Raw genomic sequence first — 85,512 nt, forward strand, 5'->3', positions numbered from 1 at the left:
CGGCAGCGGTCTGGGCACCCGGTTCATCGAGTGGGCTATCGACGAATCCCGCCGCCAAGGCTGCCAGTTGGTCCAGCTGACCTCGGACACATCACGGGTCGACGCTCATCGCTTCTACGAACGGCTCGGTTTCACCGCCTCGCACACAGGCTTCAAGCTCGAGATCTGACCCCAGCGGCTTACAGCCGAGCGGAGCATGCGGGCGGGGGCGGTGTTTCACGTGAAACACCGCCCCCGCCTTCCCGTCCGCTAGCCGATCCCCCGCCATCCCTCGGGATCCACCCCTCCGGGCACGGGAGCCGTCTCGTCGTACGGCTGACGTGTGAACACGAACGATCCGACGTCCAGGTGGCTCACGCCACCGTCCGTGCGCCGTACGGGCCGTAGCAGCACTCCGGCGTAATAGCCCTCCAGGCCGGTCCAGGTGCCGTCGCGGTTGGAGCGGAAACGGGCTCGGCGGCCGACGCCGGTCAGCGGCCCCAGCGAGACCAGCCCGTCGGCCGCCACCCGCAGCACGAAGGCATGTGTTCCCCAGTACCAAGGGCCTGCCAACTCCAGGACGGACGGCTCGACCTGGGGCAGCGGGCGCCATGGCTCGGGGATGCGCGGCTCGGCCTCCGCGACGATACGGACGAGGTCGGCACCGGTGGCGGACAGCAGGGGGCCGGAGGTGCAGTTCGCCAGTACCACGGCCGCCACGTCGTCGTCCACGCTGATGGTGAGGTTGGCCAGGAAGCCGGGCAGCGAGCCCGAGTGCCCGACGAGCAACCTCCCGTCACGGCGCTGGATCTGCAGGCCGAGGCCGTAGGTGGCACCGTCCATTACGTCGGCGGCCTCGGCGGGGGCCGCCGGAGTGCGCATCTCCCGCACCGACTCGGCGCTCAGTACTCGGTCGTCCCCGGCCGCCAGGAACGCCGCGAAGCGGGCCAGGTCGCCGGTGGTCGACCAGAGCTGCCCGGCCGGTGCCATCCGCCCGAGATCCTCCAGCGGCTCCGGGAGCAGGGCGTCGGCCCAGGGGTGCACCGCCCAGCCACCCGCGTGCGGCGCATGCGGCTGGGCGGTCGTGCGGTCGAGGCCCAGCGGCTCGAGCACCTCCCGCCGCAGCACCTCCTCCCAGGGGGCACCGCGGAGTTCCTCGACCAGCGCGCCGAGCAGGGTGTAGCCGGGGTTGGAGTAGTGGTGGCGCCGGCCGACGGGATGCAGGAGGGGCTGCTCACCGAGGACGTCGCTGAGCTCCGGCCGCAGCGAGCCCGGCGTGCGCTCCCACCAGGGTGCCGGGGACTCGGCCGCCAACCCTGCGGTGTGTGCGAGGAGTTCGGCGATGGTCGCCTCCCCCGCGCCGGTACCCGGCAGATGTTTCTCCAACGGGTCGCCGAGGTCGAGCAGCCCCTCGTCACGCAGCCTGAGCACCAGAACGGCAGTGAAGGTCTTGGTGATCGAACCGATCCGGTACTGCACGTTCTCGTCCGGCCCGTGCCCGTCCACCGAGGTCCGCGCCCCGTGCCAGACGGCCCGCCCGCCGCGCACGACCGCCGCCACCAGTGACGGCGCCCGGCCTTCGGACTGAGCCACGGCGATCCGATGCAGCAGCGCCCGCCGGGTGGCGGGGAGCAACTCTTCCTGGAATGTCGTCATGCGCCCAGTCCACCTGGTGGGCGGACCGGCGTCGAGTCCATTTCGCCGGCGCGGATCACGTCGGTGCTGTCCCGGCTCGGATCAGGTCTGTGCCATGTCCACGAAGCGGGAGTAGTGGCCCTGGAAGGCCACGGTGATCGTCGCCGTCGGGCCGTTTCGGTGCTTGCCGACGATGATGTCCGCTTCGCCTGCGCGCGGCGACTCCTTCTCGTAGGCGTCCTCGCGGTGGAGCAGGATCACCATGTCGGCGTCCTGCTCGATGGAGCCGGACTCACGCAGGTCGGAGACCATCGGCTTCTTGTCCGTGCGCTGCTCGGGACCACGGTTGAGCTGTGAGAGCGCGATCACCGGAACCTCCAGCTCCTTGGCCAGCAGCTTGAGGTTTCGCGACATGTCCGACACCTCCTGCTGGCGGCTCTCGGACCGCTTGCCGCCGGACTGCATCAGCTGGAGATAGTCGATGATCACGAGCTTGATGTCGTTGCGCTGCTTCAGCCGACGGCACTTGGCGCGGATCTCCATCATCGACAGGTTCGGGGAGTCGTCGATGTAGAGCGGCGCAGCCGAGACGTCGGGCATCCGGCGGGCCAGCCGGGTCCAGTCCTCGTCGGTCATCGTGCCGGAACGCATGTGGTGCAGGGCGACCCGGGCCTCGGCGGACAGCAGACGCATCGCGATCTCGTTGCGGCCCATTTCGAGGGAGAAGATGACGCTGGGCAGGTTGTGCTTGATCGACGCGGCCCGCGCGAAGTCCAGCGCGAGGGTGGACTTACCCATGGCGGGACGCGCGGCGATGACGATCATCTGGCCGGGGTGCAGGCCGTTGGTGAGCGAGTCCAGGTCGGTGAAGCCGGTGGGCACGCCGGTCATCTCGCCGGTGCGGGAGCCGATCGCCTCGATCTCGTCGAGGGCGCCCTCCATGATGTCGCCGAGCGGCAGGTAGTCCTCGCTGGTCCGCTGCTCGGTGACGGCGTAGATCTCGGCCTGGGCGCTGTTGACGATCTCGTCGATGTCGCCGTCGGCCGCGTATCCCATCTGTGTGATGCGGGTACCCGCCTCGACCAGGCGGCGCAGCACCGCCCGCTCGTGGACGATCTCCGCGTAGTACTCGGCGTTCGCCGCCGTCGGCACCGTCTGGACGAGGGTGTGCAGATAGGAGGCGCCGCCGACCTTGTTGATCTCGCCGCGTTTGGTGAGCTCGGCGGCGATGGTGATGGGGTCGGCCGGCTCGCCCTTCGCGTAGACGTCGAGGATCGCCTGGTAGATCGTCTCGTGCGCGGGCTTGTAGAAGTCGTGGCCCTTGAGGATCTCGACGACGTCGGCGATGGCGTCCTTGGAGAGCAGCATGCCGCCGAGCACGGACTGCTCGGCGTCCAGGTCCTGCGGGGGAACCCGCTCGAAGGTGGCGCCCCCGCCGTCCCAGTCCCCGCTGTCCCGGCCCCGGTCGTGCCGGTCGTCCCGGCCGCGACCGCCGTCGTCCCGTCGGCGGGAGGCGGGCAGACGATCACCCGGACCGGCGTCGGCCCACGGATCGTCCAAGGGCTCGGAAATGCTCACCGAGCCACCTCCTCCCGTCCGCACCGCGGACCTCGCCATGCCCTCTTTTGTACGGCACGGCACTGACAACCAGGACGCCCCATTCCGGTTCTGGACGCGTCGGTTTTATGAGGTTTCCGAGGCCGCGACAAGGAGCGGGTGCCGGACCACGTTAGGCCCGCGGGCACCGTCAGCCAATCTGGTTATCCACAGGCCATGTGGACGACCGCCCGTATGCTGTGGAGAACCCGCCAAAACCTGTGTACGACGCGGTGGACAGCCCTGTGAACAAGCCCTCGATGCCTGTCCACAACAACCTCTGACCTGCACATTTACCATCCACCGGCTGTGCAGAAGAAAAACTTTCCCAGTCGGACCAAGATCGCTTCGAACAACGCGCGACGGCGCGGACGACACAACCCCAGGTAAGGGTCACTATGTATTTGCATCACTTACCTGTGGACGATTAGATTAGCGCCCATGTCACAGGCTCCCGCGACCTCCGAGGCCACCCGACAGGGGCACGACCGAGAGATCATCGCACTGGCCGTCCCGGCCTTCGGCGCACTCGTCGCCGAGCCGCTTTTCGTCATGGCCGACAGCGCGATCGTCGGCCACCTCGGCACCGCACAACTCGCCGGTCTCGGAATCGCCTCGGCCCTCCTCACCACCGCGGTGAGCATCTTCGTCTTCCTCGCCTACGCCACCACGTCCGCCGTCGCCCGCCGGGTGGGCTCCGGCGATCTCCAGGCGGCCGTCCGCCAGGGCATGGACGGCATCTGGCTGGCACTGCTGCTCGGTGCCGCGGTCATCGCCGTCGCCGTCCCCTTCGCCCCCGGCGTCGTCGACGTCTTCGGCGCCTCAGCCACCGCCGCTCCCTACGCGACCACCTACCTGAGGATCTCCTCCCTCGGTATCCCGGCCATGCTGGTCGTGCTCGCCGCCACCGGCGTCCTGCGCGGCCTCCAGAACACCCGGACGCCGCTGTACGTCGCCGTAGCGGGGTTCATCGCCAACGCCGGGCTCAACGCGGTGCTCGTCTACGGTGCCGGACTGGGCATCGCCGGCTCCGCCTGGGGCACCGTCATCGCCCAGTGCGGGATGGCGGCCGTCTATCTGACCGTCGTCGTACGCGGCGCTCACAGACACGGAGCGTCGCTGCGCCCCGACGCCGCCGGGATACGTGCCTCGGCACAGGCCGGCGTACCCCTGCTCGTCCGGACGATCTCACTGCGGGCCATCCTGATGATCGCCACCGCCGTGGCGGCCCGGCTGGGCGATGCCGACATCGCAGCCCACCAGATCGTGCTGTCCCTGTGGAGCCTGCTGGCCTTCGCCCTGGACGCGATCGCCATCGCCGGACAGGCCGTCATCGGCCGCTATCTCGGGGCGGATGACGCCGCCGGCGCCCGCGAAGCCTGTCGGCGCATGGTGCAATGGGGCATCACCACCGGAGTCGTCCTGGGCCTGCTCGTGATCACCGCCCGGCCGCTCTTCCTCCCGTTGTTCACCGGCGACCTCGCCGTGAAGCACACCGCGCTGCCCGCGCTGCTCATCGTGGCGCTCTCCCAGCCGATCTCCGGAGTGGTCTTCGTCCTCGACGGCGTACTGATGGGTGCGGGAGACGGGCCCTATCTCGCCGGGGCCATGGTCCTCACACTCGTGGTCTTCACTCCGGTGGCGCTACTCGTCCCCGCCCTGGGCGGCGGGCTCACGGCGCTCTGGGGAGCCATGACGCTGATGATGACAGTACGGATGCTCACCCTCTGGCTGCGGGCACGCTCCGGGCGATGGATCGTGACCGGCGCGACGCGCTGACCTTTGCGCACTGCCGACGGTTTCACGTGAAACATCGCGGGCTGTCACGTTTCACGTGAAACACCCCGCGGCTCCACACCGTCCTCGGCGAAGGCAAAAGGGGCCGCACCCTTCCGGGTGCGGCCCCTTTCAGCTACTGCTGCTACTGCTCAAGCCGAGCGCAGCGTCAGGCCGCGACGACCTCGATGTTGACCTTGGCGGCAACCTCGGGGTGCAGACGCACGGACGTCTCGTGGGCGCCCAGCGTCTTGATCGCCGAACCGACCTCGATGCGGCGCTTGTCGACCTCGGGGCCACCGGCAGCCTTGATCGCCGAAGCGATGTCGGCCTGGGTGACGGAACCGAAGAGACGGCCGGCGTCGCCGGCACGGACGGCCAGGCGGACCTTGACGCCCTCGAGCTGGGCCTTCACCTGGTTGGCCTGCTCGATGGTCTGGATCTCGTGGATCTTGCGAGCACGACGGATCTGCTCGACGTCCTTCTCGCCACCCTTGGTCCAGCGGATCGCGAACTTCCGCGGGATCAGGTAGTTGCGTGCGTAGCCGTCCTTGACGTCGACGACGTCGCCGGCGGCGCCGAGGCCAGAGACCTCGTGGGTGAGGATGATCTTCATTGGTCGGTCACCCTTCCCTTAGCGCGCGGTGGAGGTGTAGGGCAGCAGCGCCATCTCACGGCTGTTCTTGACGGCCGTGGCGACGTCACGCTGGTGCTGCGTGCAGTTGCCGGTCACGCGGCGGGCACGGATCTTGCCGCGGTCGGAAATGAACTTCCGCAGCATGTTCGTGTCCTTGTAGTCCACGTACGTGACCTTGTCCTTGCAGAAAGCGCAGACCTTCTTCTTAGGCTTGCGCACAGGCGGCTTCGCCATGGTGTTTCTCCTGTGTGATCAAGAAGTGGGGATACGAGCCCTTGCCCCTTAGAAGGGGGGCTCCTCCGAGTAGCCGCCACCGCCGCCGGAGGCGGAGCCGCCGCCCCAGCCGCCACCGCCCTGGTTGCCACCACCAGCGGGAGCGCCGGAAGCCCAGGGGTCGTCGTTGGGGGCGCCGCCCTGGTTGCCGCCGCCGGGGCCACCGCCCCAGCCGCCGCCACCCTGGCCGCCACCACCGCCGTAACCACCCTGGCCGCCGCGGCCGCCGCCACCGGCGGTCTTGGTGACCTTGGCCGTGGCGCTCCGCAGGCTGGCGCCGACTTCCTCGACGTCCAGCTCGTAGACCGTGCGCTTGACACCCTCACGGTCCTCGTAGGACCGCTGCTTCAGGCGGCCCTGCACGATGACGCGCATGCCTCGCTGGAGCGACTCCGCGACGTTCTCCGCCGCCTGACGCCAGACCGAGCAGGTCAGGAACAGGCTCTCGCCGTCCTTCCACTCGTTGGTCTGACGGTCGAAGGTGCGGGGGGTGGACGCGACACGGAACTTCGCGACCGCCGCACCGGAGGGGGTGAAGCGCAGCTCGGGGTCATCGACAAGATTGCCGACGACCGTGATGACGGTCTCGCCTGCCATGGGGGAACCTCTCGGCGGGTTTGCTGCTGGCTGCTTGTGCTGCTACTCGAAATCCCGAGATCGGCTGAGCAGAGAGCTCAGTGGGTCTCGGGGCGGAGGACCTTGGTCCGGAGGACCGACTCGTTCAGGTTCATCTGGCGGTCGAGCTCCTTGACGACCACAGGCTCGGCCTGCAGGTCGATGACCGAGTAGATGCCCTCGGGCTTCTTCTTGATCTCGTACGAGAGACGACGACGGCCCCAGGTGTCGACCTTCTCGACCTTTCCGTTGCCCTCACGGACGACGGAGAGGAAGTTCTCGATCAGGGGGGCGACAGCGCGCTCCTCCAGATCGGGGTCGAGGATGACCATCACCTCGTAGTGACGCATGTGGAACCCACCTCCTTTGGACTCAGCGGCCACGGTCGTTCCGTGGCAGGAGGGTTGTGATGCGTACGCAACGGTATCGGCAGCCACTGACATTCGGGGGTTCCCGCTGGGATCCCGGCCAGGGCCTGGGCAGACACCGGTGCAGACGCTACAGACTACCCGCACACGCGCTTCCGGTTGAAATCCGGCGGCCGGGGCCCTCAATCTGTACACATCGGGTGTGTACGGCGCTACGATGCGCCGCCTTCCGCAGGAGGTGCCCATGGCACAGGCATTGCGACCCAACACCGCCGGATCTCTGTTCGCCACCGACGGCAAGACCCATCCGCTCCAGGACTCGCTGATGGCAGTGACGCTGGCGCTCGGGCTCATCGCCTTCATCACGTCGTTCTTCCACAGCCTTCACCTGCTCAGCTCCTGGACCGGCCTGATCGGCCTCTGCACCGGTCTGTACGGGCAGTGGGTCTCGATCACCACGCGAGAGCGTTTCGGCCTGATCCTGGGTCTCGGTGCCTCGGGCATCGGCTTCTTCATCGGCATGGCGCACGGCGGCCTGTTCGGCTGAGTCCGGCACCCCTGACACAACCCTGGAACGCCCCGGCCGGACAGGAGCCGGGGCGTAGGTGCCGTACGGCCAGTCGGGCCGCGGGCAAGGCGCAGTAGGCTTCGGCGCGAGAGCCGGAGCCCCTGTACCCATGGGGACACACCAGCCCGAGGAGCGCCCCGACATGAGCCTGACCCTGAGGACCATCAGCCGCGAACAGCATCTGGCGTACATCCAGAGCCTGCAGGCGGCTAGCCACATGCAGGTCCCGGCCTGGGCCGATGTCAAGGCGGAGTGGCGTTCGGAGAACCTCGGCTGGTTCGACGAGCGCACCGGCGAGATGGTCGGTGCGGGCCTGGTGCTGTACCGCCAGCTGCCCAAGATCAAGCGCTACCTCGCCTACCTCCCCGAGGGCCCGGTCATCAACTGGTTCGCGCCGAATCTCGACGAGTGGCTCCAGCCGATGCTCGCCCACCTCAAGCAGCAGGGCGCGTTCTCGGTGAAGATGGGCCCGCCGGTGATCATCCGGCGCTGGGAGTCCAACTCCATCAAGCAGGGCATCCAGAACCCGGACGTGAAGCGACTGCGCGACATCGAGGCCGACTTCATCGAGCCGCGCGCCTTCGAAGTGGCCGACAAGCTGCGCCGGATGGGCTGGCAGCAGGGCGAGGACGGCGGCGCCGGCTTCGGTGACGTGCAGCCGCGCTATGTCTTCCAGGTGCCGCTGGCGAACCGTTCCCTGGAAGAGGTCCACAGGAACTTCAACCAGCTGTGGCGGCGCAACATCAAGAAGGCCGAGAAGGCCGGCGTCGAGGTCGTCCAGGGCGGCTACCAGGACCTGGCGGAGTGGCAGCGGCTGTACGAGATCACGGCCGTCCGCGACCACTTCCGGCCGCGCCCGCTGTCGTACTTCCAGCGCATGTGGACGGCCCTCAACACCGAGGACCCCAACCGGATGCGGCTGTACTTCGCCCGGCACAACGGGGTCAACCTGTCCGCGGCGACCATGCTGATCGTCGGCGGACACGTCTGGTACTCCTACGGCGCGTCCGACAACATCGGCCGTGAGGTGCGGCCCTCGAACGCCATGCAGTGGCGGATGCTGCGCGACGCCTACGCGCTCGGCGCCACCGTCTACGACCTGCGCGGCATCTCGGACTCGCTGGACGAGACGGACCACCTCTTCGGCCTGATCCAGTTCAAGGTGGGCACCGGTGGCCAGGCCGCCGAGTACCTCGGCGAGTGGGACTTCCCGCTGAACAAGCTGCTCCACAAGGCGCTCGACATCTACATGTCGCGCCGCTGACGTCACGCTCCGTGCTTCTATAGCCCTGACACACCGCAGTCCTCTGGCACTCCCCAGCCACCCAGAAAGGTTCCAGGTCCGGCCATGGCGCTCACGCTCTACGTCGACACCGCGCGCTGGCGGGCGCACCACAAGCACGTGCAGGAGCAGTTCCCGGGCCTCGTCCCGGTCTGCAAGGGCAACGGCTACGGCTTCGGGCACGAGCGCCTGGCCGAGGAGGCCACGCGGCTGGGCTCGGACATCCTCGCCGTCGGTACGACGTACGAAGCCGCGCGCATCAAGGACTGGTTCGGCGGCGACCTGCTGGTGCTGACCCCGTACCGGCGCGGCGAGGAACCGGTGCCGCTGCCCGACCGGGTCATCCGCTCGGTGTCGTCCATCGACGGCGTGTACGGCCTGGTGGGCGCCCGCGTGGTCATCGAGGTGATGTCCACGATGAAGCGGCACGGCATCAGCGAGCAGGATCTGCCGCAGCTGCACTCCGCTATAGAGAACGTCCGGCTGGAGGGCTTCGCCATCCACCTGCCGCTGGACCGCACCGACGGCTCGGACGCCGTCGAGGAGGTCATCGGCTGGATGGACCGGCTGCGCGCGGCCCGGCTGCCGCTGCACACGATGTTCGTCAGCCACCTCAAGGCCGACGAACTCGCCCGGCTGCAGCAGCAGTTCCCGCAGACCCGGTTCCGGGCCCGGATCGGCACCCGGCTGTGGCTGGGGGACCACGACGCCACCGAGTACCGCGGGGCGGTCCTGGACGTCTCCCGCGTCGCCAAGGGCGACCGGTTCGGCTACCGGCAGCAGAAGGCGGCCTCGGACGGCTTCCTGGTGGTCGTGGCGGGCGGTACGTCGCACGGGGTGGGCCTGGAGGCCCCGAAGGCCCTGCACGGCGTCATGCCGCGCGCCAAGGGCGTCGCACGGGCCGGCCTGGCCACGGTGAACCGGAACCTTTCTCCGTTCGTCTGGGGCGGCAAGCAGCGCTGGTTCGCGGAGCCGCCCCACATGCAGGTGTCGATCCTCTTCGTGCCCTCGGATGCCCCGGAGCCGAAGGTCGGCGAGGAGCTGGTGGCCCATCTGCGGCACACCACGACCCAGTTCGACCGGATCGTGGACCGCTGACCGGCCCCAGGACGGAGAAGCGCACCGCCTGACCGTCCGCGGAACAGGCAAAGGGCCGCACACGGAGTCCGTGTGCGGCCCTTTTTCCGTTCAGGAGCTGAGCTGTTCACTCAGAGCGAACCACCCTCAGAGCGAACCGTCCTCCGAGGATCGGGTTCCCCATTCCACCTGCGGCCCCTCGAAGTGGGCCGCGTGGCGCGGGGGACGGGCCGCCGCGCCGAGCACGAAGGCGTCCTCCGTACCGTCCAGCACCCCGCCGGAGGGATCGTCCTCCCCGCTGCGGCGCACCACGTCCCGCTCGGGCATGAGGATGTCGCGCACGACCATGCCGCACAGGTAGAGCGTGCCCAGCAGGTGCACGGCGATGGCCCAGTGGTAGCCGTCGGTCGGCAGGCCCTTGTGGGCGTCTCCGCTGGTCGTGTAGGCGAGGTACATCCAGATGCCCAGGAAGTACGCCACCTCGCACGCCTGCCAGATCAGGAAGTCCCGCCACTTGGGCCGGGCGAGGACGGCCAGCGGCACCAGCCACAGCACGTACTGCGGGGAGTAGACCTTGTTGGTGAGGATGAAGGCCGCCACCACCAGGAAGGCCAGCTGGGCGAAGCGCGGCCGACGCGGAGCGGTGAGGGCCAGGGCGGCGATGCCCGCGAAGCAGAGCAGCACCAGGACCGTGGCCGCGGTGTTCACGAAGTCGGTGCTGGGCGGGGTGGTCGTGTTCTGCGCCCAGATCAGCCAGAAGGAACCGAAGTCGACGCCCCGCTCCTGGCTGAACGTGTAGAACTTCGACCAGCCGTCGAAGGCGAAGATCATCACCGGCAGGTTCACGACGAGCCAGGCGACCACCGCACCGCCCGTGGCAACGAAGAACTCCCGCCATTTGCCGGCACGCCAGCACAGGAGGAACAACGGCCCCAGCAGGAAGACGGGGTACAGCTTGGCGGCCGTGGCAAGCCCCAGAAGGACGCCGAAGGCGAGGGGACGGCTCCGGGACCACATCAGCATCGCCGCGGCCGTCAGAGCGACCGCCAGGAGGTCCCAGTTGATGGTGGCGGTCAGGGCGAAGGCAGGTGCCAGGGCGACCAGCAGGCCGTCCCAGGGGCGCCTGCGGTGCGTACGGACCACGCACACCGCGATGACCGCGGCGCACAGCATCAGCATTCCGGCGTTGACGAACCAGTACACCTGCTCCTGGAGCATGATGCTGCCGCTGCCCGGCGTGAGCCATGCGGCCACCTCCATGAACACACCGGTGAGCACCGGGTATTCGAGGTAGTCCATGTCGCCCGGGAGCTTGTCGAAGTACGGCACCAGACCGTCGGCGAAACCGCGCCCCTGGTAGAGGTGCGGAATGTCCGAGTAGCAGGCGTGGGTGTACTGGGAACTCGCGCCGAAGAACCAGCCACTGTCGTAGCAGGGCATCTTCTGCACCATGCCGAGGGCGAACATCCCGACCGCCACGATGACGACCACCCGTAGCGGCGTCCACCAGGACGTGCCGAGCAGGGCACGCCGCCCGATGGGGCCGCCGATCAGCTCACTCCCGGCGGCGGCGACCTCGTCATCCCTGGTCGGCCGCACCGGCTCCGGCTCACGCACGCCCGCGGGCGTCGTCTCTGCACTGGGCATGGGGCCCATCCTGCCGTACCTCTCTAGGAATACGCCGAGGGCCGCCGCACCTCGCCGGGTGCGGCGGCCCATGTTTCACGTGAAACAGACTTCGGCGGGCGAAATGGTCACCAGCCGGTCAGACCGCGCGGCTATCCGGTTGATCCGCCGAAGAGGTTTCCTCCGCCGTTGGCATTGCCTCTGGTGTTGCCTGTGCCGGTCGTATCCGTAGCTGACGGCGAGGACGTCGTACCCGACGTGCTGCCGCCGGTCGTGCCGCCGTCGGTCGAGCAGTTCCAGGCGAACTGGCAGGTCTCCGTCACCGTGGGCGACGGGGAGGTGACCGTCTCGCTCGGGGTGGCGCTCGGCGTCTCGATGGGCGTCTCGCTCGGCGTGATGCTGGGAGACGGCGTCGGGGAAGGAGCCCCGGCCTCGTCGGCGACCTCACCGATCTTGGTCGCCTCGGGGAAGCCCAGGTCGTTCTTGCCCTGCAGCGCGGCCTTCATGTACTCGGTCCACACCGAGGTCGGGATGTCACCACCGTGGATGGACGCCACGCCGGCGGTGCCGTTCATGGAGAGCAGCTCGGCGTCCTTCGGGTTCTCACGGAACATCGCCACCGAGGTCGACAGCTGCTTGGTGTAGCCGACGAACCAGGCCGACTTGTTGCTGTCGGTGGTACCGGTCTTGCCCGCCGCCGTACGGCCCAGGGCCTTGGCGTTGGTACCCGTACCGTTCTGGATGACGTTCTGCAGGACGTCCGTGACGTTGTTCGCGACGTTCTCCTCCATGGCCCTGGTCGTCTTCGGCTTGCCGAAGCCGCTCAGCGGCTGCCCGTCCTGCTTGACCGCGGTCACGGAGTACGGGTCCACGTGCTCACCGGACGCCGCGAACGTCGCGTACGCATCCGCCATGCGGATGGCACTGGGAGTGGACGTACCGATGGCGAACGAGGGGTTCAGGTTCTGCGACATGCTGTCCGGCAGGATCCCGGACGCCTGGGCCATGTCCCGTACCTTCGTCATCCCGACATCCACGCCGAGTTGCACGAACGGTGTGTTGATCGACTGCTCCATCGCCTTGCGCAGGGTGATGTAGCCCCAGGGGTACGCACTCTCGTTCCGCTGGCGGAAGATCGAGTTGTCCTTGTTCAAGTAGTACGTACCGTCCGGCCTGCGCACCTTGAGGTTGTCGTCGCCGTTGTACTTGCTCAGGGGCGACACCCCGACGCCGTCGGTCTTGTACGTCCCGTCCTGCATGGCCGCTGCCAGCACGAACGGCTTCCACGTCGAACCGACGGGGACACCTGAGGTGTCGGCGTTGTTGGTGAAGTGGTTGTTCTCGTAGCCGGCACCGCCGTACAGGGCGACGATCGCGCCGTCGTCGGGCACCACCGACGCGGCACCGAACTGGACGTACTTGTCCTTGTCCCGGTTCTTCGGGTCCAGACGCGCCTTCTGGACCTTCTCCACGGCCGCGGTCAGCGCGTTGACCTTGTCCTTGTCGAAGGTCGTGTAGATCTGGAAGCCGCCCTGGTCGAACTGTGCCTCCGTGATGTTGGAGTGCGCGAGGACGTACTTCTTGGCCGTGTCGGCGAGGTAGCTGATCTGACCGGTCATGCCCTTGACCGCCTTGCGGCCCTGGGGCATCGGGTACTTCTTGACGGCCGTCTGGTACTCGGCGTCGGTGAGGTGCTGGTCCTTGTGCATCTCTTCGAGGATCCAGGCCCAGCGGTCGTGCGAGCGCTTGTAGTTGGCGTCCTTGGACGCTGCGGGATCGATGTCCGGGTTGCCCGCGGGGTCGTAGTACGTCGCGCCCTTGAGCAGAGCCGCCAGGACCCCACACTGGCTCGGGGTGAGGTCCTTGGCGTCCACCCCGTAGTAGGTCTGGGCGGCGGCCTGGATGCCGTACGCGCCACGGCCGAAGTACGAGGTGTTCAGGTAGCCCTGGAGGATCTCCGGCTTGGTGAACTTGGTGCCCACCTTGATGGAGATGAACATCTCCTTGAACTTGCGGGTGAGCGTCTGGTCCTGACTGAGGTAGGTGTTCTTGACGAACTGCTGGGTGATCGTCGAACCACCCTGCGTCTCACCACCCTGCGCCATGTTGACGAGGGCACGGGCGATGCCCTTGAAGTCGACGCCCGGGTCCGTGTAGAAGCTCTTGTTCTCCGCCGAGATCACCGCGTACTGCATGGCCTCGGGGATCTGGTCGATGGTGACGTTCTGCCGGTTGATGCCGGTGCCCGTCGCCACCATCTGCTTGCCGTCGGCCCAGTAGTAGACGTTGTTCTGGGACTTGGCCGCCTGGTTCTCGTCCGGGACGCCGACCATGGCGTACCCGACGCCGACCAGCGCCACCAGGCTGCCGAAGAAGGTGATGCACAGCCCCGAGACGAGCTTCCAGGAGGGGACCCACCTGCGCCAGCCGAATCTGTTCGCCCTGGGATAGTCGATCAGACGCTTCTTGCCGGGCGCCGTCGACGCCCGGCCTCTGCCGCGCCCGGGCCCGGCAGGACCACCCGGACCACGGCCTCCGTTGTCGGCCGCTCTGCGACGGCTGTTTCCCGTACTTCTCTGTGCCGCCCGGCGTGCCTCGGCACGGCCACCGTACGGACGCTCCTCACCTCCCGAGTCCGCGTCCGACCCATAGGAACTGGACCCATAGGAGTCGGAAAGAGACCCGGTGGCGCCTCGCGGTGCCGCGCGGCGGCCGGAGGACGGTCCGGACTGGCCGCGTCGGGCCGCGGCACGTCCGCCTCCCTGCGGCGGCGGCGGTTTGCGACGGTGCTCGCTCATCGAACGATTACTCCTCGGGCAGGCGCACCCGTGGGCGCCTGGAACGGCGGCTGATTTCCGGTCCCCCCGAAATACGGATGTGGTCGGTCCTGCATTCACCCGTACGGCACCGAGGACGTGGACGCCCCCCAGGCGTCACATGGTTCCCGGTGGTGTGCATGCCGCACAGACTACGCACCAGCAAAACCCGCCGAGCTTCGAAGTTCACCCCAAATCAGGCAAGTTGCCTCCAACGAATCGGTGATGTGATCCCGTTCACCGTCGTTCCTCTTGTCGCACGGGGAAAGCCGATCTATCGTCGGGATGTATCGAGTCGATACATCAGAGCGAGATAAGCGAGCCGCGGACGAGAGGAGGCGACCATGAGCCGGCGCTCCGGCATCCTTGAGTTCGCCGTCCTCGGCCTGCTCCGCGAGTCCCCGATGCACGGCTATGAGCTGCGGAAACGGCTCAACACATCACTCGGCGTGTTCCGTGCGTTCAGCTACGGAACGCTCTACCCCTGCCTCAAGACGCTGGTCGCCAACGGCTGGTTGATCGAGGAACCGGGAAGTACCACCGAGGACGCACTCGCCGCGCCGCTCGCCGGCCGCCGCGCCAAGATCGTCTACCGGTTGACGGCGGACGGTAAGGAGCACTTCGAGGAGCTCCTGTCGCAGACCGGCCCCGACGCGTACGAGGACGAGCACTTCGCTGCGCGGTTCGCCTTCTTCGGGCAGACCTCCCGCGATGTGCGGATGCGCGTACTGGAGGGCCGCCGCAGCCGGCTGGAGGAGCGCCTCGAGAAGATGCGCGCCTCGCTGGCGCGCACCCGGGAGCGCCTCGACGACTACACGCTTGAGCTCCAGCGCCACGGGATGGAGTCCGTGGAGCGCGAAGTGCGCTGGCTGAACGAGCTCATCGAGAGCGAGCGGGCCGGGCGGGACCTGAAGGGTTCCGCCTCCGGGGGGTCCGCTCAGCAGAACACCACCAATGGAGCGCCGGGCGCCCTGCCCCGGTCCGGGGATTCCCTCCGGCCGGATGCGTCCGACGACACCGCCACGTGAGACCCGTTCAGGGCCTCACTCGTACACACAGGGAGCAACCGGAATGGGTTCGGTTCGCGTAGCCATCGTCGGTGTGGGCAACTGCGCCGCATCGCTGGTGCAGGGCGTCGAGTACTACAAGGACGCCGACCCGGCGTCCAAGGTCCCCGGCCTGATGCACGTGCAGTTCGGCGACTACCACGTCAAGGACGTGGAGTTCGTCGCCGCGTTCGACGTGGACGCCAAGAAGGTCGGCCTCGACCTGGCGGACGCCATCGGCGCCTCTGAGAACAACACCATCAAGATCTGCGACGTGCCCAACACCGGTGTCACCGTGCAGCGCGGCCACACCCTCGACGGACTCGGCAAGTACTACCGCCAGACCATCGAGGAGTCCGAGGCCGAGCCGGTCGACGTCGTCCAGATCCTCAAGGACAAGCAGGTCGACGTCCTCGTCTGCTACCTGCCCGTCGGTTCCGAGGACGCGGCGAAGTTCTACGCCCAGTGCGCCATCGACGCCAAGGTCGCCTTCGTCAACGCCCTCCCGGTCTTCATCGCCGGCACCAAGGAGTGGGCGGACAAGTTCACCGAGGCCGGTGTGCCGATCGTCGGTGACGACATCAAGTCTCAGGTCGGCGCCACGATCACGCACCGCGTCATGGCGAAGCTCTTCGAGGACCGGGGCGTCATCCTGGACCGCACGATGCAGCTGAACGTCGGCGGCAACATGGACTTCAAGAACATGCTGGAGCGCGAGCGGCTGGAGTCCAAGAAGATCTCCAAGACGCAGGCCGTCACCTCCCAGATCCCCGACCGGGACCTCGGCGAGAAGAACGTCCACATCGGCCCGTCCGACTACGTAGCCTGGCTCGACGACCGCAAGTGGGCGTACGTCCGCCTGGAGGGCCGCGCCTTCGGTGACGTCCCGCTGAACCTGGAGTACAAGCTCGAGGTCTGGGACTCCCCGAACTCCGCCGGTGTCATCATCGACGCCCTGCGCGCCGCGAAGATCGCCAAGGACCGCGGCATCGGCGGCCCGATCCTCTCGGCGTCCAGCTACTTCATGAAGTCCCCGCCGGTCCAGTACTTCGACGACGAGGCCCGCGAGAACGTGGAGAAGTTCATCCGCGGCGACGTCGAGCGCTGACCCGGCACCCCGCCGGGCACTGAAGCTCCACAGCTCAAGCTCGTAAAAATCGCTCCTGCCAGGGCTCAGAGGGTCCCCGGGTCATCCGATCCGGGGACCCTTCTCCTGTGCACGGCCCCATATGTGAGGCTGTGCCCCATGCCCGTCGTCCGCGACCTGCGTGTCCTGCTGCGCCTGCGGAACTTCCGCCGTCTACTCGTCATACGCCTGCTCTCCCAGGGGGCCGACGGCGTCTACCAGGTCGCCCTCGCCGCCTACGTCGTCTTCTCCCCGGAGAAGCAGACCTCGCCTGCCGCGATCGCCTCGGCCATGGCCGTCCTGCTCCTCCCGTACTCCCTCGTGGGCCCCTTCGCCGGCGTCCTGCTGGATCGCTGGCGCCGCCGCCAGATCTTCCTCTACGGCAATCTGCTGCGCGCACTGCTGGCCGCGGCCACCGCCGTCCTCATGGTCAGCGAAGTCCCCGACTGGCTCTTCTACGCGTCCGCCCTGTGCGTCACGGCCGTCAACCGCTTCGTCCTCTCCGGCCTGTCGGCCGCGCTGCCACGAGTGGTCGACACCGACCGGCTGGTGATCGCCAACTCCCTCTCCCCGACCGCCGGCACCCTCGCCGCGACCGCCGGCGGCGGCCTCGCCTTCGCCGTGCGGCTGGTGGCCTCGGATTCCGATGCGGCGGTGGTGTCGCTGGGCGCCACGCTGTACCTGGGCGCGGCCCTCGCCTCCCTGTCCATGGCTCCCGACCTCCTCGGCCCGGACCGGCACACGGCCCAGCCGAACCTGAGAACGGCCGTGATCACCACGGCACGCGACCTGCTGGAGGCGATTCGGCATCTCGCCGCACCGCGCCGTCGTGAGGCGGCCTGGGCACTGGCCGGCATGACGGCGATGCGCTTCTGCTACGGCGCACTGCTCGTCCTGGTTCTGATGCTGTGCCGGTACGCCCTCTCCTCCGACCCGGACGACGGACTCGGGTTGCTGGGGCTGGCCCTGGGCATCTCCGGCGCGGGCTTCTTCGCCGCCGCCGTGGTGACGCCATGGGCCGCGGGGCGCCTCGGCCCCGGCCGCTGGATCGTCGTATGCGCCGCGTCGGCCGCCGTGCTGGAGCCCGCCCTGGGCCTCCCGTTCACGACCGTCCCTATGCTCGCCGCCGCCTTCGTCCTCGGACTCATCACCCAGGGCGCGAAGATCGCCACGGACACCCTCGTGCAATCGTCCGTCGACGACGGCTTCCGCGGTCGGATCTTCTCCGTCTACGACGTCCTCTTCAACGTCGCCTTTGTCGGGTCCGCCGCAGTAGCCGCGCTGATGCTTCCACCGGACGGCCGCTCGGCGACCCTCGTCATCACGGTCGCCCTCGTCTACGCATTGGTCGCTGCGGCCATGGCCCGCTTCGCACTCGACCACCGGCCGCAGCAGGATCACGCGACACCGCAGTGAAGAGTGAAGAGGGGCGATGTTTCACGTGAAACATCGCCCCTCGTTGCGTCACAGCGGGGTCATGTTTCACGTGAAACATGACCCCGCTGTGCGCTCTCAGCCCTGCTCGGCCCACCACTCCTTGAGTGCGGTCACCGCTGCGTCGTGCCCCATCGGCCCGTTCTCCAGCCGAAGCTCCAGCATGTGCTTGTAGGCCTTGCCGACCTCCGGGCCGGGGCGGATACCCAGGATCTCCATGATCTGGTTGCCGTCGAGGTCCGGGCGGATCGCATCGAGCTCCTCCTTCTCCTGGAGTTCGGCGATGCGCTGCTCCAAGCCGTCGTAGGCACGGGAGAGCGCCGCGGCCCTGCGCTTGTTGCGAGTGGTGCAGTCGGACCGGGTGAGCTTGTGTAGACGGTCCAGCAGCGGGCCCGCATCACGGACGTAGCGGCGGACCGCCGAGTCCGTCCACTCCCCGGTGCCGTAGCCGTGGAAGCGCAGGTGGAGTTCGACCAGCTGCGAGACGTCCTTCACCAGTTCGTTGGAGTACTTCAACGCCGTCATGCGCTTCTTGGTCATCTTCGCTCCGACCACCTCGTGGTGGTGGAACGAGACCCTGCCGTCGTCCTCGAAGCGGCGGGTGCGCGGCTTGCCGATGTCGTGCAGCAGAGCGGCGAGCCGGAGGGTGAGGTCGGGACCGTTGTCCTCCAGCGCCATGGCCTGTTCCAGGACGATCAGCGTGTGGTCGTAGACGTCCTTGTGCCGGTGGTGCTCGTCACTCTCCAGACGCAGAGCGGGCAGCTCGGGCAGGACATGCTCGGCTAGGCCGGTGTCGACGAGCAGGGTCAGCCCCTTGCGGGGGTGAGCCGAGAGGATCAGCTTGTTCAGCTCGTCCCGGACCCGCTCGGCCGAGACGATCTCCAGGCGGCCGGCCATGTCCTTCATCGCCGCGACGACCTCGGAAGCCACCTCGAAGTCGAGCTGCGCGGCGAAGCGGGCGGCCCGCATCATCCGCAATGGGTCGTCCGAGAAGGAGTCCTCGGGCGTCCCCGGGGTGCGCAGCACACGCAGTGCGAGATCTTCGAGACCGCCGTGAGGGTCGATGAAGTCCTTCTCCGGCAGCGCCACCGCCATCGCGTTGACCGTGAAGTCGCGACGGACGAGGTCCTCCTCGATGGAGTCCCCGTACGACACCTCGGGCTTGCGCGAGGTGCGGTCGTAGGCCTCGGAGCGGTAGGTGGTGACCTCGATCTGGTAGCCCTGCTTCTGCGCGCCCACCGTGCCGAAGGCGATCCCGACCTCCCAGACGGCGTCCGCCCAGGGCCGGACGATCTTCAATACGTCCTCGGGGCGAGCGTCGGTCGTGAAGTCCAGGTCGTTGCCGAGCCGGCCCAGCAGCGCGTCCCGAACCGAGCCGCCGACCAGGGCAAGGGAGAACCCGGCCTCCTGGAATCGGCGGGCGAGGTCGTCGGCGACGGGCGCCACCCGCAGCAGTTCGCTCACCGCGCGCTGCTGCGCCTGGCTCAGGACAGTGGGAGTGTCTTCATTGGCGTTCGGCACAACAGAACAGAGTACGTGCCCCAGACGGTCCGAAGCGCCTCCGTATTCCGGCAGCGCCCCATGGAGAGCCCCTCTGGGCAGGGGGTGGGACATCTCACTCCGTACCCGCACAAGCACAGTTTTCGCCGCTTAACAGAGCCTCCCGACGATACTGGATATAGGGGACGCGCCGATCCGCTTTCCCGATCTTGTGAGGCAGACCGCGGCACTTCCGTTCAGCGCACCTCGTTACCATGCGTGGACGCACATTCCGACGACCACTGACGACGAGGGACGGACGAGCGCGTGGCCGAGGCGGCAGACTTCCAGGGGACGCCCTCACCTGCCCGCCGCTGGCTGCGGCGCACCGGGGCACTGCTCGCGGGTGCGCCCCTGCTGGCCGGACTGATGCAACTGCCCGCGGCGGTGCCGGCGCAGGCGGCCGGCTCGGACACCGTGTCCGTCGCCCTGGACTCGCTGAGCCCCAGCGCCCCCAACGACGGGGACACGCTGACGGTCTCCGGCACGGTGACCAACAACGGCAAGCAGGCCGTCACGGACGCGCACGTGGACCTGCGGGTGGGCTCCCTGCTCAGCACCCGCTCCGAGATCGACACGGCCGCCCGGCACTCCGAGGACCTCCAGTCGGGCCTGGGCACCGAGGTCGGCGGCAAGTACACCGAGGACTTCGACTCGCTCCCGTCGGGCGTCGCCGAGCACTTCAGCATCTCCGTGCCGGTCGACAAGCTGGACCTCGGCCAGGACGGCGTGTACCAGTTCGGCGTCTCGCTGTCCGGGAAGACCTCCGCGCAGCAGTGGGACCAGGTTCTCGGCATCCAGCGGACGTTCCTGCCGTGGCAGTCCTCCGAAGCCGACACGAAGACGAAGACGACGTATCTCTGGCCGCTGATCTCCACCGTCCACGTGACGGCGAAGACGGGCGCCGGCGAACTGCAGACGCCCGTCTTCCAGAACGACGACCTCGCCAAGGAGATCGCGCCCGGCGGCCGGCTGGCCCAGATGCTGGCGCTCGGCAAGGATCTCGATGTCACCTGGGTGATCGACCCGGATCTGCTGGCCTCCGTGGACGCGATGACGCGCAACTACCGGATCCAGGGCGCCGGCGACACCACCGCGGCCGGCACCCACCAGGCGGTGGCCAAGCAGTTCCTGGCCGACCTCCAGGAGGCGGTGGCGGACAAGGAGGTGGTGGCCCTCCCCTTCGCGGACCCGGACCTGGCCTCCCTCGCCCACAACGGCACCAGCGTGACCGGCTCGCTGAGCCACCTCAAGGACGCCACCGACGTCGCCACCATCACCGTGAAGACCGTGCTCCATGTCACACCGAGCACCGACTTCGCGTGGCCCGTGGACGGCGCCGTAGACCCCTCGATCATCAAGGTCGCCACCTCGGCGGGTGCCGACAAGGTGATCGCCCGCAGCGACAGCCTCCAGGAGACCGGCGGGCTCACCTACACGCCCTCGGCGGCGCGCCCGATCGGCGGCGGCACGACGGCGGTGGTCGCCGACGCGCGGCTGTCCACGGCGTTCGAGGGCGATCTGACGAACGCCGACTCGGCCACGCTCGCCGTGCAGCAGTTCCTCGCCCAGAGCCTCGCGCTGAACACCCAGACCGGCAAGCAGCGCAGCATCGTCGTCGCCCCGCAACGGATGCCAACCGCAAGCCAGGCCCAGGCGATGGCAACGGCGATCACCGCGCTGCAGGACAGCAACTGGTCGCAGTCGCAGGAACTCGCGGCGGCCGCCAAGGCCAAGCCCGACCCCGGCGCGACCACGAAGATCCCCTCGTCGTCCGCGTACCCCTCCGCACTGCGCAAGCAGGAGCTGCCCCGGACGGCCTTCGAGCAGATCGCCCGCACCCAGGACAAGCTCGACAACTTCCAGGTGATCCTCACCGACGAGTCCCGGGTGGTGACCCCCTTCGGGCGGGCCATAAACCGCGAGATGTCCACGTCGTGGCGGGGCCGCGGCAGCGCGGCGGACAGCTTCCGCACGAGCGTGGAGTCCTGGCTCGACGACCTCACCGGTCAGGTCAAGCTGATCGACAAGTCCGAGACCAAGCTCTCCGGCCGCAGCGCCACCATCCCGGTGACCGTCCAGAACAACCTGGTCCAGGGCGTCGACCACCTCGTGCTGCGGCTCACCTCGACCATGCCGACCCGACTGGAGATCGGCGGCAAGCCCTACTACGAGCAGCCCGTCGAGGTCTCCGGCGGCCACAGCCAGTCCGTGAAGTTCTCCACCTCGGCCAACGCCAACGGCCGGGTCGAGGTCACCGCCCAGCTGTACACCGAGGACGGCCAGGAGTACGGCGCGCCCGTCAGGTTCGACGTGAAGGTCACCGAGGTCACGCCGACGGTGATGCTGGTCATCGGCGGCGGCGTGCTGCTGCTGGTGCTCGCCGGCTTCCGTATGTACACCCAGCGCAAGCGGGCGGCCGCCCGCCGGGCCGAGGAGGGCGACGGCCCCGACGAGACGGGCGAGGACACCCCGGACGCTCCCCACGCCCCGGAGACCCCTGGCACCCCGGAGGCCGAGAACCCGGAGGACACCAAGGACGCCGACGGACCGGGGAACCCCGCTGCCCGTGGGGATCGTCTCCACGAGGAGTCCGTCGCCCGGTCCGGGGAAGACGACCCGGAGCAGCCGAGTGACCCGACACCGGACACCGCACCGGAAAGCGCCGACCCGTCCGAGACGGGTGAGAGAGTGGACCGTTGAGCGATGTCGTGGCCGGTGGGCCCGGGACGATGAGGTAGGGGTAACCATGAACGCGCCGTACGACGGTGAAAGCGGCCAGGGCGCGGCCGGTTCGGGCTACCCCGAGCCGCCGCCGGAGCCCGGCCAGGTCCCGCCGCAGCACGCGGCTGACATGTACCTCCAGGACGCCTACGACCAGGACCCCTACCGGGCACGCGACCTCTCCGCCCAGGACCCTGTCGCCGAGGCACTCTACGACCGTGCCGCGCACCCCCCGCCGGCGCCGGGCAGCTACCCGCAGCAGCCGCTGTACGGGCAGCCCGCCCAGTCGCCCTACGCCCCCGACCCGCACGTGTGGGCCCAGACCCCGGCGCCGGAGCCGGACAGGCCGAGCCAGTACCTGCCGTACGGCGACAACCCGCGCACGACCCAGTTCGTGGGCGTGGACGACCTGGTCTCGCACTCCGGTGAGGAGCACCACGAGCCGGACGCCTTCGCTCATCTCTTCCGCGACCAGCAGCAGAACGGCTACCGCGAACAGCAGCAGAGCGGCTACCGGGATCCGCAGCAGGGCGGCGGCCGGCTGCCGTCGGAGCCCCCGGCGGTTCCGGGTCCGGCGGCCGCCCCGGGAGGGCCCGCACAGGTGCCGCCGTACCAGGCACCGACGCCACCGGCTGCCCCGACGGCCGCGGTCGACCAGACCCTGAACCTCGGTGCCGTTCCCGCCGAGGCCCCGGCCCCCGTCACGGCGAAGAAGGGCGGGAAGGCCGCGGGGCTGCTCAAGTCGAGCGCCGTGATGGCGGCAGGGACGATGGTCTCCCGCCTCACCGGCTTCGTCCGCTCCGCGCTGATCGTCTCCGCGCTGGGCGTCGGCCTCCTCGGCGACACCTTCCAGGTCGCCTACCAGCTGCCGACGATGATCTACATCCTCACCGTCGGCGGCGGCCTCAACTCCGTCTTCGTGCCGCAGCTGGTGCGGGCCATGAAGGAGGACGACGACGGCGGCGAGGCCTTCGCCAACCGTCTACTGACCCTCGTCATGGTGGCGCTGGGCCTGCTCACCGCGGCCACCATCGCGGCCGCGCCCTTCCTCATCCGGCTGCTGTCCGACTCGGTCGCCAGCGACCCGGCGGCCAACGAGGTCGGCATCACCTTCGTCCGCTACTTCCTGCCCTCGATCTTCTTCATGGGCATCCACGTGGTGATGGGTCAGATCCTCAACGCCCGCGGCAAGTTCGGCGCGATGATGTGGACCCCCGTCCTCAACAACATCGTCATCATCGTCACCCTCGGCCTGTTCATCTGGGTCTACGGCACCGCCGCGCACTCCGGCATGAAGGTCACGACCATTCCGCCGGAGGGCCAGCGACTGCTCGGCCTCGGCGTGCTGCTCGGGCTCGTGGTCCAGGCCCTGGCGATGATCCCCTACCTGCGCGAGACCGGGTTCCGGCTGCGGCTGCGCTTCGACTGGCGGGGCCACGGCCTCGGCAAGGCCGCAACCCTCGCCAAGTGGACCGTGCTGTTCGTCCTCGCCAACCAGGCGGGCGCGCTCGTCGTCTCCCAGCTGTCCACCTCGGCCGGCAAGAGCTCCCCGGTCGACGGCACCGGCTTCGCCGCCTACGCCAACGCCCAGCTGATCTGGGGCCTGCCGCAGGCCATCATCACGGTCTCCCTGATGGCCGCCCTGCTGCCGCGGATCTCCCGCTCGGCCGCCGAGAACGACACGGGCGCCGTCCGCGACGACATCTCCCAGGGCCTCAGGACGACCGCCGTCGCGATCGTCCCCATCTCCTTCGGCTTCCTGGCCCTCGGCATCCCGATGTGCACCCTGATCTTCGGTTCCTCGGGCGTCAGCGAAGCCACCAACATGGGGTTCATGCTGATGGCCTTCGCCCTCGGCCTGATCCCCTACTCGGTGCAGTACGTCGTCCTGCGCGCCTTCTACGCCTACGAAGACACCCGCACCCCCTTCTACAACACGGTCATCGTCGCGGCGGTCAACGCGGGCGCCTCGGTCACCTGTTACCTGCTGCTCCCGGCCCGCTGGGCGGTGGCCGGCATGGCGGCCTCCTATGGCCTGGCCTACGCGATCGGCGTCGGGGTGGCCTGGCGGCGGCTGCGCAAGCGGCTCGGCGGCGACCTGGACGGCTCCCGGGTCACCCGCACCTACGCCAGGCTCTGCATCGCCTCCGTACCGGCCGCGCTGCTCAGTGGTGCGGCCTGCTACGGCATCGGCCACACTCTGGGGCAGGGCGTGATCGGTTCCTTCGCCGCGCTGGTGGCCGGCGGGGCGGTCCTGCTCGGCGTCTTCTACGTCGCCGCGCGCCGCATGCGCATCGAGGAGCTCAACTCCCTCGTGGGTATGGTGCGCGGGCGTCTGGGTCGTTGAGGCGGGGGTAAGCGCACAACCATCGTTCGCCGCCGCGTGTCGTGCATAGCGGGGGACTGTGGGCACAATTGGTTTCGGCGTCGTACAGCGTGCAACGGATGGGGAGGCAGGAACGACGGTGGCGGAACGGAGCACGGCTGCCGTCGACGTGGCAGACAACAGCGGTGACGAGCCGCTGACCGCCAAGGCGGACCAGTCCACGGCCGACGGGGTGGCCAAGAACCCGGAGCGGGACACGGACAGCGACGAAGCACAGGGAAACGGCATGGCCGCGGGTGCTGAGAAGCAGGCCGCACCCCCTGAACTGCACAGCGGGCACAAGCTCGCCAGACGCTACCGTCTTGAGGAGTGCGTCACCCGTCTGGACGGATTCAGCAGTTGGCGTGCGGTCGACGAGAAACTTCGCCGTGCCGTCGGCGTCCACATCCTGCCGGCCGACCATCCGCGGACCCGTGCGGTGCTGGCCGCCGCCCGCTCCGCCGCGCTGCTCGGCGACCCGCGCTTCGTGCAGGTCCTGGACGCCGTCGAGGAGAACGACCTCGTCTATGTCGTCCACGAGTGGCTGCCGGACGCCACGGAGCTGACCGCACTGCTGGCCGCCGGACCGCTGGAGCCGCACGACGCCTACCAGATGGTCAGTCAGATCGCCTCCGCCATGGCGGCCGCGCACCGCGAGGGGCTGGCCCATCTCCGCCTGAACCCGAACGCCGTGCTGCGCACCTCCACGGGGCAGTGGCGCATCCGCGGCCTCGCGGTGAACGCGGCGCTGCGCGGTATCAGTTCCGACACCCCGCAGCGCACCGACACCGAGGCGATCGGCGCCCTGCTGTACGCGGCGCTGACCCAGCGCTGGCCCTACGAGAGCGACGCCTACGGTCTGGCCGGGCTGCCCAAGGACATCGGTCTGATCGCACCCGACCAGGTGCGTGCCGGCGTCCACCGCGGCCTGTCCGAGCTCGCCATGCGGGCTCTGGTCAACGACGGCGCCACCGCTTCCCGCCACGAGTCCGCGTGCACCACGCCGGAGGAGCTGGTCAAGGCGATCGGCGAGATGCCCCGCATCCGTCCGCCGGAGCCGGCGTTCACGGCACCGCCCGAGTACCAGCGCACCACGTACCAGCAGGGCACCTACGGCCGTCCCACGCCGCCCGGCGTGACACAGCCGCTCCAGGCCCCGCCGCCACCGCTCCAGAGCCGCACCGGCAAGGCGCTGAAGTGGGCCGTCTCGGCCCTCCTCATCGCCGCCCTGGGCCTGGGCAGCTGGCAGCTCGCGGACGCCCTGATGGACCAGAGCGACAAGTCCGGCGGCGACACCACCAACACCCAGACGACGGACGACGGCGACAAGAACACCGCCAGCCCCGCGCCCGCCGCCACGATAAAGATCCAGAACGCCCAGGAGTACGTCGCCGAGGGCGAGGCCCAGCATCCGAACGACGTCAAGAAGACGTACGACGGCAGCACCTCGACCTACTGGAGGACGAACACCTTCGTGAGCGGACCGGAGCTCGCTCCGTACAAGCCGGGCGTGGGAATCGTCTACGACCTGGGGTCCGCCAAGGAACTCGCCACGGGAACCATCTCCCTTCGCTACTCTGGCGATCACACAACGGTCGCGCTGTACGCCGCCGACTCGCTGAGCCCGGGATCGATCAGCTCGATGACGCAGATCGGCAGCGTCACCACCACCGGGAACACCGCCACGGTGAAGGTCAGCAAGAAGGTGAAGAGCCAGTTCGTGCTCGTGTGGATCACCGCCGTGCCGAATTCGGGCGCGGATCCCGACGCGTACGCACAAGCCGGCTACAAGCAGGCCGTCACCGAGGTGAAGTTCACAGGCTGACGTCTCACCGGCAGCACCGAAGGCGGAGGGGGCAGATGGCGGAAGGCGCCGGATACGGCGGAGCGAGCGACCAGGAGCTGCTCGCCCGCCATGTGGAAGGCGACCCCGATGCCTTCGGTGAGATCGTGCGCCGGCACCGGGACCGGCTCTGGGCGGTCGCCCTGCGGACCCTGGGGGACCGCGAGGAGGCCGCTGACGCCGTCCAGGACGCCCTCGTATCCGCCTACAGGGCCGCCCACACCTTCCGTGGCCAGTCGGCCGTCACAACGTGGCTGCACCGGATCACGGTCAACGCCTGCCTCGACCGCGCGCGCAAGGCGGCCTCCCGCAAGACCGCCCCGGTCGACGACACCGAGCGGCTGGAGCAGCTGCTGGAGCCGCATGAATCGGCCTCCGCCCCGGCCGAGCGGAACGATCTGCACCGCCAGCTCCTGGAAGCCCTCGGCACCCTGCCCCGCGACCAGCGGGCCGCCCTCGTCCTGGTCGACATGCAGGGCTACCCGGTCGCCGAGGCGGCCCGGATCCTCGATGTGCCCACCGGGACGGTGAAGAGCCGGTGCGCTCGTGGCAGAGCCAGACTCCTGCCGCTGATCACCCATCTACGGCCGGAAAACACCGGTGACGAAAACGACCCGGCCCAGGCACGGAACCGGGCGGAGGGGACATCCGTCCCACCCGCAGCGGGGCATCAGGACGGGGGCCCGCAGGAGGACGGGGGCCCGCAGGACACCGGGCCGAGTGATTCAGCCGCAGTGAAGGGCGGAGGTGGTCGAGCGTGACTTCGACGACAGACACGACCGGGCACCCGGACGTCGCGGAGATCTCCGACCTCACCGAGGGTCTGCTCCCACCCGCCCGGACGGAGGAAGTACGACAACACCTGGACGGGTGCGGACTCTGCACCGACGTCCACACCTCGCTGGAGGAGATCCGGGGTCTGCTGGGCACACTGCCGGGCCCCCCGCGCATGCCGGCCGATGTCGCGGGCCGGATCGACGCCGCCCTCGCCGCCGAGGCTCTGCTGAACGCGACGGCGCCTGTGGCTCATGTTTCACGTGAAACATCTCCCCGCGAGACGCCGCACCCCGGGGACCGCCCTGCCGGACGGCCAAGTGCCTCCGCCGGTCCCGGCCGCAAGGACCGCGGACATAACCGCGGCCGACGCCGCCGCACGATCGTCCTCGGGACGGTCTTCACCGCCGCCGTTCTCGGCGCCGGTTCCTTCTTCCTGCAGTCTCTTGGCGGCGACGGGACCCCGACGGCTCAGAGCAAGCCGACGAACTCCGCCGGAACCTTCTCCAAGAGCACCCTTCCGGGCCAGGTGAAGGATCTCCTCGGCACGAAGCCGAGCACGCAGCGGGGCTCCCAGAAGCCCTTCAGCGTCGAGTCCCAGCCCAGCGGCCAACCGAACTCGACGCCAAGCCCGACGATCAAGCTGCAGCCCACGACAGAGGTGCCTGTGTGCGTGCGCCAGGGCATCAGCCAGACCGACCTTGTCCTCGGCGCGAAAAAAGGGACCTACGAGGGCCATGACGCCTACCTCGTCGTGCTCCCCGACTCCTCCGATGCCTCCCGGGTGACGGCATACATCGTCGACGCGTCCTGTGACAGCAAGGGGTCGGCTTCCCCCGGCAAGGTCCTCCTGACGGAGTCTCTGGCCCATCCCTGAGCGTCCCCCGGGGACGGCCTCAGAGGGGGTACGCATCGTCTCGCCCCAGCGTGGAAATCCGTACGGTGTGGGATGCCCGTGTGCCCGGACACACCGGGAATGCGCGCCCCTTAGGATCCGTTGGGTGGGGTGAGAGCTTCTGACAGAAGCTCCCACCGGTCGAATTGACGTAGACCAGAGACGAGGAATCAAGCCGTGAGCGACGTCCGTAACGTGATCATCATCGGCTCCGGGCCCGCCGGCTACACGGCGGCGCTCTACACCGCGCGCGCGTCGCTGAAGCCCCTGGTGTTCGAGGGGGCCGTCACAGCGGGCGGTGCCCTCATGAACACCACCGAGGTGGAGAACTTCCCGGGCTTCCGCGACGGCATCATGGGCCCCGAGCTCATGGACAACATGCGGGCGCAGGCCGAGCGCTTCGGCGCCGAGCTGATTCCGGACGACGTCGTCTCCGTCGACCTGACCGGTGAGATCAAGACCGTCACCGACACCGCCGGCACGGTCCACAAGGCGAAGGCCGTCATCGTCACCACCGGCTCCCAGCACCGCAAGCTCGGTCTGCCGAACGAGGACGCCCTCTCCGGACGCGGCGTCTCCTGGTGCGCCACCTGTGACGGGTTCTTCTTCAAGGACCAGGACATCGCCGTGATCGGCGGTGGCGACACCGCGATGGAGGAGGCCACCTTCCTCTCCCGGTTCGCCAAGTCCGTGACGATCGTCCACCGCCGGGACACCCTGCGCGCCTCCAAGGCGATGCAGGAGCGCGCCTTCGCCGACCCGAAGATCAAGTTCGCCTGGGACAGCGAGATCGCCGAGGTCCAGGGCGAGCAGAAGCTGGCCGGTCTGAAGCTGCGCAACGTCAAGACCGGTGAGCTCTCCGACCTGCCGGTCACCGGTCTGTTCATCGCGATCGGCCACGACCCGCGCACCGAGCTCTTCAAGGGCCAGCTGGACCTGGACGAGGAGGGCTACCTGAAGGTGGCATCGCCCTCGACGCACACCAACCTGACGGGTGTGTTCGCCGCCGGTGACGTGGTCGACCACACCTACCGCCAGGCCATCACTGCGGCCGGTACCGGCTGCTCCGCCGCTCTCGACGCCGAGCGTTTCCTCGCCGCCCTCGCGGACGAGGAGAAGGCCGAGCCCGAGAAGACCACCGTCTGACCATCCCCCTTCCGCCCCACCGCACCATCAAGTAAAGGAGCCCGCCGTGGCCGGCACCCTGAAGCATGTGACCGACGCCGACTTCGAAGAGGTCGTCCTCAAGAGCGACAAGCCCGTCCTGGTGGACTTCTGGGCCGAGTGGTGCGGTCCGTGCCGCCAGATCGCCCCGTCGCTCGAGGCGATTGCCGCCGAGCACGGCGAGAAGATCGAGATCGTCAAGCTGAACATCGACGAGAACCCGAACACGGCCGCCAAGTACGGCGTCATGTCGATCCCGACCCTGAACGTGTACCAGGGTGGCGAGGTCGCCAAGACCATCGTCGGCGCCAAGCCGAAGGCGGCGCTTGTCCGCGACCTCGAGGACTTCATCGCCGAGTGATGTTTCACGTGAAACACGAATGGGCCAACCCTCAGGGGTTGGCCTATTCGCTTTAGAGCGGCCGTAGCGCCGGTTCCTTCTGTACGGCCCCCAGAAGCCGGTCGAGCGCCAGCTCCACGTCCTCTTTCCAGGAGAGCGTCGTCCGCAGCTCCAGCCGCAGCCGGGGGTGCGAGGGGTGCTGCCGGACCGTCTTGAAGCCCACCGCCAGCAGATGCTCGGCAGGGAGCAGACAGGCGGGTTCCTTGTAGCGGGCGTCCCCGAACGCCTCGATCGCCTTGAAGCCCCGCCGCAGCAGATCCTTGGCGACCGTCTGCACCATCACACGTCCGAGCCCCTGCCCCTGATAGCCGGGCATGATGAAGCCGGTCATGAGCTGGACGGCGTCCGGTGACACCGGGCTCGTGGGGAACGCCGTGGACCGCGGGACGTAGGCGGGCGGAGCGTAGAGCACAAAGCCCACCGGTACGTCGTCGACGTAGACGACTCGGCCGCACGATCCCCAGTCGAGCAGGACGGCGGAGATCCAGGATTCCTTCTCCAGCGCGGCCGTACCCGCTCTCACCGCTGCTTCGCTGCTGACGGGGTCCAGTTCCCAGAAGACACACGAGCGACAGCGCTGGGGAAGGTCCTCAAGGTTGTCCAGCGTGAGCGGTACGAGCCGACGCCCCATGAAGGCTGTTCCTCGCTTCCTGCGCCCGCGGCGTCGCGAGCGGCTGACAGAGCGCTGCGTTCCCTGAGCAGACTGCCGAAGAATCCGACGGTCGCGCCCAGTCCCAGACCCGCGCTCACCAGTCCGGTGCGGCTCATCGATCGCATGGCCCACGCCTCTCTCAGAGGTACTGCCAGCTGCCAGGTGGATGCGCCATACCGAACGCATCGTATCCACACAGCGTTTCCGTCGATACCGCCTGAAAGCAAAGAGCGGACCGTGTTCCGGTACACACCGGACACGATCCACTCTCTGGGCGACAGAACACCGACCAGGCGGCAAACAGCCGGGACGATCAGTCCTCCGGCTCCTCGGAGGCCGAGGAGTCACCGTCGTGAAGGCCCTGGTGGAGGACCGGTCCCTCGCCGGGTGCCAGGGTGCCGAGGATCCGCTCAAGGTCTTCCATCGAGGCGAACTCGACAGTGATCTTGCCCTTCTTCTGACCCAGGTCGACCTTCACCCGCGTCTCGAAGCGGTCCGAGAGCCGGGTCGCGAGGTCACTCAGCGCTGGGGAGACCCGGGCGCCGGCCCGCGGTCCCTTGGCACGTGTCGTCGTCTGAGGCCGCGAGCCCATGAGGGTCACGATCTCCTCGACGGCCCGTACCGACAGCCCCTCGGCGACGATCCGGTGGGCCAGCCGGTCCTGCTCCTCCGAGTCGTCGACGGAGAGCAGCGCCCGCGCGTGCCCGGCCGACAGGACTCCGGCGGCCACCCGGCGCTGGACGGCCGGGGAGAGCTTCAGCAGCCGCAGGGTGTTGGAGACCTGCGGGCGGGAGCGACCGATGCGGTCGGCCAGCTGGTCGTGCGTGCAGTTGAAGTCCTTCAGCAGCTGGTCGTAGGCGGCGGCCTCTTCCAGCGGGTTCAGCTGGGCACGGTGGAGGTTCTCCAGCAGCGCGTCCAGAAGGAGCTTCTCGTCGTCCGTCGCCCGGACGATGGCCGGGATCGCCTCCAGGCCGGCCTCACGGCAGGCCCGCCAGCGCCGCTCGCCCATGATGAGCTCATAGCGGGAGGGACCCAGCTGCCGTACGACGACGGGCTGGAGGAGGCCCACTTCCTGGATGGAGGTGACCAGTTCCTGCAGAGCGTCCTCGTCGAAGACCTCACGTGGCTGACGCGGGTTCGGCGCGATGTCGTCGAGGGGGATCTCCGCGAAGTGGGCGCCCATCGGAGGGGCGGGCGTCTCCGCGGCTCCTCCGGCCCCGAACACCGAGGGCTCCTCGGTTTCATGTGAAACAGCCGGCAGCGTCGTCACCTTGGCCGCGGCGACGCCACGGTCGGTCGTCAGCACCGGAGCCGCGGCGGGGGACGGAACTACCGTTCCCCCCACGGCCGTCTGGGCCGGGGTCTTCTCGGTCGGGGCAGCTGGGATCAGTGCACCGAGACCACGACCCAGCCCCCTCCGTCGCTCGCTCACTGGATCCCCTCCACCATGCTCGGGTTGGTCTGAGCGCCGATATGGGCCTGCGTCGGGTCGTAGCTGATCCCGATGCCCTTCAGCGCGATTTCTCGGGCCGCCTCAAGGTACGAGAGGGCACCGCTTGATCCAGGATCGTAGGTCAGTACCGTCTGCCCGTAGCTCGGCGCCTCGGAGATACGGACCGAGCGGGGAATGCTCGTCCGCAGCACCTCGTCGCCGAAATGGCTGCGCACCTCGTCCGCGACCTGAGAGGCAAGGCGCGTCCGGCCGTCGTACATGGTGAGCAGGATGGTCGACACGTGCAGGTTGGGGTTGAGGTGCCCCCGGACCAGGTCGACGTTGCGCAGCAGCTGACCCAGGCCCTCCAGCGCGTAGTACTCGCACTGGATCGGGATGAGCACCTCGGCGCCCGCGACGAGCGCGTTGACCGTCAGCAGGCCGAGCGAGGGTGGGCAGTCGATGAGGATGTAGTCCAGCGGCTGCTCGTACGCCTGGATCGCCCGCTGCAGCCGGCTCTCCCGCGCCACCAGGGACACCAGCTCGATCTCCGCACCGGCGAGATCGATCGTGGCGGGGGCACAGAAGAGGCCTTCGACGTCCACCACCGGCTGGACAACCTCTGCCAGGGGCTTGCTCTCGACCAACACGTCGTAGATGGACGGAACTTCGGCGTGATGGTCGATCCCCAGCGCAGTGGACGCATTGCCCTGCGGGTCGAGGTCGATCACCAGAACGCGACCACCGTGCAGGGCCAGGGACGCGGCAAGGTTGACGGTGGTCGTCGTCTTGCCCACGCCGCCCTTCTGGTTGGCGACCACGATGACTCTGGTCTGCTCCGGACGTGGCAGTCCTTCGCCGGCGCGACCCAGAGCCTCCACCGCGAGTTGGGCAGCACGACCGATGGGAGTGTCGTCCATCGGAGGCGGTGTTTCACGTGAAACATCCGCCCCCATCGATTCGGTACGGGGACCGGGGACCGGATCGGTCATCGGTCCCGCGATGTTGGCGTCGGACCGCAAGGATTCACTCTCCTCGACTTCAGGCTCGCAATGAACAGAGCCTCCCATGCCTTCGGGGTCGTGAACCAGTGAGGCCTGGTGTTCTGTGGAGAAATCCACCTCTGTGGACAACTCCGCGCCCCGCAGGGAGGACGGAGCGTCACCAGAGGCCCCCTCTCTGAGGGATCCGAGGGGCTTTCGGTCGCGCGGTTCGGCCGCGGCGCGGCCCCGGCCGATAATGCCGTGTAGCAGTGAGCGACGTTTCACGTGAAACACGATGCACAGCGCGCAGTACCGAAAAGCCGCGACACTCCGTCATGCGTAGGTTTGGCAGCTTGTGTGGAGTACGTCTGGTCGTCAGGACGGATCAGCGGCGCCTACGCGCCCTCCCCGTACGGGCCGCCTTCGCCCGCTTGGCCGCGAAGCGCACGCCGCCCGGGCTCTCCCCGACCTCCACACGGACGACGGTCGACAGCGGATCCACCACGCCCTCACCCACATGCAGGATGGAGGTCGACACCGCGCCGAGCTTGGCCAGCGCGGTGGCCGCGGCCTTCAGCTCCTCCTCCGCCGTGTCCCCCTTGAGGGCGAGCATCTCGCCGTAGGGACGCAGCAGCGGAATGCCCCACGTGGCCAGCCGGTCCAGCGGGGCCACGGCGCGGGCGGTCACCACATGCACCGGAGGCAGCTTGCCCATGACCTCCTCGGCGCGGCCACGCACCACGGTCACATGGTCCAGGCCGAGCAGCTCGACGACCTCGGTCAGGAAGTTGGTGCGCCGTAGCAGTGGCTCCAGCAGGGTGATGTTGAGGTCCTCCCGGACCAGCGCGAGCGGAATGCCCGGCAGGCCGGCTCCGGAACCCACGTCGCACACCGTCACCCCTTCGGGGACGGCCTCAGAGAGCACCGCGCAGTTCAGCAGGTGCCGCTCCCACAGGCGGGGCACTTCCCGTGGGCCGATCAGACCACGCTGCACGCCTGCCTCGGCGAGCAGCTCCGCGTAGCGGACCGCATCGGCGAAGCGCTCGCCGAACACTTCCCGCGCCTGTTCAGGCGCCGGGGGGAGCTCCGCAGCCTCCGTCACGGGGACCGTCCTTCCGTACCGCGCCGGCGCTCCGCGCACCGGCCACCAGAACTACCAGGCTGACAAAGTTCGGCCCCGCCTGCTCAACAGACGGGGCCGGTGAAACGGGGGGACCGCTCAGGCGGGCAGCACGACGACGAACCGCTGCGGCTCCTCGCCCTCCGACTCGCTGCGCAGCCCGGCGGACTTGACCGCGTCGTGCACGACCTTGCGCTCGAACGGGGTCATCGGCTTGAGCTTCACGGGCTCGCCGGTGCTCTTCACCTCGGCGGCGGCCTTGGCGCCCAGCTCGGAGAGCTCGGCGCGCTTCTTGGCGCGGTAGCCCGCGATGTCGAGCATCAGCCGGCTGCGGTCACCGGTCTCCCGGTGCACGGCCAGGCGGGTCAGCTCCTGGAGCGCCTCCAGCACCTCGCCGTCGCGGCCGACCAGCTTCTGCAGGTCACGGCCGCCCGAGTCGCTGATGATCGACACGGAGGCACGGTCGGCCTCGACATCCATGTCGATGTCACCGTCGAGGTCGGCGATGTCCAGCAGACCTTCGAGATAGTCCGCCGCGATCTCGCCCTCCTGCTCCAGGCGGGTCAGGGTGTCTGCACCCTCGGCAGCGGCGGAGGTGGTGCCTTCCGTCACGGGATGGGCTCCTTCTTACTTCTTGGACGGGGACTTGGGGCGCTGCGGACCGCCCTTGCGCTGACCGGACTGGGCCCTGCTGCGGCCGTTGGAGCCGCCCTTCGGGGCCTGCTGGGCGGCCGGCTTGGCATCCTGCGGCTCGTCGGACTTCTCCAGCGAGGTCGTCTTGCCCTCCGAACCCGACGAGTCCGGGGAATCCGATGCGGTGTCGCCGGCCACCTTCGCCGCGCCGGACTGCCGCTGGGCCTTGGTCTGACGCTTGGGCTGCTGGCGCTTGGCGGCGCCGGTGGCCGTGACGCCGTCCTCGGTCTGCGCGACGGCCTGGGCCTCGCCCTTCACCACGGTGCCGTCGGCCTGGGCCACGAGGCCCGCCTTGGTCAGCGCGTTGACGAACGAGCGCTCGAACTCGTTGCGGTCCCGGCCCTTGGCGACGATCGCCTTGACGATGGTCTTCTCGCTGCGCCGACGGGTCTTGCCGTGGTGTGTGACGTGCTTGGTGAGGCGCTCCAGGTAGGCGGCCTGGGCCTTGGAACCCGGGGTCGGGTTGTTGCGGATGACGTACATCTGCTGGCCCATGGTCCACACGTTGGTGGTCAGCCAGTAGACGAGGACACCGACCGGGAAGTTGATGCCGAAGACGGCGAACATGACCGGGAAGACGTACATCAGCATCTTCTGCTGCTGCATGAACGGCGTCTTCACCGTGGTGTCGACGTTCTTCGTCATCAGCTGGCGCTGCGTGTAGAACTGCGACGCCGACATCAGGACGATCATGACCGCGGTGACGACCCGGACGTCCGTGAGGGAGGCACCGAGGGCCTCCACCTTCGCGGAGCCGTCCGTGAACTTCGCGGCGAGCGGGGCCCCGAAGATGTGGGCCTTACGGGCGCTGGCGAGCAGCGACTCGTTGATGACGCCGATCGTCGAGCCCGTCGCGATGCCGTTGAGCACGTGGTACAGGGCGAAGAAGAACGGGGACTGCGCCAGGATGGGAAGGCACGAGGAGAGCGGGTTGGTACCCGACTCCTTGTACAGCTTCATCATCTCTTCGGACTGGCGCTGCTTGTCGTTCTTGTAGCGCTCCTGGATCTTCTTCATCTCGGGCTGGAGCGTCTGCATGGCCCGGGTCGCCTTGATCTGCTTCACGAAGAGCGGGATCAGGCAGATGCGGATCAGGATCACCAGGGACACGATGGACAAGCCCCAGGCCCAGCCCGTGTCGGGACCGAAGATCTTCCCGTACACGGAGTGGAACTGGACGATGACCCATGAGACGGGTGTCGTGATGAAGCTGAAAAGGCTGGCAATCGTGTCCACTAATCATGCTCCTTGGGCATGGGACGAAGTCTCTGCGGCCGGGCTCGAAGGAAGCTCGGAAGGAGTCTTCTCCTCGGTGGCCGGTTCGGCGGCGGAGGGCCCGCCCCTGCGTGCACGCCAGGCGTCACGCAGCATTTCGTGCCACCGCGGGCGCTTGCGCGGCGGAACATGGTCCACACCGCCGAGCGACCACGGATTGCACCGCAGGATGCGCCAGGCCGTGAGTGCCGTGCCCTTGATCGCACCGTGCCGGTCGATGGCCGTGTAGCCGTAGTGGGAGCACGACGGGTAGTACTTGCATACCGGCCCCAGCAGCGGACTGATCGTCCACTGGTAGAGCTTGATCAGAGCCAGCAGCGGGTACTTCATCGCGCGCCCCCTCCCAGCAGCCGCTCGATGGCGGCATCCAGGTCTCGGGCCAGCTGTGCATGGTCGGCGTCGCCCGCTCCGGGCAGCGCTCGTACGACTACCAGGCTACCGGGGGGAAACAGGGTGACTCGCTCACGCATCAGATGACGCAGTCTGCGCTTCACTGTGTTGCGCACAACCGCACCACCCACGGCCTTGCTCACGACGAAACCCGCACGCGTCGGGGGAGCGCTCTCCCCAGGCGCGTGCGGGTCCGTGGCACCGCTTCGAAGGTGGACGACGAGGGACGGGCGGCCTGCCCGGCGCCCTCGTCGTACCGCGGTCGCGAAGTCCTCGCGCCGCCTCAGCCGGTTCTCGGTGGGCAGCACGACGTCATGACCTGATCGGGATCAGGCGGACAGGCTGGCGCGACCCTTGGCACGACGGTTCGCGAGAATCGCGCGGCCGGCACGGGTGCGCATCCGCAGACGGAAGCCGTGGGTCTTCGCGCGACGACGGTTGTTCGGCTGGAAGGTGCGCTTGCTCACTCGGGGGCTCCAGAAATCAAATCGGTGGTGGCGGGTGCCGTCCTGGCTGTCACCGTGCGCCCACGAGTAGCTCGCATCACGCCCGAGTGCACCGCTTCCCGATCACCTTCAGCGATCTGTGCCCATCGGAGGCAGGCGGCAGCAGCCATCGACAACTCGACCTGGTTACGGTACGCGGGGCTACGCCATTCGGTCAAACCAGCAGTGACCGAGAGACACTATCCACAGGCTGGGGACAACAACTTGAACCGCAGCCGCCACGCTGACTACCGTGGCTGAACTCCGATTCGTTCCTTTATCCCCGCCCGACCTGATTTTCATCCCGACCCGTCCTCGAACCACACGTTCGTGGGACCTGTGAGAGAGCGTGCCCTGTGGCTGACGTACCTGCCGATCTTGCCGCAGTGTGGCCACGAGTACTGGAGCAGCTCCTCGGTGAGGGCCGCGGTCAGGGTGTGGAGGCGAAGGACGAACACTGGATCAGGCGCTGCCAGCCGCTCGCGCTGGTCGCGGACACCGCTCTCCTCGCCGTACCGAACGAATTCGCGAAGAACGTACTGGAGGGCCGTCTCGCACCGATCGTCAGCGAGACCCTGAGCCGCGAGTGCGGGCGCCCGATCCGGATCGCGATCACCGTGGACGAGTCCGCGGGTGAGCCCCCGGCCCCGCCGGCGCCCCCCGTACAGAAGCAGCGTTACGACGAGCCCGAGCACCCGTCCTCGCCGTACGACGGAGGGTACGGCCGGCACCGCGCCGAGCAGCTGCCGGACCAGGGCGGCCGCGACCAGCTGCCCACGGCCCGCCCCGCCTACCCCTCCGAGTACCAGCGCCCCGAGCCCGGTGCCTGGCCGCGCCCCGGACAGGACGAGTACAGCTGGCAGCAGCCGCGGCTGGGTTTCCCGGAGCGCGATCCCTACGCCTCGCCGTCCCAGGACGCGTACCGCTCGGACGGTTACGGGGACTCGTACGCCCAGGAGTACCGCCCGCAGCAGCCGCTGGACCGGCCGTCGTACGAGCAGCAGCGCGCGGAGTACGAACCGCCGCGCCCCGACTACGACCGGCCCGACTACGACCGCTCCGACTACGAGCGGCCCGCGCACGACCGGCCTGCTCCCCACGACCGGTCCGACTACGACCGGGACTCCGGGCGCCGTGAGCTGTCCGAGTCCCCGGGCGGGCCGGGCCAGGGGCACCGGGGCGGTCCGGGACGGCCGGACCTGCCGAACATGCCGAGCGCCGGCGGCCCCGGGCCGCTGGGCGCGAAGCCCGCGCCGTCCGGCGGCCCCGGTGAGCCGACCGCCCGCCTGAACCCCAAGTACCTCTTCGACACGTTCGTCATCGGCGCGTCCAACCGCTTCGCGCACGCGGCCGCGGTCGCCGTCGCCGAGGCGCCCGCCAAGGCGTACAACCCCCTCTTCATCTACGGGGAGTCGGGACTCGGCAAGACGCACCTGCTGCACGCGATCGGGCACTACGCGCGGAGCCTCTACCCGGGCACGCGGGTGCGGTACGTGAGCTCGGAGGAGTTCACCAACGAGTTCATCAACTCCATCCGCGACGGCAAGGGCGACAGCTTCCGCAAGCGCTACCGCGAGATGGACATCCTGCTCGTCGACGACATCCAGTTCCTCGCGGACAAGGAGTCGACGCAGGAGGAGTTCTTCCACACCTTCAACACGCTCCACAACGCGAACAAGCAGATCGTGCTCTCCAGCGACCGGCCGCCCAAGCAGCTGGTCACGCTGGAGGACCGGCTGCGGAACCGGTTCGAGTGGGGTCTGATCACCGACGTCCAACCGCCGGAACTGGAGACGCGGATCGCGATCCTCCGCAAGAAGGCGGTGCAGGAGCAGCTGAACGCGCCGCCGGAGGTGCTGGAGTTCATCGCCTCCCGCATCTCGCGCAACATCCGTGAGCTGGAGGGCGCGCTGATCCGGGTGACGGCGTTCGCGTCGCTCAACCGGCAGCCGGTCGATCTCGGGCTGACCGAGATCGTGCTGAAGGATCTGATCCCCGGGGGACAGGACTCCACGCCGGAGATCAGTGCCACGGCGATCATGGCGGCGACCGCGGACTACTTCGGGCTCACTGTCGAGGACCTGTGCGGGAGCTCGCGCGGGCGGCAGCTGGTCACGGCGCGGCAGATCGCGATGTACCTGTGCCGGGAGCTGACGGATCTGTCGCTGCCGAAGATCGGGGCGCAGTTCGGGAACCGGGACCATACGACCGTGATGCACGCCGACCGGAAGATCCGGGCGTTGATGGCGGAGCGGCGGTCGATCTACAACCAGGTCACCGAGCTGACCAACCGCATCAAGAACGGGTAGCGGTCCGTCCGACGTTCTACGGCGTTCAGGGCGCCCTTGGGAGAGATCCGGGGGCGCCCTTCTGGCGTCCTGGGGTGGTTCGGAGGGGGTCTGGTGCCGGTCCATGGGGGCTGGTCGCGCAGTTCCCCGCGCCCCCAGGGGGCGTTCAAACAAGGTCCGCTGTTCGATTACCGGCCCGGTTACGGGCGTCCTCCACAGATTTGCCGACTTTCTTGCGTCCACACCCTGGGGACTGTGAAGTTGTCCCGAGCGTCGTCCACAGGCTGGGGGTTGAAACGGCATCAGGGCAGCTCAGGGGGCTGTGGAATCGTGGACGACGGATCTCCACAGTCTGTGGACAAAGACGGGATCCACAGACTGTGGACGAAGTTGTCCACCGGTACCCCACAGGCTGAGGGGCGGTTGTCCCCAGCGATCCCCAGCTTCTCCACACCGCTGTCCACTGTTCGGCAACGCGACGCGCCTCCTCACCGAGTCGAGTGAAAGGCGTCACACGAAGGTGCCGGGTTGGGCTGTGGGAAAGGTGGGTAAAGCTGGGGACGGCGTTGGGGAGAAGTGCCCTCGGGCTGTGCACGGTGTGTGCAGAACTTTCTGTTCTCCACAGAGACGCCCAGTTGTCCACCGGCTCCACCCACAGGGGCGGTGGACAAAATCTCGCCCCTGAGCTGGGCAAACGAGGTTATCCACGGTATCCACAGCCCCTACTACTACTGACAACTAGAGAGAGCTGGGAATCCGTTTCGAAGAGGGCCCTGTGCACAACTCGCTCTCCGGCCTCTGACCGCGCCTCGTCACGACTTGACCCCGAGAGGCACCAGCTGTCAGTGCGGTGCGTCAGACTGGTCCCCGGTGTTCTTCCCCTCCCCGGGGCCGACGACACCGGGACAGACGACGAAGACGCAGCAGGGCGAGAAGCCCCGGCAACAGCAGGAGGCGGGCTTACGGTGAAGATCCGGGTGGAACGCGACGTACTCGCGGAGGCAGTGGCCTGGGCGGCACGCAGCCTCCCGGCCCGTCCGCCGGCGCCGGTCCTCGCCGGCCTGCTCCTGAAGGCCGAGGACGGCCAGCTGAGCCTGTCCAGCTTCGACTACGAGGTCTCCGCGCGGGTGAGCGTCGAGACCGAGGTCGAGGAAGAGGGCACGGTCCTGGTCTCCGGCCGGCTGCTCGCCGACATCTGCCGGGCGCTCCCCAACCGGCCGGTGGAGATTTCCACAGACGGTGTACGGGCGACGGTGGTCTGTGGATCCTCCCGGTTCACGCTGCACACCCTGCCTGTGGAGGAGTACCCCTCCCTGCCGCAGATGCCGAACGCGACGGGCACGGTCCCCGGCGAGGTCTTCGCCTCCGCCGTCTCCCAGGTGGCCATCGCCGCCGGCCGTGACGACACCCTCCCGGTGCTCACCGGTGTGCGGATCGAGATCGAGGGCGACACGGTCACCCTCGCCTCCACCGACCGCTACCGCTTCGCGGTCCGCGAGTTCCTGTGGAAGCCGGAGAACCCGGAGGCCTCCGCGGTCGCCCTGGTGCCCGCCAAGACGCTCCTGGACACCGCCAAGGCGCTCACGAGCGGCGACAGCGTCATCCTGGCGCTCTCCGGCTCGGGCGCGGGCGAGGGGCTCATCGGTTTCGAGGGTGCCGGCCGCCGTACCACCACGCGGCTGCTCGAAGGCGACCTGCCGAAGTACCGCACGCTGTTCCCGACCGAGTTCAACTCCGTCGCCGTGATCGAGACCGCCCCCTTCGTGGAGGCCGTCAAGCGCGTCGCCCTGGTCGCCGAGCGGAACACGCCGGTGCGGCTCAGCTTCGAGCAGGGCGTGCTGATCCTGGAGGCCGGTTCAAGCGACGACGCACAGGCTGTGGAAAGGGTCGACGCGCAACTGGAGGGCGACGACATCTCGATCGCCTTCAACCCGACCTTCCTGCTCGACGGCCTGAGCGCGATCGACTCGCCGGTCGCCCAGCTGTCGTTCACGACGTCCACCAAGCCGGCGCTGCTCAGCGGCAAGCCGGCGCTGGACGCGGAGGCGGACGAGGCCTACAAGTACCTGATCATGCCGGTGCGCCTCAGCGGCTGAGTTGTCCACAGCTGTGCACGGTGCCGGCCGCCCCCTGTGGGTATCCGGCACCGTCGCGGGGTGGGTTTCCCCAGGTGAGCGGCTATGCCCACAACTGTGCGCAAAGGGCCGGGATTAGGCTCGGACGCGGGCACGCACGTGCCTCTCCTGCCACACCGCAACCTAAGGAACCAACTGATGGAGCTCGGTCTCGTCGGCCTCGGCAAGATGGGCGGCAACATGCGCGAGCGGATCCGCCGCGCGGGCCACACCGTCGTCGGATACGACCGCAACCCGGACCTCGCCGATGTCCACAGCCTGGAAGAGCTTGTGGGCAAGCTCAGCGGGCCGCGCGTGGTGTGGGTGATGGTCCCGGCCGGGGCGCCGACCCAGTCCACGATCGACGAGCTGGCCGAGCTGCTGGAGCCCGGTGACGTGGTCGTCGACGGCGGCAACTCCCGCTGGACGGACGACGAGAGGCACGCGGAGGAGCTGGCCGCCAAGGGCATCGGCTTCGTCGACTGCGGGGTCTCCGGCGGCGTCTGGGGCCTGGAGAACGGCTACGCGCTGATGTACGGCGGCGCCGCCGAGCACGTCGAGAAGGTCCGGCCGGTCTTCGACGCGCTCAAGCCCGAGGGCGACTTCGGTTCGGTGCACGCCGGCAAGGTCGGCGCGGGCCACTTCGCGAAGATGGTCCACAACGGCATCGAGTACGCGATGATGCAGGCCTACGCTGAGGGCTGGGAGCTCCTGGAGAAGGTCGACTCCGTCACGGACGTGCGCGAGGTCTTCCGCTCCTGGCAGGAAGGGACGGTCATCCGTTCCTGGCTGCTCGACCTCGCGGTGAACGCCCTCGACGAGGACGAGCACCTGGACAGGCTGAAGGGTTTTGCACAGGACTCCGGCGAGGGCCGGTGGACTGTGGAGGCCGCCATAGACAACGCGGTGCCGCTGCCCGCGATCACCGCCTCGCTGTTCGCGCGGTTCGCCTCCCGGCAGGACGACTCGCCGCAGATGAAGATGATCGCCGCGCTGCGCAACCAGTTCGGCGGCCACGCCGTAGAGGCGAAGTAGCACCGAGAAGCAGTACCGAGCAGAGACGAAGCAGCAGGTCACGGGGAGGTCGGCGAAACACCCATGCACGTCACGCATCTGTCGCTGGCCGACTTCCGCTCCTACGCCCGGGTCGAGGTCCCGCTCGACCCGGGCGTCACCGCCTTCGTCGGCCCCAACGGCCAGGGCAAGACCAACCTCGTCGAGGCCGTCGGCTATCTCGCCACCCTCGGCAGCCACCGGGTCGCCTCCGACGCCCCCCTGGTCCGCATGGGCGCCGACCGGGCGATCATCCGGGCGCAGGTCCGGCAGGGCGACCGGCAGCAGCTGGTCGAGCTGGAGCTGAACCCCGGCAAGGCCAACCGCGCCCGCATCAACAGGTCCTCGCAGGTCAGGCCTCGGGACGTGCTGGGGATCGTACGGACCGTGCTGTTCGCGCCCGAGGACCTCGCGCTGGTGAAGGGCGATCCCGGCGAGCGGCGGCGTTTCCTGGACGAGCTGATCACGGCCCGTTCGCCACGGATGGCCGGTGTGCGGTCCGACTACGAGCGGGTGCTCAAGCAGCGGAACACCCTGTTGAAGACCGCCGCTCTCGCCCGGCGCCATGGCGGCCGCTCCATGGACCTGTCCACGCTCGACGTGTGGGACCAGCACCTGGCGCGGGCCGGCGCCGAGCTGCTCGCCCAGCGGGTCGACCTGGTCGCCGCGATCCAGCCCCTCGCGGACAAGGCGTACGAGCAGCTGGCGCCGGGCGGTGGTCCCGTCGCGCTGGAGTACAAGCCGTCGGCGCCCGGCGAGGCGCACACGCGCGAGGATCTGTACGGCCAGCTGATGGCGGCTCTGGCCGATGCCCGCAAGCAGGAGATCGAGCGGGGCGTGACGCTGGTCGGCCCGCACCGCGACGACCTGGTCCTCAAGCTGGGGCAGCTGCCCGCCAAGGGGTACGCCTCGCACGGCGAGTCCTGGTCGTACGCGCTGGCGCTGCGCCTCGCCTCGTACGACCTGCTGCGGGCCGAGGGCAACGAGCCGGTGCTGGTGCTCGACGACGTGTTCGCCGAGCTGGACGCACGGCGCCGGGAGCGGCTGGCGGAGCTGGTCGCGCCCGGTGAGCAGGTGCTGGTCACCGCCGCCGTGGACGACGACGTGCCGCACATCCTCGCCGGTACGCGGTACGCGGTGGCCGACGGGACGGTGGAGCGGGCATGAGCACCGACGGACCCGCACCCAAGGAGGAACCCTCCGGTGTCGACCTCGCGCGCGTGGCGCTCAGGGCGGCCAAGGAGGCGGCACGCGCACGTGGCGACGCGGCGCAGCAGAAGAAGCAGGTGCGGCGCGGTGGCCTGCGCTCCGGCGCGCGCGCGGACGGCCGCGACCCCATGGCGCTGGGTTCCGCGATCAACCGGCTGATCACCGAACGCGGCTGGGAGACACCGGCCGCGGTGGGCGGGGTGATGGGGCGCTGGCCGGAGATCGTCGGTGAGGACCTGGCCAAGCACTGTGTGCCGCAGCGGTACGACGAGGACGAGCGGGTGCTGGTCGTCCAGTGCGACTCCACGGCCTGGGCGACCCAGCTGCGCCACCTCGCGCCCGCGCTGGTCGCCCGCCTGAACGAGGACCTGGGGCACGGCACCGTACGGCTGATCAAGGTGCTCAATCCCGGCGGTCCGGCCCGCCGCTACGGCCCGCTGCGGGCCCCTGGGAGCACGGGTCCCGGGGACACCTACGGGTGACTTACGTCACGATCGCAGCCGGGTGCGGGGCCGTTCCACGGCCGGCCCGGCTGATCGTCGTACGACCGCACGCGGTTGCGAATCGCGACCTGACGCCGGAGTAGCCAAGGGTTGACAGCCGGAAGCGCTGAGTGCCTCCGTGAGCCTCTTGGAGCCCCCATCCGTATATCGGGAGTCGGCAGAGGCCGGTTCAGGGCGGCACATGCGGACTCAGGTACCGGCAAACCCCCATCACTGTCGGCGCTACCGGTAGACTGGGAGACAATCCCGCCCCGACCGTGGGGACCGTCCGGGAAAAGCTGAGCAACGCTGATCAAGGCTTACCAACGCAACATGCCGCAGCCGCTCCGGCAACCCGCCGACGAGCCCGGCTCGTGCTGTGCCAGAAAGGGCGCTTCGTGGCCGATTCCGGCAACCCCAACGAGAACATCCCGTCCACCGACGCCGGCGCGCACGGTGAGGCCACCGCCTCCGCTTCGTACGACGCCAGTGCCATCACCGTGCTCGAAGGGCTGGACGCGGTCCGCAAGCGACCCGGTATGTACATCGGCTCGACCGGTGAGCGCGGCCTGCACCACCTGGTGTACGAGGTTGTGGACAACTCCGTCGACGAGGCCCTGGCCGGCTACGCGGACACCATCGACGTGACGGTCCTGGCCGACGGTGGCGTGCGCGTCGTCGACAACGGCCGTGGCATCCCCGTCGGCATCGTGGCGTCCGAGGGCAAGCCGGCCGTCGAGGTCGTGCTGACCGTGCTGCACGCGGGCGGCAAGTTCGGCGGCGGCGGCTACGCCGTCTCCGGCGGTCTGCACGGTGTGGGTGTGTCCGTCGTGAACGCGCTGTCGAGCAGGGTGTCCGTCGAGATCAGGACCGACGGCCACCGCTGGACGCAGGACTACAAGCTGGGCGTCCCGACGGCTCCGCTGGCCAAGCACGAGGAGACCGGCGAGACGGGGACCTCGGTCACGTTCTGGGCCGATCCGGACATCTTCGAGACCACCGAGTACTCCTTCGAGACGCTGTCGCGGCGCTTCCAGGAGATGGCGTTCCTCAACAAGGGCCTGACGATCCGGCTCACCGACGAGCGTGAGTCGGCGAAGGCCGTCGCCGGTGCGGACGAGGCGGGTGCGGACGAGAAGGCCGAGGTCAAGACCGTCACGTACCACTACGAGGGCGGCATCGTCGACTTCGTGAAGTACCTCAACTCCCGCAAGGGAGACGTGGTGCACCCGACGATCATCGACCTGGAGGCCGAGGACAAGGACAAGAGCCTGTCCCTCGAGGTCGCCATGCAGTGGAACAGCGGCTACAGCGAGGGCGTCTACTCGTTCGCCAACATCATCCACACGCACGAGGGCGGCACCCACGAGGAGGGCTTCCGAGCGGCGCTCACCTCGCTGATCAACAAGTACGCGCGCGACAAGAAGCTGCTCCGGGAGAAGGACGACAACCTCACCGGTGACGACATCCGTGAGGGTCTGACCGCGATCATCTCGGTCAAGCTCAGCGAGCCGCAGTTCGAGGGTCAGACGAAGACCAAGCTGGGCAACACGGAGGCCAAGACCTTCGTGCAGAAGGCGGTCTACGAGCACCTGAACGACTGGCTGGACCGCAACCCGGTGGAGGCCGCGGACATCATCCGCAAGGGCATCCAGGCGGCCACCGCGCGCGTGGCGGCCCGCAAGGCGCGTGACCTGACCCGGCGCAAGGGCCTGCTGGAGAGCGCGTCGCTGCCGGGCAAGCTCTCCGACTGCCAGTCGAACGACCCCACCAAGTGCGAGATCTTCATTGTCGAGGGTGACTCCGCCGGCGGCTCGGCCAAGTCCGGCCGCAACCCGCAGTACCAGGCGATCCTCCCGATCCGCGGCAAGATCCTCAACGTCGAGAAGGCGCGGATCGACAAGATCCTGCAGAACCAGGAGATCCAGGCGCTGATCTCGGCCTTCGGCACCGGTGTGCACGAGGACTTCGACATCGAGAAGCTCCGCTATCACAAGATCATCCTGATGGCGGACGCCGACGTCGACGGCCAGCACATCAACACCCTGCTGCTGACCTTCCTGTTCCGCTTCATGCGCGACCTGGTGGAGCAGGGGCACGTGTACCTGTCCCGTCCCCCGCTCTACAAGATCAAGTGGGGCCGGGACGAGGTCGAGTACGCCTACTCCGACCGCGAGCGCGACGCCCTCCTCGAGCTGGGCCGCCAGCGCGGCAAGCGGGTCAAGGAGGACTCGATCCAGCGCTTCAAGGGTCTCGGCGAGATGAACGCCGAGGAGCTGCGCGTGACCACCATGGACGTCGACCACCGGGTCCTCGGCCAGGTCACCCTCGACGACGCCGCCCAGGCCGACGACCTGTTCTCGGTCCTGATGGGCGAGGACGTCGAGGCCCGCCGCCAGTTCATCCAGCGCAACGCCAAGGACGTCCGCTTCCTCGACATCTGAGTCGGTCTCAGCTGACCGCACCAGGAAGGATCCCCACCAGCTATGGCCGACGAGAACACCCCAGTCACGCCTGAGGCAGAAGGCGGCGACACCCTGCGCATCGAGCCCGTCGGGCTCGAGACGGAGATGCAGCGCTCGTACCTCGACTACGCGATGTCCGTCATCGTGTCCCGCGCGCTGCCTGACGTCCGGGACGGTCTCAAGCCCGTCCACCGACGCGTCCTGTACGCGATGTACGACGGCGGTTACCGCCCCGAGCGCGGCTTCTACAAGTGCGCCCGTGTCGTCGGTGACGTCATGGGCAACTACCACCCCCACGGCGACTCCTCCATCTACGACGCCCTGGTCCGCCTGGCCCAGCCCTGGTCGATGCGGATGCCGCTCGTCGACTCCAACGGCAACTTCGGTTCCCCGGGCAACGACCCGGCGGCCGCCATGCGGTACACCGAGTGCAAGATGGCGCCGCTGTCGATGGAGATGGTCCGCGACATCGACGAGGAGACCGTCGACTTCACGGACAACTACGACGGCCGCTCCCAGGAGCCGACCGTCCTGCCCGCGCGCTTCCCGAACCTGCTGATCAACGGCTCCGCCGGTATCGCGGTCGGCATGGCGACCAACATCCCGCCGCACAACCTGCGCGAGGTCGCCGCCGGTGCCCAGTGGTGCCTGGAGAACCCGGAGGCCTCGCACGAGGAGCTCCTGGACGCGCTGATCGAGCGGATCAAGGGCCCGGACTTCCCGACCGGCGCCCTGGTCGTCGGCCGCAAGGGCATCGAGGAGGCGTACCGCACGGGTCGCGGCTCGATCACCATGCGGGCGGTCGTCGAGGTCGAGGAGATCCAGAACCGCCAGTGCCTGGTGGTCACGGAGCTGCCGTACCAGGTGAACCCCGACAACCTCGCGCAGAAGATCGCCGACCTGGTGAAGGACGGCAAGGTCGGCGGCATCGCGGACGTCCGTGACGAGACCTCGTCGCGGACGGGCCAGCGCCTGGTCATCGTGCTGAAGCGGGACGCGGTCGCCAAGGTCGTCCTGAACAACCTGTACAAGCACACCGACCTGCAGACCAACTTCGGCGCCAACATGCTGGCCCTTGTCGACGGCGTGCCGCGCACCCTCTCCCTGGACGCGTTCATCCGGCACTGGGTGACGCACCAGATCGAGGTCATCGTCCGCCGTACGCGCTTCCGGCTGCGCAAGGCCGAGGAGCGGGCGCACATCCTGCGCGGTCTGCTGAAGGCGCTGGACGCGATCGACGAGGTCATCGCGCTGATCCGGGCCAGTGACACGGTCGAGATCGCGCGTACGGGCCTGATGGAGCTCCTGGAGATCGACGAGATCCAGGCCAACGCCATCCTCGAGATGCAGCTGCGCCGGCTGGCCGCCCTGGAGCGCCAGAAGATCATCCAGGAGCACGACGAGCTCCAGGCGAAGATCACCGAGTACAACGCGATCCTGGCCTCGCCGGTCCGCCAGCGCGGCATCGTCAGCGAGGAGCTGGCCGCGATCGTCGAGAAGTACGGCGACGACCGCAAGACCATGCTGGTGCCCTACGACGGTGACATGTCCATCGAGGACCTGATCGCCGAGGAGGACATCGTGGTCACCGTCTCGCGCGGCGGCTACGTGAAGCGGACCAAGACGGACGACTACCGGGCGCAGAAGCGCGGCGGCAAGGGCGTGCGCGGTACGAAGCTGAAGGAAGACGACATCGTCGACCACTTCTTCGTCTCGACCACGCACCACTGGCTGCTGTTCTTCACGAACAAGGGCCGGGTGTACCGGGCGAAGGCCTACGAGCTGCCGGACGCCGGCCGGGACGCGCGCGGGCAGCACGTGGCGAACCTGCTGGCCTTCCAGCCGGACGAGGCGATCGCCGAGATCCTCGCGATCCGGGACTACGACGCGGCGGAGTACCTGGTGCTCGCCACCAAGGCCGGTCTGGTCAAGAAGACGCCTCTGAAGGATTACGATTCGCCCCGCTCCGGCGGTGTCATCGCGATCAACCTGCGCGAGCGCGAGGACGGTTCCGACGACGAACTGATCGGTGCCGAACTGGTTTCGGCGGAGGACGATCTGCTTCTGATCAGCAAGAAGGCACAGTCGATCAGGTTCACCGCCTCCGACGACACTCTGCGACCCATGGGCCGGGCCACCTCCGGTGTCAAGGGCATGAGTTTCCGTGAGGGGGATGAACTTCTGTCGATGAATGTTGTTCGACCCGGTACGTTCGTGTTCACTGCCACCGACGGGGGGTACGCGAAGCGGACCCGTGTCGACGAGTACCGCGTCCAGGGCCGCGGCGGCCTCGGTATCAAGGCCGCCAAGATCGTGGAGGACCGCGGTTCACTGGTCGGCGCGCTGATCGTCGAGGAGAACGACGAGATCCTCGCCATCACCCTGTCCGGCGGTGTGATTCGCACGCGAGTCAGCGGGGTCAGGGAGACGGGCCGTGACACCATGGGCGTCCAACTGATCAACCTGGGCAAGCGCGATGCCGTCGTGGGTATCGCACGTAACGCCGAGGCCGGCAGCGAGGCGGAGGAAGTCGACGGCGAGGACGCCGTGGACGAGACCGCCGAGGGTGTCGCGACCAGCGGCACGGACGAGGGTGAGGCGCCCTCGGCCGAGTAGGCACGAGGAGTGAGTCATCGTGAGCGGAGCCACGGGCGCCGGATCGGCCGGTACCTCGACGGGTACGGATGCGGACGGCGGCGGCCGTGGCTCCGCCGCGTCCGACGGGGGCGGTGCGCCGCAGCAGGCGGACACGCACACGACCCAGCTGAAGGCGATCAAGGCGCCCGCGAAGGCGCCCGCGTCCGACGCACAGGGATCGCAGGGGGGAACTGTGACCGACACCCGAGGGCCGGCCGCGCCGGGCGACCGGCCGGCGCCCGCACAGCCGCAGCAGGGGGCTTCCCCGCTGCCCGGGGAACGGCGTGCCGAGCAGCCCGCCGCGCCCTACCACCCGCCGCAGGCCTACCCGGCGGCGCAGGCCGCCCAGGCGCCCGCGGGGGGCGTACGACGGCCGCGCACGGGCGCCGCCGGAGCGCGCACCGCGCCGCGCACCCGTAAGGCCCGGCTGCGGGTCGCCAAAGCCGATCCCTGGTCGGTGATGAAGGTCAGCTTCCTGCTCTCCATCGCGCTGGGCATCTGCTCCATCGTGGCGGCGGCGGTGCTGTGGATGGTCCTGGACGCGATGGGCGTGTTCTCGACGGTCGGCGGCACGATCTCGGAGGCGACCGGTTCGAACGAGTCGAACGGCTTCGACCTCCAGGCGTTCCTGTCCCTCCCGCACGTCCTGATGTTCGCGTCGATCATCGCGGTCATCGACGTCGTCCTCGCGACGGCGCTGGCGACCCTCGGCGCGTTCATCTACAACCTCTCCGCGGGCTTCGTCGGCGGCGTCGAGCTGACCTTGGCCGAGGACGAGTAACCGCGGTCCAAACCTCTCCTGACGGTCCCCCGACAACCGATTTTGGGACTGCCCCGGTCGTGCGCTAATCTTCAGGAGTCAGCGCGCGGGACATACACCGCAGAGCGCGGCGGGGCTATAGCTCAGTTGGTTAGAGCGCATCCCTGATAAGGATGAGGCCACAGGTTCAAATCCTGTTAGCCCCACCAGCACGAAGACCCCCGGGCCATCTGGTCCGGGGGTCTTCGGCATCTACGGCCGAGAGGGCGCCCGTGCAGGTGGTCAGACGCGTCGTCGCCGGCACTCTCCTGCTCTGTGGGGCCCTGCTCGGTACGCGGGAACTCCAGCGGCAGGCTGCCGGCCGTGGCGTGAAGAGGAGTCCGATCGGGCTCGCGTTCGCCCTGTGTGCTCTCGGCGTGCTGATCAGCCAGGCATAGCGGAACTGTCGACCGGCGGTGCTCTACGGCACCGTCAGGCCCGCGGGCGTAGCCTTCCCGCGGAGGGGGTGCCATGTCTGGGTGGGTCACCTTGGGAGCCGGCTGCTTTGTCGTGGTCGTGGGCGTGCTGGCCTTGATCGGTCGGGGAGTCGCGCCGCACGCGCGGTCGCGCAGGGATGGGTGGGGTCGGGTGGCGATGGGGGGCGGCTTCGTCCTGGACGGCGGGGCCAGGGTTCTCGGCGTCTCGTCCGGGGTGGGGCTGGTTGTCTCCGGCGTTGCCCTGGGGTTCATCGTGCTCGGTGCGGTGCTGCAGATCCGGGCCGGGGTGTTCGCCGGGGCTCGTTGGGCCGACGCCGGGGAGTGAGCCGGGACGGTGGTCGCGGCGGTGCGGGCTCGGCGGGGAGCGGGCATGAAAAGGCCCGGTCGCTGGCGACGGGGGATGCACCAGCGACCGGGTTGCGGCCAGCCTAACAAGGTGGCCTGTGCGGCGGGAGTCAACTTCTCAGCCGTCTTGAGCAGTTGTGATCGGGATCACTCAAACGCGGTCGGAGGCAGGGGCGGATCAGGCTTCGCAGGGCGGGTTGTAGGCGAGGCGGGGGAGGTATTCGCGCCACTTGGCGGGTGTCAGGACGTTGCGGGTGACCGCGCAGATGCGGTTGACCGCCTGGTCGACGTCGAGGCTCCACAGCCGGACCGTGTCGGCGCCGCTGGAGACGCCCAGCATGTTGCTCCGCGGGCTGAAGGAGAGGAAGTTGCCCGTCTTGGCGTTGGGGCTCATGGACTGGCCGATGGGGTGCGCCGAGGACGGGGACGACACGTTCCAGAGGCGGACCGTGTTGTCGTTGCCGCCGCTGGCCAGGGTCCTGCCGTCCCGGCTGAAGGTCAGGGAGACCACCGCCTCGGTGTGGCCGGTGAGGGCCGGGCCGAGACGGATCGCGTGGCCGGGATCGGAGACGTTCCAGAGGCGGACCGTGTCGTCGTCGCTACCGCTGGCCAGGGTGCGGCCGTCGGGGCTGTAGGCGAGGGTGTTGATGGGGCCCAGGTGGCCCTTCAGCGGGGCGCCGAGGGGCATGGCCCGGGTCCGGTCGGAGACGTTCCAGAGGCGGACGGTGCCGTCCGCGCTGCCGCTGGCCAGGGTGCGGCCGTCCGGGCTGAAGACGAGCGCGTTGACGTAACCGGTGTGGCCCTTGAGGGGCTCACCGAGGCGCTGGGGACGGGCCGGGTCGCTGATGTCCAGGAGCTGGACCGTGCGGTCGTCGTAGTCGGCGGCCACGGTCCGCCCGTCGGGGCTCAGCGTCAGCGCCTCGGAGCCCGCGTACCGGGTGTCCAGCCGGACCGGCGCACCGTACTGGGCGGGGTGCGCGGGGTCCGACACGTTCCACAGCTGCACCCAGCTGAGGTTGTTCTCGCTGGTCAGGATGATCAGGGTGCGCCCGTCCCGGGTGAACACCATCGAGCGCAGGTCCCGTGACCCGGTCGTGAACGGCTCGCCGAGCGCGGTGGGCCGGGCCGGATCCGTGATGTTCCACAGCCGCATCCGGCTGTCGCCGCCGCCGGTGGCCAGGACCCTGCCGTCGGGGCTGAACGCCCCCGCCGCGCCGATCATGTCCGAGCCCGGGATCGACCACAGCCGCACCTTGCCGTCACCGCTGCCGGTGGCGAGGGTGTGCCCGTCGGGGCTCCAGCCGACGGCGTACATCTCGCCGCTGCTGCCCGCGAGCGGCTCGCCCACCTGGGAGGGGAAGGCCGGGTTGCCGACGTTCCACAGGCTGGCCGTGGAGTCCGCGCTCCCCGCGGCGAGCATGGAGCCGTCGGGGCTGAAGGCCACCGACCAGACAGGCCCGGTGTGGCCGGTGAGCGGCGCGCCGAGGGTCTTGGGGTGGGCCCGGTCGCTGACGTCCCACAGCCGTACGGTGTCGTCCTTGCTGCCGCTGGCGAGGGTCCGGCCGTCCGGGCTGAAGGCCACCGAGTGCACGGTCGCGGTGTGTCCGGTGAGCGGAGCGCCGACGCGCTCGGGGCGGCGCGGGTCGGAGACGTCGTACAGGAGGATCGAGTTGTCGTCGCTGCCGGCCGCGAGGGTGCGGCCGTCGGGGCTGAACGCGATGGAGCGCACGGCCTCGGTGTGGCCGGTGAGGGTGCCCAGCGAGGCGGGGTGGCGCGGGTCGTGCACGTCCCACAGGCGGACGGTGTGGTCCTCGTCGGCGGCGGCCAGGGTCTTGCCGTCCGGGCTGAAGGCGACCAGGTAGACGGTGCCGTCGTGGTCGGCCAGCGGTGAGCCCAGGGAGGTCGGGTGCCGCGGGTCGGAGACGTCCCACAGGCGTACGGTGCCGTCGTCGCCGGCGCTGGCCAGGGTCCTGCCGTCCGGGCTGAAGACCGCGCTGGATACCCAGCTCGTGTGGCCGAGCAGGGGCTTGCCCAGGGCCTTCGGCCGGGTCGGGTCGCTCACGTCCCACAGCCGGACCGTGCGGTCGTAGGCGGCGGTGGCCAGGACCTTGCCGTCGGGGCTGAAGGTGGTGAGGTAGACGGCGCCGGTGTGGCCGAGCAGCGGGGTGGCCAGTGGGGCGTTGACGATGGAGATCAGACGGTTGTTGGCGCCCTCGTCGTCCTGGCGCAGGTCGTGGGCGACCAGGTCGAGCTGGGCGGAGAGCGACGGGTCGGAGTACTGGAAACGGTCGGCCTCCGCCACCACCTGCTCGAACACCGCGTCGTCCCGCTGCTGGCGGGCGATCACGGCGGAGCCGGCCGCCAGTAGCGCGAGCACGACCAGCGCCGACACGGCGGCCCGGCTGAGCCACACGGTACGGCGGCGCAGCCGTACCGAGGCCGCCAGGAACTCCACCGCGCTGCGGGTCAGGAAGGTGTCACCGGCCGACTTCGCCCAGGTGTGGGCCTGTTCCAGGCGTGAGCCCCGGTAGAGCAGCGAGGAGTCCTGGGACGACTCTTCCCAGGCCCGGCCGTCCTCCTCCAGGCGCTGGCGCAGCAGATTGCCGTTGCGGTCCTCGTCGAGCCACTCGCGCAGCCGGGGCCAGGCGTGCAGCAGCGCCTCGTGGGTGATCTCCACGGTGTCGGCGTCGAGGGTCACCAGCCGGGCCCGGACCAGGGCTTCGAGTGACTCCTCCGTCTTGCCCGGGTCGGTGGATTCCGCGGCCAGCTGGCGTCTGGTGCCGCGTCTGCGGGTCGCCTGGGTGTCCTCGCCGAGCCGCACCAGCCGGAGCAGGAGCAGCCGGGCGGCGGTGCGGGCGGCCGGGTCCAGGCTCGACCAGGCGCGTTCGGCGGTCGCCGCGACAGCGCCCTGGATGCCGCCGGCCGCCCGGTAGCCGGCCAGCGTCAGCCGCCCCGCCTTGCGCCGCTGCCACGTGGCGAGCAGGGCGTGGGAGAGGAGCGGGAGGACGCCGGCGTCATGGGCGCCGCGCGGGCCGTCCGCGCTCACCTCACGGACGATCAGTTCGGCGAGCCCGGGCTCCAGTTCCAGGCCCACGGCCTTGGCGGGAGCAGTCACGGCCTCGCGCAGTTCCGCGGTGGTCAGCGGGCCGAGCACCATGTGCCGGTGCTGGAGCGCGTCGGCCAGCTCCCGGTATCCGAGGCACTGCTCGTAGAAGTCGGCACGGATACCCAGGACCACCAGGGCGGGGGCCGGTTCACCGGGGGCGGCGGGGGTGCTGGCCGTGTGCAGGAGCTGGACGAAGGTGCGCCGGTCCGCCTCGTCGGTGCAGAGGGTGAAGGTCTCCTCGAACTGGTCGACGATCACGACCGGACGAGCCGGATGGGGCCGCGAGGGCGGTCGTGTTTCACGTGAAACATCGACGGTTGATCCGGCTGCGGTCGGTACGGCAGGTACGGCATCGGTCGGTTCGGGCGTGGTCTGCCCGGCCGCCGTCCGCGTGGCCGATGTTTCCCGGCGGGCCCAGGCCGTGAGCGCTTTCCGTACGGCGTCCGGGTCGTCCAGGTCTGCCGGCTCGGCCAGCTCGGGTATGCGGCGGGTCAGCTCCTTCACGGGGTCCGCGCCAGGGACGAGCTGAAATATGTGGCGCGGGCGGTCGCGGTCCTCGTCGTCGGCCAGGGCGCCGCTCTGGACCGCGGTGACCAGGCCGGCGTTCAGCAGCGAGGACTTTCCCGCGCCCGAGGCGCCGACCAGCATCACCAGACCGCCGCCCGACTCCGCGGAACGGAGCTGGGCGACCAGTGCGTCGGTACTGCGTTCCCGTCCGAAGAACCAGCGGGCGTCCTCACGGCGGTAGGAGGCCAGACCCCGGTAGGGGCAGACGCTGTCGACCGGCGGCGGCTTTTCCGTCTCCTCGGCCGTTTCCGGTGCGGGCAGTTCGCCGACCGGATCGGCCACGGCCCGCTCCCACAGCTTCTGCCACTGGACCAGGTCGTAGAGCCCGCCGGACACCGGTGTCGGCTGGGCGCGACGGGCCTGCGGGATCAGGACCTGCAGGACGGCGGAGAGGGCGACGAACTGTGCGGGAACGTTCTTCGCCCGCCGCCAGTCGCTGATCCGCTGGGCGGAGACCCGCACGGGCCGACCCCGCTCGTCGACGCGGTGCAGCCGGTCGACCGCCTCGGCGACTCGCTTGAGCGGAGGATTACCGGCCTCCCTGTACAGCAACGCGAGACGTTCCGCGAAGGCTGTGCGTGCCCCTGCGTCGGGACCCAAGGATCTCCACCCCTTACTTCCCCCGCTGCTGGCCATCCGGACCGGAAAACCCACTTTATACGGCTGACCTGCGGCGAAGCCCTGGACCGGACGTCCTGCCCTCCTCATACGGGCCCCTCGGCTGGCAGGATTTCGCCTCAGCAACGCGGTGATCGGGGGTCGCCCCGACCGGCCGACCAGCTCAGCATTCGCAGAGACAGCTCAAGGCACCGCACGTTCTCGGTCACCTTCGACCGGTGGTCCTCCGCCGGAGTGGCCGTGGGACGCGAGCTGCTCCCGCCCACTGAGCCGGCCTCCGGTCTCAGTCGGCGGTCCTCCACCTCCCGCGCCGTTCGGCACCGGTCCCCACGTGGGGAGGGACCGGTGCCGAACGGCACGGGATCACATCCAGCCCGCCGTACGTGATCACATCCAGCCCGCCGTACGAGCCGCCTCGACCGCGCGTTCCTCCGTGTCGTCGGCCTTCGCAGTGAGGGCCGAGTCCTGTCCCGCCGCCGCACCGCCGGCCGCCGTCGCCGCCGCCTGGGAGGCGGTGAGGGCCGCGCGCAGGGCGGAAGCCGTCTCGGTGCGGTCGTCCAGGGCGGCGGCCACCTGTGCGGCCAGGGCCGCGGTGGCGGCGGCGTTGCGGGCGCAGCGGGCGTCCGCCGCCGGGTCGGGGGCGGTACCGGCCAGCGCGGCGAGCGACTGGGCCGACAGCCGCAGCGCGTTCGCGGCCCGGCCCGCCGGACTCGTCGGGACGGTCTGCGCCGCGTCCGGAGTGATGCCCGCGTCGCGGCAGGCGGCCACCGCACGCTCGTACGCGCTGCGGGCGCGGGCCGAGTGCAGCTTTCTCAGGGTGTCGGCCGAAGGGGAATCGGAGGGGGACTTCGGGGGAGAGCCGGAGGGGGACTTCGAGGGGTCGGTCGTCATCTGTGCCTCCTCGCCGCGGGTGCCGTGATGCCGTGATGGGGTGATGGGGTGATGGGGTGATGGGGGCGGAGGGACGCTGCGGGCTCGTCGTGGCTGGTCGCGCAGTTCCCCGCGCCCCCAGAACGGCGGCTGCGCCGCCGATCAGAGGGCACCTCGTCGCGGGCGCTCCCATGGGGCCCGACCCCGAAGCGCGTCCCGGCTAGCCGAACAGACCCAGTGCCGAGTCCACCGACCAGCTCTGCCAGCTGATCGCGAACAGGCCGACCAGGGAGATCAGGGCCATCATCAGGTTTTGCCCCTGTTCCGCCCAGTCATGGATCATGAGGACCAGGTAGATCAGGTTGAGCAGGAACCCGGCCACCAGCGCGACCGGGGTGAGGAAGCCGGCGACCAGCCCGAGGCCCAGGGCGAGCTCCGCGTAGGCCACGACGTAGGCCATCAGCCGGGGGCGCGGCGCGACGACGGTGTCGAAGCCCCGCCGGACCACCGGCCAGCGGTGCTTCTCCGCGACACCGGCCGCCCACCGGATGCCTCCGCCGCCGAACCACTGCTTCTTGTCCTTGTGCCGCCAGCTCTCCAGCCACCACAGACCGAGCCCGATGCGGAGCACCGCGAACCACTCGGCACCGTTCAGCAAGGCTGATCGCATCCCGCACCCTCCCCGGATCCCCATGACCATCTGTCCGACTGCCCGAACCATTCATCTGACGGTTCGTCAGTTCAGCGGAAGGCGGCACGCGTCGCAAGAGGGCGGGCGGGACGAAGTCCGGGCGGCGGGCGGCGGGCGGGGTGCGGCGGGCCTTGCTGGTGCGGGCTCCTGGGCCTAGCCTGAATGCCGACGGCTTATCTGATAGACCGTCAGATAATGTGGGAAATCCGCAGGCAGCAGGGGGTAGGCATGGCAGAGAACGCGACCGGCACCCAGGATCTGCCCAGGGTGATCAGCGTGGACGACCACGTGATCGAGCCCGCGCACCTCTTCGAGAAGTGGCTGCCGGGCAGGTACCGCGACAAGGGACCCAAGCCCTTCACCGCCGGCATCGGCGAACTCGCCTACGTCGGCGGCAAGTACCGGTTCACCACGGACCCCGCGGGCCAGACCACCGACTGGTGGGAGTACGAGGGCCTGCTCTTCCCGTACAAGCGCATCATCGCGGCCGTCGGCTTCTCCCGGGACGAGATGACGCTCGACGGCATCACCCGGGAGCAGATGCGGCCCGGCTGCTGGGACCCGAAGGAACGGCTCAAGGACATGGACATCAACCATGTCGAGGCCTCCCTCTGCTTCCCCACCTTCCCCCGCTTCTGCGGGCAGACCTTCGCCGAGGCCGACGACAAGGAGGTCGCGCTGGCCTGCGTCCGCGCCTACAACGACTGGATGGTCGAGGAGTGGTGCGGGGACAGCGGCGGCAGGCTGATCCCGCTGTGCCTGATCCCGCTGTGGGACGTCGACCTGGCCGTCGCCGAGATCCGGCGCAACGCCGAACGGGGCGTCCGGGCGGTCACCTTCAGCGAGATCCCCACCTACCTGGGCCTGCCGTCCATCCACTCCGGCTACTGGGACCCGTTCTTCGCGGCCTGCGAGGAGACCGGGACGGTGGTCAACATGCACATCGGGTCGAGCTCCCAGATGCCGGCCGCCTCCCCGGACGCCCCGCCCGCCGTCCAGGCCTCGCTCAGCTTCAACAACGCCATGGCCTCGATGATGGACTTCCTCTTCTCCGGGGTCCTGGTGAAGTTCCCGCGGCTGAAACTCGCGTACAGCGAGGGCCAGATGGGCTGGATCCCGTACGCCCTGGAGCGCGCCGACGACGTCTGGGAGGAGCACCGTGCCTGGGGCGGGGTGAAGGACCTGATCCCCGAACCGCCTTCGACGTACTACTACCGGCAGATCTTCTGCTGCTTCTTCCGGGACCGGCACGGCATCGAGGCGATCGAGACGGTCGGCGTCGACAACGCGACCTTCGAGACGGACTACCCGCACGTCGACTCGACCTGGCCGGAGACCAAGCGGGTGGCCCAGGAACACGTGGGCGGCCTGGACCCGGAGGTCGCCTACAAACTGCTGCGTGGGAACGCGATCCGGATGCTGGAGCTGCCGTTCAAGTAGCGGGTTCAGCGGGTCCCCTGCTGGGCAGGGGACCTTCCATGAAGGTCTCCGTCGATGCCGACGTCTGTTACGGGTCGGGCGAGTGTGCCTTCCGGGCACCCGGTGTGTTCGGTTTCGAGGACGGGTACGGTTTCGTCCTGCCCGGACGCGAGGAGCCCGGGGACGAGGACGAACTGATCCGGGACATCGCCGAGCGCTGCCCGTCGCAGGCGATCCGGATCGACGGCAAGAAGGTCACTGACTAGCGGATGCGCAGCACCGGTACGGAACTCACCGAACTCCTGGCCACCCTCGGCCGCCGCTACGTCCGCGGCGTCCCGGGCCCCTGGGGCAAGTCCCTCGCGGCCCGCGCGCTCAACCCGTACCTGCGCGACCACCCCCGGCGGCGCGTCGTCGAGACGCTCTCCGGCGACCGGTTCGCGGTCGACACCCAGGACCTCATCCAGCGCTACCTCTACCTCTTCGGGGTGTGGGAACCGCACATGACCCGTTGGCTGCGCGGCCGGCTGGCGCCGGGGGACTGCTTCGTCGACGTCGGCGCCAACATCGGGGTCTTCAGCGTCCTGGCCTCCCGGCTGGTCGGGGAGCAGGGCAGGGTGGTGGCCGTGGAGGCCTCCCCCGCCTTCCACCGCCGCCTCGAACAGCAGAGCGCGCTCAACGGCTGCCGGAACATCCGCGCGGTCAACGCCGCCGTCTCCGACGCCCACCGCACCCTGACCTTCGTGCTCGCCAGCTCCCGCAACATGGGCGCCAACAGCATCGTCCCGTGGGACGGCCCGGCCGAGTCCAGCTTCGACATCGAGGCCGTACCGCTGCCGGAGCTGCTCCGGCCGGAGGAGATCGAGACCGCGCGGGTCGTCAAGATCGACGTGGAGGGCGCCGAGGGAGCGGTGGTGCGCGGGCTCGCCCCGCTGCTGGAGAAGCTCCGCCCCGACGCCGAGATCACCGTCGAGGTCACCCCCGACCGGATGGCCCAGCTGGGCGACTCCGCCGACGACCTGCTGCGCACCATGACCGACGCCGGCTACCACGTCTACCGGCTCGCCAACAGCTACGCGGCCGACAGCTACCCCCGCGCCCTGTACGGCGAACCGGTGGTCCCGGTCCGCTGGGACCGCCCGGTGACCGAGGAGAGCGACCTGGTGTTCTCCCGCGTGGACGCGGCGGCCCTGTGAGCGCCCCGGCAGGACGGTCGTACCGCCGCCGTACCGCCGCACGTCACCCGTAGCGCCAGCCGAGCTCCGCCAGCGCCCGGGCCCGTGCCGCCACGACCGTCATGCGAGCCTCCCGTTCCACCGGGTCGGTGTGCGCGGGGCGGCCGGTGACCTGGCCCTCCCACTTGCGGTAGAGCAGCCCGACCTCCGCCGAGAACCAGCCCGCACTGACGGCGTCGAGGGCGAGCAGCAGCCCGGTGTCCTCGGAGGCGGGCAGCGCCATCCAGCCGCCGAGGGCCAGCAGCAGCTCGCGGCGGACGAAGAGGGTGGCCGGGTGGACCTGGGCACGGAAGCCGTTCGCCGCCCAGTGGCCGAGCACCGTCCCGCGCTCCATCGGGCCCTCCTCCGGATCGCCCGGAAAACCGGCCGTGGAGCCGTCCGGCAGCAGGTCCAGAGCCCGTGAGGTGGCCCAGCCGAGGTCCGGGCGGGCCTCCAGCGCGGCCAGGTCACGGCCCAGTGCACCGGGCGGCAGCTGGTCGTCGGCGTCGAGGACCTTGACGTACGACCCCTGCGCCCGGGCCAGCGCCATGGTGCGCGCGACCCCGGGACCCCCGGCACGGCCCTGCCGGAAGGACACCCGCGCGTCGTCGGGGACGTAGGCCTGGACCTCTTCGCCGTGACCGTCCTCCTGGATCAGCCACTCCCACTCCCACCCGTCCGGCAGCCGCTGCTCGCACAGCGACTTGTGGGCCTCGGGCAGGAATGGGGCCGACGGCGCGTGGACCGCGGTGACGACGGTGATGCGCCGGGTCACGGCAGCGCTCACCACCTTTCCAGATGTGTGGTGAAGAGCAGCTCGGTACGGTCGCCGGGGAGCGTGACGGCGGTGATGTCCACGATGCGGTCGTGGATGTCGTACGACGTCTTGCGCAGCAGGATCACCGAGGTGCCGGCCGGCAGGTCCAGCTCCCGGGCCTCCTCCGGCGTCGGCGGCCGGGCGGTGAAGCGCTCCTCGACGCGGCCGACCTCGATGCCGACGGTGTGCAGCTGGTTCTGGGTACCGCCCGGCCAGGGTTCGTTGGCCTCGTCCAGGAGGGCCGGATTGGCCGCGATCAGGTCGCGCACGAGGTAGGAGGTCACCAGGCTGAAGGGAGCGGTCTCGGCGGAGTGCCTGGTCCGGTAGGTGCGCTCCAGGAGCGCGGTGCCCTCCGGCAACCCGAACGCGTCGGCGAGGTCGCCGGGCGCGGTGAGCTCGCGGTAGCGGGCGAAGAAGACCAGGTCGTCGATGACCAGGCCGGTCTCGCGCTCGGTCGCGCCGGTCTCGGCCCGGGTGGCCTCCGGCATCAGGGCGCGGTTCTTCTCCCACTGGTGCCGTTCGTTGTCGCGGACCGCGCGGGTGCGCGGGCGGCGCACGAATGTACCGCTGCCGTGCCGCTTGTCGATCAGGCCCTCCGCGCTCAGCAGCCGCAGCGCGTTCTGGATCGTCGGGACGCTCCGCCCGTAGGACCGGGCCAGCTCCGCCTCGGAGGGCAGCCGGGCGCCGGGCTCGCGCTCGCCCTCCCTGATGGAGCGGCGGAGGTCGTCTGCGATCTCCTCGTATGCCTTGGGCACATGATCAGCCTACGACTCCTCAAGAGGAGTTGATGAGTCGAGCCGTTCCGTCCATGGAGGCACGGAGACACGGAGGCAGAAATGCAGGCATGCAGGCGTGCAGGGTGCAGAAATGCAGGGATGTGGGGATTCCGGGCGTGCGGAGACCCGCGACCGGGGCGATCCCGTCGCGGGTCTGTGTCGCAGTAGGCGCTGGTACGTACGCAAGTCGCCCTTGCGCCGTTGCGTCCGAGCCGTCTGTTACCTGAGGGGGTCAGCAGTCGAGCGGAGCCGCGGGGGGTTCTGCCGAGGTCTCCGACTCGGTGGTGTCCAGGGGGCGGTGGCGGCAGCTGGGGGTCTTGCCGTGGGCCTCGGCCCGGATCCGCTGCTTCATCGTGGGCGGGAGGGACCTTGCCTGGGACCAGAGCCAGTGGGTCTGTGCCGGGATCGTCACCCGGGCCGGGCCGTGGTCCTCGCCGGTGCTGTTGCGCGGGGTCTCGGTCTGCGGTACCGCGGCGGCGGTGGTGGCGGAGACGAATCCGAGCGCCGTGCACAGCGCGAGGAATGCGGTGACGATGGCGGTCCACAGCTTCATGACCTTGGAGTTCCGGGCCATGGCCCCTCACTTTCGGGTTGGGCGATTTGCGTACTTTCCTCATGATGTGTATGGGGCTCGCGAAGTGGGGGACGTCGGCCTGTGGCGCGTCGATGTTCTGATGAACACCACACGGATGGGTGCATGGCGTGGGAAAAATCCCAAGAAAGGTGCATGAAGGCAGTCGAGGGGGAGCAAAGTAACCGTCCGTGGAGGTGTGATCACCCTCCGATCGGAGCGGTCCGACCTCGTGCAACACCTTGCGGCGGACCGGAGTTGGGGGCCGGATGCCAGGTCACCGATCGATATCGGTCGGTGTGTATAGTCGGGCGCCAGAGGTCCCCTACGTCAAGGAAGAGACGAGGTCGCGCGGTGAAGAAGCTTCTCCTGGTCGCACTGGCCGCCATCGGCGGGCTCCTCGTGTACCGCCAGATCCAGGCGGATCGCGCCGAGCAGGATCTGTGGACGGAGGCGACTGACTCCGTGCCCACGGGTTCGTGAGTACCGACAACAGACGACACTGAGACCCCGGCCGCCGACGCGGTCGGGGTTTTGCGTTGCCGGGGCCTGCGTTGCCGGGTTTTGCGTTGCCGAAGCCTGCGTTGCCGGGACGGCCGGGCGGTGCGATACGGGGGTTCCGGGTGGGGCGTTTCGGACGGTCGTGCGGATCGCCGGGTGGCGCGGGGGCGCGCGGGGCAGTATGGGGGCCGGCCGGACCGTGACTTCGGCGGTCGGCGGACGACGACTGGGGGCGTGCGTGATACGGCGGTGGCGTACGGCGGCATGGCGGGGCATCTGCGTGACGGCCGCCCTCGCACTGACGGCACTGCTCCCGTCCGCTCCCGCCGCTGCCGACGGCGGCAGCGGATACGCCTTCGCCCCCGACGCCCGCACCGTCGCCGGAGCGGCGAGCACCACGGACGCCGTACCGCTGGAGCCCGGTACGGCCTACCGCAGCACCCTCCCCGACAAGGGCGAGCTGTACTTCCGCCTCGAACTCACCGCCGGCACCACGGCCTACGTCCCCGTCACCGCCGTGCCGCCCTCCTCGGCCACCGTCTCCGCCAGCGACGGCATCGAGGTCTCGATCGAGGACGCCAACGGCACCGCTTGCGACTACGACAGCGCCCGCTTCGGCGCCGGGCTCAGCCCGCGGCCGGTCACGGCGGTGGGGCGGCGGGACGCGGGCAAGGCGCTGTGCCGGGACGCCGGCACCTACTACGTGGTCGTCGCGCGGGTCGTGTCCGGCTCGCGCACCACCTCCCCGGGCAGCTGGGACCTGGAGATCGCCCCCGTCACCGAACCGGCCCTGGCCAAGGCCGGCGCCACCACCGCCCCCGACGCCTGGAACTCCGCGTCCCCCGAGCCGCTCACCTCGGACCCCCGCCACCGCACCGCGGGCGCCGGCTTCACCACGGCCCGCACCCTGGACCAGGGTGTCTGGCAGACCGACATCACGCCCGGCCAGACGCTCTACTACGCCGTCCCGGTCGACTGGGGCCAGCAGCTGCACGCCACCGTCGACCTCGGCAGCACCGGCGGCGACGCCCACGGCTATGTCAGCGCCGCGCTCAACCTCTCCCTCTACAACCCCGTCCGCGGCTACGTCGACGACGTCTCCCTCGGCTACGACGGCACCCAGAAGTCGTCCTCCCTGGATCCCCTGCCGCCTGTCGCCTACGCCAACCGGTACGCCGCCTCCGGAGCGGAGAGCGCCGTCCGCTTCGCCGGCGCCTACTACCTCGTCGTCCACCTCACCGGGCAGACCGCGGACACCTTCGGGAAGGGGCCGTACGGCGTCACGCTCCGGGTCCGTATCGACGGCACCCCGAACTCCGGCCCCGAATACGCCGGTTCACCGGTCCCGAAGGGCATCTTCGGCGTGGCCTGGGACCGCGGGGGACTCTTGACCCCGGCCGACGACGACACGGCGATGCGGGCGCTCGCGGCGGGCGGCATCGGCACGGGCACGGCTCTGCTGCTCGTCCTGGGCGTGTGGACCCTGGTCGCCCGGCGTGCTCAGAGCCGGGCCAGCGCCCAGAAACCGACGGCGTAGCAGGCCAGCGCGAGGAGAAGGATGGGCACGGCCGCCCTCGCGGGCGGGCCGGGCCTGGGCGCCCGCCGCCGACGCCGGCCATGGGTGCGGACCGACGGCGGTGGGGTCTGCGGGTCCCGCGCGGTGTACGTGGCCGTCGGGGTGGGGGTGGGGGTGTCGGCGTGTGGCTGGACCGGGGGGAGCGGCTGCGCGGGGGGCCAGGGCGTGTGGGGCTGCGCGGCCGGGGCGGCCGCCGGCTCGGCGTACGGCACGTACGGCGGTGTCGGTCCGGGCCGTACGGCAGCGGGGGGCGGGGTGACCGGCGTCCGGGGCGGGGGGAGCCGGAAGCTTCCGGTGTCGGACATGGAGGCCGGGGCCGAGGTGCTTCCGCCGCTGCCGGTACCGTCCGCCGGGGGCGACCCGGCGGCGCTCCTCGCCGCCGCTCCGTCCTCCGCCCCGGGTGTCGCCGCAGCCGGCCCCGCCCCCGAACCCGCACCTGACCTGGGATCCGGGCCCGCACTCGACTTCGTACCCGGACCCGCACCCGGGACCGTGCCCGGGCCCGCACCCGTCCCTGCCGCCGCGGCCGATTCCCCGGCCGTCTCCAGTCCCGTGGCGGCGCCGGCTGCCCGCACCCCCGGCGCGGTCGCCGTGTCCGCACCCGCCGCCGCACCGGGCGTCGCCGCTCCCCGTGCCGTCCCGGTCCCCGATCCCGCCGCGCCAGGCCCCGCCGCAGTCCCCGACGCCCCCTGCGCCGTGTCGATTCCCGAAGCCACCCGTACCGGACCCGCCGGCCCGAACCCCGGTGGCAACGGCCCCAGTTGGTCGAAGATCTCGATCGACTCGTCGTCGGCGTCCGTCTCCGGGAGGAGTTCCCGGGCCTCGGCGAGCGCCCTGCGGGCTCCCGTGGCCGTGCGGAAGCGGGCGCGGGGATCGGGCTGGAGGAGGCTGGCGACGACCTGCCAGAGCGGGTCGGGGATGCTCTTGGGCGCTCCCGGGGTGCCGTGTTCGGCGAAGTACTGGACAAGCGCCTTGGCGTCGGGCTTGGCGCCTTCCATGAGATACAGGGCGACGAGGCCGACGGCGAACAGGTCGGCAGTGAAGTCCGGCTCGGCGCCAAGGAGTTGCTCGGGGGCGATGTAACCCGGCGTACCGACCACGAGATTGGTCTCGGTCAGCCGGGCCTCGCCGAACCGCATGGCGATGCCGAAGTCGGACAGGCGCAGCCGGGGACGGGCCGTGCCGGTCGCTTCCAGCAGGATGTTCGCGGGTTTGATGTCCCGGTGGACCACTCCCTCGGCGTGCACCGCGGCGAGGCCGGCGAGGAGCTGGTCGAGGAGGGTGCAGACGAACAGCGGGGGCAGGGGACCGTAGTCCCCGACGAGGTGGACCAGCGAGCCGCCGGCGACCAGGTCCATCGTGAACAGGACCTTGTCGTCGTCGGCGGCCCAGCTGGCCGGGGCCAGGACATGGGGGTGGTCGATGCGCAGCGCCTGCTCCCGCACGAAGCGCAGGAGCGCGTGGGCGTCGCTCTGCTGGAGCACCTTGGCCGCCACATAGCGCTTGCGCCGGTGGTCCCAGGCGCGCCAGACGGCGCCCACTCCGCCATGACCGATCGGGTCGGCCAGTTCGTACCGGCCCGCGAAGACCTCACCCATGACTGCCCGTGCCCCTCCCCCTCGGGTTCCCCTGCCACCCCCCTTGCCTGTTACCCCCCTTGCTTCCCCCGGATGAGCGATACGACCCCTCTCGCGTGACCCCCTCTGCCAGGGCCTGGCCCCGCCCGGTTCACCGGACCCCCTCCGGTGCGCCGGGCCGTGGCTCAGCTCTGGTGCGACTGGTAGTGCGTGACCGCGTCCGACGTGCGGCCCGCACCGTAGACCCGGAGGAACTCCGCCAGCTCCGGGTGGGACGGAGCGAGAGTGTCGGCCGCGTCGATGATGTCACCGGCGGCGGCCACCGAGCGCAGCAGCGACTGGATCTCGCGGACCACCCGCTTGACCGTCGGCGCCCCCGAACCGCTGGTCGTCTGCGTGGTGTTGCTGAGCACCGAGCCCCCCTGGGACTTCTTGATCTCGTCCATGCGCTCGGTCGCCTCGGCCGCACTCACGCTGCCGTCCGCGACCTGTGCCGAGAGGTCCTGGAGCAGCTGCACCCGCTGGACCACGGCCGGGTTGCCGATCTTCGCCCGCTGTCCGCTCATCAGCTGCGACAGCATGGGCGCGGACAGTCCGAGGACCGCCGCGAGACGTGCCTGGTTGAGCCCCAGGTCGTCGATGAGCTTACGGAAGAGCGCCCCCAACGGCTCTCCGTACCAGTTCCGCTGCAGCTCCCGCGCTCTGGCGGTGGCTTCCTGCTGTGCGGCGTCCATTGCGTCTCCCCATCGCTTCCCCAAAAAAACCACGGTTCGCTACAGCGAACCCCGTCGAGCATCTTACGGAGAGTGGTCATCTGCGGGGACCCCCAATCTTTTTGCGAGGTACGGGGGGTGACCCGGTACTCTGGTCTGCGGCACCGACCCTGCGGACCTTCCGCTTGGCCGGGCGCTTCCCGTACGGGGCCTTAGCTCAGTTGGTAGAGCGCCGTCTTTGCATGGCGGATGTCAGGGGTTCGACTCCCCTAGGCTCCACAACAAACCCCTCTGACCTGCGTAAACGCGGTCAGAGGGGTTTTTGTCCGCCCTCGCGGTCAGGCATTTGGTTTCACGTGAAACGGCATCGTGAGGCGGGGCACGACAGATGCGCGACGTGCCGGACTCAGCGGTTCTTGTCGTCCCGGGGCCGGGAACCGTGCTCCTCCGCCTCCTTCGCCTGGACCTCCGGGTCTAGGGGAGAACTGCCGTCCACCGAGCCGAGACGCCCCGCATCCGGGACCTCCGTGGGGGCCGGGGGCTCGACCAGCCAGTCGGGGTTGGCCTGCTTGTCCCACCACTTCCAGGCCGCGAAGGCCGCACCGGCCACCGCGCCGAACACCGCGAACGCCTTGAACGCTCGGCCGTAGGCCGAGCGCCGCTGGTTCCGGCGGGCCAGTTTCTCGATCTCCTCGGCCGACACGTTGCCGCGCAGCGCGGCCAGCGCGGCGGCACCCCGCGCGGTCGCCTCCTCACGGACCGGACCGGCCACCGCCACCGCCTGCTCGATCCTCGGACGCGAGTAGTCGGCGGCCTGCCGGGCCGCCTTGCGCGTCAGGTCGGCGGCGTCGTGCGCGGCCTGGTCCATCCTCGGCGGCACATGGGCGCGGGCCTGCTCCAGACGCGGCACGAGACGGGCGTCGTACTGGACGCGGGCCTGCTCGGCGGCCTGCGACACCACGGGCGCGAGCCGTACACGTGCCTCCTGTGCGTAGTACGCGGCACGCTCCTTGGCCGTGTCGGCGTAGGGCGCCACCGCTTCCGCGGCGTGCCGCACGCTGTCTTTCGCCGAACTGGTCGCGGCGCGCACGCTGTCTTTGCGGGTCACGGGTTTCCTCCTCCTCGGTGGCGTACGGTATTTCGACTTTCCACCCTTTTACGGATCATGCCTGTCCGCGGGCCGAGCGGCGCGCGAGGGCGGGCATACGGGTGCAACCAGAACTAAGAGGGGCTTGTCGACGACAATGCCACGGATCGGTGCCGTGCGCCCCCGCATGGCAGGAGGGGTTCCGCAAGTGATTCGTGAGGATCCGGGCCGGGAACCACCGGGCGGGCGTCGGACCCGCCGTACCGTGCGAGGATCGGGACACTGAAGCGAGCACAACGGAAGGCGGATCGTGGCCGAGCAGCTCTACGCCACCCTGAAGACCAGCCTCGGCGACATCGAGGTCCGGCTCTTCCCGAACCACGCGCCCAAGACGGTGAGGAACTTCGTCGAACTGGCGCAGGGTGAGCGTGAGTGGACCCACCCTGCCACCGGCGCCGTCTCCACCGACCCGCTCTATGACGGCACCGTCTTCCACCGGGTGATCAGCGGCTTCATGATCCAGGGCGGCGACCCGCTCGGCACCGGCATCGGCGGCCCCGGCTACAAGTTCGAGGACGAGTTCCACCCCGACCTGCGCTTCGACCGCCCCTACCTGCTCGCCATGGCCAACGCCGGCCCCCGCACCAACGGCTCCCAGTTCTTCATCACGGTCAACCCCGCTCCCCACCTCAACCGCAAGCACACCATCTTCGGCGAGGTCGTCGACCCGGCCGGCCAGAAGATCGTGGACAGCATCGCCGCCGTCCCCGTCAGCGGACCCAACAAGCGGCCGGTGAACGACGTCGTCATCGAGACGGTCGTGGTCGCGAAGCGCGCGGGCTGACCGGGTACGAACGCGCGGGCTGACCGGGTACGAAAGGGAAGCACCCGAAGGGAACCAAACGCCCCGCTCGTCCGTAAGGATGGGCGGGGCGGAACACTGCCCACGACGAGCGAGGGGACCCCATGGAGGACCAGGCGGCAGGCAGCGCGCGCGACGCCCACAGCCTGCCCAAGTGCTACCGGCACCCGGACCGGGAGACCGGCGTGCGCTGCACCCGCTGCGAGCGCCCCATCTGCCCCGAGTGCATGGTCAGCGCCTCCGTGGGCTTCCAGTGCCCCGACTGCGTCCGCGGCACCACCGAAGGCCACAGCGGCCCACCCCCCGCCGCCTCCCGGCCCCGCACCCTCGCCGGCGGCACGATGACCGCCGACCCGCGACTGCTCACCAAGATCCTGATCGGCATCAACATCGCCGTCTTCCTGGTCCAGCTGTCTGTCGGAGACAGCTTCACCAACCGCTTCGACCTGATCGGCCAGGCCTGGTTCCCGCAGTATGGCGATGTCGAGGGCGTTGCCCAGGGCCAGTACTACCGGATGCTGACCGCGATGTTCCTGCATGGCAGCTACATCCACATCCTGTTCAACATGCTCAGCCTGTGGTGGATCGGTGGTCCGCTGGAGGCCGCGCTCGGCCGCGCCCGGTATCTCGCGCTCTACGTCGTCTCCGGTCTGGCCGGCAGCGCCCTCACCTATCTGCTGGCCGACGCCAACCAGCCCTCGCTCGGCGCCTCCGGCGCGATTTTCGGCCTCTTCGGCGCGACCGCGGTGCTCATCCGCCGGCTCAACTACGACATGCGGCCGATCATCGCCCTGCTGGTGATCAACCTCATCTTCACGTTCAGCTGGGCCAACATCGCCTGGCAGGCCCACATCGGCGGCCTGGTCGCGGGTGTCATCACCGGCTACGCGATGGTGCACGCACCCCGTGAGCGGCGGAACCTGATCCAGTACGGCACATGCGCCCTGGTGCTGGTGGTGGCGGTCGTCCTGACCCTCGTCAGAACCGGTCAGCTCACCTGATCACGGCGGCTCACCGCACCGATACCGAACCGTTGTCCACAGTCGGTCGCGGATCTTGTGCACAACGTGCGCGCACAACTGTGCCCCCTGTCCCTCACTTGCGTTTCCGCAGGTCAGGCAGGGGGCCAACAGTCAGGTGACCGGTGTTGTGGTAGTCGTACCGGCGTCAACGGCCGACGGGTTATCCACAGATCGTCTTCTTTTCCCCAGGTCCATACACAGGGCTGTGGATAACTCAGCGGATAGCCCTGGGTAGAGCTACTTCCACTGCGTGGAGACGCCGAAGCCGGCCGCGATGAAGCCGAAGCCCACGACGATGTTCCAGTTGTCGAGGCTGTCGATCGGCAGCGAACCGTCGGTCACGTAGAAGACGACGATCCAGGCCAGTCCGATGAGGAACATGGCCAGCATCACCGGCGCGACCCAGGCGCGACTGTTGAGCTTGATGGCGGTCGCCTGCTTCGCCGGGGGCGGCGTGTAGTCGGCCTTCTTGCGGATACGTGACTTCGGCACGAGGGTCTCTCCTGTCGATGCGCTGCGTGGCCGCGCAGGTAACTGGGTCGGGCTCGGGGCAGCGTACAAGGGGACAGTAAGGGCAGACTGAGCGCTCCCCCGGGCGTCCGTTAGCGTAGTGCTTCCGTGGCGCTGAAGGAGATAAGGGTACGTTGAGCAATTCTGCCGACTCCAACGCGACCGGATCAACGGGTTCCGGCCCGGCCGGCAAGGACGGTTTCCGGCCCGGCCTCCGCCCGCGCCTCCGACCCGGCTTCCGTCCGGTGCGGATTCTCACCGTGGGCGTCTTCGCCCTGGCCGGTCTGCTCTTCTTCACCAGCTTCAACACGGCCAAGGGCACCGACATCCGCTCGGACGACAACCTGCTCAAGCTCTCCGACCTGATCCAGGAGCACAGCCGCAAGAACAAGGAGCTGGACGAGTCCAACGCGAGCACGCGCGACCAGAACGAGAAGCTCGCCAAGCGCGACGACGGCTCCACCAAGGCCCAGGACGACCAGCTCACCGGCCTGGAGAAGGACGCGGGCACCCAGAAGCTCACCGGCAAGGCCATCACCGTCACGCTCAACGACGCCCCGCCGAACGCCACCGCCAAGCTCCCGGGCTACCCCGAGCCGCAGCCCGACTACCTGGTCATCCACCAGCAGGACCTGCAGGCCGTGGTGAACGCCCTGTGGCAGGGCGGGGCCCAGGGCATCAAGGTCATGGACCAGCGGCTGATCTCCACCAGCGCCGTGCGCTGCGTAGGCAACACCCTGATTCTCCAGGGCCGGGTCTACTCACCGCCGTACAAGATCCAGGCGATCGGTGACCCGGCGAAGATGCAGAAGTCGCTCGCGGACTCCGAGGCGATCCAGAACTACATGGTGTACGTGAACGTGTACGGCCTCGGCTGGAAAGTGACCGAGGACGGGACGGTGACTCTTCCGGGCTACTCGGGCACAGTGGATCTGCACTACGCGAAGCCCGTGGAGTAAGCAGCTCGTCACTTTCTGGAGCCGCCGGTGCGCGTGATCGTCAGGACCGTCAGCGAGCTCTGCATCACCGTCGGCACGCTCATCGTGCTGTTCGTCGCGTACGTGCTGTTCTGGACCGGTGTGAAGGCCGACAGTGTGATGCACGACCAGATCGACCAGTTACAGCGGCAGTGGTCGGCGAAGGCCGCGGTGCATCCGACGGCCAAGGCGTCCGCGACCGCCGCGGCACCCGCGAAGCCCGCCGCGTACCACTACGGCAAGGCCTTCGCGATCATGTACATCCCCCGGTTCGGTTTCACGTGGAACAAGCCGGTCCTGGAGGGCACCGGCACCGATGTACTGAAGAAGGGCCTCGCCCACTACGCCCGGACCGCCCAGGTGGGCCAGGTGGGCAACTTCGCGGTCGCCGGCCATCGGCGCACCTACGGCGACCCGTTCCTCGACTTCCCGAAGCTGCGCGAGGGCGACGCGATCGTGCTGACGGACGGGACGACCTGGTTCACATATCGGATCGACAAAGGCCCTTACAAAACAGTTCCGACGGACGTTGAAGTGATCGACCCTGTGCCACGTAAGTCGGGGTATACGCGTCCGGGCCGCTATCTCACGCTGACCACGTGCGATCCGGAATGGGGGCACAGCCATCGGCTGATCGTCTGGGCGCACTTGGACTCCACACAGCCTGTGGAGTCAGGCAGACCTCAGGCGCTGCGCCGTTAGTCTGGTGCAGTACGGCGGGATTCTGGTGCCGTGGTGGAACGGAAGGGACGGCATGTACGGCTGGATCTGGCGGCATCTGCCGGGCAACGCGTGGGTGAAGGCGCTGATCTCACTCCTGCTGGTCCTGGCCGTGGTCTACATCCTCTTCCAGTACGTCTTCCCCTGGGCCGAACCGCTGCTGCCCTTCAACGATGTGACGGTGGACAACCAGTGAGCGCGCGGATTCTCGTCGTCGACAACTACGACAGCTTCGTCTTCAACCTGGTCCAGTACCTGTACCAGCTGGGCGCCGAGTGCGAGGTGCTGCGCAACGACGAGGTGTCGACCGCGCACGCCCAGGACGGTTTCGACGGGGTGCTGCTCTCGCCCGGTCCGGGTACGCCGGAGGAGGCGGGCGTCTGCGTGGACATGGTCCGGCACTGCGCCGCGACCGGTGTCCCGGTCTTCGGCGTCTGCCTCGGCATGCAGTCGATGCAGGTGGCGTACGGCGGTGTGGTGGACCGGGCGCCGGAGCTGCTGCACGGCAAGACCTCGTTGGTCGAGCACGGCGGCAAGGGCGTCTTCGCGGGCCTGCCGACGCCCTTCACTGCGACCCGGTACCACTCGCTGGCCGCGGAGCCGGCGACGGTCCCGGCCGAGCTGGAGGTGACCGCCCGCACCCACGACGGGATCATCATGGGCCTCAGGCACCGTGAACTCCCGGTGGAGGGCGTGCAGTTCCACCCCGAGTCGGTGCTGACCGAGCACGGGCACCGGATGCTGGCCAACTGGCTGGTGGAGTGCGGTGACCAGGGGGCCGTGGCGAGGTCGGTGGGGCTCGCCCCGGTGGTGGGCAGGGCCACGGCGTGACCGCGCTGCGCCCCGAGCGCGAGACCGGTGCCTCGTACGGGGAGCAGCCGTACGAGGGGTCAGGTGCGCTCGGGGAGACGGCGTTTCTCCCGCTCCTTCCGCCGATCGACGAGGAGACCGTCGCGCTGCGGATCCCCGATCCGCCGCCCATATCGGCTTCTGCGGGCACAGCAGTCCCTTCGGGCACCGGAACCCCAGGAGGCGGCCGAGCGGCCCGCAGAAAGGCCGCCAAGCGGCGTGGCGGGCGGCACGGCGGCGCACCGGAGACCGCGCTGCCGGAGAACACCGCGCCGGGCATCGCGCCGGGCGCCGCGCCGGGCCGGCCGCTCTCCCGGGTCGAGGCCCGTCGGCAGCAGCGGTTGCGCAAGCCCAGCCCGGCCGTCATGGCGAGCCGGGCGATCGGCGAGGTGTTCATCACCACCGGCGTGCTGATGCTGCTGTTCGTCACGTACCAGCTGTGGTGGACGAACGTCCGTGCCCACGCGGAGGCCGGCAAGGAGGCCAGCAGCCTCCAGCAGGACTGGGCGAGCGGCAAGCGTGCGCCGGGTGTCTTCGCGCCCGGGCAGGGCTTCGCCATCCTGCACATCCCCAAGCTGGACGTGGTGGCGCCGATCGCCGAGGGCGTCAGCAACAAGAAGGTCCTCGACAAGGGCATGGTCGGGCACTACGGCGAGGGCGCGCTGAAGACCGCGATGCCGCAGGACAAGACCGGCAACTTCGGTCTGGCCGCGCACCGCAACACGCACGGTGAGCCGTTCCGGTACATCAACAAGCTCGTGGCCGGTGACGCGGTCGTCGTCGAGACGCAGGACGAGTACTACGTGTACAAGGTGACGTCGATGCTGCCGGTGACCGCGCCGAGCAACGTGAGCGTGCTGGACCCGATCCCGAAGGGTTCGGGTTTCACCGCACCGGGCCGCTACATCACTCTCACCACCTGCACGCCGGAGTTCACGAGCAAGTACCGGTTGATCGTGTGGGGCAAGATGGTCGAGGAACGCCCGCGCAGCAAGGGCAAGCCAGACGCGCTCGTCGAGTAGGGGCAGAGGAACAGTGGCAGCGACCGCCGACGACACCGAAGAGCAGACCGACGCGCCGGACTCGGCGCCCCCCGCGGGCCGTCGGCCGACCGGCCGGATCGCCATGGCGGTCAGCGTCTTCGGCGAACTCCTCATCACGGCGGGCCTGGTGCTCGGCCTGTTCGTCGTCTACTCGCTGTGGTGGACGAACGTGATAGCGGACCGCAAGGCCGACCGGGCGGGCGACAAGGTCCGGCAGAGCTGGGCCCAGCCGGACACCGGTCCCGGCGCGCTGAACACGAAGAACGGCATCGGCTTCCTGCACGTGCCGTCGATGAGGAACGGCGAGGTCCTCGTCGAGAAGGGCACGTCGACGGACGTCCTGAACAACGGCGTGGCCGGCTACTACATCGACCCGTCCAAGGCCACGCTCCCCACCACCGGCAAGACCGGCAACTTCACCCTCGCCGCCCATCGCGACGGCCACGGTGCCAAGTTCCACAACATCGACAAGGTGAAGGTCGGCGACCCGGTCGTCTTCGAGACCCGCGACGACTGGTACGTCTACAAGGTCTACGACATCCTCCCGGAGACCTCGAAGTACAACGTCAAGGTCCTCTCCCAGGTCCCCAAGGAGTCCGGCAAGACCAAGCCGGGCCACTACATCACGCTGACGACCTGTACGCCGGTGTACACGAGCCGCTACCGGTATGTGGTGTGGGGGGAGTTGGTGCGGGTGGAGAAGGTGGACAGCAAGCGGACGCTGCCGAAGGAGCTGCGTTAGCGTGACTTGCCGGCACGCTTAAAAGGCCGGCCCGAAGCCGCAACTACCCTTTGCGGCTTCGGGCCCTTTCCCGTCACGTCGTGCTTACTCCAGGATCTTCAGCGGTTCCCCGGCACTCCAGTCCTCCAGCGCACCACGGTGTACGGCGGTGATCCCGGCTTCGGCGGCGATGTCCAGGGCCTCCGCTGTGAAGGGGCACGTTGCCACGTAGAGCGCCACGTCCGCGCTGTACAGGACCTTCGCCGCGCCGATGAACTTCTGGACGTCGGGGCTGGTGATATTCAGGTAGGGCGCGAACCTCTTGCACTGGACGACGAGGCGCCGTCCGTCGGCTGTGAGTCCGATGATGTCGACGCCCCGGTCGCCGTGGCCGCCCTGTACGACGACGTTGGTGCAACCGTCGCGGATCAGCAGCTTGGCGATGTGGCGCTCGAACGTGCGCCCGTTCATGGCGTCCATGGCGGCCATGACTCCGATGGCGGGGCGGTCGTCCCGGATGCCTTCGAGCCTCTTCAGCCGTGTGTGGTGCTGGTGGAGCCGCCGCTCGATGCGCTGGACTCCCGTCCGGAGCGCGATCAGCTCCGCGCGGTGTTCCCCCGATGTCTCGATCAGGGCGTTGAACATCGGGACGACGGTCTTGCCGAGGATGTGGGTGATGCGCTGGTCGATGCGGTCGTTGAGATCCGAGGGCTCGGTCGGGGCGGAGTTTTCCACAGGCTGTGTCCGGGCCAAGTACTCCATGTCGAGCAGGTACACACGTACCTGACGTGCGACTTCGCTGTCTCGGAGCAGCATGGCGACGTTGAGGACAGCTCGGCGGGAGAAGAGCGCGAGAGACGCGGTGCGCGACTGAATCCCACTGAGGTCCTTGAAGGACCTCAGTTCTTCGCCTGTCAGTGAGCGATAGCCGCTGACTTCCAGTTCTGTTCGGTGGTCCTTGACGAGTGACTTGACGGCTTCCAGCCCTACCTCGAAGTACGTCGCCACCATCGCCGTAGTCACATGCATTCCGTCCGGCAGCAGTGACAGCGCCTTCACCCTGTCGAGCACGTCGGTGCGGTCCAGCACGCTGCTGCGCAGGCTCTGCGATTCCAGTAGTGCCGATTCGTTGATCACGCTCTGCCCTTTCGATCGTGGTGTGGCCAGACGGCCAGGGCAGAGTTGCGAGTCCCCACCCGATCTGATCAACGACTTGTCGAAGGGGAAGGCACGATCGATACAGGACCAGATGTTCGCAGGCAGCGTGTCCTGCGCGGGTGTATGAAGCGCTCGGCCCCGCCGAGCCGAAGCTCGGCGGGGCCGAGAAGTGCCTGCCGTGGGCTGACCAGGAGCGTCCGCCCGGGCAGGCTCTTTCGTCGCTGCGCGTGGAACGTCAGCCGAAGGTACCGCCGAAGAAGTTGGTACCGCCGTTGTTGTTCCCGCCGTTGTTGCCGGTGCTCACCGTGGTCAGGGTGATCTGCGTGCCGCCGGGATCATTGACGCCGGTGTTGGCCTGCGGGTCCTGGTTGGTGACGAGGGCGTTGTCGCTGGAGTCGCCGTTGAACTGGATGTTGGTGAAGCCGGCCGCCTGCAGGGTCTGCTTGGCCTGCTTCACGGTCTGGCCCAGGACGCTCGGCACGGCCGTCTGCTGCTGGGCCTTGCCGATCTGGATGTTCACCGTGGAGTTCTTGTCGACCTGCGTGTTGGCCGCCGGGTCGGTCGAGACGACCTTGCCGACCAGGTTGGGGTCGGTGGTGTCGACCTCGGTGCAGTTGCCGGTGAGGTTGTTCGCCTGCATCTGCGCCTTGGCCTCGTCACAGGTCTTGCCGCTGACGTCGGGGACCGTGGACTTCTCCTGGGCCTTGGCGACCGTGAGAGTGATCGTGGAGCCCTTCTGGACTTCCGCGCCGAGGGCCGGATCCTGGTCCAGGACGGTGCCCGGGTCCTCCCCGGAGGTCCGCTGCTTCGTCTTGACGACGAACTTGTACTTGTCGCCCTCAAGCGTGGTCCTGGCGTCGTCGATGTTCTGGCCGACGACGCTGGGTACGACCACCTTGGGCGCGCCCGTCGAGACCACCAGGTTGATCGTGTCGCCCTTGTTCACGTCCGAGCCGGCCGTCGGGTCCTGGGAGCAGACGCTGCCCTTGGGCGCGTTGTTGCAGGTCTTCCGTGTGGGCGTCCCCAGCTTCAGGCCCGAGTTGTCGGCCATCTTCTGCGCGTCCGCGTAGGTCTGTCCGACGAAGTTCGGGGCGGCGAAGGGTTTGTCCGACCCGCCCCCGCTGACCACCCACTTCCCGATCAGGATCGAGCCCACCAGCACGAGGATGCCGGCGACCACGAGCAGGATCGTGGACGTGTTGTTCTTCTTTTTCTGCTGGCGGCGGCGGTCCGGGCGCTCGTCGTAGCCGTAGCCGCCGTCGTCCGGGTTCATCGGGGGGAGCATGGTGGTGGCGCCGGCGTCGGAGCGCATGGCCGTGGTGGGCATGTCGTCCGGGTAGCCGCCGTAGCCGACGGAGCCCATGGCCGCGGTGGCCGCGACCGGCTGGCCGTCGAGACAGGCCTCGATGTCGGCGCGCATCTCGTCGGCGGACTGGTAGCGGTAGTTCGGGTCCTTGACCAGGGCCTTGAGGACGATGGCGTCCATCTCGGGCGTGATCTCGGGGTCGAAGACCGACGGCGGCTGGGGTTCCTCACGGACGTGCTGGTAGGCGACCGCGACCGGGCTGTCGCCCACGAAGGGCGGCCGTACCGTCAGCAGCTCGTAGAGGAGGCAACCCGTCGAGTAGAGGTCCGAGCGGGCGTCGACCTGCTCGCCCTTCGCCTGCTCCGGGGAGAGGTACTGGGCGGTGCCGATGACGGCCGCCGTCTGGGTCATGGTCATGCCGGCGTCGCCCATGGCGCGGGCGATGCCGAAGTCCATGACCTTGACCTGGCCGTTGCGCGTCAGCATGACGTTCGCCGGCTTGATGTCACGGTGGACGATGCCGCTGCGGTGCGCGTACTCCAGGCCCTGGAGGATGCCGATGGTCATCTCCATCGCGCGCTCGGGCAGCAGCTTGCGGCCGGAGTGCAGCAGCTCACGCAGCGTCGAGCCGTCCACGTACTCCATGACGATGTACGGGATCGAGACCCCGTCGATGTAGTCCTCGCCCGTGTCGTAGACCGCGACGATCGCGGGATGGTTGAGCGAGGCGGCCGACTGGGCCTCCCGGCGGAACCGGGCCTGGAAGGACGGGTCGCGCGCGAGGTCCGCGCGCAGCGTCTTCACCGCCACCGTGCGGCCGAGCCGCGTGTCATGGGCGAGGTAGACCTCCGCCATGCCACCACGGCCGAGCACGTGGCCCAGCTCGTACCGGCCGCCGAGGCGACGCGGCTCTTCCATAGTTCCCTACCAGCCCTCTCCGTCGGTCCCGACCGGCACGGGTGTGCGGTCGGAGGCTGCCGTCCGGGCCTACCGTACCCGGCTCTGTTTGTGTGACCTGGCCAAGCCCGTAACCCGATACAGGACCGGTATGTCAACGTGCACCGATGTGAAGGGGACGTGAGCGGGGTCACTTCTTGGAGTTGATGACCGCCTCCATCACGCTCTTCGCGATCGGGGCCGCGAGGCCGCCGCCGGAGATGTCGTCACGGTTGGCCTGGTCGTCCTCGATCACCACGGCGACCGCGACCGGCTTGCTGCCGTCGGGGAGCTTGGCGTAGGAGATGAACCAGGCGTAGGGGTTCTCGCTGTTCTCCACGCCGTGCTGGGCGGTACCGGTCTTGCCGCCCACGGTGATGCCGTTGATCTGCGCGTTCTTGCCGGTGCCGTCCTTGACGACCGTCTCCATCATGGACTGCAGGACCTGGGCGTTCGAGGAGCTCAGCGGCTGGCTCATCTCCTCGGGGTCGGTCTGGGAGATGGTGTCCAGGTTCGACGACTGCAGTTTGTCGATCATGTACGGCTTCATCAGCTTGCCGTCGTTGGCGACCGCGGAGGCGACCATGGCCATCTGGAGCGGGGTCGCGGCGGTGTTGTACTGGCCGATCGAGGACAGCGCGGTCTGCGACTGGTTCATGTTGTCGGAGAAGACCGAGGCGCTGGAGCGGACCGGGGTGAACTGCTCGGAGTCGAATCCGAACTTCTTCGCCTCGGCGAGCATCTTGTCGTTGCCGAGGTCGGCGCCGATCTTGCCGAAGACGGTGTTGCAGGAGAACTTGAGCGCGTTGCGCATGGTCGCGTTCTTGCAGGGGATGTTGCCCTCGTTCTTCAGCTCGGTGGTGGTGCCGGGCATGACGTAGGGCAGCGGGGAGTCGGTGTTCTCGTCGGCCGACTTGTACAGGCCGTTCTGGAGCGCGGCCGCGGCGGTGACCACCTTGAAGGTGGAGCCCGGCGGGTAGGTCTCGCGCAGCGCCCGGTTCAGCATCGGGTCGTTCGGGTTGTATTTCTTCTGCAGCTTCTTCCAGGCCTCGGCGTCGGTGTCCGAGGTGCCGGCGAAGGCGGAGGGGTCGTACGACGGGTAGGAGGCCAGCGCCAGGATCTTGCCCGTGGAGGGCTCCAGGGCCACGACCGCGCCCTTGCCGCCCTGTGTCTTCAGACCGTTGTACGCGGCCTTCTGCGCGGCCGCGCTGAGGGTGGTGACGACGTTGCCGCCCTGCTTCTGCTTGCCCGTGATCATGTCGAGGGTGTTGCGGAAGAAGAGCCGGTCGTCGTTGCCGGTGAGGATGCCGTCCTCGAGGCTCTCCAGCTGGTTGGCGCCGAAGGCCTGGGAGGCGTAGCCGGTGACCGGCGACCACATGGGGCCGTTCTTGTACGTGCGCTTGTACTTCAGGTCGTTGAGGCCGGAGGAGCCGGATGCCGTGGACCCGGTGATCGGGTTGCCGTCGACGATGATGTCGCCGCGCGGGGTGGAGTAGCGGGCGATGGTGACGCGGCGGTTGGACGGGTCCTCGCGGAGGGTGTCGGCCTTGACGTACTGGAGCCAGTTGTCGCGCAGCAGCAGGGTGAGGACCAGGAGGCCGCAGAAGATCGCGATCCGGCGCAGGGGCTTGTTCATGAGGGGCGGACCACCTGGGTCATCTCGGCGTCGGGGTTGGCGGCGGGGGCCGGGGCCGGGCGGCGGGCGGTGTCGCTGATGCGGATCAGCACGCCGATGAGGGCCCAGTTGGCGATCACGGAGGAACCGCCGTACGCGAGGAACGGCATCGTCATACCGGTCAGCGGGATGAGGCCCATCACACCGCCGGCGACGACGAAGACCTGGAGGGCGAAGGCGCCGGAGAGGCCGACGGCGAGCAGCTTGCCGAACGGGTCGCGGGCGGCGAGCGAGGTGCGCACACCGCGCTCCACGATCAGGCCGTAGATGAGCAGGATCGCCATGATGCCGGCGAGGCCCAGCTCCTCGCCGAAGGTGGCGAGGATGAAGTCGGAGTTGGCGGCGAACCGGATCAGGTCGGAGTGGCCCTGGCCGAGGCCGGTGCCGAGGGTGCCGCCGGAGCCGAACGCCCACAGGGCCTGCATCGCCTGCTCGGAGTGGCCGGCGACGCCCTGCCGGGAGAGCGTGTACTCCTTCATCGGGTCGAGCCAGGCCTGGACACGCTGCTGGACGTGCGGTTCGAAGCTGGCCACGCCGACCGCGCCGGCCGCCGACATCAGCAGACCGAAGACGATCCAGCTGGTCCGCTCGGTGGCGACGTACAGCATGATGATGAACATTCCGAAGAACAGCAGCGAGGTACCGAGGTCGGTCTCGAACACCAGGATGAGGATCGAGATGAACCAGACGACCAGGATCGGTCCCAGGTCGCGGCCGCGCGGCAGGTACAGCCCCATGAAGCGGCGGCTGGCGAGCGCGAGGGCGTCCCGCTTGACCATCAGGTAGCCGGCGAAGAACACCGCGAGGACGATCTTCGCGAACTCACCGGGCTGGATGGTGAAGCCGCCGATGGAGATCCAGATCTTGGCGCCGTAGACGTTCAGGCCGAGGCCGGGGACCAGGGGGAGCAGGAGCAGGAAGAGCGCGGCCACCATGGAGATGTAGGTGTAGCGCTGGAGTGCTCTGTGGTCCTTGAGGAAGATCAGGACGACGATGAACAGCGCGATGCCCATCGCGGTGTACAGCAGCTGGTTGGTGGCCTTGCCGCCCGAGACGTGGATCGACTGGAGCAGCTTGGACTGGTCGAGTCTCCAGATGACGACCAGGCCGAGGCCGTTGAGCAGGGTGGCCAGCGGCAGCAGCAGCGGGTCCGCGTAGGGGGCGAACTTGCGGACGACGAGGTGCGCGACGGCGGCGAGGAGGCCGAGGCCGAGGCCGTAGCTCAGCAGTCCGGCGGGGACCTTGTCGTTGATGGCCAGGCCCACGTTGGCGTAGGCGAACACCGGGATGGCGACGGCGAACACCAGGAGCGCGAGCTCGGTGTTGCGCCGGCTCGGCGTGCCGATGGAGCCGATCGTGGACGTGTGGTTCGTCGACGTGTTGGTAGTACTGCTCATCGTGTGACAGGGCCTCTCACGGCTTGCCTACTGCTTACCGCACAGCGAGACGACCTTCTGCTCATCCTCCGAGAGGGTGGGGCCGGGGCTGGGGGTCGCTGAGGGGGACGGGGACGGTGACGCCGTGGAGGACGCCGAGTTCGAAGGGCTTGGCGAGGCCTTGGACGTGAGAGAGGTCTTGGTGGTTCCCGTGGTGCCGCCGGCCTCGCCCTGGCCGGTCTTGGAGTTGGTCTTGGACTCGGCGGCGGTGCGCTCCGACTCCTTCTTGCAGGCGGAGGCCTGCACGGCCAGCTCCTGCACCTTCGACCGGGCGTCCTGGAGACCGCCCTCGGCGATGGTCGCCTTGACCTGCTTCTGCTGGTAGGGCGGCAGGTACTTGAGTTCGATCTCGGGGTGGTCCGTCTCCACCTTCGACAGTGACACCCAGGCCAGGTCCTGGCTGATGCCCTGGTACAGCGCGACGTGCTCGCCGTTGGCGCCGACGTAGTACTGCGTCTGCGTCCAGCGGTAGCCGCCGTACAGGCCCCCGCCGATCACGGCGAGGGCGAGCACGCTGTAGAAGGATCTCTTCAGCCACTTGCGGCCCCTGCGGGGCTTGACGAAGTCGTCGTCGGTGTAGTCGCCGAAGCTGTCGGTGGGGACGTAGCCGGTGGTGTCGCCGGAGCCGGGCGGGCCGAACTCTCCGCCGCCGCCGTGGCCCTGCCGGCCGAGGTTGGCGGCGCGGCCGGCCGGGGTCTGCATGTAGCCGTTGTCGTGCAGGTGGTGCTGGTTCTCGGCGACCGCTCCGACCACGACCGGGGTGTCGGAGAGCTGGCCCGCGAGGGTGTCGCCGGTGTCCAGGTCGAGGACGTCCGCGATGATCACCGTGATGTTGTCGGGGCCGCCGCCGCGCAGCGCGAGCTGGATCAGCTCCTGCACGGTCTCCTGCGGTCCCTGGTAGCTGGCGAGGGTCTCCTCCAGGGTCTGGTGGGAGACGACCCCGGAGAGCCCGTCGGAGCAGATGAGATACCGGTCACCCGCGCGCACCTCGCGGATCGACAGGTCCGGCTCGACGTGGTCGCCGCTGCCGAGCGCGCGCATCAGCAGCGAGCGCTGCGGGTGGGTGGTGGCCTCTTCCTCGGTGATCCGGCCCTCGTCGACGAGCCGCTGCACCCAGGTGTGGTCCTGGGTGATCTGCGTGAGCACGCCGTCACGGAGCAGGTACGCGCGGGAGTCGCCGACGTGCACGAGGCCGAGCCGCTGGCCGGTCCACAGCAGGGCGGTGAGGGTTGTCCCCATGCCTTCGAGCTGGGGGTCCTCCTCCACCATGGCGCGCAGCTGGTCGTTGGCGCGCTGCACGGCGTGGCCCAGGGAGGTGAGGATGTCGGAGCCGGGCACGTCGTCGTCGAGCGTGACCAGGGTGGAGATCACCTCGGAGGAGGCGACCTCGCCCGCGGCCTGGCCGCCCATGCCGTCGGCGATGGCGAGCAGGCGGGGACCGGCGTAACCGGAGTCCTCGTTGCCCTCGCGGATCATGCCTTTGTGCGATCCGGCGGCGAAGCGCAGTGACAGACTCATGCGCACCTCGCCTGTCGGCTCCGGGTACATCCGCACGGTGCCCACCCTCCGGTCGGGAGCGCGCCGGGGACCGGCGTCCGGTCCGCCGCTGCGTGCTCGCTCCGCTCGCGCCTATCCATGATGTAGCACTACTTCCGCAGCTCGATGACGGTTTTGCCGATGCGGATCGGTGCGCCCAGCGGGACCGGCGTGGGAGTCGTCAGCCGGGACCGGTCCAGGTAGGTGCCGTTGGTCGAGCCGAGGTCCTCGACGATCCACTGGCCGTCGCGGTCCGGGTAGATCCTGGCATGGCGGCTGGAGGCGTAGTCGTCGTCCAGCACGATCGTCGAGTCGTGGGCGCGGCCGAGGGTGATGGTCTGTCCCTGGAGCGCGACCGTCGTACCGGTGAGGGTGCCCTCGGAGACGACCAGTTTGGTGGGGGCGTTACGGCGTCCGCGGCCGCCGGCCGCGGGCTGCTGGCCGCGCTGCTGCGGGGGCGCGGCCTGCTGCCGGGCGGCGGGCTGCTGCCGGCGGCCTTCTTCCCTACGCGATCCGCGCTGGGTGACGCGCGTACCGAACAGGTCGCTGCGGATGACCTGCACGGCCACGATCACGAACAGCCACAGTACGGCCAGGAAACCCAGCCGCATGACCGTGAGGGTCAGCTCTGACATTGCCCCCGCTTCACCCTTCGGCTTGCCGGTAAATGATGGTGGTGCTGCCCACGACGATCCGCGAGCCGTCGCGGAGCGTAGCGCGGGTGGTGTGCTGCCCGTCCACCACGATGCCGTTGGTGGACCCGAGATCCTGGATCGTCGAGGGCGAACCGGTCCGGATCTCGCAGTGCCGGCGGGAGACGCCGGGGTCGTCGATCCGCACGTCGGCCTCGGTGCTGCGGCCCAGCACGAGCGTCGCGCGGGAGATCTGATGGCGGGTGCCGTTGATCTCGATCCAGTAGCGGGTGCGGGCACCGGGCGCCGAGGCGCCGACGGGACCCGAGGGCGGCCGCTGGGCGGCCGGCTGGGCCGGCTGGGCCGGCTGCGGGTAGCCGTAGCCGCCGGGGCGGGCGCCGGGCGGCGGGGCGCTCGGCATCGGCGGGGCGGCGGCGCTCTGCTGCGGGTAGCCGTAGCCGCCCGGACGCTGCGGGGCACCGCCCGCGGGGGCGCGCTCGGGGGCCTGCTGGTTGCTGGAGGAGGCGAGCGTACGGCTGCGCACCCGGTACAGGCCGGTGTCGAGGTCGTCGGCCTTCTCCAGGTTGACCTTGATCGGCCCCATGAAGGTGTAACGCTGCTGCTTGGCGTAGTCGCGGACCATCCCGGCGAGCTCGTCGCCGAGCTGCCCGGAGTAGGGGCTGAGCCGCTCGAAGTCGGGCGCGCTCAGCTCCACGATGAAGTCATTGGGTACGACGGTCCGGTCGCGGTTCCAGATGGTCGCGTTGTTGTCGCACTCGCGCTGCAGCGCGCCGGCGATCTCCACGGGCTGGACCTCGGACTTGAACACCTTCGCGAAGGTGCCGTTGACCAGACCTTCGAGACGCTGCTCGAACTTCTTCAGGACTCCCACAGGGCACCTCCTCTGTCGCCTTGCCCGTACTGCCTGCCGTTGCCGTTACCGCTCACTGATCGTATCTACGCGCCCGGCAATCAGCCGGTTCCCCGAGCGGCCCCCCTTCGAACCGATCGGCTCGCTTCTCCTGTCAAGGATCGGCGCTACTTCTTCCCAGGATCGTAGAGGTGGCCCACGACCAGTGTCCCGCACCTGACTGTGGACCCGATCCGTCTCCTGGACAGATGGGCTCGACCGGTACGAGGTTGATACGTGACCGCGGACTGCTCGGTACGTGATCACCAGGTGAGCGCTGCCCCGGGACAAGGGATGTGAACCCAGCCTGTCCCACGTGCTAGTGTTCTCGGTGTCGGAAGGGGCCAGCCCGAAGGAAACAACGGGGCTGAGGCCGGAAGACACACCCAATGCGCGGGTGGCGGAATAGGCAGACGCGCTGGATTCAGGTTCCAGTGCCCGCAAGGGCGTGGGGGTTCAACTCCCCCCTCGCGCACAAGGAAGAACCGACGGAACGGGTCTTCACCAGTGACGAAAGTCACCGGTGGAGGCCCGTTCCTCGTTGTCGGGCCGGAACCAGCCCGGACAGGGACGTGACAGGGCCCCGGCGGTGAGGTATCTCACGGCCGGGGCCCTGCTATTTGAGCTGCTGGTCGTTACCCGGGTGGTGCTGTGGTGACCTCGGCCGGTTCATGCGGCCGACGACAGATGGCCGGTAGGTGTCCAGGTCCCGGGCTCTTTGATCTTCCGCCTGTGGTGGGTGCGGCGGCGAGGGCGTTCGCCGCCGAGCGAGAGCGTCTCCAGCCATTTCTTGATCTTGCGGCGGTTGGCGTGGGCGAGCTGGAAGGCCAGGAGGATCGTCTGGGCCGCGATGCCGCGGATGCGGCGGGAGCCGGCGGCTTCGATGCCCTCGGCGAGGGGGTTCTTGGCATAGCCGTTGTAGCCCTCGACGCTGTTGCGCAGCCGGAAGTAGATCTTCTGCCATTCCGGGCCGCCGTACTCCAGGGCCTGCCACTGCTTGGCGCCGGCTTCCGGGCCGACGGTGATGGCGCGCTGGCGGCAGACCTTGACGGGGCCCACCGGGCTGGGTTCCGGGTCGACGAGGGGAAGGTGGATGCCGCGTCCCATCGTGTGGGGCTTGAGAGAGCACTGGGCCTTGCCCGCTTCGGCGGGGCACATCATCCGCTGGTAGCCGTCGGCGTCGGCGTTCTGCTTCGGCATGAGGCGGTAGCCGCGGCGGGCGGCGATCAGCCGGACCCACGTCTCCCGGTCGATGCGCTCGGCATGCAGATCGATGGTGGCGTTGATGAGGGGCTTCGGCATGGACGGGCAGTACCGACGGCCCTCGACGAGGATGGCGCCCTGCGTTCCGTCCTGCTTGCCGAGCTGGTCCGCCCGGTAGTCGTAGACGGGCTTGTAGCCCATGGCTCGGACGGGGATCTGCCATTCCGCGGGCTCAGAGTTGTTGTAGGCGCGGTCACCGGCAAGGTAGCCAGGCTTGTATCCCCGCTCCCGGAGTCGGCCGAGGACCTTCAGGCCGTTGTACGCAGGGCGCTGGCCGGGCTTGTCGAGAGCGACGCCGAGGACGACGACGGGCAGGACTTCTGGGTTCGGGTGCCGTCGTCGAGGAGTACGGCGTCGTGTTCTGTGTCACGGGTCACGATGAGGTGGGCGTCGTAGCCGTAGAGGTACTTCTTCTTGAGCGAGGTCTTCTTCTTGCCCGGAGGCGGCTTGGCTTTGCCCTTCCTGGCGGGCGGCGGAGGCGGGCGCATGGCGTCGGACACCGGCACGTCCGGGTCGCGGTGGTCGCCCTCGCGTACGTACCAGCCGGCGTCCGGATCGGTCGCGAGCTCGGGTCCGTTCGTGCGACGGCCGCGGGAGAACGTGCGGACGGGGGGTGGCGTCGATGCCCAGGGAGACCTCTGCCAGTTCTGCCAGCAGATCGTGGAGGGGGCGTACGGAGGCGTCCAGCACGAACTCGGTGAACAGCGCCAGCCGTCGCTCCCGCTCCGCCAGCTCGTCCACGTCGGCTGCCGCCGTCAGCGCGCTCGCCTCCTTGCGTGAGAGGTGCCCGTTGGGCGGCAGCGGGGAGGGGTTCATCGCGTCCTTCATGGCGTGGAAGATCCGCCTGACCACGGCGTAGGCCGCCTCGAATCCCTGGTCGTGGTCGTCGTACTCGGCTATGCCGAGGCGGGCGCGCAGCTGCGGGCTGATGCGGAAGTACAGGATGTCCGTGACCCGTTCCAGGACGATCTTTCCGCCGGTGTCCTGGGTGCAGAGATGGAGACCGACCAGAAGGCTTCTGAGGTGCAGGGTGCGGTGCCGGCCGCGCGGGAGGTGGACGAACTCCTCCAGCAGCGGAACGAGTTGGCTGTTGTCGACTTCCTCGATCGCTGCATCGACGTCGGCGTCGTTGATGAACCTACGCTTGGCGCGCATCGCCAGGAGGCGCTCGTGGCGATCACTGGGCAGGCTGCGGGGCGTGGTCATTGGCTGCCTCGCAGCAGGCGGGCGGCTTCTCCGGCGGGGACGGCGCTCAGAAACGGCAGGATGCGGGAGAGGCCGTGGAGGGTGTCGACGCCGGCCGCCGCGGCGATGACGGTGATGGGAAGCCGCTCTTCGAAGACGGAACGCGGTGACCTGTTCGTCCAGGTGCTTGGCCATCGCACTGACCTGGGACTTCGACAGCTGGGTCACCCCGAGGGACTCGGCGAGCTTCT

74 protein-coding genes, 3 tRNA genes and 1 pseudogene (1 of these 78 running past the window's edge) are annotated in these 85,512 nt (G+C 69.1%); 40 read left to right on the forward strand and 38 right to left on the reverse strand.

Features of this window, described 5'->3' with window-relative positions:
• A protein-coding gene (locus tag ACFY6U_RS32360) for a GNAT family N-acetyltransferase (protein ID WP_390043874.1) crosses the window boundary here: on the forward strand, window positions 1-169 show its final stretch. Its footprint begins 284 nt before the window's first position; 169 of the gene's 453 nt are visible here — the last part of the coding sequence; its start codon lies beyond the left edge, outside the window; the stop codon is at window positions 167-169.
• Window positions 170-249: 80 nt separating this feature from the next.
• Here ACFY6U_RS32360 and ACFY6U_RS32365 read toward each other — a convergent pair whose 3' ends face one another.
• Together ACFY6U_RS32365 and dnaB are read right to left on the reverse strand one after the other, a co-directional pair.
• Window positions 250-1,635, reverse strand: a complete 1,386-nt coding sequence (locus ACFY6U_RS32365; protein ID WP_390043876.1) for a serine hydrolase domain-containing protein — start codon at window positions 1,633-1,635, stop codon at window positions 250-252.
• A gap of 81 nt (window positions 1,636-1,716) precedes the next feature.
• Entirely contained in the window at window positions 1,717-3,192 is a 1,476-nt protein-coding gene (gene dnaB / locus ACFY6U_RS32370; RefSeq protein ID WP_351491782.1) for a replicative DNA helicase, read from the reverse strand.
• A gap of 459 nt (window positions 3,193-3,651) precedes the next feature.
• Here dnaB and ACFY6U_RS32375 point away from each other — a divergent pair, with 459 nt between their 5' ends.
• A complete protein-coding gene (locus ACFY6U_RS32375) occupies window positions 3,652-4,989 on the forward strand; it encodes an MATE family efflux transporter (protein WP_390043878.1) in 1,338 nt (445 codons plus the stop codon).
• Window positions 4,990-5,155: 166 nt separating this feature from the next.
• Here ACFY6U_RS32375 and rplI read toward each other — a convergent pair whose 3' ends face one another.
• From rplI to rpsF, 4 genes are all read right to left on the reverse strand, one after another.
• Complete coding sequence (rplI, locus tag ACFY6U_RS32380) at window positions 5,156-5,602, reverse strand: 50S ribosomal protein L9 (protein ID WP_351491787.1); 447 nt, start codon at window positions 5,600-5,602, stop codon at window positions 5,156-5,158.
• A gap of 18 nt (window positions 5,603-5,620) precedes the next feature.
• On the reverse strand, window positions 5,621-5,857 hold the full coding sequence (gene rpsR, locus ACFY6U_RS32385) for a 30S ribosomal protein S18 (RefSeq protein WP_003949403.1): 237 nt from the start codon (window positions 5,855-5,857) through the stop codon (window positions 5,621-5,623).
• A 48-nt stretch (window positions 5,858-5,905) separates the two neighbouring features.
• Window positions 5,906-6,493, reverse strand: a complete 588-nt coding sequence (locus ACFY6U_RS32390; RefSeq protein ID WP_390043880.1) for a single-stranded DNA-binding protein — start codon at window positions 6,491-6,493, stop codon at window positions 5,906-5,908.
• Between the two features lie 77 nt (window positions 6,494-6,570).
• The gene (rpsF, locus tag ACFY6U_RS32395; protein WP_093500872.1) at window positions 6,571-6,861 is read right to left on the reverse strand and encodes a 30S ribosomal protein S6; all 291 of its coding nucleotides are present in this window, start codon (window positions 6,859-6,861) and stop codon (window positions 6,571-6,573) included.
• A gap of 262 nt (window positions 6,862-7,123) precedes the next feature.
• Here rpsF and ACFY6U_RS32400 point away from each other — a divergent pair, with 262 nt between their 5' ends.
• The 3 genes from ACFY6U_RS32400 to ACFY6U_RS32410 all read left to right on the forward strand — a co-directional run bounded on the left by ACFY6U_RS32400 (window position 7,124) and on the right by ACFY6U_RS32410 (window position 9,827).
• A complete protein-coding gene (locus ACFY6U_RS32400) occupies window positions 7,124-7,426 on the forward strand; it encodes a hypothetical protein (RefSeq protein ID WP_294009347.1) in 303 nt (100 codons plus the stop codon).
• Window positions 7,427-7,589: 163 nt separating this feature from the next.
• The gene (gene femX / locus ACFY6U_RS32405; RefSeq protein WP_390043883.1) at window positions 7,590-8,711 is read left to right on the forward strand and encodes a peptidoglycan bridge formation glycyltransferase FemX; all 1,122 of its coding nucleotides are present in this window, start codon (window positions 7,590-7,592) and stop codon (window positions 8,709-8,711) included.
• A gap of 84 nt (window positions 8,712-8,795) precedes the next feature.
• Entirely contained in the window at window positions 8,796-9,827 is a 1,032-nt protein-coding gene (locus ACFY6U_RS32410) for an alanine racemase (protein ID WP_351491796.1), read from the forward strand.
• Window positions 9,828-9,953: 126 nt separating this feature from the next.
• On the opposite strand, the gene ACFY6U_RS32415 is transcribed toward ACFY6U_RS32410, so the two are convergent.
• Window positions 9,954-11,453, reverse strand: a complete 1,500-nt coding sequence (locus tag ACFY6U_RS32415) for a glycosyltransferase family 87 protein (protein ID WP_390043885.1) — start codon at window positions 11,451-11,453, stop codon at window positions 9,954-9,956.
• A 131-nt stretch (window positions 11,454-11,584) separates the two neighbouring features.
• A complete protein-coding gene (locus tag ACFY6U_RS32420) occupies window positions 11,585-13,765 on the reverse strand; it encodes a transglycosylase domain-containing protein (protein WP_390043887.1) in 2,181 nt (726 codons plus the stop codon).
• Window positions 13,766-14,592: 827 nt separating this feature from the next.
• Here ACFY6U_RS32420 and ACFY6U_RS32425 point away from each other — a divergent pair.
• The 3 genes from ACFY6U_RS32425 (at window position 14,593) to ACFY6U_RS32435 (ending at window position 17,836) form a co-directional block, all read left to right on the forward strand.
• Window positions 14,593-15,276 carry a helix-turn-helix transcriptional regulator gene (locus tag ACFY6U_RS32425; RefSeq protein WP_390043888.1) on the forward strand — a complete coding sequence of 228 codons (684 nt, stop codon included), beginning with the start codon at window positions 14,593-14,595 and terminating at the stop codon, window positions 15,274-15,276.
• Window positions 15,277-15,319: 43 nt separating this feature from the next.
• Window positions 15,320-16,402: an inositol-3-phosphate synthase gene (locus ACFY6U_RS32430; protein ID WP_351491805.1), complete on the forward strand. Its 1,083-nt coding sequence runs from the start codon at window positions 15,320-15,322 to the stop codon at window positions 16,400-16,402.
• A 138-nt stretch (window positions 16,403-16,540) separates the two neighbouring features.
• On the forward strand, window positions 16,541-17,836 hold the full coding sequence (locus ACFY6U_RS32435; RefSeq protein ID WP_390043890.1) for an MFS transporter: 1,296 nt from the start codon (window positions 16,541-16,543) through the stop codon (window positions 17,834-17,836).
• A gap of 96 nt (window positions 17,837-17,932) precedes the next feature.
• On the opposite strand, the gene ACFY6U_RS32440 is transcribed toward ACFY6U_RS32435, so the two are convergent.
• On the reverse strand, window positions 17,933-19,375 hold the full coding sequence (locus ACFY6U_RS32440) for a CCA tRNA nucleotidyltransferase (RefSeq protein ID WP_390043892.1): 1,443 nt from the start codon (window positions 19,373-19,375) through the stop codon (window positions 17,933-17,935).
• A gap of 285 nt (window positions 19,376-19,660) precedes the next feature.
• On the opposite strand from ACFY6U_RS32440, the gene ACFY6U_RS32445 reads away from it, so the two are divergent.
• From ACFY6U_RS32445 to trxA, 7 genes are all read left to right on the forward strand, one after another.
• Window positions 19,661-22,096, forward strand: coding sequence for a DUF6049 family protein (locus tag ACFY6U_RS32445; RefSeq protein ID WP_390043894.1), 2,436 nt, complete (start codon window positions 19,661-19,663; stop codon window positions 22,094-22,096).
• Window positions 22,097-22,142: 46 nt separating this feature from the next.
• Window positions 22,143-24,464 carry a murein biosynthesis integral membrane protein MurJ gene (murJ, locus tag ACFY6U_RS32450; RefSeq protein ID WP_390043895.1) on the forward strand — a complete coding sequence of 774 codons (2,322 nt, stop codon included), beginning with the start codon at window positions 22,143-22,145 and terminating at the stop codon, window positions 24,462-24,464.
• Between the two features lie 118 nt (window positions 24,465-24,582).
• Entirely contained in the window at window positions 24,583-26,307 is a 1,725-nt protein-coding gene (locus ACFY6U_RS32455) for a protein kinase family protein (protein WP_390043897.1), read from the forward strand.
• Between the two features lie 35 nt (window positions 26,308-26,342).
• On the forward strand, window positions 26,343-27,086 hold the full coding sequence (gene sigM, locus ACFY6U_RS32460) for an RNA polymerase sigma factor SigM (protein WP_390043899.1): 744 nt from the start codon (window positions 26,343-26,345) through the stop codon (window positions 27,084-27,086).
• Window positions 27,083-27,976, forward strand: a complete 894-nt coding sequence (locus ACFY6U_RS32465) for an anti-sigma factor family protein (RefSeq protein WP_390043901.1) — start codon at window positions 27,083-27,085, stop codon at window positions 27,974-27,976. The genes sigM and ACFY6U_RS32465 overlap by 4 nt, the downstream gene beginning before the upstream one ends.
• A 195-nt stretch (window positions 27,977-28,171) precedes the next feature.
• The gene (gene trxB / locus ACFY6U_RS32470) at window positions 28,172-29,140 is read left to right on the forward strand and encodes a thioredoxin-disulfide reductase (protein WP_390043903.1); all 969 of its coding nucleotides are present in this window, start codon (window positions 28,172-28,174) and stop codon (window positions 29,138-29,140) included.
• Between the two features lie 46 nt (window positions 29,141-29,186).
• Window positions 29,187-29,519 (forward strand): thioredoxin, encoded by a 333-nt coding sequence (gene trxA, locus ACFY6U_RS32475; RefSeq protein ID WP_089100462.1) that lies wholly within the window; start codon window positions 29,187-29,189, stop codon window positions 29,517-29,519.
• Window positions 29,520-29,571: 52 nt separating this feature from the next.
• Here the strand turns inward: trxA and ACFY6U_RS32480 are convergent, their stop codons facing one another.
• The 9 genes from ACFY6U_RS32480 to rpmH form a co-directional block, all read right to left on the reverse strand.
• The gene (locus tag ACFY6U_RS32480) at window positions 29,572-30,189 is read right to left on the reverse strand and encodes a GNAT family N-acetyltransferase (RefSeq protein WP_351491824.1); all 618 of its coding nucleotides are present in this window, start codon (window positions 30,187-30,189) and stop codon (window positions 29,572-29,574) included.
• A gap of 334 nt (window positions 30,190-30,523) precedes the next feature.
• Window positions 30,524-31,642, reverse strand: a complete 1,119-nt coding sequence (locus tag ACFY6U_RS32485) for a ParB/RepB/Spo0J family partition protein (RefSeq protein ID WP_390043906.1) — start codon at window positions 31,640-31,642, stop codon at window positions 30,524-30,526.
• Window positions 31,639-32,712 (reverse strand): ParA family protein, encoded by a 1,074-nt coding sequence (locus ACFY6U_RS32490; protein WP_390043988.1) that lies wholly within the window; start codon window positions 32,710-32,712, stop codon window positions 31,639-31,641. Before ACFY6U_RS32490 ends, ACFY6U_RS32485 begins: the two co-directional genes overlap by 4 nt.
• A 298-nt stretch (window positions 32,713-33,010) precedes the next feature.
• Window positions 33,011-33,727, reverse strand: coding sequence for a 16S rRNA (guanine(527)-N(7))-methyltransferase RsmG (gene rsmG / locus ACFY6U_RS32495; RefSeq protein ID WP_390043908.1), 717 nt, complete (start codon window positions 33,725-33,727; stop codon window positions 33,011-33,013).
• Window positions 33,728-33,844: 117 nt separating this feature from the next.
• Window positions 33,845-34,357: a R3H domain-containing nucleic acid-binding protein gene (locus tag ACFY6U_RS32500; protein ID WP_294009301.1), complete on the reverse strand. Its 513-nt coding sequence runs from the start codon at window positions 34,355-34,357 to the stop codon at window positions 33,845-33,847.
• Window positions 34,358-34,372: 15 nt separating this feature from the next.
• On the reverse strand, window positions 34,373-35,674 hold the full coding sequence (yidC, locus tag ACFY6U_RS32505; protein WP_390043910.1) for a membrane protein insertase YidC: 1,302 nt from the start codon (window positions 35,672-35,674) through the stop codon (window positions 34,373-34,375).
• Between the two features lie 3 nt (window positions 35,675-35,677).
• A complete protein-coding gene (yidD, locus tag ACFY6U_RS32510) occupies window positions 35,678-36,043 on the reverse strand; it encodes a membrane protein insertion efficiency factor YidD (protein WP_294011403.1) in 366 nt (121 codons plus the stop codon).
• Window positions 36,040-36,411: a ribonuclease P protein component gene (rnpA, locus tag ACFY6U_RS32515; protein WP_294011405.1), complete on the reverse strand. Its 372-nt coding sequence runs from the start codon at window positions 36,409-36,411 to the stop codon at window positions 36,040-36,042. The genes yidD and rnpA overlap by 4 nt, the downstream gene beginning before the upstream one ends.
• A gap of 21 nt (window positions 36,412-36,432) precedes the next feature.
• Window positions 36,433-36,570: a 50S ribosomal protein L34 gene (rpmH, locus tag ACFY6U_RS32520; protein WP_015659252.1), complete on the reverse strand. Its 138-nt coding sequence runs from the start codon at window positions 36,568-36,570 to the stop codon at window positions 36,433-36,435.
• A 374-nt stretch (window positions 36,571-36,944) separates the two neighbouring features.
• Between rpmH and dnaA the strand changes: the two genes are divergently transcribed.
• The 10 genes from dnaA to ACFY6U_RS32570 all read left to right on the forward strand — a co-directional run bounded on the left by dnaA (window position 36,945) and on the right by ACFY6U_RS32570 (window position 50,397).
• The gene (gene dnaA, locus ACFY6U_RS32525; RefSeq protein WP_390043913.1) at window positions 36,945-38,897 is read left to right on the forward strand and encodes a chromosomal replication initiator protein DnaA; all 1,953 of its coding nucleotides are present in this window, start codon (window positions 36,945-36,947) and stop codon (window positions 38,895-38,897) included.
• Between the two features lie 944 nt (window positions 38,898-39,841).
• Entirely contained in the window at window positions 39,842-40,972 is a 1,131-nt protein-coding gene (gene dnaN / locus ACFY6U_RS32530) for a DNA polymerase III subunit beta (protein ID WP_123975717.1), read from the forward strand.
• A 177-nt stretch (window positions 40,973-41,149) separates the two neighbouring features.
• Complete coding sequence (gnd, locus tag ACFY6U_RS32535; protein ID WP_390043916.1) at window positions 41,150-42,025, forward strand: phosphogluconate dehydrogenase (NAD(+)-dependent, decarboxylating); 876 nt, start codon at window positions 41,150-41,152, stop codon at window positions 42,023-42,025.
• A 63-nt stretch (window positions 42,026-42,088) separates the two neighbouring features.
• The gene (gene recF / locus ACFY6U_RS32540; RefSeq protein WP_390043918.1) at window positions 42,089-43,210 is read left to right on the forward strand and encodes a DNA replication/repair protein RecF; all 1,122 of its coding nucleotides are present in this window, start codon (window positions 42,089-42,091) and stop codon (window positions 43,208-43,210) included.
• Window positions 43,207-43,734 (forward strand): DUF721 domain-containing protein, encoded by a 528-nt coding sequence (locus ACFY6U_RS32545; RefSeq protein WP_390043920.1) that lies wholly within the window; start codon window positions 43,207-43,209, stop codon window positions 43,732-43,734. The genes recF and ACFY6U_RS32545 overlap by 4 nt, the downstream gene beginning before the upstream one ends.
• A gap of 374 nt (window positions 43,735-44,108) precedes the next feature.
• Complete coding sequence (gene gyrB, locus ACFY6U_RS32550; protein ID WP_390043921.1) at window positions 44,109-46,178, forward strand: DNA topoisomerase (ATP-hydrolyzing) subunit B; 2,070 nt, start codon at window positions 44,109-44,111, stop codon at window positions 46,176-46,178.
• A 42-nt stretch (window positions 46,179-46,220) separates the two neighbouring features.
• Window positions 46,221-48,815 carry a DNA gyrase subunit A gene (gyrA, locus tag ACFY6U_RS32555; RefSeq protein ID WP_390043923.1) on the forward strand — a complete coding sequence of 865 codons (2,595 nt, stop codon included), beginning with the start codon at window positions 46,221-46,223 and terminating at the stop codon, window positions 48,813-48,815.
• 19 nt (window positions 48,816-48,834) lie between these two features.
• Window positions 48,835-49,617, forward strand: a complete 783-nt coding sequence (locus ACFY6U_RS32560; protein WP_390043925.1) for a DUF3566 domain-containing protein — start codon at window positions 48,835-48,837, stop codon at window positions 49,615-49,617.
• 111 nt (window positions 49,618-49,728) lie between these two features.
• Window positions 49,729-49,805 (forward strand) — tRNA-Ile (locus ACFY6U_RS32565).
• A 418-nt stretch (window positions 49,806-50,223) separates the two neighbouring features.
• Window positions 50,224-50,397: a hypothetical protein gene (locus tag ACFY6U_RS32570; RefSeq protein ID WP_390043927.1), complete on the forward strand. Its 174-nt coding sequence runs from the start codon at window positions 50,224-50,226 to the stop codon at window positions 50,395-50,397.
• A gap of 198 nt (window positions 50,398-50,595) precedes the next feature.
• On the opposite strand, the gene ACFY6U_RS32575 is transcribed toward ACFY6U_RS32570, so the two are convergent.
• The 3 genes from ACFY6U_RS32575 to ACFY6U_RS32585 all read right to left on the reverse strand — a co-directional run bounded on the left by ACFY6U_RS32575 (window position 50,596) and on the right by ACFY6U_RS32585 (window position 56,248).
• Window positions 50,596-54,726: an AAA family ATPase gene (locus ACFY6U_RS32575; RefSeq protein ID WP_390043929.1), complete on the reverse strand. Its 4,131-nt coding sequence runs from the start codon at window positions 54,724-54,726 to the stop codon at window positions 50,596-50,598.
• A gap of 369 nt (window positions 54,727-55,095) precedes the next feature.
• The gene (locus ACFY6U_RS32580) at window positions 55,096-55,599 is read right to left on the reverse strand and encodes a hypothetical protein (RefSeq protein WP_390043931.1); all 504 of its coding nucleotides are present in this window, start codon (window positions 55,597-55,599) and stop codon (window positions 55,096-55,098) included.
• 199 nt (window positions 55,600-55,798) lie between these two features.
• Complete coding sequence (locus ACFY6U_RS32585) at window positions 55,799-56,248, reverse strand: DoxX family protein (RefSeq protein WP_390043933.1); 450 nt, start codon at window positions 56,246-56,248, stop codon at window positions 55,799-55,801.
• A 249-nt stretch (window positions 56,249-56,497) separates the two neighbouring features.
• Here ACFY6U_RS32585 and ACFY6U_RS32590 point away from each other — a divergent pair, with 249 nt between their 5' ends.
• From ACFY6U_RS32590 to ACFY6U_RS32600, 3 genes are read left to right on the forward strand one after another with little or no spacing between them, the layout of a single operon-like run.
• Window positions 56,498-57,709: an amidohydrolase family protein gene (locus ACFY6U_RS32590; protein WP_390043935.1), complete on the forward strand. Its 1,212-nt coding sequence runs from the start codon at window positions 56,498-56,500 to the stop codon at window positions 57,707-57,709.
• A 38-nt stretch (window positions 57,710-57,747) separates the two neighbouring features.
• Window positions 57,748-57,954, forward strand: a complete 207-nt coding sequence (locus ACFY6U_RS32595; protein WP_351498578.1) for a ferredoxin — start codon at window positions 57,748-57,750, stop codon at window positions 57,952-57,954.
• A gap of 3 nt (window positions 57,955-57,957) precedes the next feature.
• Window positions 57,958-58,884 carry an FkbM family methyltransferase gene (locus tag ACFY6U_RS32600; RefSeq protein ID WP_390043937.1) on the forward strand — a complete coding sequence of 309 codons (927 nt, stop codon included), beginning with the start codon at window positions 57,958-57,960 and terminating at the stop codon, window positions 58,882-58,884.
• 43 nt (window positions 58,885-58,927) lie between these two features.
• Here the strand turns inward: ACFY6U_RS32600 and ACFY6U_RS32605 are convergent, their stop codons facing one another.
• From ACFY6U_RS32605 to ACFY6U_RS32615, 3 genes are all read right to left on the reverse strand, one after another.
• Entirely contained in the window at window positions 58,928-59,689 is a 762-nt protein-coding gene (locus tag ACFY6U_RS32605) for a glycosyltransferase family 2 protein (protein ID WP_390043939.1), read from the reverse strand.
• Window positions 59,686-60,474 (reverse strand): GntR family transcriptional regulator, encoded by a 789-nt coding sequence (locus ACFY6U_RS32610; protein ID WP_390043941.1) that lies wholly within the window; start codon window positions 60,472-60,474, stop codon window positions 59,686-59,688. The genes ACFY6U_RS32605 and ACFY6U_RS32610 overlap by 4 nt, the downstream gene beginning before the upstream one ends.
• A gap of 253 nt (window positions 60,475-60,727) precedes the next feature.
• Window positions 60,728-61,069 (reverse strand): DUF6344 domain-containing protein, encoded by a 342-nt coding sequence (locus tag ACFY6U_RS32615; RefSeq protein ID WP_390043943.1) that lies wholly within the window; start codon window positions 61,067-61,069, stop codon window positions 60,728-60,730.
• A gap of 351 nt (window positions 61,070-61,420) precedes the next feature.
• Here ACFY6U_RS32615 and ACFY6U_RS32620 point away from each other — a divergent pair, with 351 nt between their 5' ends.
• Together ACFY6U_RS32620 and ACFY6U_RS32625 are read left to right on the forward strand one after the other, a co-directional pair.
• Entirely contained in the window at window positions 61,421-61,549 is a 129-nt protein-coding gene (locus tag ACFY6U_RS32620) for a DLW-39 family protein (RefSeq protein WP_003999697.1), read from the forward strand.
• 298 nt (window positions 61,550-61,847) lie between these two features.
• On the forward strand, window positions 61,848-63,104 hold the full coding sequence (locus ACFY6U_RS32625; RefSeq protein ID WP_390043945.1) for a hypothetical protein: 1,257 nt from the start codon (window positions 61,848-61,850) through the stop codon (window positions 63,102-63,104).
• Here ACFY6U_RS32625 and ACFY6U_RS32630 read toward each other — a convergent pair.
• Both ACFY6U_RS32630 and ACFY6U_RS32635 read right to left on the reverse strand, forming a co-directional pair.
• Window positions 63,068-64,741 (reverse strand): serine/threonine-protein kinase, encoded by a 1,674-nt coding sequence (locus ACFY6U_RS32630; RefSeq protein WP_390043947.1) that lies wholly within the window; start codon window positions 64,739-64,741, stop codon window positions 63,068-63,070. The genes ACFY6U_RS32625 and ACFY6U_RS32630 overlap by 37 nt on opposite strands.
• Window positions 64,742-64,905: 164 nt before the next feature.
• Window positions 64,906-65,454: a DNA-binding protein gene (locus tag ACFY6U_RS32635; RefSeq protein ID WP_093500792.1), complete on the reverse strand. Its 549-nt coding sequence runs from the start codon at window positions 65,452-65,454 to the stop codon at window positions 64,906-64,908.
• 185 nt (window positions 65,455-65,639) lie between these two features.
• Here ACFY6U_RS32635 and ACFY6U_RS32640 point away from each other — a divergent pair.
• A tRNA-Ala gene (locus ACFY6U_RS32640) sits at window positions 65,640-65,712 on the forward strand.
• A gap of 127 nt (window positions 65,713-65,839) precedes the next feature.
• Here ACFY6U_RS32640 and ACFY6U_RS32645 read toward each other — a convergent pair.
• Window positions 65,840-66,541: a DUF5324 family protein gene (locus tag ACFY6U_RS32645; protein WP_390043949.1), complete on the reverse strand. Its 702-nt coding sequence runs from the start codon at window positions 66,539-66,541 to the stop codon at window positions 65,840-65,842.
• 289 nt (window positions 66,542-66,830) lie between these two features.
• Here ACFY6U_RS32645 and ACFY6U_RS32650 point away from each other — a divergent pair, with 289 nt between their 5' ends.
• Together ACFY6U_RS32650 and ACFY6U_RS32655 are read left to right on the forward strand one after the other, a co-directional pair.
• Complete coding sequence (locus ACFY6U_RS32650; protein ID WP_351498562.1) at window positions 66,831-67,364, forward strand: peptidylprolyl isomerase; 534 nt, start codon at window positions 66,831-66,833, stop codon at window positions 67,362-67,364.
• 122 nt (window positions 67,365-67,486) lie between these two features.
• Complete coding sequence (locus ACFY6U_RS32655) at window positions 67,487-68,383, forward strand: rhomboid family intramembrane serine protease (protein ID WP_390043951.1); 897 nt, start codon at window positions 67,487-67,489, stop codon at window positions 68,381-68,383.
• A gap of 258 nt (window positions 68,384-68,641) precedes the next feature.
• Here ACFY6U_RS32655 and crgA read toward each other — a convergent pair whose 3' ends face one another.
• On the reverse strand, window positions 68,642-68,896 hold the full coding sequence (gene crgA / locus ACFY6U_RS32660) for a cell division protein CrgA (RefSeq protein WP_046727637.1): 255 nt from the start codon (window positions 68,894-68,896) through the stop codon (window positions 68,642-68,644).
• A gap of 152 nt (window positions 68,897-69,048) precedes the next feature.
• On the opposite strand from crgA, the gene ACFY6U_RS32665 reads away from it, so the two are divergent.
• Genes ACFY6U_RS32665 through ACFY6U_RS32690 form a run of 6 tightly spaced genes read left to right on the forward strand, consistent with a single transcriptional unit; the run spans window position 69,049 to window position 73,245 of the window.
• Window positions 69,049-69,873 carry a DUF881 domain-containing protein gene (locus ACFY6U_RS32665; protein WP_390043953.1) on the forward strand — a complete coding sequence of 275 codons (825 nt, stop codon included), beginning with the start codon at window positions 69,049-69,051 and terminating at the stop codon, window positions 69,871-69,873.
• 27 nt (window positions 69,874-69,900) lie between these two features.
• Complete coding sequence (locus tag ACFY6U_RS32670) at window positions 69,901-70,593, forward strand: class E sortase (RefSeq protein ID WP_390043955.1); 693 nt, start codon at window positions 69,901-69,903, stop codon at window positions 70,591-70,593.
• A 52-nt stretch (window positions 70,594-70,645) separates the two neighbouring features.
• Window positions 70,646-70,807, forward strand: coding sequence for a hypothetical protein (locus ACFY6U_RS32675; protein ID WP_390043957.1), 162 nt, complete (start codon window positions 70,646-70,648; stop codon window positions 70,805-70,807).
• Entirely contained in the window at window positions 70,804-71,442 is a 639-nt protein-coding gene (locus tag ACFY6U_RS32680; protein ID WP_361285337.1) for an aminodeoxychorismate/anthranilate synthase component II, read from the forward strand. Before ACFY6U_RS32675 ends, ACFY6U_RS32680 begins: the two co-directional genes overlap by 4 nt.
• Window positions 71,439-72,482 (forward strand): class E sortase, encoded by a 1,044-nt coding sequence (locus tag ACFY6U_RS32685; RefSeq protein WP_390043960.1) that lies wholly within the window; start codon window positions 71,439-71,441, stop codon window positions 72,480-72,482. The genes ACFY6U_RS32680 and ACFY6U_RS32685 overlap by 4 nt, the downstream gene beginning before the upstream one ends.
• Before the next feature lie 13 nt (window positions 72,483-72,495).
• The gene (locus ACFY6U_RS32690) at window positions 72,496-73,245 is read left to right on the forward strand and encodes a class E sortase (protein ID WP_390043962.1); all 750 of its coding nucleotides are present in this window, start codon (window positions 72,496-72,498) and stop codon (window positions 73,243-73,245) included.
• A gap of 84 nt (window positions 73,246-73,329) precedes the next feature.
• Here ACFY6U_RS32690 and ACFY6U_RS32695 read toward each other — a convergent pair whose 3' ends face one another.
• The 7 genes from ACFY6U_RS32695 to ACFY6U_RS32725 form a co-directional block, all read right to left on the reverse strand.
• Complete coding sequence (locus tag ACFY6U_RS32695; protein ID WP_390043964.1) at window positions 73,330-74,361, reverse strand: restriction endonuclease; 1,032 nt, start codon at window positions 74,359-74,361, stop codon at window positions 73,330-73,332.
• A 256-nt stretch (window positions 74,362-74,617) separates the two neighbouring features.
• Window positions 74,618-76,606, reverse strand: coding sequence for a Stk1 family PASTA domain-containing Ser/Thr kinase (pknB, locus tag ACFY6U_RS32700; protein WP_390043966.1), 1,989 nt, complete (start codon window positions 76,604-76,606; stop codon window positions 74,618-74,620).
• Window positions 76,607-76,775: 169 nt separating this feature from the next.
• Window positions 76,776-78,260, reverse strand: a complete 1,485-nt coding sequence (locus ACFY6U_RS32705) for a peptidoglycan D,D-transpeptidase FtsI family protein (RefSeq protein ID WP_390043968.1) — start codon at window positions 78,258-78,260, stop codon at window positions 76,776-76,778.
• Window positions 78,257-79,696: an FtsW/RodA/SpoVE family cell cycle protein gene (locus ACFY6U_RS32710; protein ID WP_351498543.1), complete on the reverse strand. Its 1,440-nt coding sequence runs from the start codon at window positions 79,694-79,696 to the stop codon at window positions 78,257-78,259. Before ACFY6U_RS32710 ends, ACFY6U_RS32705 begins: the two co-directional genes overlap by 4 nt.
• 27 nt (window positions 79,697-79,723) lie before the next feature.
• Window positions 79,724-81,283 carry a Stp1/IreP family PP2C-type Ser/Thr phosphatase gene (locus ACFY6U_RS32715; RefSeq protein ID WP_351498592.1) on the reverse strand — a complete coding sequence of 520 codons (1,560 nt, stop codon included), beginning with the start codon at window positions 81,281-81,283 and terminating at the stop codon, window positions 79,724-79,726.
• A gap of 98 nt (window positions 81,284-81,381) precedes the next feature.
• Complete coding sequence (locus ACFY6U_RS32720; RefSeq protein WP_351498541.1) at window positions 81,382-81,906, reverse strand: FHA domain-containing protein; 525 nt, start codon at window positions 81,904-81,906, stop codon at window positions 81,382-81,384.
• A 10-nt stretch (window positions 81,907-81,916) separates the two neighbouring features.
• Window positions 81,917-82,795, reverse strand: a complete 879-nt coding sequence (locus tag ACFY6U_RS32725; protein WP_390043970.1) for an FhaA domain-containing protein — start codon at window positions 82,793-82,795, stop codon at window positions 81,917-81,919.
• A 409-nt stretch (window positions 82,796-83,204) separates the two neighbouring features.
• Between ACFY6U_RS32725 and ACFY6U_RS32730 the strand changes: the two genes are divergently transcribed.
• A tRNA-Leu gene (locus tag ACFY6U_RS32730) sits at window positions 83,205-83,288 on the forward strand.
• Window positions 83,289-83,482: 194 nt separating this feature from the next.
• On the opposite strand, the gene ACFY6U_RS32735 is transcribed toward ACFY6U_RS32730, so the two are convergent.
• The 3 genes and pseudogenes from ACFY6U_RS32735 to ACFY6U_RS32745 form a co-directional block, all read right to left on the reverse strand.
• Window positions 83,483-84,217, reverse strand: coding sequence for a hypothetical protein (locus ACFY6U_RS32735; protein ID WP_390043972.1), 735 nt, complete (start codon window positions 84,215-84,217; stop codon window positions 83,483-83,485).
• Window positions 84,218-84,442: 225 nt separating this feature from the next.
• Window positions 84,443-85,282, reverse strand: coding sequence for a hypothetical protein (locus tag ACFY6U_RS32740; protein ID WP_390043990.1), 840 nt, complete (start codon window positions 85,280-85,282; stop codon window positions 84,443-84,445).
• A gap of 129 nt (window positions 85,283-85,411) precedes the next feature.
• Window positions 85,412-85,512 (reverse strand): annotated as a pseudogene (locus tag ACFY6U_RS32745) (transposase); the annotation flags it as partial.

The organism is Streptomyces sp. NPDC013157, assembly GCF_042899865.1.
In the GTDB taxonomy this organism is placed as follows: Bacteria; Actinomycetota; Actinomycetes; order Streptomycetales; family Streptomycetaceae; genus Streptomyces.

Bases quoted from the DNA above. Each gene is read 5' to 3' on its own strand.
- ACFY6U_RS32400 (WP_294009347.1), top strand. From the start codon at position 7,124: ATGGCACAGGCATTGCGACCCAACACCGCCGGATCTCTGTTCGCCACC.
- murJ (WP_390043895.1), top strand. From the start codon at position 22,143: ATGAACGCGCCGTACGACGGTGAAAGCGGCCAGGGCGCGGCCGGTTCG.
- ACFY6U_RS32715 (WP_351498592.1), bottom strand. From the start codon at position 81,283: ATGTACCCGGAGCCGACAGGCGAGGTGCGCATGAGTCTGTCACTGCGC.
- rpsR (WP_003949403.1), bottom strand. From the start codon at position 5,857: ATGGCGAAGCCGCCTGTGCGCAAGCCTAAGAAGAAGGTCTGCGCTTTC.
- pknB (WP_390043966.1), bottom strand. From the start codon at position 76,606: ATGGAAGAGCCGCGTCGCCTCGGCGGCCGGTACGAGCTGGGCCACGTG.
- sigM (WP_390043899.1), top strand. From the start codon at position 26,343: ATGGCGGAAGGCGCCGGATACGGCGGAGCGAGCGACCAGGAGCTGCTC.
- ACFY6U_RS32705 (WP_390043968.1), bottom strand. From the start codon at position 78,260: ATGAACAAGCCCCTGCGCCGGATCGCGATCTTCTGCGGCCTCCTGGTC.
- ACFY6U_RS32600 (WP_390043937.1), top strand. From the start codon at position 57,958: ATGCGCAGCACCGGTACGGAACTCACCGAACTCCTGGCCACCCTCGGC.
- ACFY6U_RS32580 (WP_390043931.1), bottom strand. From the start codon at position 55,599: ATGACGACCGACCCCTCGAAGTCCCCCTCCGGCTCTCCCCCGAAGTCC.
- ACFY6U_RS32710 (WP_351498543.1), bottom strand. From the start codon at position 79,696: ATGAGCAGTACTACCAACACGTCGACGAACCACACGTCCACGATCGGC.
- ACFY6U_RS32675 (WP_390043957.1), top strand. From the start codon at position 70,646: ATGTACGGCTGGATCTGGCGGCATCTGCCGGGCAACGCGTGGGTGAAG.
- ACFY6U_RS32615 (WP_390043943.1), bottom strand. From the start codon at position 61,069: ATGGCCCGGAACTCCAAGGTCATGAAGCTGTGGACCGCCATCGTCACC.
- rpsF (WP_093500872.1), bottom strand. From the start codon at position 6,861: ATGCGTCACTACGAGGTGATGGTCATCCTCGACCCCGATCTGGAGGAG.
- ACFY6U_RS32595 (WP_351498578.1), top strand. From the start codon at position 57,748: ATGAAGGTCTCCGTCGATGCCGACGTCTGTTACGGGTCGGGCGAGTGT.
- ACFY6U_RS32375 (WP_390043878.1), top strand. From the start codon at position 3,652: ATGTCACAGGCTCCCGCGACCTCCGAGGCCACCCGACAGGGGCACGAC.
- ACFY6U_RS32490 (WP_390043988.1), bottom strand. From the start codon at position 32,712: ATGGGAGGCTCTGTTCATTGCGAGCCTGAAGTCGAGGAGAGTGAATCC.
- ACFY6U_RS32585 (WP_390043933.1), bottom strand. From the start codon at position 56,248: ATGCGATCAGCCTTGCTGAACGGTGCCGAGTGGTTCGCGGTGCTCCGC.
- ACFY6U_RS32435 (WP_390043890.1), top strand. From the start codon at position 16,541: ATGCCCGTCGTCCGCGACCTGCGTGTCCTGCTGCGCCTGCGGAACTTC.
- ACFY6U_RS32410 (WP_351491796.1), top strand. From the start codon at position 8,796: ATGGCGCTCACGCTCTACGTCGACACCGCGCGCTGGCGGGCGCACCAC.
- ACFY6U_RS32575 (WP_390043929.1), bottom strand. From the start codon at position 54,726: ATGGCCAGCAGCGGGGGAAGTAAGGGGTGGAGATCCTTGGGTCCCGAC.
- ACFY6U_RS32420 (WP_390043887.1), bottom strand. From the start codon at position 13,765: ATGGTCGGCGTCCCGGACGAGAACCAGGCGGCCAAGTCCCAGAACAAC.
- ACFY6U_RS32365 (WP_390043876.1), bottom strand. From the start codon at position 1,635: ATGACGACATTCCAGGAAGAGTTGCTCCCCGCCACCCGGCGGGCGCTG.
- ACFY6U_RS32390 (WP_390043880.1), bottom strand. From the start codon at position 6,493: ATGGCAGGCGAGACCGTCATCACGGTCGTCGGCAATCTTGTCGATGAC.
- rplI (WP_351491787.1), bottom strand. From the start codon at position 5,602: ATGAAGATCATCCTCACCCACGAGGTCTCTGGCCTCGGCGCCGCCGGC.
- ACFY6U_RS32430 (WP_351491805.1), top strand. From the start codon at position 15,320: ATGGGTTCGGTTCGCGTAGCCATCGTCGGTGTGGGCAACTGCGCCGCA.
- femX (WP_390043883.1), top strand. From the start codon at position 7,590: ATGAGCCTGACCCTGAGGACCATCAGCCGCGAACAGCATCTGGCGTAC.
- ACFY6U_RS32655 (WP_390043951.1), top strand. From the start codon at position 67,487: ATGGAGGACCAGGCGGCAGGCAGCGCGCGCGACGCCCACAGCCTGCCC.
- ACFY6U_RS32425 (WP_390043888.1), top strand. From the start codon at position 14,593: ATGAGCCGGCGCTCCGGCATCCTTGAGTTCGCCGTCCTCGGCCTGCTC.
- ACFY6U_RS32545 (WP_390043920.1), top strand. From the start codon at position 43,207: ATGAGCACCGACGGACCCGCACCCAAGGAGGAACCCTCCGGTGTCGAC.
- gnd (WP_390043916.1), top strand. From the start codon at position 41,150: ATGGAGCTCGGTCTCGTCGGCCTCGGCAAGATGGGCGGCAACATGCGC.
- ACFY6U_RS32635 (WP_093500792.1), bottom strand. From the start codon at position 65,454: ATGGACGCCGCACAGCAGGAAGCCACCGCCAGAGCGCGGGAGCTGCAG.
- ACFY6U_RS32590 (WP_390043935.1), top strand. From the start codon at position 56,498: ATGGCAGAGAACGCGACCGGCACCCAGGATCTGCCCAGGGTGATCAGC.
- ACFY6U_RS32630 (WP_390043947.1), bottom strand. From the start codon at position 64,741: ATGGGTGAGGTCTTCGCGGGCCGGTACGAACTGGCCGACCCGATCGGT.
- ACFY6U_RS32740 (WP_390043990.1), bottom strand. From the start codon at position 85,282: ATGACCACGCCCCGCAGCCTGCCCAGTGATCGCCACGAGCGCCTCCTG.
- recF (WP_390043918.1), top strand. From the start codon at position 42,089: ATGCACGTCACGCATCTGTCGCTGGCCGACTTCCGCTCCTACGCCCGG.
- ACFY6U_RS32415 (WP_390043885.1), bottom strand. From the start codon at position 11,453: ATGCCCAGTGCAGAGACGACGCCCGCGGGCGTGCGTGAGCCGGAGCCG.
- yidD (WP_294011403.1), bottom strand. From the start codon at position 36,043: ATGAAGTACCCGCTGCTGGCTCTGATCAAGCTCTACCAGTGGACGATC.
- ACFY6U_RS32480 (WP_351491824.1), bottom strand. From the start codon at position 30,189: ATGGGGCGTCGGCTCGTACCGCTCACGCTGGACAACCTTGAGGACCTT.
- ACFY6U_RS32735 (WP_390043972.1), bottom strand. From the start codon at position 84,217: ATGGGCTACAAGCCCGTCTACGACTACCGGGCGGACCAGCTCGGCAAG.
- ACFY6U_RS32720 (WP_351498541.1), bottom strand. From the start codon at position 81,906: ATGTCAGAGCTGACCCTCACGGTCATGCGGCTGGGTTTCCTGGCCGTA.
- gyrA (WP_390043923.1), top strand. From the start codon at position 46,221: ATGGCCGACGAGAACACCCCAGTCACGCCTGAGGCAGAAGGCGGCGAC.